The sequence below is a fragment of the Citrobacter amalonaticus genome (assembly GCF_018323885.1).
Taxonomy (GTDB): Bacteria; Pseudomonadota; Gammaproteobacteria; order Enterobacterales; family Enterobacteriaceae; genus Citrobacter_A; species Citrobacter_A amalonaticus.
Genome location: NZ_AP024587.1, coordinates 1 through 112564, shown reverse-complemented (window position 1 = coordinate 112564; position 112564 = coordinate 1). Strand labels below are relative to the sequence as shown.

Below are 112564 nucleotides of genomic sequence, written 5' to 3'. Positions count from 1 at the left end.
TTGCCGTCGGCCGTGGTCGCCGCCACACCGGCAGAGCCGAACGCCGTAGAACTGAGCACGCTACCTGCCACTTGCGAACCGATGGCCGCTGCACCTTTGGTCAGGAAGAACGCCAGCACCGGAATGGACAGTGCCAGGTACCCGGCCAGATTGGCCACATCCGAATGTTGCAGCGCCACCAAGTCAGCATTGGCCAGCACCAGGGCTGTTCCGCCCGTCTTCGTCTGCAGCCAGAAGTTTGAGGCGTAGTTCAGAATGGAGAACATCACCGGCCACATCTGGAAGTAGATAAATCCGCCCACATATATTTTCAGAGTATTAAGGCCGAACAGGCTGTGGTTGCTGGCTGCCAGCGCAATCATCAGAGGGAACAGGCAGACCAGAATCAGCATCAACAGTGACTGTGCAAAGGGCAGCGTTCGGGTCGCCAGGACATTACCAGCCGCCCAACTGAGACGCTGTTTTGTCGATGCATTTTCGGTGGCCAGATTAAGCAGGTTAGCGGTATCCGACGACCGCGCCGCAAACCCCTTCACGCCCTGACGCACCGCGCTGTTGGTGATGTTGTTCTTCATTATTTGCGCCGCACTCATACCGCCTGCGTAGAAATAGCCGTAGCTCTCGCTCATGGCATTTGCCAGCAGGCTCGCGCCGTTCACGCGGGTACCGAAAATCTTGCGGGTCAGCATGGTGAAGGTAGCACTGGTGATATTGGCTTCCGTGTTAGCCAATAACCGGATTTGCGTGGCCGCATCGCGACAGGTCAGGAACTCGCGAGTGGAGGATGTCGTTTTGAAGATACCCCGTAGCGGACTCGGCTGACTAGTGATAAGACTCAGTGGGTCAGTCGAGTTGAGCAGCTCGTTCACCGTGTATTTGTGGTTCAGCAAAATGTCGCCAATCACACAGTTTTCCACGTAGTCAGGCAGCATCTGCGCCAGCTCCGGGTTCTGCGTGGTAAAATCGCTGGTCTCCGCCACAATTTGCGACCCGAACAGCATCCCGGTTTTGCTGTAGGTAACGGAGTCCGGCCGGGCCATCAGCGTATCGTAGAGCGTGGACATCTTAAATCCAACACTGGTAGACAAGGAGGCGATGGCCGCGAGGCCCACCGGCACGTTGTCCGTTTTCCACACCGCCGCCGGATCGGAGATATCTATAATTTGCACAGAACGCTTCGGGACCAGCAGAACGGTGGTGATCAGCATAAAAATAGCCAGCCACTGAACAAACACCATCGGGTTACGTTGCTTAATGAAGGTTAGCAGTACCGCCAACACCGCGAAGATGCCGACCATGCGCATCAGGGTGCTAAAGGTATTGCTTCCAATCAGGGTGACAACAGCGTCAAATACCGTCTTCCACATCCCCCCGCCATAAATCGTGTATATCTCAAGCATCAGCGATCACCCCAATGGTAGTTGCTCTGGTACGAGCCTGAAACGATGGTGGATACCTGCTGCTGCAGGTACTGCATATTGCGGTCAATACCGTCGAGTGCGTTCTGGTCGGCAGCAGACTGCAGCTTCATGTCGGCCAGAAGCCCCTGGGCATGGATAACGTTGTCGCGAAGTTTCGCCGCAGCTTCTTCCGGGAAGTTCTTGCCCGCGAGCGACAGGCTTGCCTGCTTCACCAGCTCCGACAGGTACTGGATCATCAGGTCTTGGGCGATGAAGTCGCTGACCTGCAGCAGGTAGGTGGCGCTCATACCCATGCTCTGGGCGTTGGTCAGGTATTTCAGCACCGGCACCGACGTGGTGTTCACAAAGCCCTTCTCTTCATCGGTCAGCGGCTTGTCATCAACCAGCTTGTTCTGCATCGAGAGCATCAGGTTTTTCACCTTTGTGACCAGGGCCGTGGACTCGGTTATCGACAGGTTGGTCACGACCGGCGCCAGGCACAGCGAAGCTTCATCGCAACCGTAGACCTTAGCCGTACCGCCGCGCATCAGCACCTTGATAAGGTCACGGTTATCAACCAGTGGAGTCAGGATAGTTACATCCCCGTTCTTGTTGAAAATGATGGAGCCAACGGTACTCATCACCAGTTCCTTCAGGGCACGGTCGCCGGAGAGCATGCCGTTCTTGCTGAGCGTGTCCCAGATAAGATTCTTGTTCTTCAGCACCTGGTCCTTTTCGGCATCGCTGGCCTTTGCAGTCACCGCGTCGCCCTTGCCGCCCACGGTGCAGCCCTGGCGGGAGGCTGCCCAGTCGGCAAACATATTGGTCTCACCGGCAATGTCCTGGCAGATTTTCTGCTGAGACACCTGCGTCACCGGCCACAGCCCGCCGATAATGCCTTGCGCGGCCTGACAGGAGCTCATATTCATGGAGTTCACGTCACTGGCCAGCTTCTGCAGAAAATCCTTCGCCTGCTTCAGCTCCGGGACCATCGTCTGCAGCGCCAGGTCGAAGGCATAACCCGCCGCGTTGCTCATGATTTGCTTCACAAAGCGCTGAATTTCTTCCCCGCTGATCATACTGAAAGCGCCCAGGTAAGAATCAATACCGCCGCAGCCTGCATTCAGGGAGGGTAACTGCATTGAAATAAGCTGCACGTTTTTGACCGGGTTACGCAGGTAAACCGACCCGCCGGAGAAGTAACCCGCTGCCTGTCCCTGCCAGGCCTGCGCCTGTGAGACGTTGCCGCTATAGCCGAGGCTGCCGAAAAAGCCATTGAGGTCGCCATTCACGTCAGCCTGCGTCGGCAGCGCGGCCAGCCCCGACAAGAAAATAGTTGCGGCTGCCAAAAGTGACTTAACCATGCCTGACCTCCTTAAGGGGATGTGCTTTCAGCGCTATGCGCAGAGCGTAATGCCCGGCCGTAGCAAGCATGAAACCCGCGCTCAGTGAGATGAAGAGCAGCACCGGCAGATCCTGTAGAAAGGTAGTCAGATCAGGTCGGGACATAGCCCGGACAATCCGGGCCGCAAGGAAACCATAGAATGCCGCAGACGCGAGCAGCGTGACGCTGAACAGCAGCCACACACGCTCGGTACGCGATAACGCATACGAGTATGTAGTCATGTTGTAGTCCGGTGGTATTACATAAGGGTGTGTCAGAAGAAGGATACTGACGCTGTCTGAAGTGGCCTCTGGTGACGGCCCCGTCATCAGCACGACGTTTCATTTGTATTGCAATTGTATTACTGAGGCGTGAACTGGGAGCTTGTCGGCATGGGCGGCAGCAGTTTCGGATCGACATTATCCATATCCGCTTGTATCAAGCTGGCCATCCTGCTCTCCAGCGCGGGGACCTCCATCACGCCCTGGGTCAGCGGGTAGGCCCTGAGGGTATTCACGTTCACCATAAACGCTGTCGGGGTGGCAATCGGCAGGCCGTTGCCAAAGAAGGTCACGATTTCGTCGGCTATTGGGGCGTTCGGATCCGTCTTTCGCGGGATCATCGGTACCGGGAATGCGCTATCGCCACCGCCGTCCAGGGTGTAGGGATATACTCGGATATTGTGCCGGTCGGCCCAGCCCTTCAGCAGCGGGTCAAACTTCGCACTGTACTGGCAGTGGGCCTGCATGAAGACCACCACCGCGTAGTCCTTCATGTTCGCCTGCCGGCCGTCCGGTAGGGCCATCAGGCTTTCCTGAGGCACTGTCACTGAAGAGGGAACGTCAGCAGAATGGATCACGGGGTTGCCAGTTTTTGCGGCTTCAAGTGCCAGCAGCTCCTCGCGTACGCCCGCCTGTGCAAGCACGGGCATAAGCAGCAGCGCGGCCAGAGACAGCTTACATTTCATGGCTGTTCACCCCGCTACGCTTTGCCCGGCGTGCCTGCAGGGTCTGAATTCCGGCCCGGATAACCATCACCGCCGCAGTGGCCCACAGCCCGTAGCTCAGCCAGACCAGTCCGGCCTGTGTGTTGTTGACGGACAGCGTCATCAGCTCGCTTAGCACGAGCGCCATCATGCCCCAGAAGATGAGGCCGGCAAAAACACTAACGTTCATTTGAATTTTCCTTTTTCTGCAGAAACAAAAGCGAATGTTTATCGGATGAAATACGCTTTTGGCCAATAAGGATCAGGCGACGGAGAATAAACCACGAACCACAGCCAAACATCGCAGCCATAATCCATAAGTTCCACAGCATAGAATCCGTTGAACGAGCCCATAAATCGCTGTCCACGGGGCTACGCTGGCACAACACATCAGGCTCTCGGGGTACTGTCACGGACTTTAACTTCTTGCCAGAGTCCTGTTGTGGTATGCGAATGCCCCAATCCTTATCACTCATGCAATACATCACCTTACCGGCAGGTGCGCCTTCTGTAAGGTCTTGATAAGCCGTCAGGAACTGCCGGGAAAGTGAACCATCTGAAGCCGCTAACATCACCAGGAAATACAGCATCAGAGCGGGGCTAATGACAAGGGAGTAAAAGGCAAGCCGCCCTGCATCACGGATGAGGGTTAAAAGTGTATTTTGCATAAGAGACACTCAGGAATTAGGTTTAAAGCCAGTGGCCACATTCAGGAAACGCTTCGACAGATCGTCCTGGGTCATAAAGCCGTAGGAGAGTGCGCGAAAGCTTCGGCTTTTCGGGTCGACCAGCATCAGCGCCGGGAAGTGCTGGATATTCATCGACCGTGACTGTCCGGTATCCGGCCGGCTCTGCGGCAGCGTCGCAGCGATCTGCCCGTCCACCGAGACCGGAATAAGGGATATACCGTTGGTTTTCGCAAAGTCCGCCACCACCCCCGCCATCTGCACGTCGATCGGGTCACTGCCCCGATAGAAGTAGAACATCCCGTACTGCTGTGCCAACTGCGTAACCGCGTCCTGCTGCTTTTGCTGTTCACGGGTCTGCACAAACGGCGCCATGCTGTTGTAGTGAGGGTACTCAAGGTTGTAGTCCAGGTCAGGATGGCTCAACTGCGCGGCCGCAAAGGACTGGCTGAACATCGAGGCTCGGTCCGTCCAGAACTTCTGCCAGCGCAAAAAGGTCGCCGTGTTCTCCCGTGTCGGGTTCAGGATCGCGCGGTTAAGCGCCTCCTGCATGTAGCCTTTCAGTATGTTTGCCTGCTCTACCGCCGTCATTTTGCTGAAATCCGGTACTGGCCTCTGCTCAGGTGGTGGGGGCTTCACTGGCTCGGATGGCTTTTTCGGTTCGTTATACCAGAACCAGCCGGTGAACGGCTCGGCGGGGGTGATAATCTCCTCCCCTGCCGCCGACAGGCTGAGCACCGCCATGAAAAGTGCGGTCAGGATGCGTTTCATCATTTGCCTCCCTGCTGGTTTACCTGGGCGGCAATACGATCCTTAATAAGCTTCACCTGAGTCCCGGTATCAGGTATTTTCTGGTTGTTCATCAGATCTTCGTAGAAGTCCGCGAAGTTGATTTTGTCGAAGTCGATGCCCTGCAGTTCCGGGATGGTGATGCCCCGGCAGTCCGGGCTTTTCCCGCTGCCGAACCCGACGCGCAGTTGGTCGCGACGCCCCTGCTCCTGAATGATGCGAGCCAACTTGCCACCGAACACACAGTACACCCTGCTCTTCTGCACGCAGACGCCTAGCACTTCCTTATCACAGCGCTCCCCCACGTCCACGGTGACCTTTTTGGCCTTCGCCTTACCGAGTGCCATTTCATTGCTGTTACAGGACGCAAGGCCCGTATCAGCTCCCCAGCCGGAGTCCTTGCAGCAGTTGGAGAACCCGGCCACCGCCTTGCGGCAGCTCATCACGCTGCCGGTGAAGGCCCGCACGTCGATGCCATCTTGCTGCTTTTTCACGTCATCCGCAGCAGAGGCCAGACCCGCCAGCTTCGCCACGGCGGTATCGAATCCACTGTTTCCCGCACCGTTCGTGTCATCACAGTCCCCTGTCTGACAGATATATTCCCCGCCGCAAACCAGACCACTGGAGTTATAAGTTGTCTGACATTGCCAGGTTTCTGTCTGGTGGGTGCAGACACCCGATTCTTTCGTTGTACATGTCTGCGATGAACGTGTGCAGGAAGAATTCTTCATCAATGAACCACAGTTTCCCTCAGAAGATGTGGCGGTGACATAGGAATCAGAATATGCCCAGCAGCTGTTTGTCTGGCTGTACTGTTTGCCATCGACAATAACAGTGCGGGTTCCTCCCGGATCGATGCAGGTACTGCCTGCACTCGAGAGCGCTTTCTTTTTGTCAAAACCGCAACTTTCAGTCCATGTTGTCTGAGGAACCCAGATACGTGATCCAGTGCGTAGTACGATAGATATAACAAAATGGAACATTTGGCTGTCTTTTCCCAGGCGCCATACCGAAGGAACGCTATTGCTGCTGTCATCCCTGTTGTTAAAGGCGATAGTGAGTAACTCACCTGAAGAAAAAGTTTTTCCAGTCGGCATGCTATAAGAGCCGGATGTATCGTACATCGTCATTAATTTGCCAAGCGCGGTGATATTCAGGAACCAGGCACTATTACTGAAGGCTAAATTCTTTTTGAATGTATAACTCATTGATGCCCTATACACTGTGCCTGCAGGCATCGCATACGTAACTGTTGGAGAGCTAACATTCAGGTTGTCCGAATCAATTGTGATGGTTTTATAGCTATAGTTATCCTGATAAGAGCCAGTGATTTTGGCTGTTCTTCCACAGGTCTGAATGGCTGCAACATCTCTGTCGCAGCTGTAGTTCTGGAATGTCGTTTTCGATACGGAACTCTGAGTGCATTGCGATGATGTTCCATCCAATACACTACCAGCTGAGCTTTCCGCATCCTTACCTATGGTAATAAAGGGTGCGTTTGGATCTATTGTCGGTGGAGGGTTCGTCTTGGCCGAGTCAATGACTGACTGGCCAGCATTGCTATGCTGTAATGCATTTTGTCCATTTTCAGCCAAACCATTATCCCCTCCCCTTACACCGCCGTAATAGTCACTTTCCGGCGGATTCGCCGTGTAGCCCGGAATAGACCCGGTCACCGCCCCTGGATTGCTAAGGCTACCGGTACCCTGTCCGGCGTTGCCCTTACCGAACGCCGCTCCGGAGTTGTAGGCCTCGCTTGCGGCATCGGCCATCACGACGGAAGGGAGCAGCAGCATTGCCGCTGCAATCAGCTGTTTCATTGCGCCTCCTTCAGCAGACGTTTTGCGGTCTCCGCACAGTCACCATCTTTTGCGACCCTCTCCAGCGCCTCCTTCAGTGGGAGACTGCCGCGAATGACGTCATAGCGACCCGGGCAGGTCACAACCAGCGAGGGAATCGTTTTAATGTGGTATTCGGTGTAGAGCGTCGGATCGATTTGCACCCCGATGTTCTTGTCCTCTTTGGCCAGCTCAAACATGGCCGAGGCGGTCTGGCGCAAATCGTTGTTTACCAGCCCCCGCAGCGTTGCCGGGATACCGTAACGGTTCGCGTCTTTTAGCATCTGCAGAAGACCTTCACGGGGAAGGCCCAGGCTGACGAAGTACATCGCCGGGAAGGTCCGCTTTTCACCAACCTGCTGTTCGGCCTGCTGGCGACCAATGTCGCCCTGCAGTTTTTCGATAAGCGCCTGCTGTTCTGCCGGCAGTTGCATGCTGTTCCCCTGCAGTCGCTGCTTAAAATCCTCCAGTGACCGTTGCTGTTGCTTCATCCAGTCCATATCACTGGCCATGACGCTGGTCTGTTCGCTGGCTATAACCACCTGGGTGCAGACCATCAGGGCGCTGACCAGCAGCGCGCATTTGAGTACGTTTTTCATGGGCTTCTCTCACGAATAGACACAGTTGCGTTTGCGCCAGAGCAGGTAACCGAAGTTCTTCTTCGACTGCGGGGAGTTATGCGGCGTGCCCCATGTCTGGGTGCTTGCCCCAAAGGCATGGCAGCTGTTGGTTTCGGGGTACATGTTCACCATCTGATAGCGCCAGCGCTCTTTCGGCACGATGGGTGACGGATACTGGTAGCAGACCGCGTAGTCGGCACCGACCGTGTTCATCACCAGGCCTTCCCGGTGCAGCTTGAAGGCCATACGCTCCGTCACCAGTAACGAGGATTCCAGTGGCGAAAACTCACCGCTGGTAAAGCCAGTGAAGGGGTACATGCTGCCCTGACTGCCAGCGCACCAGAACAGCGGCGACAGCGGAACGCCGGCGGTGCTGGCAACGGCATCAGCCGCGCAGGCGGCCTGCGCTATCAGGTTGCCGAAGAGTGAGGCTTCGGGGTTGATCATCATCGACAGCGTACTGTCGTTCCAGAGCGGGTCGACCTCAGACATGTAGGCGATGTCCATATCGCCACCCTGGAAGCAGCCGGTGCTGGTCATGATGCTGAGCCAGGAGATAAGCGGATACTTGTACCAGTGAACGTGGTAGAACGCGCCGGCAGCAGGCCTGTCGCTCTGCCCCGCCGTACCGGTACCCGTTCGCCCCAGATCGATTTTGAAACCGCCCATGTTCACCATCACGCCCGGTTCGCGGGTCACGTCGGTCATCGCTGTGGGCTCCCAGTAACCTATTGCCAGCCCCATACGGTAGAGGACGCCGTAGGAGCAAATCTGGATAGGTGAGGCCGGGTTCGTCGTGTCCGGCTGCGGGCCGGAGGCCAGTTTGACGCTGCCGACTGACATTGGGAACAAACATTTCCAGCACACGTCCGAGATGGGGTTGACCCAGCGGCCATCACCCGCATTGGTTGACGAGGCTAAGGCCATCAGGGGCACCTGCAGCAGCAGGGCCAGTAACACGGCGGGAAGCCAGAAGAGAAGCTTCATTGTCCCTCCCGAAGCCAGACACAAATTGGACCGTCTTCCGTGTCGTGAATCGAACCGATAAACCAGTCCTCACCTTCCGGTACGGACGGCTCCCACTTGCTGGCATCACTGCCGCCTTTCTCCCATGCGGCTATCACGGCCGGGGACGCGTCGCTTTCCATCCAGCAGGTGGCGCAGGTCAGGTTGTGACGGGTCAGCCAGTCGCCAAATTCGCCGCGTCGTGCCTCATCGTTTTCAGGCTCAAAATACTGGGGGTGGGTCCAGAAGCCGTCAGGATTACGGACGACTGTCACCGGCCCGATGTGTTCAGGAAAATTCATGGTGTTCTCTCCGGGAGTGCCGCAACCACCGGACCGGCGGACGGGCGAAAAGCAGAAGGGGGATTAGTGTGTTTCGGTCTTCACTGCCGCTTTAATGATGAAGCTCAGACGTTCTTCTTTGCTCAGTTCTTCAAGGGCCAGCAAACCGGCCCGCAGTACGATAGAGGGGTAATACAGGGGATTTTCGGCAAGAATGGCATTCAGTCGCAGAGCCGATTTTTCGTCATGACGAACGGCTGAGATGGTCACATTCCGGCCCTTTGTGCATTCAGGGTCTTTTTTCATGGCGTTACCTTGTGGGGGTGAATCGAAAACCGGCGCGGCATTCAGGCTGAGGCGGAGCGCAACGCAGTGAGCACCGAACATCCTGAATGCCGCGCCGGTGGGTCAGTCTGGATCGGACGCAGAGGAGACAATGAAGGCGTATCCGTTGTCATCATCATAATCAGCCCCGTACAGTTCACCGGCTTCGAGACGTTCACAGGCCATCACCAGCCATTTCACAATGTCCCTGGTGTTTCTTCGTTTCGTTACCTGAACAAAAACGCTAACCGCCCGCTTCGCATCGTGCGCAGGCTTTTTAGTCAGATTTTCAAGACTGGCAGGCACGTCATGGCCGGCAGGTGCCGGGAAAAAACCCGGTGGCGAACTGCAGCTCTGCCGGACCAGCTCCGCCTGAACCCCCGGCGTCGTGACCGGCACTGGCTTCCTGACTACGCCATCCCATTCCTGAACGTCCATCTGCTCCAGCATAGAAGAGGCTTCTGTCAGGACGCGGACTATGTCACGGGTAAGGACGGACGCAGAGGCCGACACCGTTATCACCACCTGCTTCACCGGCCAGGCCATGTCCTGCCATGATTGTCTGCCCTTGCCCAAGTTATGGCTGACATACCAGCCCTGCGCTTCATTCGCTCGGATGAGCACGCTGAGCCAGGTGCCGGCGTAGCCATCGTTCACAGCCGCATCCTCGCTGTCTTTCAACGTCTGCTCTGATACTCTCGGCGTGATATAACACTGGCGCGCCCGGAAAATCCGGCGGCTGATTATCTGCCGGTCTGCCTCTGAGATCGTCATCCGCTTTGCTTCATCACGCGTCATTGCATAACCCGCGTCTGTCAGCGCCTCTCCCATCTCGGTGAGTAGCAGCTGGTAAAGCTCACGGTTGGCAAAGCTGTGAACTGCTTCAGCATGCTGCTTATCGGCAAAACGGATCATATGCTGCACCACGGGAATCCCTGGCAGAGCTAACCGTTGCTGCGCCTTACAGCGTCTCTGCGCCATAAGCTGGACTGTCAGCCAGACCGCCAACAAGCAAGCCACCACCGCAACGCCCGTCAGGTTTTCACTTTCGCGCAGGCAGGTTATCAGGCCCTGCAGTTGGCCGGGTTGAATAAAGCAGTCCGTCAGCGCCATGATCCCATCTCCTGCATCTTTTCCTTCATCAGTCCAACCAGATATTCTGGGAAACGCTCATCCCGCTCTTCCGGCTCGGTAAACTCCATGCCGTTCGTGCTCAGCCAGTTAAACCAGGCCTGCGTGGCAAAGACGTTGTTCCAGGATTCAATTTCGGGATACAGAGTTTTCAGACGCTCTGCCGTGCCGGTTCGCGTCGTTCTGTTGCTCAGCTTCTTTTGTTTCGCTGCCGGCACGGTCGTGCGCATTTCAGGAAACAGATCACCTAATGTGGTTGCCGTCATTTCTTTGCTCCTGTCATCGGAATTTCTTCCACCTTCAGTACGCGTCCATCGCGGGAGATGCGCACGGGGATATGCTGAAAACCAAACTTACGGGACAGGATGGCGGACTGGTCAAAGTAGATCCGCTCGTCAAGCGCATCGCTGGTCTCTTTGATGTTGCCGTTTACCAGTATGACTTTGTAACCGGTCTGGCCGGCGATCTGCTGTCGGGTCCAGTCCACCTGCTCCTTGTTATCGCCGTCGATAAAGTAGAGCACCTGGTTGAATGTCACCTTGTCCAGCGGATTCACCTGGTCACCCTTGCGGGCAATGATATTCCCCCGCATGTCTGTGATGGTTTCGTTCACGGTAAAGGTCGGGTCATACGGGAAGGTCCGGTAGGTCGTGGCGGCGGTCAGGCCTTCGACTGGGGCGGGACGCACGGCATTCTTTTTCACCCGCTCCGTCGCCTCTTCCCGGAGCCTGTCCAGCTCGCCGGACTGCTCCATGCCCTTCAGCCTGTCCTGAATGAAGACCAGCATGTCCTGCTCCGCTGGCTCAAAGACGTTGCCCCATGTGCCCAGGTCCTTTGCCCCGGCGCTGGCGGAGAGTGCCAGCGCCACCAGAGCGGTCAGCTGCAGTTGTTTTCTCACAGGTCCTCCTGCATCCGGCGGGCGATGTCCGCTTGAATTTCAGCCGTGATATCCGGCTGCGTGCTGATGACCGCAGGTTTCACCAGCACGATGGCCTGATTATCTGCCTGCCAGTCCCGCAGACTGTCGTTCAGCGCGGTATTGAAGCGAGCCGTCAGTACACCGGCTTTCGCCTCATCCAGCTTCATTTGCGAAGACTGTTGAATAAAGAGGTCGACCGTCCCCTTCATGTCGAACACCACCACGTCCGGCGTGACCGCTTTTGCCGTGACATACGCCACACCCGTTATGGCCAGCAGTGCGGCGATCGCCAGTACGCCACCTTTTACCCGGCGGGATGTCAGCCGGCCCACTATTGTCACGCCGTCCCGGACGGTGTCACCGTCATACGGTTTTTCGTTTTCGTTACTCATGCGGCTTTCACCCATTCTTCAAGTTCACGAAGTTCTGCCCCGTACTTCTTCTCGGCCAGCAGGTACGCCGCCTCATCTGCCGTTGCGCCCGCTTTCTGCGCGTTCTGCATGAAGGCAAAATCCTCGCCGCGCGAGCTGAACATGGCGCGTGTCACCGGGTCGACAAACAGACGGTGGAAGGAGCTGAACTCGCCGGCACTAATAAGCAGGGAGCTGTAGCCGGTCTGCAGCGCCGGCTGGAAGCCCTTAATGACGTACTTCTCCATCTCAGTGAACTGGTCCGGGTTATCCGCCAGATACTGTTTGAAGGCTCTCGCATCCTGCAGCAGGGTGATTTTGGTGGAGCTGTTGTTCCAGGCCGCTTCCGCTTCCTTGCTGGCACTGAAGTCCTTAATACCCTGGGTGATGGTGATAAAGGAGCCACGGTGACGGCGCACGGTACGGTAGCCGGTTTCGATAAACCTTGCGGCGTGCGGGTTGGAGCCGCCGAGCAGGCGCCAGGCTTCGTCGATAATGCAGACCTTTTTCAGGTCGCGTGGGCTGTGGTACATCTTTTCCTGAATCGCCAGAATCAGCGAGAACAGGATGGACGACAGCAGCTTTGGCTTGTCCTCCAGACTCAGCAGCTCCAGCACCGCAAAGCGGGTTTCACCGTCCAGCGTCGGCTTGTCGGCGTTGAAGTATTCGCCGTCCGGTCCCCATGTGCAGTAAGTTTCGAGTAACATGGCCAGCTCGGCCAGACGTGCGATAATCGTCGGCTTGTCGGCAAAAGAGGTATTCACCTCTTCGCTGGTCAGGTAGTTGTGCACGTCATCAATACGGGCGCCATGCTGTTTCCTCTCCCAGGCGTCCATGACCGCTTTCTGCAGGATGGCCTCACAGACGCCGTCAAGCGGCTCGGTGGGACTTGCCAGCACCGTCAGCAGGCGCACAATGCCTTCTGCGGAGTGCCTGATGTCCCGGACGTTGGCGAACGGGTTGAAGCGCAGCTTCGCACCGTCGAGGTAGACGCCACCTGCCTGATGACAGTAGTTCTTATATCCATCCCCCATGTCGATAACCCAGGCAAACCCTCCGGCGTTAAGTACATCGCGGAGAATGCTTTGTATCAGGAATGTTTTCCCTGCTCCTGAGGTTCCCGTCACGGCAATATTGAAGTTGGTGCTGCCGTTCTCCTCCCCGAACATGTCAAAGAAAGCGACCTGGTTGCGGTAGGTGGGCAACGGCATCCCCAGATTCGACAACTGGCGCTCGGCCACCACTGGCATCAGGTTGACAGCGTTCCAGGATTTGGCACGCAGCGTGGCCCCGGTCATTTTCAGATCCTCCCACATCCCCTCCTGCATCACGAACGGGAAGCCGGCCAGCCAGTTACGCATCTGCTGGTACTGCACTGTCACCATTTCCAGTTCGTTCTTACGGAACACGTTAACGGCGGCAAGCTCACAGGACTGAGCATCTTTGTTGTTATCCGGGGTGAATAGCGTCAGGTTGAAGTAGGTCCGGCACAGCGCCGCTTCGTTGGTGGACAGCTCCTCTCGCGTCCGACGCCATTCATCGGCCTGGCGCTTTGTGCCCGGGAACAGTTGGCCATACGCAGACTGCGCTTTTTTTGACAGGTCCATGTCCTTGCGCAGCGCTTCGTTCTGGCTACTGGTCTGCTCTTCCAGTTCGGTGGTCCAGGTCAACATAAAGGGGCACGGGATGCCGAGGTCCGGAAAGCGCAGGTTCTGCAGGTTGTCAGCACCTGACCAGAGCGCAAAGCGCTTCGGGTTCTTACTCATCTGCATGTTGATCACCCGGCAGCTTGAAGCTGGCAGCCGGGTACCGTCAGGCTCAATGCTTTCTGGCAGTTCCACACGAATATGAGAGGGGCGTACCCGCACATCGATGGCCGGATCGACCACCTGACGGTTCAACTGCTCATCCTCGTTGTAGTCACTGCTGGAAGTCATAACCTGCTCCTGCCGGTAATTCATCATTTCACGCATGACCGAGAGGAAAGCATTGACGTCGGTGTTAATGGAATCGATGCGCGCGGCGCTCAGTGACACGCGTATGGTGTTGCGGATCTGCACGAGATCGTCCATGACCTGCTGGGTAAAGCGCTTCGCTGGCTTTCCAAACACAATGAAGATGCGGTAGTTGCGCAGGAACAGCGGATAATCACGCTCGTTAGCCAACCCTTTCAGTGCCGAGCGTTGCCAGAAGGCGCGGGTGATTTTGTTGAGGTGATCGGACATCTGACCTTTCCACATGTCCGCGCTGACGCCACGCTCGATACGCTCACCCACGCATTTACTGGCGGTCAGGATGACCGTAACCGGTGTCTTGCGGGGCAGCTTCTTACGGAGCATGTCGTCCAGAGCGGCCACTACCTGCTCATTAGCACCGGGCAGCGGCGCGGCTTCAAGAATGAAACCCGCCGTACCTGCATTCACAAACAGCTCGTTGATGTCGTCGTAGTAGCGGTACGGCAGGGAAGCAACCAGCGACGGATAGTCCCAGGTCTGTTCGAGGTTGTTACGGGCCGTGGCGGCACCGTCAGTCTCCTTACCGTTTTTCAGCATGCCTAAGAGGTTTTCGATTACGCTCATGACCTGTCTCCCGGCATCAGGTTCTGAAGGGACTCTTCAACTTTGCCCTCTTTGCTCTGTGACTGCTGTCGGGCAGACTCTGCCGCCACGGTCAGACCCGATGAGAATTTGCGGGTTCTGCTGAACCAGTCCGCCGGCAGGGGCATGCAGTCATGCATGTCAACCGGAGTTATTACCGTTTTGCGCGTGGTCATTCGCCGCCCTCCCCGATGACGCGATAGCTCTCATCCCAGTGGGATTTGTTTTTCACAAACTCAACTACGGCGGGCTGATGGAAGTTGTCGTCCGTGTCCACCCAGGGGGCAATCCACAGGCGCTGGGTGGCATCCGGAATACGTTGAACCGGTACGCGGCCTGCCGTGTTCACCGGCGTTACCGGGGTCACATGGCTTGTCGTGACCTGCGGGGTCACCACTGAACCTGAGCCTGCCGGCGCGGTGGCCAGCGGACGCGGAGCAATGGGTTTTGCGGCCGGCGTTCCGGTTGCTGCGACGGAGACAGGACGCTGCGGGTTAACGACAGGCGCTGTGTTACGCAGTGCCGGCAGGGATTCACCCGCAGGCTTTTTTGCTGTTTTTTCTGACGACAGGTCTTTCAGGCTTTTGCCCTGCGCGGCCAACTTGTTGGCTTCACCGGTGGTCAGGCACTGGTCGGTGGCAGTCTTGTTGCAGTCGAAATCGCCATTCATACCGGCGCAGCCGGTTAAAACGCTGCACAGCAGTGCAGCGCCCATCAGGTTTTTCATGGGGTAACTCCGGTTAGGGGGATAAATCAGGTGAATAAGGTGTTCGCTTACTTAGTGGGGTATGTCAGGGGTCAAGCCGGTTTGTTTTCCTCTTTTCCTTCCTTTTCTACTGCTGCCAGCTCTTCGTTCAGCCAGTGCTTAAGGTCATGCTGTCGTAGCTTTCCGGTAAAAGCGACGGCCTTCATCAGGCCCAAGTAAGCCTCCTTATTTATGGGTCGGTAATTGAGGAGTTTCAGGTGAATATCTTCCGCACTGTTACCAGTTCCCTTCCCTGATAGCAGCAGCATCGCCAGTCCGACCAGTATGGTGATAATTCCGAAGACGAATGCAACCTTCTGAGCATTAAACATCATGCTGAATACCAGCAGGACAGCACCAGCGCATGTCACCATCAGACCGTAATACAGATCTGATGTATCCGTTTTGCCTTCACGCTCCCACGTCAGAAAATCATTTCTGATGGTCTGTAATGCCTTCGTTTGTTCAGGGTTCATGCTTTAAAGCCTCACGATGAAGAGGGAAAGTACTTAACTTATTTATCATTCCTGCAGGCTGAAACAGAATTGAGCGGAGTATCCAGCGCTTCATTGCGTACCCCTTCTTCCCAGCCTCTCAGGTCTCTTCTGATGCTTTTCAACAACGCGGCGTTTTCCGTTTTATTTCGCATAACCAATCCCTCAGTTGATGGTGTCACCGAGGCGCAGCTGGCTGGCCTGGCGAAGCACGTCATCCGGGTTGATGTTGCCAACCGACACGGTGCTGGTTGAGGTGGTCTGCTGTGAGGCCGGTTGAGGCGCAACGGCGTTCTGCGCGGCATTGCCAGCAGCCTGTACTGCTTCCTTCGCTTTCTGCTCTTCGGCGTCTTCCAGCGTTTCAAGGCGGAAGCCCTCCTGAAACACCACCGTGACGAGGTTGCCGGCACCGATGTCAATCACCGGGTGGTACTGCTCGGCGCGCTTAATCCAGTACTGGCTCAGCGTGTCGGCAGCCTTATTCGCCCCACCGCCGAAACCCTGCTTAAACACGTCGCCGGCACCGACATCAGCCGTGGCACCCAGACCGACTGCCGGGGTGGCAGCAGACTTGATACCCTCACCAAAGCCGGACAGGAGGCCTGCCGCGCCGGCGTAGCCGATGATTTTGCCGTTACGCATAACCGGCTTGCCGCGAATACCGCCCTTGCCCTGGTAGCTGACGTGGCCGTTAAACGCCATGTCGATGTGCTTGCCGTTCTTCAGTACGCAGCTGATCGATTTTGTGCGCACTTCGCCGCGCTCGCTGGAGATATCGCCCCAGATTTCCCCCACCACAAAGCAGCCATCTGCGCTGTATTCTTTGTTGTTTGGCATCTGGATGCTGCCCTGCAGGCGGAATGTCACAGGCCGGGTGTTCTGCTGGCCGGTCACGCTGGCGTTGGCGTCTGCCCCCTCAATCATGATGGCGTCGGAGAAGGAGCCGGACGGAATCCATGGCAGCTTCGTCGGTTTCTTTTTCAGGCTGTCGTAGTTAAACGACGTGGTGGCCAGACCGCCGGTGATGCGCTGGCCGGAGCCTCCCGGATAGAATCCAGCGCCCTGCCCCATGTTCACTGCACCAGTGGCGGCCGGTACGGAAGTCGGGGTAACGGTGTATTCAGGCGGTCGGGCCTGGCCGGCAGCAACCGGACCGGGAAGTGGCGTTCCGTTCGCGCCGGCAGGTGGTGTCTGCTGGCTCGTGGTCTGGCTGCTGCCGGGGGCTTTCGCGAGCTGCTCGGTCAGGCGCGCAATCTGCGCGTCCTTATCGGCCAGCTTCTGTTCGGTGGTGAGTTTGTTCTGGGCTACCTGCTGCGACAGGACCGACATCTGCTGCTCGAGCGCAGAGGTTTTGGCCTGCTGCTGAGTCAGCGCGGAGTCATTGACCTGCTCGCTGAAGGAGGCGGTGACGACGCCGGCCATGTTAGGCGCGGTCTTTTGAACCGGGTGTTTTTTAGCTTCCTGATGCTGTCCATACCACATCACGCCGCCGGCGACAGCGCCGCCTCCGACGAGGAGTCCTGCCAGAATTGCGAGCTGATTACGGCGGGTTTTCAGATTTTCGTTCAGACTCATGAGCGCGGCACTCCCTCATCCGAAAACACAATCCAGACATACCCTTCACCGCCAGCGTACAGCTGGTTCTGCGAGAGCATTACCGCCCGGACACCTTTGCGCCAGAAGTCGCGCTCACGCAGGCTTTGCGTGATGCTTCCGTGGTTGTTCATGCGAAAGCGAACAACCCGCAGGTGGTTGCCGACGAACTGGCGTTCCGGGGTGAGTCGCACACTTGTTGCAGGTGTGTAGGCGGTCATGCGACTGACCGGGTATTCCTGATAGTCATCCGGAACCTGGCCATTCACGACGGCGCGGGACAGGGTGACCAGGGTTTTCTCGTAGGTCTGGCCTTCTTCCCATGCTTTAGCGTCGTCGTTCTTACGCAGTGGTGGTGACATGGGTGTGAAGCGTAGAGTCCGTCCGTTGCCAGGCTGCGGTCTGACGTTCAGGCTCAGTGAAGAGCCACGGTCGGTCTGGATAAACATCGTGTAGTTCTGGCCAACAAGCGGCGAGAGAATCAGTGCGCCATCTTCGGTGGTGCTCTGGTCATACGCGCCGGAAGGCCCGCTGATGCTGGTAATCAGTTCCCCTTCGATAACAACTTTGTTGGGGCTGTTATTGCTGAGAGTGACATTAAAGGCGGCGTCATTCTCAAACGGGATAGCGGCAGGTGCGGAGGCGGCCCGGAGGCCGCCTGTGAATAACCCTGTCGCCATTAACACAGCAGCAGCTACCGGTGAAAAACGCTTTTTCATGGGCAGTCCTGTCAGTTAGTGGTGGTGACCGGCTGGAGCTCTTCGAAGGAAAGGAGGTTAATCGTTCCACTCTCGTAGCTCAGCTTCAATCGGTAGGTTTTGTTCTGGTCCTTCAGGGGGGTTGTGATGGCTCCGTTGGTGGTGGAGGACTTCAGCGTGCCGCTGAACTCCACCACGCCCGGCTCATTCATGGCTCTGACTTCGGTCGTATCAAAGCGGGTGGTAATTCCACCCTTTTTGATGCGTTCAGCTTCAACGTCCAGAGCTTTTTTCAGGGTATCCCGACTGGCGGAGGGGACAAAACCGAGAATCATTTTCTGGTTGTTATCGATATTTTCCGGACTCACGTTCAAGCGCCAGTAAATAAAGGAACTGGCGAACATGGTCATGCCGGTTGCATCGGCGCTGTGAGAATCAGAGGAGAATGGATGGTTAAACGTCATGGGTGTGGTGATGGTTTTCTGGGTGGTGGCGAAATACCAAGCCAGAGAACCGGACAGAACGTTTGCCGCCACGCTAAATACCAATAAGGAAGAAAGTCCAATAAACGTGTACCTGAGTTGTTTATCGCGCTCTCCTTTTATATTCATCTTCATGGCAATTACGCTCTCCAGTGCCGGAAGCTTGAATCAGGTATCTGTCGGAAAGTGACTTTGAATAAAAGGGAGGGGAGATGCCAGTAACAGAAATTCAGTAGCCAGTAGGACCCCTGCCCTTTTTTTAGATACCTGACCAGTGCCCATAGCAAGCCCGCTATTATGGATAACTCCGTGGACATGTTATTGAGGACGCCCAGTACAATAAGTGGGGCCACAATAAGGATTTCATCGAGAGGTAAACCTAAATAGCGTTCCTGCTGATTGAGCGTTTCCGGGAAGTAGTATTTATCTTCTTCCCCACTCATAAATCAGCTCGCGATTGAGAAGGCGACGCGGGTGAAGATGATGCAGGCAACAATACCGACAAATACGAGCGGTGAGCGAGCTTTTATATAAATAAAGAGCCCCATGATGATTTCCGCGATATAGAACCACTTAACCAGGGATGAGCCCGACCCGAAAGTGCTGTCTACTGTTGACTGTTGTGATGCCAGTAAATCAGTACCCGCTGCTAATGCCGGATGCGCGACCATAAGTGAAATTAAAACCAGTCCTCCGTTTTTAATGAACTTTCTCATCTGTAAATTTTCGCGGGCCTTGCGGAATAAAGACGCTACCGCCCATCCCTTCACAGCGTTAAGGGCATTGCTTTTGGTGCTCATGCTTGTTTTCTCCGAGGTAAACAAAAAAGAGGTGCGTAAGTGCTTGTTTACGCGGGCGTAATTGTCCCATGACCCTAAAAAAAAAAAAACTGTGACGCATGTCACATTAATAATGAATAATTCGGATTTATCTGAATATGTAAGTGAGTAGGCTTTGTTGACCAGTAAGTTAGGAAATGGCCTACGGGATCTATAGCTATGAAAGTTAAAGAGAAAATGTGGGAGGGTCGCGGCCGTCCACGTAAGTTCCAGCCGGGTGAAGCTGTGGAGTGGCGATTGCGTGCTCCGGATAATCTGCTTATGGAACTGCGAATATGTGCCAGGGCTGGTAACAGGAGTGTGAATGATGAGATTATTGCCAGGCTTTTATTGTCTTTAAATTATCAACCAGGCAAGCCAGTTATTAAGACTGCAGAGGGTGAAAGGCTCATTGCACTGGCGGTGAGATTTGAGGAATGGCTTGGGAAATTACTTGATGATGAATCCAGTCAGGCGGTGAAAGAAATAGATGTCCCTCCAAAACAGGAGCAGTTATGGGTATGGAGGGAGGGTGAAAGGATTTTGCTTCCCGGAAAGACAACCGGCTATAGCATGCGTATTCCTGAAAATCTTGCAGATGAAATCAGGACGATGGCTAAGGTACATAACCGTAGTTTAAATGATGAAATGCTCACTCGTTTAATGAATACGCTCGGTTATTTTACGGAAAGGTTGCTTGACCAAAACGAGGATGCGCAGGCACTTAAAGTTCTGTGTATGGAGTTTGATGTGTTTCTAAAAGAAAAACTTAATGAGGTTGAGAAAGGCGACCTTTCGTGGGGTGGGGTGCTGTCCCAGTGATCGATGCGAGCCGGAGATTCCGGCTCGTAGACTTATTGTTTTTCGTTGATGAAGTGTCTAGATTCCGCCTCGTTCTCGGCAGTGTTTATGCCGCTTATAATCATATCAAGTGTATCTTCCAGGCTGCCTTCTCCGTCTTTACCTGTCATTTTTAAATACATCTCTGCAAGTAGTGTGGCTATAAGGACTGTGCCTTCGCGTGAACCGGCCGCTTTTCTTATGAGGTCTCTCCGATATCCTTCAATATCAAACTGGTTGCCATCTTCTCCGTCGCGTTTATAAACGAGCAGTCCAAGCCGTATTAATTCATTGCAGGTAGCTGACATGTTTGCTTCTCCTGCGGTAGCGCCGTTTTGCAGGTCTTGTTGAACAATGTCGCGAACTTCGCGTTCAATTTTATCTTTAAGGTATATGCCGACTCTTCCCATATTTCTTACCTGTTTTAAGTTAGTGTCGGAACCGACACTATGTATGGCCTGTTTGTAGATTTCTGTGTTGCTGTGCATGACGGTAATGGTCTGATACTGCTGTAAATTTCTGTTCTATACAGTAGTACAATCCAGCACTGTTATGTGCGACAGTGTGACACTGTGCGATATATAATTCAATGTAATTACGGTATATCTACAATTGTACGATTCATGTGATACGTACTGACACTAACAGGTGTCCGGATTATACGATAGTGTAGTGTCGGTATGTACGACATTAGACAACCACATTTCAATATCGCGCGAATTTTTCAAAGATATACGTCTGAAATTAAAAGAAAAATCTGCAAGACGAAGTCTTGCGTGGGGTGTGATGTTTTAAGAAGTTAGTAAAAAGCGGCATGTTAATACCACCATCTGGTTTGGTTTTGTTATTTCACATGGTTAATGAATGCGTGCCTCAGAGCGCTCACGCGCGTTTGTAGTGAATTAACTTGATTACAACGATCCGCCGGGGTATTTTTTAAAGCACCTCACCTACGTCCGTGTGTTTCGTTAAAAGGCCAAATCATGAAAATATCATTACTGCCTACAACATTGCTGACCCTTTCACTATCTGCTGGCGCTGCTCCCCAGATGTGCTTTGAACAAGCCGGGAAAGATTATCAAATTGATCCGCTGCTGCTTATGTCAATTTCGATTAAAGAGAGCAGACTTAAACCAAGAGCAATAAATGGATCAAACAGGGATGGAACAGAAGATGTGTGCGGGATGCAGGTGAATAGCTCACATTACGGCAAACTTAAAAACTTTAATATTACCCGTGAACGCCTCCTGAATGATCCATGTATATGCGTCTATACGGGCGCGTGGGTTCTGGCGCACAACTTCATATCATACGGAAAAAACTGGGACAGCGTTGGAATGTATAATACGGGACCGAGCAAAAGGCTAATCGTGAAGCGTAAAGCCTATGCTCAGGAGATTAAAAATATATATCGCGTATTGCTGGCCAGAAAAACGTTACTTTCTGAACGTCTCGCACCAGCTACTGAAAAGGATCGCAGAAGTCAAATGACAGAAACGGTATCGTTAAACATGGGGCAGTAAAAAACCGCTCTTTCGAGCGGCTCAATTTTCAGGCCTTCAGTTTTGCGAACTCCTCAGCCATTTTCCAGAGAACCTGATTTAATTTGATATCACCGTCTATTCCAGTGACTTCCCGCGTTCTGGTCATCTTTCCTTTTTCGGTTTTGCCACGAATCCCCCCACGGATCACATTTTCCTGCACAACGTTAAATGTGGTCCATAAATCCTGTCCTTTATCGAGAACACGGCGAGGATTAATAATTTGCTCCGGAGTAATTGGCGCTGGTTTTCCGTCATACTTAAGTTCCAGAGCTGTAGCACCAAAAAGGCGCTGCTCAGGCAAAGTAAGCTGTATGCTTTTCATCATATCTATATTTTCATCAACCGCGTCAAATGTTTCCAGCACCGTGTAAGCGCCTTCGATAACCTGCCCGACAATATCCCCTTTGTGTGGTACGCGAATTTCTCCAAAATCCTTCCATGCAACCAAACCATTACTACAAACCTGACGGAACATACCTGGGATCATTTTATAGCTACTTGAACCATCATGACTATTCAGCAGAATAATTTCCGGTACTTCCTTTCCGTTAATCTGGTCATGGCGACGCAGGCGAAGCATATGCTTTGTAAAGTCGCGTTTATCCTGGTCACGTGTACGTGACTGTGTTGCATAATACGGCTGAAAACCTTCATCACGTAAACGGTCGAGAATGACAATCGTTGGGATATACGTATAACGCTCTGACCGAGAATCGTGTTTCTCCTCAGAGAACGCGCTCGGAACAATGCGCTGTAATTCGTCATTCGTCAGCGGGCGGTCTTTACGGATTGACGTTGGCATACGATAGCGGCTTGCGAAACTGACCATAATTATTTACTCCTGATTATTTAGTTAGAGATGAAGAAATAACGCGATAAAAATTATCCAGCGGCACTTCAACTGCTACCGGACGACCAGCGACCACCCAGACAGAGATATAATCCGGGCATTCGTCATTAATTAATGTCAGCTCAGTGGCATTCACTGGCGGCGTAAAAATTGCTGGCTGTGACTCCCCTTCCGATGCAGTCAGAACCCAGCAAAACAGATCCGTGAACTGGGATGTAGTGAGTTCTGAATCACATCTTCCGGTAGATTCTTGAGCGGCGGTTTTGACGTTGACGTTTCGTGTGTGCATCCTGGTTTTCTCCTGTGGTGATGGTTGTCCATCTCCCTGGTGAGTTCTCTCGCGGCAAAGGGCAAAGGAGCAACGGCGAAGGGAGGAAGGAAAGGGGCGCAGACAAAAGTTTTTGCGGACCCTCGCAAAAAGTTTTGGCGGAGTTCATTTCACCCCTTGGATGACGACCCGACGGTGCTACGACCAGCCCTCCGCGTGAGGACACACGGGGGATGGCCTCACCGGGCGAACAGGATGCACACACCCGACACGTCGGAACGGCGTGGCGCCATTAAAGCGACGGCTTCAGCCGGCGCGGTGAAGGCGTTCCGGACGGCACGGCCGGAGAAGCCGCAGCCCTTGACCTCAGCCATCAGACCCTAGCCGTATGGCCCGAAACCCGAAGGGGTTCGGCGGAGCCTGGCGGCTGCGCAGCGGCTGCCCCGGCGGAGTGGGGCTCGACGACCGGACGGCAACGCTGGCCGGGAGCCGAAGGGGGCCATCGCCCTGCCCTTTTTTCGGGTTATGGCCATAACGAAGCATCTGATAAAGTTAACCAGCAGGACGCCGGTTCAAACGATCGTGAAGAAGAGATGCACGGCAACGGGGAAAGGCAGGAGCGCCGGAGGCGCTTTTGCCCTCCCCGCTTCCCCGAAGGGGAAGGGTTTTTGCGGTTGCCCCCGATGACATGCACCGGGGCACAGATTACCTATCAAATAGGATCTTCGTCTTCACCCCCGTTTTCCTGCTCATAGTGCATCATGGCCGTATTCAGCAGAGCATAAAATCCCTCGATGCCAGCCCCGTCCGGATCGCACTGTTCGCACAGGTGCAGCAGATTGGCCAGAAAATCCGTGATGATGGTTTGCACACTTTCACTTTCCCTGTTCAGCCCAGTTTTACGGGCAAATCTCCAGAGCAGGTCTGCAGCCAGCGCGGCGTGATCATCTGCGCTGCGGATTTTTAGCGGTTCAGGCTGCCCGCTCAGGCGTTCAGCCATTGTCTCCAGCACAGTAGCCGGAACAACGTTTAATGTGGTGCTTGTCATTTTTGTCTCTCCCTGCGGCAGGTCTGCCCTGCCGCTCTGTCAGTCAGGCGGCCACGGTGACCAGAAATTTTTTCATAGCATCCAGACGACTGCGAAATGCCAGACGTCCCTGCCAGTCATTGAAGTAATAAACGGGGGTATAACGCACGCGGTTTGCTTTCAGTGTCAGCGTATTACCGGTCACGACTTTCGCGGGAATACCCAGCAGTGCCAGTTGGATAAAGGCCATATCAGCCACCATTGGATCAATATCGGTGCAGGTGGCATACAGCTGTTCTGACGGGTTATATCCCGTTTCAGTCATCCAGTGTGCAAAGGCAATGACCATACCGGCGCTGCCACAGGCAGGCTCATCGAGCGTCATCCACCCCTCACGCTTTATCGTCTCCTGAGCGCCGGGCATGAGTAATCCGGCCATCAGGCGGGATATGCAGGACGGCGAGAAATATTGCCCCATTTCGTCCGCGCCCAGTTCCTGCTCCATATACAGTGAGCCGAGAAAATCATGAATATCACCTGCCAGCCCCTCCACTAACAGGCAGAACAGCTGCTTCATGGCTTCTAAATCGTCCGGCTGATACCGCCCGCAGATGCGACGGCTGTTTTCGATGTTCTCCGGCGAACGTATACGCGCCATATCCAGCTCGCTGGCAGCCAGGGTGATAAAGTCGCAGAACACTTCGGAACGGCGCAGATTTTTCGCAGTCTGACGGAACACACTGGCGAACTGTTTACGCGCCTCAACTGGCGACAGCATCCGGGCAGGTGCGGAAGCCCGCGGCGGCGGTTCGGCCTTGTCTTCCAGGAACAGGGATTCAAAACTCAGTTGTGACATAGTTTCTCCTTACCGGCCGCCCGCAGGCGGCCGTCTCCTGTTAAGCCAGACCCAAACCAGCGTAAACGGTGGTCATAAATTGCTGCCACTGTCCGAAGCGCAGCGCAGGCATGTGAGCGCGTTTTCCGGCACGGAGGGCATTTACAAATGCCTCGGCCTGTTCTACAGTTTGCGGGTCAAATTTCACGATCAATCTCCTTACTTTGGTTGTGATTGCCGGTTCACCGTTCCAGCGGCTACCCGGCGTTGAGAAAGCAGGGGCAACCCTGCTTTTTTAATGCGCTGAATTCAGCGGCGCATCGAGACAGAAACAGGTGATCACATCGCCAATCAGATCACTGAACGCCCAGACGGCGGAACATATCGGCGATAATGTTTCTACGGGTATAAGAAGCACCTGCAGCCTTCAAATCCTCCAGAACGTTCCATGCATAGCTCGCCTCATTGCCATAAATCGCAATGAGAGATGCTGTTTTAGGCTCAGAGCCTGACATGCGCTCATTCCCGGAACGGGCTTTTGCGGTCGGTGTGTTAACGTTCATTTTTCTGGCTCCTGTTTGATTAGGTTCCGTGCGGCGGCTGCCGCACGGGGTGAAACCGGATTTAAATGTTGATACCTGTGCGCTCGATCAGTCGTGCAAACTGTTTAAAGTGGTTCGCTTCGAGAACGTGGATATGACGGAACTGTTTATCCACGCCGCTGCTGAGTGCGTAGAAATAACTACAGCTCATTGTTTCCGGGCAGAGTCTGCGAAGCTTTTTCAGCTCAGCAAGGCTACTGAACTCCAGAACGTCCGCTTCCTCCGCTGAGTTTTTTTTCTGCTCTGCGACGAGGATCGTGTACGACACGGTTTTTCCCCCTATCTTCCTGGAAGATTCTTGAGCGGCGGTTTTGATGTTGACGTTTCGTGTGTGCATCCTGGTTTTCTCCTGTGGTGATGGTTGTCCATCTCCCTGGTGAGTTCTCTCGCGGCAAAGGGCAAAGGAGCAACGGCGAAGGGAGGAAGGAAAGGGGCGCAGACAAAAGTTTTTGCGGACCCTCGCAAAAAGTTTTGGCGGAGTTCATTTCACCCCTTGGATGACGACCCGACGGTGCTACGACCAGCCCTCCGCGTGAGGACACACGGGGGATGGCCTCACCGGGCGAACAGGATGCACACACCCGACACGTCGGAACGGCGTGGCGCCATTAAAGCGACGGCTTCAGCCGGCGCGGTGAAGGCGTTCCGGACGGCACGGCCGGAGAAGCCGCAGCCCTTGACCTCAGCCATCAGACCCTAGCCGTATGGCCCGAAACCCGAAGGGGTTCGGCGGAGCCTGGCGGCTGCGCAGCGGCTGCCCTGGCGGAGTGGGGCTCGACGACCGGACGGCAACGCTGGCCGGGAGCCGAAGGGGGCCATCGCCCTGCCCTTTTTTCAGGTTATGGCCATGAGTGAGCTGTGCCATCACTTCCGCATTTAGATCTTCGGCGAGGCGAGGAAGGTTTGAATACTTTAATTATTAATGCTAATGTACGCATCCATTAGCATTAATATACGGTGCATAAAATGTCTGAGGAATCCCAGACTGAACAGTCCCGCGCTTATTTTTTCCGCAACTTTAAGTACACCCTCGAACATCTGGCCAGAGATTACCAGGCAGAGCTGCAGCTTTATTCCGATGATTCGTGGGAATTTCCTCAACGTGCTGCACGTCTTAGTGCTGCAGTTAAACGCTATAAAACCTATCGGATGCTGTGTTTTATTTTTGAAATAGCTGACAGCATAGATCTCGATTTAACGCCGCTGATTGTAAAGCGCCTCTGTACACGCCTGTTCGGCAGATCCGGAAGTCAGGATATGATAGTCGCCATCTTTGGCCAGAAAGGTCGCCAGCACCGCAGCAGTGACAACACCCCTGCCATACTCGATGAAATTGCCGCCCGCTACCGTCTTGCCGCACATTCCTGCCTGGCCTCCACACTCAGTGATATCGAAAGTGTGAAAAAGAATTATCAGGAAGGCATTCGTGCAGCAAGGAACAGGGAAAAATAATCTTCACAATTTAATGCTAATGGATGCGTACATTAGCATTAACATGTAATACATATGTAACACGTGAAGGGAAGAGAGCGGGCGCTGCCGCCCTGCCCCGTACCCCGGAGGGGTACTACCCTTCCATAGTTCATACTTGCGGTCGCACAGAAGGGGAAAAAGGGGCTGCCAGCGGGCTGACAACCCCTTCATAAAGGCGCTTGTGGTCTGACCGAACGACACCAGAAGCCCTGAAAAGGCGGGGTTTCCCCCGCCTTCAGGTAGCTTACTTACCGGATTCGTAGGCCATAAAAGCCGCCACCTCCCTGTTCGTATCCCTGTACCGTATTTCGCAGAGCGATTTACGGGTCAGGTAAGTGAATATTAGCAGTGTGAGACACACTATTAACACGCACCAGAGCAGGGTACTTCTTGGCAGTTTCATAGCTTACTTCTCCTTGCCTTTCGGCAGGTAAGCGGCTAATCTGATGTTGTCTAGGCATACAGATTAAGCCTCGTGGTTAATGAGAATTAACTTCGGGGCTTTCTGCTTTCTGCCTCACAACACCTAACAAACCAACCAAACGTCATGAGACAAAAAGCCTCAAGCGCCATTGCCATTATATCCCGTTGTCGATCATCTGCCCAGGAATAACAGTCCGAAGACTGTATAAATCCTCATCTTTTTTCCGTGTCATTCAGTCCCTTAAATCCCAGAGCCTCACGTATATCAGCAGCTCGCTGTTCGCTTCCGGCGGCCACGCCAGCGTTATAGACAAAGCTGATCAACGCCTGCAACATTTCCCAGTCATCCCGCTCCAGCCGGGCATCGAGACGGTACAGGATCTTCCCGCTTTCAGCATGCCGGAACACGGTTCCTGTTTCTTTTTTATCGAACCTGCGGCTGATTATGCTCAATATCCCTCCCGGTTATCCGTACCTTCGGACCACTCCCGGATCTGGTCTTCGAGCGCCTCAAGGTGCTTGTCTATACTCTCAGCAAGCTGCTCGCTTTCGGTTTCCAGCCACCCACTCAGTCCGTCCCACTCGCAACACATCTCTTTCAGCTTTGCCGACATGGTACGGAGCTTATTACGCTGGCTGCGTGCGACCTTCAGCTCCGTTTTACAGGGGTTGTTTCTCACTCTGCCTCCTGCTGATACTTCAGTTTATTCGGTACCTGCCAGCGCTCAGCGGTACGGAGATGTTCTGGCGTCTCCCGGACGATAAACGGTATTTCGTACATGACGGCATACAGCGGCTCGCCGCTCATGCTAAGCCAGTCAAGTTCTTTCAGCGACGCGAACCGCGACTGCCAGCGCCAGAACATTGTGGCAAGCTCAGCCGCGTCAAACTCGTCGCTCCACCGGGTGTACCAGGAGCAGACGGTTTCCGGCGACTGAAAATTCAGGTCGATTTTTGCCTGCTCCAGCAGGTTCTGGCGCAGTTTCCAGCGCTGTTCATATTCACGAGACTGGCGGCGCAGCTGGCGCGTGGTCTTAATGCCGGACCTGTGCAGTCGTCGACCTGTGCGGGTGTGCATGACTTCAGGAAACAGTTCAGCCTGGACGTCAATCGTGAGCGGCAACGGGCAGGCTTCACCACAGGTGGCGATCATCGTGTTAAGCGCCTCCTCGACCTGTTTCAGGTTCGAATGACGGTTATTTGGCACCCAGTGCAGGCCAGGTATTTTATTGGCCACCGTGGCGTTGAGGCGTCCGCTGCCCGCGAGAAGGCGCAGAAAGGTACGCACATACGGCATTGCGGGCAGTCGTGCGCCGCGTTCGCGAGCAGATTCAACATGGCTTATAGCCTGTATTGCAGCCTGACGGGCTGGCTTCAGGGAAACGAGAGCGTGTGAGGACGGTATCATGCTGTCACCTCCCCGCTCATCAGGTTTGCCACGGTGCGAGCAGTGCAGTTAAAGCGGCGCATGCCTGCCATCTGCGCGATCAGTTGACTTATCCGGTCAGGCAGGAGCGTGTCGCTCTGATAAAGGGTACGCACCACTTCACCGCCGGATGAGAGCAGCACCAGAAGCCAGTACGGCGAGACTTCGCCGGGGCTGCATACGCACAGATGCCAGTCATCACTGCCGTCCGCGCTGAAGCGGCACTGTACGGGGAAGAAACCACCAAACTCGCTGCGGTATTCAGCGCAGACGCGCCATCCTTCAGGTGACGACAGGAGGCTGGTCACGGCATCGCTGAGGGCGCGGCGCGCGCCCTCACCCTGCTGACGGATAGACTCCAGGTCGGAGGCGGTCAGCGTGTTGATTCGGTTCAGGTCATATTGCATGGTCATGTCTGTTCCCGCCGCCCGAAGGCGGCGGCCTCCCGTATTAAGCAGCGTGGTCAGTGGTGTCAGCGTCGGTTTCAGTGGTTTCTTCAGCCTGAGAGGCTGGCGCAGGGCGCACCATCCAGTCAGGCAGCCAGCCTTGAGCATTTAGATCCTGTTCGGCGGCCTTCGCCGCATCGCGGCGCTTGAGCTTCACAACCTCACCCGCACGGGCGTTCAGTCCGGCTTCTTCATATGCCCTGCCAATCTGGGTAATCGTGAGCTTCCCGAAATAGCTCTCTGCATCAGGCTGCCACCATTTGCGCAGGTTAAAGTCCAGCGCCGCTTCCAGCCCGTCCAACTCACTGGTGTCCGTGCGGTTATACAGGCGTTCCTGAATACCGTTGATACCGTGCGCAGCACAGAATCCCAGCAGGGTGTTCACCTGCTCTGCTGACCATGACATCAGCCAGGTGAAATCAAGATGCCAGTCTTCGGGCAGTGTGGCCTGAAGCGCCTTTTTCTGCTCTTGAAGCGCCGTCAGCGCCTTCCCTTCTTCACCGGAGGGAGCCAGTGATGCAAGGTGGTACTGATTAGAGGACACATAGGCTTTCAGCGGTTCATTGCGCTTGCCGTGAGTGCGGTCAAAGAGCGCAAGACACAGCGTCCACGTAAGGAGCGCCACCGATACATCGGGCCGACCCGCCAGTTCCGCCTGAACGGCGAGAGTGCGCTCCGCAGACATGGCCTTAACCAGCGTTGCCGGATAGGCGTCAGCGGGAATTTCAGGCGTGGTGTATGTGATCACATTACTTTCACGTTCCTGACGTGCCTGTTCTTGTGCGGCCCTGTCTTCGTCGGTCAGCTTGCGTATACCAGGCTGAACCTGAAAATTGTCTCCATCCCATGACACCCAGATACCGTGCGCGGCGCGAAATTCCGGCGTGGCTTCGCGGTAAGTCGCCTCGCAGTATATGTCATCGATCTCCTGCTGAAGCTCATATTCATCCTCGTGGGTTTCAGTCGCTTCCATTTTCTCTTCAAGTTCATTGACGCGCCTCTGTTCTTCTTCCGTCAGCACCGCCTCCGGCATGGCAAAACGGTACTGTTCACTGTCATCGCCGCTGCCGCAAAGTTCCGTCATACGGAACTCAGCCCAGCCCCAGCCCTGCTCCTGCTTAAGACGGGCGGCGAGCACGGTGAGCTTGCCAGCCAACAGGGATTTCACCAGTGAAGCGTCGGCAAAGGTGCTGTCCCTGTCACTGAACAGATCGGCGGTTAGCATACCGCCAGCAGCGGTATAGGCTTCCTCGCCTACATACGCAAACATAGGGTGACTGATGGCCATTTTGTCGTCGGTCACCATTTTGCGCAGGGTCTGTACAGCAGGATCTCGCCATTTTTCAACAGCCTCTTTCCAGACCTGCTCCTGACGCTCATGGGTGTCAGCAAGGGTGAGGACTTCACACTGTTCAAGAGATATTTCATCCCGCGCCAGCGCATCCAGCAGGGAGGGGGCTAGATTTGCCAGCTTCAGGCAGCGCTGAACGTGGCGCGGGTGGTAGCCCATCAGTGCGCCGATTTGAGAGGCCGTTTTACCTTCCTGCTCAAGTGTGCGAAAACCGATTATCTGCTCGGCGGGATGCATGTTTTTACGTCTGCCGTTCTCAATCATCGAGGCCGCCACTGCCATCTCCACGGGCAGGACTTTCACCGGAACAAACGGCGTGTCTGCATCGAGTACACCGCGCATCACCAGAATGCCTGTGCCTCTACGGCGCCCCTCCCCGCCGACAATGCCGATCGTACCGTCCGGCAGTTCTGCACCGATCAGGTTTTGCAGGATGCCCATTGCCTGAATGCTGTCTGCCATCTCTTCCACTTCCTGATCGGTATGCGTAATGATGCGCGTGTTTAAGTCAGTGCGTGACAGGCGGGAGTACGGGAAGATTTGTACGGGTGTATCAGCGAGCAGCTGGACGAGCTTCTGCTCGGTAGACTGCGCGATTTTTTCCGCAGATTTTGTCTGACGGGTGGTCTTAGCGGTTTTTTTTGCCGTAGTATTAGTGGCGACCATGATTTTTACCTCTCAGTGATAGTTGTGGTTAGTCGTGGCCGGATTGCCCTCCGGTCACGGCACTCGGTTAATCGGTAATGCGTTTCGGGTGTGCAACCAATGCAGCAAAGGACGGATAGCCGTCGAGTACCTGCATCATGACTTTCGCCCCTTCCAGCATTACTGCATCCGTTATGCTGGCGCTGTTTTTACACACGTTGATCGTTGCCACGATCCCCGATTTCACATCTGAAAAACGCTCATACATGCGATTGCTGAAGAGGACACGTTTGTCCCCTGCCATCACCTGCCAGTTGTTGCAGTCATTAAAACGGGTGTCCACGTTGTCAAACTCGACCACGTGGGTGTCGCTGGCCTGAATGCGCAACAGCTTCACGATTTCGGTGCTCTGCCCGACCTTTCTGGTCGCTGGACGGTTGTTAAGGTTCTGCATGTTTCCTCCTTTTATGGGTTAAGGCCGGACATCCGGCCTCCGGTTACAACTGCACGTATTGCAGGTTGCGTTTCAGTTCAAAAAGAAAATCCGGTTCAAACGACCAGGCATGCCAGTTAAGCCTTCCGTTGGTGCGGATCTCCACCTGCACATCACCGTATCTGGACACATCGGACACGGTGACAGTGACGCCCGCTTTCAGCGCAGTGGCCTGAGCCACCCACTCCTGCGCGACAGAAACAGGGTTTTGTTCTTCCCCCATCTTCCTGGAAGATTCTTGAGCGGCGGTTTTGACGTTGACGTTTCGTGTGTGCATCCTGGTTTTCTCCTGTGGTGATGGTTGTCCATCTCCCTGGTGAGTTCTCTCGCGGCAAAGGGCAAAGGAGCAACGGCGAAGGGAGGAAGGAAAGGGGCGCAGACAAAAGTTTTTGCGGACCCTCGCAAAAAGTTTTGGCGGAGTTCATTTCACCCCTTGGATGACGACCCGACGGTGCTACGACCAGCCCTCCGCGTGAGGACACACGGGGGATGGCCTCACCGGGCGAACAGGATGCACACACCCGACACGTCGGAACGGCGTGGCGCCATTAAAGCGACGGCTTCAGCCGGCGCGGTGAAGGCGTTCCGGACGGCACGGCCGGAGAAGCCGCAGCCCTTGACCTCAGCCATCAGACCCTAGCCGTATGGCCCGAAACCCGAAGGGGTTCGGCGGAGCCTGGCGGCTGCGCAGCGGCTGCCCTGGCGGAGTGGGGCTCGACGACCGGACAGCAACGCTGGCCGGGAGCCGAAGGGGGCCCAAAAAAGGGATTCAGGTGTTTTCAGAGGATTTGCTGATCGGGTTTCAGAGTCGGTGACCACGCCACGCCACGCCACGCCACGCCACGCCACGCCACGCCACGCCACGCCACGCCACGCCACGCCACGCCACGCCACGCCACGCCACGCCACGCCACGCCACGCAGGACCGTATCAGTGACAATTTGCCCTCACAATACTGTTCATCAGAATCGCCACGGGATCAGACCAGGGCGGGAGGAGGCAGCGCCGCAGGCGCTGGCCTTGCCGCCCCGTCAGCCCGAAGGGATGACGGGGTTTTCGCGCGCGAACAGGCGGCGCATATGCCCCGCCCGGATTATTTACTGTCCGTCGCCCTGACCGCCCTGGAGAATGAAGTGGCCGCAAAGATAGACGGCACACTGGCGGGTAGCTGATTCGCAGATCTCATCAAGCACTTTCGCTGTGGTTACGGGGCTGAGCCTGATTCGCGCCTTCTCTCGTTGATGAGCGTTTTATACTGGCGCAGGATACTGCGGGTTTCGGGTGTCAGTTGCATGGTGTTCTCCTTTAATCGGGCGGCATCGCCGCCCGTGGTCAGTCAGTCAAGGGCACGCCAGATGGTGGCGCTTTCCGGATGGGTATCAGCAAATGCCATAAGCTGCTCATAACGGCGGCAGAAATGGCGGCACAGTTCCTCATGGTCATGATTACTGTGGTGCCAGCTACGGTGATTCAGTACCAGTGCCGTGAGGATGATCCCCGCCACTTCTCCGCTGACAGTCTGCTCAAACCAGTTGTCCGGAATGCACAGGGTCAGGCTCTCCACGTCAGGCGCCATATACCCGCCGCCTTCCGGCAGCCGGTAAAACTGCCAGAATCCCCCCTGATAGTCGGGGCAGTAACGCTGGGCGTAAGCGTACACGGATGCCTCGGACGTCATAAAATCGCCGCCAAACAAATCAGGCAGAAAAGTCAGGCGCTGCGCACCCTCAAGACGAACAACATCACAGGTCACGGTCTGGTTCATAGATCCTCCACGGTTAACATATTCTCGGTTCCGGCATCGCCGTGACGACACAGAAGACCGGCGAAAAGCGGAGGACGCAGGGGCGACGCCGCAAGCCGCAGCGCAAAGCCTTCACGGGCTGAATGCACCGTGAAGGGTGCGAACGGGTGAGGACGGAGGCGTCAGCGAACCCTTGTGGCCGATGCGGCCGGGCTACAGTGAAGTCACGGCGCATGCCGTCACCGCACGGAGCTTCAGGGGAGTTTCATTGTCCCGACGTGGCCCGCAGGGCGGCGGCGGATAAAAGCGGAAGGCACTGACATCCTTATTCGTTTTGGATGGCCACGGTTGCCGGGGGGCTCTCCCCCGGCTCGTTCTTAGGCAGCCAGCGCGTCTTTCAGCGCGTAAACATCGTTTCTTGCTTCCTTTACAGAGTCCGGTTCTGGCCGGCCAGCTTCCCAGGCCATTCCGGCCCGATGCTCCAGCTCACACTCATAGTCACGCAGGACGCGGGACAGGAGGGCTGCCGGCACGCTTACCTGGCGGTTTGCAGCTTCCCGCTGACGGGTCAAAAGGTCGCTGATGGTCAGATTAGTCACCCCCTCCTGGCGGTATTGCGTCATTTTCATCTCGCCCAGCGCCTTCATCACGGCGCGGATTTCAGCCCCGTCCGGTTTTGGCTGGGCTTCACGGCAGGCCACGCTAATCCCCTCTTCCGTCCAGATAAGCAGGACCAGGGGTTCGTCGAACGTGAACATTTTTTCAAGCTGTACACAAAGTTCTTCGCGGGTTCCGTACATTGTTTTTTTCTCTCTTGTAAGGGGTTACAGGCCGGGCATCAGCCCGGCAGGGTCAGTCAGTCCTGAAAGGTTTCGTCCAGCACCAGGGCTTCGCGGTAGGCCTCCAGAAGCAGGGTGTTGATCCGGCGCAGAGTCTGGGAGGCCATACGTTCGGTAAGCGTTGCCGCGTCGTGCCGGTGCTGCGATTCAAGGCGATTCAGCAGCATCCGCGCGTCACACATAGCATTACTGAGCGCGGCCACGTCCGCGCGCAGGGTTTCAAGGCCCGGGTAGTTCATGCCGCCTCCGGATAGTCGGGGTAGAACGCGCCGTCATTGGCTGCCGGCATCCTTCTTGCCCGTTCAACCTGCGCCAGACGGCGAACGCCGGCGGCGTGGTACTGCTCAAGCATCTCGATCCCGATGTAGCGCCGACTGGACTCGGAGGCGGCCACGCAGGTAGAGCCGCTGCCAGCAAACGGGTCAAGGACAATGGCACCCGGACGCGTGAGCGATTCAATCAGCGGGCGCAGGCTCTGCACCGGCTTCTCCGTTGGATGGTGTCGGTTGCCCGTGTATTTCCAGGGGATCACATCAGGGATGGGACGGTCCGGGGTTTGCGGCCTCCCCTTCGCCAGCAGGTAGGCGCTCTCATGGGTGTAACCCACGAACGTCGATTTTGAGGCGTAACTCTTGGCAAAGACGATATGGCCTACAACCCGGAAGCCGGCCGTTTTCCACGCATTCAGAAACAGATCCGCGCGGTTCCAGGCATAAAAGCTCACCATGAGACTGTCATTTTTCAGCACGCGGTACATTTCATGACAGGCGGGCTGGAGCCATTCGGCTGAGTTGTCACCGGCCAGGGTGCGGCCGGTACGGTCCTTATAGCCAACCAGATAAGGCGGATCGGTAAGAATAAAATCGACGACACGCGCCGGGAAACGGGACATCACTTGCACGCAGTCACCCAGAATAAAACGGGACATAGACACACTCCTCTCTGATATGCGGCACCCTCTTGCGCCGTGCCGCCACAAAAACCCGGCGGAAAGCGGAGGACGCAGGGGCGACGCCGCAAGCCGCAGCGCAAGCCTTTCAAGGGCTGAATGCGCCGTGAAAGGCGCGAACGGGTGAGGACGGAGACGACGTGAACCCTTGCGACCGTAGCGGCCGGGTTAGCGTGAAGGCACGGCGTTGAACACGCCGCCGGCTGGCGGCAATAAGGCGGAGGGAACCGACATCCTTCGGTGCCGGTTCTGGTAGCTGATGAGTCCAACAGGGTATGGCAGAAGGTTCAGTGATAATGTATTCGCGCCGTTATCTGTGACATGTGTACCTTTGATTTCAGGACACCCTCCTCCCCGGAAGGTGCCTTTTTTTCGTCAGCGCCCCTTCACCCTGTCAATGGCAAACTGTAGTGTGTCCCAGTTAAATCCGATCCCGGCATCGTGGTTGTGGTCGCAGATACGCATGGCTTCTGCAATTTCCTCTTCAGAAAGACTGTCATCGAGCGTCAGAAAATCGTCTGCCAGCCAGAACGTCCCCATACACAACGCATCCTGCGGATACTGCTGTAGTCTCGCGGTGAGCGCCGCCACCGTCACATCATCACGGCAGGCAGGAAGCGACGGCAGCACGCGATCGGCGATGTCGTTCCAACACCAGTCATCGTCCTCCGGCACAGGTTCAAGCAGGGTCTGTAATTCCACACCCGGGAGCTGTGAAAGCTGCTCCAGAATTTCGCCCAGGCAGAGTCGTTCACTGCTTGCATCCTCGCTCCCCAGGTAATGGTGGTTGATATATACGGCAAACTCGCCGTTATCGAGTTCAATACAGGTAAGTCTGAACATGGTTGTGTCCTCAGCATTCGGCACCCTCTTGCGCCGTGCCGCCACAAAAACCTGGCGGAAAGCGGAGGACGCAAGGGCGACGCCGAAGCCGCAGCGCAAGCCCATCACGGGCTGAATGCACCGTGCTGGGCGCGAACGGGTGAGGAAGGAGGCGACAGCTTCCCTGGCGGCCAAAGCGGCCGGGTTAGCGTGAAGGCACGGCGGGTAATCTTTCCGGGGAGACGTTAAACTGAGGGAGAGAAATTTCACATTAGATAAAAATGTAATTTAAATCACAAAATGACGCTTTATAATTGCTGAAAAAAATTAAGCATTTAGTTTTGACGGCAGGGATGAGATGTCACCCTGCCGTTTTTTTAGTCCTGAAGTGCACGGGGTAAGATTTAACGCACAGGAGCAGAACCAATACGTCTCAGCGCATCCTGAACTTCACGCAGCCCAAAAATATCTTCCGGCGGTTGATCCTTTCCGGCCATGCTACAGACCGTAAAGACCGCATTTGATGCGGTTAATCTCTCACGGTATAGCGCCTGCAAGGCCAGAACAATCAGCGTGCGTTCGTCACCTTTAAGTTCTTCAATTTGCATGCTTTTTCCTTCAGGTTAATGTTCATATTCATCTCCGCCCCTTTGGTTTTTTCTCGTCAAAAGCCAGGAGAACACCGAGACAAATCAACGAGGCGTAGCAGACCTGTATTGTGATTGTCACCGGCAAGGAGATGTTATCAACCAGAACGCCGGGAACCACGATGGCTACGCCTGCCAGTATCATTCCCCTGCCGATCTTTTTGACCAGATCCGGCCACTGAGATTCAGGGACATTCCGGGCGCGCAGAAAGTTGTGAATGAACTGCTCTGCCGTTCGTTTAATCACTGACATGTTTTAGTCTCCGAATGCCCGTCGCATATTTTTCTTTATCCCGGCAGTTTCAGTTCCGGATACCGGCTCGGCAGACGCTGTCGGTTTCTCCGGTACTGCTGCCTTATTCACGCCAGCAGTACCGGCCATCTGCTGAACCAGAACCTGCAGCTCGCTGATCGTGGCGGGCGGTACCGGCATGCTGGCCAGCAGACGCGGCAGCTCTGGTGCTGTCGTGTGCAGGGCCAGACCGGTGATAATCAGATTTCTCAGCAGCTCTCCACGCAGGCGGGATGACACTCCCGTCAGCACACTTTCCACCCGTTCACTGCTCCGGTCCTCCTGAAGCGTCAGGGTGTAACGCCGGCGCTGGTATTCCGTCTCCGGTGACATAGCCAGAGCCGCCACGCCGCCATCCGGCTCATCAGGAAGTCCGGAGAGTGAAGACCAAGTGCCGGAGACCAGGGCCATCACGGCGCAAAGCCGGATGGTGCTCAGTTTCCCGTCAAAAAACACCGGGATCAGCGCCGGTAAACGGGCATCAGTCTGGTACATTACCGCCCCGGCGGTGGCGGCGGTCCGGATGAAGTCACCGCGCAGGGGCTGTGAGATGGTGCTGATGGTCGCCATCGCTGCAATGTCGGTATGGTCATCGCTGTGCAGATAGAAAGAATACTGGCCGTCCGGCACGTTTAGTCCTCTTTGTTGTAAAGGGCAATCTCTCTGGCCAGCGCCAGCTGCGGATCGCCTATAACTTCAATACGGTCAGGAGCCAGAGGCCAGGCCTGACGGATAGCCTCTTCAATGAGGGACGCCCCTCCCCCGACCAGAAATACCCGGTTAACGTTCCTGAAGGCCGTCAGCTCACTGGTGACGCGCGCGCCCAGAGAGGTGATTGCCTCTGTAATTTTGCTCAGGACATCGTCAATTTTACCGGCATCGTTGATCACACGCTGCAGATACTGACGATCATTGCGGTTGCGGATGACCGTGTCAGCAATGAGCGCGCTGGTTTCGCTGTCTGCAGCACGCAGCGCGCCTGCAGTTGCACGGGTGACCTGTGACACGCCAACAGACGGATTACCGTGTACCGCACTAATATCATCAAACTGTCCAACTATCACGCCGGCATCGAGTGTGGTTCCACCGAGATCGATAATCAGGGTGGTCTCAGCTGGTCCGGGCTTCAGCTCAGCGAGACGGGAGAACGCCGCCGGCAGTGATTCCGGCATAACCTTCACATCCGTTACGGTAAATGCCCTGCCCTTGTTCAGAACCAGCTCACGCATCAGGTTTTCCCGTTTGCGTCGAATGTTCTCCTCGTTCCGCTGGCAATCACCGTCATAATACTCACTCAGGGGCAGCGTCACGGTCAGGCTCACCGGCTGCGGCTCAAGTCCACTGTTCAGCAGCGCATGATGAACGGCCAGCAGGTTGAGATCACCGTACTGATATTCCACGTTTGTTGTCGGGATCGCATCACGACTGACGCTGTCCCAGGTGTATTTCAGCGTGCCCACCTGATAGTTGAACGTTGCTGCACTGAATTCCGCCACTTTCCAGCCATGCCGGAAGGAGTTAGCAGAGACCCGGGTCTGCAGCTTGTTTCCTTCAAACCATGCCAGCTTAACATTAGTTGAACCATCATCGCAGTAAATATTCATCATTATGCTCCGTCAATTAAACTCAATTTGATACCAATTATAAGAGCAAAATGGAAAAACAAAAGTTTTATTTCTCATTATGAGCAATATAAAAACATCAAAATGATATTTTGTATCTTTTTGAGCATCTTAAGTTACTCACTATGTAAGTATCGCAGGTGATCTGGATTATCGTCTCACTGTTAAATATACTGTATACATAACCAGTATTTTTAGACGTCTGGAGGAAAGATGAAACTGCAACTTTTCAGCACCGGGAAAGAACTCCCACCACAGGCCCATCCGTTGTTTGCAGACCTGGCCAGTTGCGGTTTTCCAAGCCCTGCAGCTGACTATGTCGAGTCCGATCTGGATCTCCATGATTACTGCATACGGCATCCGAGCGCGACCTACTACCTGCGTGCCAGCGGTGACAGTATGTCCGACGGCAGCCTTTACAATGGCGATCTGCTTGTTGTGGACAGTGCAGAGAAGCCCCAGCACGGCGATATCGTTGTGGCCAGCGTGCAGGGGGAGTTTACGGTCAAACGGCTTCTGCTGACGCCACGACTGACGCTGCAGCCCATGAACGCCTCCTGGTCGCCGATTTATCCCAACCCGGACGATCTGGATATCTTTGGCGTAGTGACGCACATCATCCACCGTCCCAGGGAGATGTACTGATGTTTGCCCTGGCCGATGTGAACAGCTTTTATGCAAGTTGTGAACGTGTTTTCCGACCGGATTTGAAGGGAAAGCCGGTTGTCGTGCTCAGTAATAACGATGGCTGTGTAATCGCAAGAAGTGCCGAGGCGAAGCCCTGGATACGAATGGGTACGCCGTGGTTCCAGATAAAAAACGAGCGGTACCCGGAAAAAATAAACGCATTCTCAAGCAATTATGAACTTTATGCCTCGATGTCGGCGCGCGTAATGAATTGCCTGGAGGAGCTGGCCCCTAGAGTGGAACAGTATTCGATTGATGAGATGTTCCTCGATCTGACCGGCGTGGAGCACTGCATGGATCTGGAAGACTTCGGCCGCCAGCTGCGCCAACACGTGTATGACTGTACCCGCCTGATCATCGGCGTTGGAGCTGGACCGACGAAAACGCTAGCAAAATCAGCACAATGGGCCTCAAAAGAGTGGAAACAGTTTCGTGGTGTGCTCGCCCTGACCCGGGGGAATCCTCAGCGAACGCGTAAACTGCTTTCACTGCAGCCGGTCGAAGAGATCTGGGGCGTTGGAAATCGCATTGCACGCAAACTCAATGTACTGGGTATCAAGACCGCGCTCGATCTGGCCCTGACAAATCCGGCCTTCATCCGGAAAAATTTCTCCGTAGTTCTAGAGAGAACGGTGCGCGAACTGAACGGGGAAAGCTGCATGTCGCTTGAGGAAGCCCCACCAACAAAACAACAGATTGTCTGCAGTCGCAGTTTTGGCGAAAAGATCACGGAGTACGATTCGCTCCGCCAGGCTATCTGTCAATACGCAGAGCGGGCCTCTGAAAAACTGCGTAAAGAACACCAGTATTGCCTGCATATTTCCGTTTTCATCAAAACATCTCCGTTCGCCGTTAAAGAGCCTTACTACGGCAATGTGGCCACGGAGAAACTGCTTACCCCCACTCAGGACACTCGTGACATCATTGCAGCCGCCACGACGGCTCTGGAGCGTATCTGGAAGGATGGACACCGGTATGCCAAAGCCGGCGTTATGCTGAATGACTTTACCGGCTCCGGTATTTCGCAGTTGCAGCTGTTCGACGAACGTCCGCCACGCCCTCACAGCGCCGAGCTGATGAAAGTGCTCGATGGCATTAATCATTCCGGCCTTGGGCATGTCTGGTTTGCTGGACGAGGGATTGCGCCATCCTGGCAGATGAAACGCGACATGCTGTCCCCAGCGTACACAACCCGCTGGAAAGATATCCCCATTGCACGGATCAGTTAAATTTCGCCTTTCAGAGAGAGCCAGCAGTGCTCGCCGCAGCCGAACGACAGGGCGAAGCCCGCGAGTGAGCGAGGAAGCACCAGGGAACTAAACGGATATATTCTGCTTACGCTCAGTGTTTAATGGATATCCCACTCTGGTTTATCCACTTATCCACGGGCATATTTTTTAAAGATCTTTTTAAAGGGTTGTTAGGTTTATCTTTTTAGAATACCTCTTAGCCCTTTATTCATGCGGGTTTGAGAAGGATCTGTGTGACAATCTGCCCTTTCAGTGTGACAAATCACCCTCAAAACCCCTGTTAAAGTGTGACAGATTGCCCTTAACCCTGTGACAAATTGCCCTCATGATTTGCTGTATTCCACAAAGTTATCCCTACCTGTTGACTCTTTTTCATTTAGTGTGACAATCTAAAAATCTGTCACACTTAACACGGATCTGTCATGTCGGAAATTGCGGTTATCAACCATAAAAAACGTAAGAATAGCCCGCGTATTGTCCAGTCAAACGAATTGACTGAGGCGGCATACAGTTTATCTCGCGACCAAAAGCGTATGCTTTATCTTTTTGTGGACCAGATTAGAAAGTCTGACGGTACGCTGCAGGAGCATGACGGGATCTGTGAGATTCAGGTTGCAAAGTATGCTGAGACCTTTGGCCTTACTTCTGCGGAAGCAAGTAAAGATATTCGGCAGGCGCTAAAGGGCTTTGCCGGGAAAGAGGTTGTTTTCTACAGGCCTGAAGAGGATGCCGGAGAAGAAAAGGGATATGAATCTTTTCCCTGGTTTATTAAACGCGCCCACAGCCCATCCAGGGGACTTTACAGCGTTCACATTAATCCTTACCTGATACCGTTCTTCATTGGCCTGCAGAACCGCTTCACGCAGTTCAGGTTGAGTGAAACGAAAGAGATCACCAATCCCTATGCCATGCGCTTGTATGAATCCCTTTGTCAGTACCGTAAGGCTGATGGTTCTGGTGTGGTTTCGCTGAGAATTGACTGGATTATGGAGAGGTATCAGTTGCCGCAAAGCTATCAACGCATGCCTGACTTCCGCCGTCGCTTCCTGCAGGCCAGCGTGGATGAGATCAACAGCAGAACCCCGATGCGTCTGTCCTACATCGAGAAGAAGAAAGGCCGCCAGACCACACATATTGTATTTACTTTCAGAGATATAACGTCTATTACTTCTGAATAATCAGAGGGCTGTTTGTCACATTTTCGAGGGCAGGTCGTCACACTTTAACAGGGGTTTTGAGGGTGATTTGTCACAGAACACCATTCTGAACCCAGTAGTTGACAGGTATGTGTTATACACATTCCCATCAAAGCCTCATTTCCATTCCTCCACTGAGGGCAAATTGTCACAGATAGCTGAAGGCATTTTGTCACACATCCCTGCAATAAAATGAGTGTCGTTTGTCACAGATGGCGTGGTAGAACGTCTGTGCTCTGGGCGTGAGGGTGAATTGTCACACTTTGCCTGCGCTGAAGATATGTCTGAGCAGAACACTGTTAAACGTTTTATCTGAAGCCGCTGGCCAGCCCGGGGGATCGGTTAACAACACCCCTTCTTGCTCCATCAAACTGTGCGTATTCTTTTTGCGCGTTATATAGTCCTCGGACTCATATCCCATTGTTTCAATGATGAACGTCGTCACTGCACGTTCGTCGGCAGGTGCTACATTCAGGATGAAATCAGGATGAATTACATCCTCCACACCATCTTTGATGCTTTTCATCGTGAATAGAGGTTTGGTGAGACTAATCGTTTCTGGGTGATTTGGCTGGCGACCGGCATAACTGCTGGCATTGATGATTACCTTCAGGGTATCACGCTCCTTATTGCTGTCGACAGGTACCGGATTATCCAGCGTATAAGCAGCATGGGCGTAGCTTTCATGGCAATAAACATTACCATCCCTCCCCCTTCTATATTCAATAATCGCCCAGTAGGGAGCTCGGCTGCCGGCATTATAACTATTTTCGCCATTAATACTGACTCGTGCCTCTGGCCGGTGCGTGAAGGTTTTCCTACGAACGCTAAAGGTCACTTCTTCCCGGCTGACTTCTGTCGCTATCCCGATGATATATACGCACAGTTCTTTTTCCTCGCTGTTGATACCCTGTATTGATTCCAAATTTGTGAGCATTTCATCGATGCGATCGATGCTCAGCCAGGGTGAGCAACTGAATAATTGGCTCAGAGGTGTGCCATTTCTCATTGAGTGCTCTTCCAGCACTTCTTTTAGCCTGAAGATCGCACCTGTCAGCCCTGGACTTTGATACTCCGGAACCAGCTCAAGCTGGTTCAGGCCTGCGGCTTCAATGAGCGTCAGTAATTTTCGCCCAAGGGCCGGGACGGGTTTCAACGTTTTGCGCCTGCGCTTACGTGGCACTACCGGTCCCTCCACTGCGACCGCTCTTGCTTCCTTCTTCTTATCCGGGAGCCAGTCATCGCCTCCGACAGGGTTCAGTGGGCTGGTTTTCCCCTCCCCAACGGTGTTGTCTGCGTCTTTTTCTTTTTTTAGTCGGTACAACGGACACTGTTCGTTATGTGGCCTTGTTGTTTTTACATGGCGTAACTTGGATACGTTTACTTCACAATTAAAGGGGCCTTCTGCTTTTGGGTCCGAGTCAACACAGTCACACTTGATCCAAAGTTCTTGTCGGTCCATCTCTTCAAGAACGGCATTAACAATGCGTAAATCCGCCTGACTTGGTTTTCGACCGTTACTGAATACGTGCAGCAGGGCTTCCTTTTCAGCCAGATTCAGTTTCCGCTCAAATCTTCCTCTCGGATTTTTCTTCCGGACCAGCTCCATATAACCTCCAGCATCAAACTTACCATCTTGTTATTTTACCATGTTAACATCTTACTATCTTATTTATTTGTTATCTTACTAGATTACTATCTTACTATGTTGTTATCTTAGTTTTAATCAGTGATCATAATCTTATGAATATATAACTAATTGAAACGTATATATTTTATAGTTCTTATTGTATTAACTTGTTATCTTAATAAGATAATATGTTGCTTTTGTATCGAAACTATATCATTATCTTAATAAGTTAACATGATTGAAGGTGCAAAGATGATCATAGTTCTTGGAAGTCAAAAAGGCGGTGTTGGCAAAAGTACGCTGGCTGTTTCCATCGCGGCGTATCTTATGTCTCTTGGTAAAAGAGTTCTTATTGTTGATGCAGATGACCAGAAATCAGTATTAACCTGGTATAACAACCGTCCTGAAGAACTACCCCATATACCGGTTACAGGCGCGACTGGCAACATCAAAGCAATGTTAAAGGAACACGAAAAATCCTATGATTTTGTCATTGCAGACTGTGCTGGTCGTGATAGTGCAGAAATGCGTAGTGGATTGATGGCCGCAGATGTATTCATTTCTCCTTTGCGCCCTTCACAGATGGACCTGGATGTTGTGCCTCATACATGCTCTGTATTTACGGCAGCAAAAGATTTTAATGAGGATGTTCGAGGATATCTCGTTTTAAACATGACTCCCACTAACATGTTTGTTAATGAAGCCAATCAGGCAGCTGAAGTACTCAAGGATTACCCAGAAATGCATCTGGCAAGCTCCCGAGTATGCGATCGTAAAGCACATCGAGATGCCTGGGCAGAATCAATGACAATTTTTGAAACGCAGAACAATAAAGCTAAAGAAGAAGTTGAGGCACTGGTCAAGGAAGTTATTTTATGAGGAATCGCAGCCATACCCCTCCAAAAGACGAAGCGGCATTCATTCATGGAGGTTCTGCAGCTCTCAGTTCGACAGAAGAGTTGTCCGCTAAAAAACACACAGCAGGAAAAGCTAAGCCAGTTAGTATTTCCTTGGCTGATGAGAACTTACGTGCAATTGATGACGTTATCAGAGATGAAATGTTATCTGGACGAACAAGAGTAAATAGATCAGACGTAGTGAGAGCTGCTCTGATGGCGTTAGATCGGTTAACGAAAGAAGAACTATCTCAACTTATTGAAAAAGCGAAACTTAAGTAATGGAAAGATAACTGGTTATCTTGTTATCTTGTTATCTTGTTATCTTGTTATCTTGTTATCTAGTTATCTTGTTGCGATATTGTAAGTAATAAACCTTTTTATATTGCAACAGCGTCAGTGCCTATAGAACTGAGCGCGATGCTGGATAAAACAAAGGAGAACACTTAAAGTGAGCCGAAAAAGACGCGGTTTACTAGCAGCTACACTGAATTCACGTGCTGAGCTGTAAAGTGTCAATCAGTAACACAAGTTTGAATCGCCACGGATAATCTAGACACTTCCGAGCCGTTGATAATACTGGTTTTCATATTCTGTCGGTGACATCTGTTCGCTAGAACCATGCCGACGCTTACTGTTATAAAACATTTCGATGTAATCAAAAATATCACTGCGGGCTTCTTCCCGCGTTCCGTAGATCTTTTTCTTTATCCGTTCACGTTTCAACAACTGGAAAAAACTTTCTGCAACCGCATTATCATGGCAGTTACCGCGACGGCTCATGCTACCCTCCAGGCCGTGTGATTTCAGGAACGACTGCCACTCATGGCTTGTGTACTGACTGCCCTGATCCGAATGAACCAGCACCTGTTTTTCGGGATTACGCCGCCATACAGCCATCAGCAGTGCGTTCAGGACAATGTCCTTTGTCATCCGGGGTTGCATGGACCAGCCGATAATTTTGCGTGAGAACAGATCAACAACAACGGCAAGATACAGCCAGCCTTCGTGGGTCCTGATGTAGGTTATGTCCGTTACCCAACGCTCATCAGGAGCATCCGGATTGAACTGTCGCTGGAGCCTGTTGGGTGACACGATACTGGCCTCGCCTTTACGTGCCCGCGGGCTTCGGTATCCGACCTGAGCCTTTATTCCGACACGTTTCATCAGTCTCCAGACTCTGTTGACTCCGCACTGTTGCCCGCTGTCACGCAGATCCAGATGGATTTTGCGATAACCATAGACGCATCCCGATTCCAGCCAGAACTGTTTAATCTGTCCTGTCAGTCTCAGGTCTGCCTGATGGCGTTGTGAATGCGGCTGCTGAAGCCAGGCGTAAAAACCACTGGGATGAACATCCAGCACCCGACAGAGCAGGCGAACAGGCCAGCAACAGGAGTTGTCACGGATAAAGGCTTACCTCAGTCGGACAGCTTTGCGAAGTACGCCGCGGCTTTTTTTAATATGTCCCGTTCGTCGGTAACCCGTTTCAGCTCTTTCTGGAGACGGCGGATCTCGGCCTGAGCATCTGACTGTTCTTTATTAGTGGAAGAATCCGGACCGTACTTCTTTATCCAGGCGTAAAGGCTGTGGGTGGTGATATCGAGACGTGTTGCAACGCTGGCAACAGAATAACCGCGATCAACAACCTGTTTGACTGCTTCAGTTTTAAACTCTTCGGGATAACGCTTACCGCTCATGGGCACCTCTCTTTAAGCCATCTTAAATGACTCTGAGGTGTCTGTTAAACCCGTGGCGATTCAATTTGACTTATACAACGGAGATAATGGTGAAATAGATTGGTAAACTGGACATAAAGGTAATTCTGTCCAGTATCATTTTATGCTCCAATAAGCAATAATCAGAAAACCTCCGCAAATCAGGATTCACTAATGTACAACGATGTAATTACAGCTCTTTCAGGAGCAAGGACACTCAAAGATCACATTTCTAAGTTACAGAAAATACTGGATACGCCCCCTGTAGATCCAGCACTTGCAAGTGCGCTCAGGGCAGCTATTACTGATTTAATGCCTGAGCAAGCGCTAGCAATTAAGAAAAAACTATCTAGCCAAACAATCCGGCTGGATAACGCTCGTATAACGACTGTAAAGCAACTCCACACGTACTGTCACAAAAAGGCACTTACAGGTCTGCCACAATGGGTGATAGCCGCACAAAGCGCAGGGTGGACACCACCAACACCATAATAACAATATGGTCGCCATTACCTTTAGTATCATTTGATACCTATAAAATCTGTATTTAGTTCCTTACGCCCTATTATTCATGCTTTATTGCTCAGATGATTGGTATCAAATGATACCAATCGTTAAAATCAGCCCCCGCTGACAGCATCTGGCAGTGAGTGCTGGCTACCTATCATTAATTCCCGCACCACTTGGACGCTCCCTTCATTCTGTCCAGCATAGTGAAAATCAGAACTGAGCTATTACCACTCTTGTCTTTCCTTTGGTATCTTTCCCCTCAAGATCGTCTATCACACCTTTCGGGTTATTCACCCAACCTTCAGGGTCGTACACAAAGCAGACCAGCGTCTCACAGTACGGGTGTGCACGGTAACGGGCCATATCAATGAGCAGCTCCTCTCCAATTTTATTTGCCCCTAGAGACCGGCGAGTTTTCTTCACCTCAATGACTATCTTCTCCTTCTTCAGAAGAAAGTCCTGTCTGGATGAAGAACCTGCGAAGCTAGGCGAAGCCTCTTCGGGTCTGATGTCATCGAAATGCAGCGTCAGAAGCGCATGAACCAGATCCTGAACGTCATACTCGTCGTTCACCTCAATGGTTTTTCTGTCGTCATGTCGCTTTTTCAGCTGGCGACAGAACGCTGGAAACCTTTCAAGCACGTTAATTATCAGATCTAATCTGTCAGTTTCTTTAAATACAGGATTTGAATTCAGGGGGAGGGCATAAGCCAAGTCAGCTTTAGCTGCGTCGAAGGCCGGTTTTAATTGCATGGTAAGAACCTCATAGTTCGAGGCATAAAACCCTTTCTGAGCCTTTATAAAGTCATTATAAAAATCTGAATCTTTTCCGTAGCTGTCTTCAAGTAACTTTTTAACCCGGCCAATCCATGTCTTGTACTTTCCTGAATCAACATACATTTTGTTTACGTTCAGCATTGAGCTGAAATGCATAGATTTGGTTGATAAAACGTCCTGATAGTCTTTTTCAAGTGAGTCAAACCGTTCTGCTAAAGTCTTTTGCATCATAGTGCCGTCCATGTTTCTCTATAGCTGGATACGTCAGTGATACTCAAATTCTACCATGTTTTTCACTATCCTGACTCACACTGGACACTCAGTCAATTTCGTCCAATGCCGATAGCTACGCAGGAACTTGCCTTGTATACTAATCGGATAGTAACGTAATACAGCTAACGGTTGAGTACATGTCAAACGCGAATGATTAGGATGACTCCGCTATGTATTATTATAATCTCGATATTGACGAAAATGATGTGTTTATCTTCGAGCGATTTGACAGGAGCAATTGCAGTTCTGAGGAATGGTATTTCAATGATGACTTGTTCTTTAATCCTTCGGCCCCCACAGACGAGGAAATTGCTCTCCTTGATATGATTTATGCACACAAAACAAGTATTAAAACCGTGTGGATTGAATTTCAGGAAGTCCGTTTTCTTCAGAGCTTAAAATAAATGACAGCTCCACGCTTCCCAAATAACAAAGGTATTAAAAATGTCAGAACGTGAATTATGGTTAGCGACAGAAAACCAAATAGCCGCAAGAGCATGGAATATGATTAAAAGAATCAGTAAGTTAAACGAACCATTTGAATTAAGACCGTACCATCAGGTTCCGGGCTATATCGAATATATATTGCCATCAAGTATAGAATTTTTAGTGGTCAACAAATTCTTAGAACCACAAAATGAACTAAACATGTTTGTAAGATCGCAAAGCGGTGACGAAAGATAAACTGATATATCAGGCTCCTAAATGATCGCTTTAGCGGTCTTTCAGGAGCTTCCGGTTTAATTCCCCGCGCGGTTAGACATTCAGGTGATTCTGTCTACGTTTTTGCCCTGCCTCCGCCAGAATGACCACCACGCATGGGGTTTACCCTGAAGTGCTGCTTTTTCCTGAAGCAATTCAGCACTCACTGCCCCCTGAAGCAGTGAAACGGAGTCTCTCGCGGCATTACGGCAGGAATCAATAAGATCACTGGGCTTACTGAGCAAAATAAATTGCGATACTTTTGCCTGAGTATCAAACGCATAAACTCGTAACTCTGACGAAGAGGTAAGACTCACAATATTATGCAACCGCATATAATCGGTGTAATCCTCGCTACCCGGTTCACATGATTCATAAAGATATTTCTGCATTAGCGTTTGCGATGAAGAAAGGAAATCGATATAGCGGTCTGTTTTTTTATCTATATCCCGCAGTCGTTGAGCTAATGCTTCTTTCCTTATTTCATGACGATGTGTTAATTTCAGTGTAACCCAGCCGCCAATAATGGTGATTAACGCGCCCAGCCCGATTTTAACGGCACTGTCAGCCACATCCACCCACTCAACCGCCATCTGCTATCCCTTTTATTTCTGTGATGATCATGGCTATCAGTATAAATCCCCGGCGGATTGGACAGACAGCACTTTATGTCCAGTTAAATCAATACCTCGTCCTGGCACCTTTAAAGATGCACCAGTAATGTACAAAAAATGCTTTTCGCCCTAGACGTTCCGGCGCTATCGGAAAAAGTGTCCAGAAAATATTTCTGGTGAACGTATTTATTTTTGTTGACCCACATCGCAAACCGTGAGTCTGTTCAGAGCTTGTATCTGAGCAGGCGAAGGGTTGGACAAGCCCGGCGGGCGCGTCAGCCTGTCACATTGGGGTATACCTGAATGCATGCACTTAAATGTTCCCTTTCAGCATGGCCACCGCCTCAGCGCCGTCCATCGCAAACTGCACCCGGTGCCTTGCGGCCACGTCCAGCGCAAACACCCTGGTGTACACTTCCGTCGAGCTCACCGACTTGTGGCCCATCAGGCTCTGCAGCACCTTCAGCGGAATACCGGCATACAGCATGTGCATGGCGTAGGAGTGACGGAACGTGTGCGGCGTCACCGGCACGGAGAAGGTCACCCCGTCAGCGGCCGCGGCGGTGATGGCCTCATTCAGCCAGGTCCGTACCGTTCGGTCGGTGACCTCCCAGATGCGCGCCTTCTCCGTTCTGCCGGTGCGTTTATTACGGCGCTCCAGCGGAATTTTCAGTGTGGCCACCATCATCTCCAGCTGGCTGACATACTGGTGATCGGAGAGTGGAACCAGACGGTGAGCCTGACTGCCAGCCGGGGCCCGTCCTGCCGTTCTGGCCGCTTTTTCCGCACGTTGTTTGAGCGTGGCCAGCTGGACGAATGGCCAGGGCGACGCCAGCGAAAAATCGCCCCGGGTCAGGGCCAGCGCCTCGTTGATCCGTGCGCCGGTGTTCCACAGTGTCGCCAGCAGCATTTTGCGGTGCAGATCGGGAACGTAGTGGAGCAGGGCGCTCACCTCCGGCGCCAGCAGGTACTTCGGCAGCTCATCATGTACCAGGGCCATTTGGCGCAGCGCCAGCGCCGCCGGGTAGTCGATGGCCACCGGAAACTGCGTGGCAGAAACCATGACGCCCTGCCCGGGAACAGACGGCATCATCGTGTGTCTCCCGGTACTGACGCGTTCATGGCGGGTGCGCAATGCATGGATGGCGCACCGGGGTTATCCCTGCCCGGCAGGATCTCATAAGCCGGAAGTGCTGTGATGCGGTATGTACCGTAATCGGTGTAAGTCACTGGTTCGGCCTCCATGACTTCCCGTAATCCGCTTTCAAGATGGCGGGCTTTTGGCACCATGATTTTAAGAGTGCGCATATCAACCTCCATCTTCTGGCGCTCGTTTTCAAGGGTTGTGGTCAGAAGGTACTTTTCCGTATGGAATGGTTCGTCTTTTCCGTCATCTCTCTGTTCATACGTCACATCCAGAACCATCATGTCGCCGGTATTACTGACCACATATCCGCTGAGTTTCTCATCAATGGTCACCGGTTCTTTTTTGCCGTTAACAGGAATGACCGTCCTGCTCTGACAGACAATGGTCATTCCTGGTTTCTGAGTGGCGTTGAGCGCCCGCATTTCACTGAGGGTTGCTGCTCCGGGCCGGCCCTGGATCATACCGATGAGAAGCATTACCAGCAGGCCGCGTATTACTATCGTGTTCATTAACTGTTCCCTGATCAGACCGATCGTAGCGCTGAGTACATACTGAGAAATCCCGCCCTTAGCTATCGTTGTTCAGTTGCAGCAGCTTTGGCGATCGCATCAACCGCTTCTCTGACTGAAAAGGACAATCCATCCGTATCTTTCGGTGAAAAATGTACCCAGTAGCACAAATACGTACCGTAGTTCTGGTCGGTATGACGAGTTTCATAATTTACGCTGAATGCGTAAATCTCCCGGTTGCCCAGTGGATAGTCTGTGATTTCGCAGTAACGCAGATAAAGGTCGCGCAATTCATCAAACAACTCTCCCTCTTTCAGCGGGCTCACTGCTTTGACTGCTTCACGCTGATCCATGAAATAGTCCACAGCGGCTTTTTTGGATTTAAATTCCTTCTGACCAATCTTCACCGGTATTGAACGTGCCATCCTAAACTCCTTTCTGGTTTGCTGATAAATAGTCACTCAGAGTAATCACACTTAGTGACATCATTGATTGCCACCTGATTAACTTTCCCTGCCACAATCATCACCCACCAGATAATACGCAGACATATAAATCCGTAACTAAATTACCGGATGGCGGTTTTCTGGTGATCCGATTTCTGGCGTATTCCAGATTTTCCGGAAGTGTAACACGGTCAGGGAATAAGCAAAGCGCCATTTTATGGTGGTGAGCGGGCGGTCACGGGGAAGGGGAGGGACACAACATATAGCGTCATTTACAGCTGAAAACACCGCTACATCTTGTGTTTCATGGCGGCTGCGCGCCGGTGTGTCTGAAGAAGATCCGGAACTAACAGAAAACGGATCTGCGGAAGAGAAATGACAGACTGCTGCCTGAATCGCAATAAATCAACACCACTGTGCGATTCAGTGCATTAATGCCATAGAGAGCACAAACAACACAAATAAATGCAAAAAGAGCAAAAACAAAATAAAGCATAAATGCTTTACATAACTTGTAAAGCGGATATGCTACACAGGCAAGTAAAGCAATAATGCTTTACACGAAATATCCGTGTGAGGAATGCCACCATGCCATTAGCCATGATTAACGTCCGCCTGGATGCGGCGCTGAAAGAACGCGTCGATCTAAAATTACAACAGCTGGGGTATTCAGCCACCCAGGCCATTACCGCGTGCTATCAGTATATCGACCAGAACGACAGCCTGCCGTTTACCATCGAAACCCGCGTCTGGCGGCCGGAGGAGTCACAGCAGAACACGCTGGCCGGTCTGCTGTCTGCCCGGCCCCGGCTCGCGGAGATCAGCCGACTGCTGACCGCGGATATGCTGACAGCGGAAGTGCGCCAGAAATACGCCCAGGAGCTGGCCATCGATATCAGCATGATCAAAGAAGACATGCGCCTGTATGACGCGGCCGGGCGCGCGGGAGAACAGCTGCAGCACTACGTGCAGTATTCGCTCAGCGAAGCCTACCTGGCACTGGTGCTCTGCCACAGCATCCTAGAAGATGCGCCGAACAGCTATGGGCGGAGTCTGTTCCTGAAAAAAGAAAGAGTCTTTGCCGAAGCGCTGGAAAGAGCGGAGAAACGGATGATTGAGATGGGCCTCCATCAGGCCGGGGCGGTGATCACCTCGACATTACACAAGGGCACGTACTGTACCGTCGAGGTTTCCCGTCCGGAGGATTACCAGTATGGAGCCTGGCAGGTCCGGGTGACGCTCAATCCGGCCCGTAAAGGGCAGACAGTACCGAAAATTGAAAGCTGGCTCACCTTCGCCTTTCCGAAAATACCTGAGCGGATCTTTAACGTGGCCAGCCCTTACAGCATGCCGGTGACGGTGAATGAGCAGTTGGAGATCGGTTTCCGGTTTGTGGAAGGCTACACGTTCTTCCACCTGTACTCGAACGGCACAGCTGAGGAGGACAACACGATTAATATTGACGAGGTGGCGGGGAGGCTCGGGGACTATATTGACAGCGAACTGGCCAGGTATCTGCCGGCCTGAGCCGGTTCGCCCGGTCCAGTGGACCGGGTTTCACCCCGCCACCAGGCTTATTCCGGTGGTTGGGGGTTCAGGAGCGAGCGGATGTCGACAGTCGCTTCGGCCGGAACATCGGCGTCACTGCCGTGGGTCAGTTCATCAATGTACTGGCGGATTTGCTGTATTTGTTGCAGGTAATAACCCAGTTTCCGGGCTATCTCCACACGGAGATCCGTCAGCCCGCGATGGCTTAAATAGTCACGCTTAACTGACGAAACCGATGCGTGGTCCCCGACATTCTTGTAGACACCAAATACCTCGTCATGCAGCGCCGCAAACCCTTTGCGGTTCCGCATAACCAGATCGGTGTCGTAAATATCCATAGCCACCTGCAGGTTGTTCTGCTCCAGTAAGATCCAGCCATACAGGGTCTGGCTCGCCGGCAAGGAGTCTTCCCAAATATCTCCCTTCCTGTCGCCATAGATGTACATTTTCAACAACGCAGTCAGGCGATTTTCAAGCTGGGCCAGTTTTGCAAGTAACTGCCCCTGAACGATGTCTATCTTGTTACAGAGCGCCAGATTCAGTTCGAGCATATAAAAAAACAGATTGATATGGGCATCGGTGATACCACTAAAACGCCGCAGGGATTCTGCGTCGGGGTTGTTTTGTAAATGTAGTTCCTCCGTCAGACGGGTTCCCTGGCGTTCAAGAATGGCATAGAGATCGATGCCGCGCCGTCTAACCACCTCAAACCCCTCCGGGGTAGGCATGGCGAAACAGTCATCATACTGGTCGATAAACTGCTGATAGCTGATCCCTGCGTCACTGAACCGCTCCTCCCTGATATCGTCCAGTATCCTGCTGACCTGGTCACGCACTTCCCGCTTAAACGCCTCCACATCAATATCGTTATAGAACGTGATATTCATCTGCTGGCGTATCAGATACGTCGGAAGCATCCCAGGCAGGCGCTTATTTGAAACGTAACGACCAGTGGCGGCATCTCTGCCAGGCTGGCGAGGCGGCTCCAGAATCACCTTTCCGGCTTCCACCTTCTTCTCAAACTCAGAACGAGTCTCTATCGGCCTGGCCATGTTTATCTCCGGGTATCAGGACGCAAATAAAAGTAGCGATATTTAAACGTAAAAGACGCCTGCCCGCAAAGTTTCCGACACTGATAATTTTCGGATCCTCGCAGAAAAAGAAAGAAGCAGGCATATCTATTACATATCCATGTGCCAGGCATCTGCATATGCAGAACCTATACATATGCGGAACATCTGCCTTACTGGACATATGCACACACCTGGTGCCTGAACATCATTCCGGATTTGCTCTACATGTCCCTAGACTCGGGAGAGATGTACATGAGAACCGTATCCATTTTTAAAAATGGCAACAACCGCGCCATCCGTCTGCCCCGCGATCTGGATTTTGAGGGGGTGAGCGAGCTGGAGATCGTCCGGGAAGGGGACAGCATCATCCTGCGCCCCGTCCCGCCGACCTGGGATTCATTCCTGGAGCTCGAAAAGGCAGACCCGGACTTTATGGCGGAGCGCGAGGACGTTGTCACCGACGAAGGACGATTTGACCTGTGAACAAAACCTATATGCTGGACACCTGTATCTGCTCGTTCATCATGCGCGAGCAGCCGGAAGCCGTCCTGAAGCATCTGGAGCAGGCGGTGCTGCGCAACCAGCGCATCGTTATCCCGGTCATCACCTATGCCGAGATGCGCTTCGGCGCCACCGGCCCGAAGGTCTCGCCGCGCCACATTGAGCTGGTTGACGCGTTCTGCGCCCGCCTCGATGCCATCCTGCCCTGGGACAGCGCCGCGGTGGACGCCACCACGGAGATTAAGGTCGCGCTGCGGCTCGCCGGAACCCCGATAGGCCCGAACGACACGGCGATCGCCGGGCACGCCATTGCGGCCGGCGTCGTGCTGGTGACGAATAATGTGCGGGAGTTTGAGCGGGTGCCGGGCCTGGTACTGGAAGACTGGGTTAAATAGGCTGGTAAGGGAAGCCGGAAAGGCTTTACGCCGTTTAGCTTATATACCCTCATTATCAGGAAAAACGGGCCAGCGGAAAGAACATGCGCTTCTCTGGCCTGAAGGGAAAAAACTGAAGGGCACATCTGCCATGCAAACGGCCTGGTCAGTAATTACCGAGGTGATGACTGACCTGTTCCAGAATAATTTTTAACTCCGTCATTTCGAAAAATGAATTTAATCCGGATATGAACTGTCTGAAAGTAATTATGTCCATCTGAATAGTGAATGATGCTATGGTTAAATTAAAGTTGTTACCGTCAGCATTGAAATTCGTGAATACTTCCTTTCCCCTGTAATTGCTGTTGTGATTTACTTTTGTTTCCGCACATAAAAAGGCGGCTGCCGTCACAAGCTCACGTAAAACGGGCCACCCGAAGTAAAATCCGCTGCCATAGTGTGTGATACAGACTTCTGTATCAATGGCCTGATAAACCTCACTGAACGGATTTAAGGGAAATGTTATTGCCGTTACACTTATAGTTATCTCCCCGCTTTTGAACTGATGCTCTGCATATCTGGACTGATGTAAATGTGATGTTGTATCGTCATAATCTTCAGGGCAGTATTTCATTGAAACAGAAACTACCGGCAACAATTCAGTCAGATATTTACCTGATATAACCGTTGTCAATTCTGTTGCATTAATCCTGCCGAGTAAATGCAGCGCCTGGGGTAAGGCATGGAGCAGATTTCCAGTTCGGGCTGAACTGATGAAATCGGTAATGTCCGCGACATGCTTACTTATCTCTGGCGCTTCATCCCAGCTTTTAATTTTAAAAACATGAAGACAGTTCTGGTCATCTATCTTCATTCCACGGGCATACGCAAAACTGTAAATATCTGCCATCACGTTCAGAAATGTCTTCAGGCGTCCGGAGTGGATCACGGGGGGCGCATTTCTGAAAGCAGCATAACAGGACTTCATCATGAGAATAACTGCACAGCGATGCAGTTCTGGGGTGGGATTTTTTTTTAGCAGATAAGCTGTGAGCGGGAGAATGTTACGGGTAAAAAGAGGGATCGCTTCGGATTGTCCGGATATGATTTTACAACCTGAAAACGTTAAATCGCTGTAGCGTTCAGGGAACGGGAAATACCAGTCCTCCCGCATAAGCAGCCATTCCCTGTAGTTCCGGCTGTCTTCCTCACTCAGTTCTAAAATAATTTCCCTCACTGGCCACCTCTTAAATTCAGTTATCGATCTGCCTTTTTTTACAAGAAAATTCATGTACTCAAAGGCATATAAATTATTTCTCTTCACAACCCCTTTAACACAACACACAGCCAGCTCAGAAAGCCGCGTAACTCGCGCATTTTCCCGGAGCCACTGTACCCCGGGCAATTAATAACCACTTGACCTGACATTTTAATAATCACCTTAAGATGCTTACCCCCATTTTCATTCCTCCGGGAGTGACAATCCTCAGGATGCAGCATCTCTGATGGAACCGTGTGCTTTATATTTCAGATCTAAAATTTAAACATTCAAATAATGTTTACCAGCGCGATATTGAAAATTACAGATGAGAAACCTAGGTACTTAGCGGTAAGTTAAAACCTGGGTTGCAATATTTTTACCCGGACATTTTTATACATATTCAGCCAATGAAATTCGCACCGCCTGAGCGCCATGCTATTCAAAATGATTATCCCGGACCTCTTCCTCATGAAGTGGCTTGCGTGTTCAGAATGTGCTCCTCTGTACTACAGCAAAAAGATCGCCGCATATGAGAATTCAAAAGCTGGACCTTCTGGTCTTTCAAACCGCAGGATCTGGAGTGAATAGATCCAGAAATAATAAAACTGCATCACTGGTTAATCTCGAACGACTATTTAAGAAATGGCATGCCTGCAACGAAAATGATTGAAGCCAGGGATCTTGTTTTTTGATGAACCGCTAAGCGTATGCTGTTTCCGTTTGTATCAGGCAGTTTACTAACCTGCCTGATACAATACGTGGTCAATTAATTCCCGTCACGCAGCAGGTTCAGTGTGCTCCTGGAAAATGAAATATCTTCAAATTTAACCAGACATCCCCTGCCGTTGGGTGACTGAGCTTCAAAACCTACCGTCATCTCTTCTGAATCATTATCGAGTGCATCATCAAATGAAAATGCGCGGATAAATATCCACTTTCCTGATTCCAGCGAGGCATGAAATGCGTAGATATTGTCACGTCGTGAAATACGGAGGGAAACCCGGGGAGCGGTAACAACAAATGCGTTAGCATCATCAGATGTAGCTCCCTTGTTCACCACAGAAACCACCATGGGTTCACCATCAGGTGAAATTTCATAACACAATTTTGCCCAGGTTTTTTCATTCGCGCGCAGAAGTAACACACCGGCATCGAACGTATCCCTGAAGTCCACTTCTACGGTAGCGCTAAACTGAAAGTCGCCCTGCGGGCAGGGGGTCATCATCGTCACAGCATCATGCCTTGCCTTGATCATTGAGTCCGGATTACTGCACGAGGGATCGATATAAATATCGCTTTCCGGCAGGGCCGATACAGACAGTGAGCCTGTCTGCGCATCGTATGACCATGAAGAACCTTCTGAGGCTTTAAAGCCTTCCTGAACATATTGATCCATTCTCTTTCCCTTTTTTAATCATCACCAGATGAAAGCCAGTTCCGCTCACAACGACAGTACAGCGCGCGTCTCACCCATTACTCAGCCGGCATCAAGACGTCTAATCCAAGGATATGCTGCTGCACATAAGAACATCAGGAGACTCGCACCGGTAATCGCAGCACCGATCCCCCCAAGATCTATTACCCAGCCGCCCAGAATAGCCCCCAGCGCAATGCCGCTGTTACAGGCCGAAATATTAAGCGTGCCGGCAAGTGCCTTTCCGCCCCGGGCCGCTTTCATCACCCTGATTTGCCCGAGCGGAAAGAGCGCGGTATGTGCTATACCCCATAAAACGAGGGAGAAAATGAAAAATACCGCTGATTTAGCCAGAAGTACTGAAGCTACTGCCCCTGTTCCCAGCATAACGCAGGAAATGACACCGGCTGCATCCGGATGGCGGTCAACATAACGACCGGCAAGGTAATTACCTATCAGGCCTACCGTGCCAAAGCCCATCAGCCACCAACCGATATAAGTACCCTCAATTCCGGCATGGCTTTGTAGCATGTCTGCAAGATAGGTATAAGCGCCAAACATGCCGGTAAAAACGGCAAGCGAAAGTATAAGGTTGGCAATAAAGTACCGGTTGTTAAGCATTCTGACCTGCGTCATCACACTGACGTTACTTTCTCCGGGAATGATTGGCATCGCCGCTCTGAGAAGAAATGCCATTGCAGCTGACAGAACGGCTAAAAACCAGAAGGTTCCCCGCCATCCTGCTGCGTCCCCCAGAAGTGTCCCCAGCGGTAACCCAAATAACAGTGCACCGGTTACGCCCAGATAGACCTGAGAAATGGCTTTCCCCGCTTTGTCTGCGGAAACTATTTTTCCGGCGACATCACTTCCAATTCCCCAGAAAACCGGAAGAAGAGCGGCCGGAATCAGCCTGGCCGCAAGAATTGTCCAGTAGCCAGGCGCGAGAGCAACGGCAGCATTGCTGGCACTGAACGCAACCAGTATCCACATAAAAAGTGCCCGTTTCTCAACACGGGAAAAATACGCCGTCAGCGGGGGACCGGCAAACACCACAGTCACAGCAAATGCCGTGACAAGTTGTCCTGCTACAGGGATGGATATGCCCAGATCCCCTGCCATTAATGGCATAAGGCCTATAATGACAAATTCAGTTGTCACAATTACAAACGCAGCAAGCGAGAAAATAGTGATGGCAAAGTTATCTGTTGTATTCAGAAGGGTCCCTGAGGACGTCTGAGACTTCATGGATAAAAGATCCTGTTCTTGATAATGCTGAAGCTAGTCTGCTATTTCGACACTGATACCCGTCAGAACGAATTGTTCCAGGGTTTCATTGCTGAGTCCCTCAGGGACGATAAGTACGTCGATATCAGAGATATCAGACAAACGGAAAGGCGCTGCTGTACCAATTTTATTGAGGGTGACCGGCACAATCACTCTTGAGCTTTGCTGCATAAGACAACGCTTCAGCTCTGCCTCTTCCGGCTCAAGTGCCGTTATACCAAGCGTAACATCCACCCCACAGGCACCCAGGATGAGAATATCCGGGAAAATCTGACGGGCCTGGTCCACGGTCTGGCTTCCAAGACAGGCACCCTTAATCGCATTAAATATGCCGCCAAGCACCATAGTTTTGCACAGCGTGTGCTCTGATAAGGCGATAGCGACGGCCGGGGCGTTTGTCACGACGGTGAGGGATACGTCTCTGGGAAGGCCCGCTGCGATGGCTATGTTGGTTGAGCTGGCATCAATAAAAATGGTCTGACCATTTTTAAGGTATTTAGTGATGCACTGAGACATTCTTTGTTTGTTTTCAACAAAGTTCCCCGCCCTGATCTGAATATTTCCTGCGTCAGGAGCAGGCAGTAAGGCCCCGCCATAAACCCTCCTGCAAAGACCCTGTTCGGCCATTTGCCTGAGATCACGTCTTATGGCGTTTTCAGATACGCCAAACTCTCTGGCCAGCTCAGCGGCTATTACACGACCACGAACGCTGAGGCGTTTCAGGATCTCATCCTGTCTTTCCTGATTAAGCATAAACAGACACCGACGCTTTGTTTGATTGTGTTTATTTGTGGTGATTCTTGCACGTTTGCTGGGTGTGTGCAATCCTTATTCAGCCTGGCATCCATGACTACTTATTAAGCCCGAACGTCATCAGGGTTAAACCGGAGGGAGGCATTACTGAAAGGATCAGACAGCCGGAAAATTCAGAAGGGGGTGGGTAAGTGGTCTAGCGTCATCAATGAAAAAAGACAGACCTGTGCGACAGCACTTCTGCGGTATGTCGCTCATAAAAAAGGGCGTAAAACGAAACTTGCATCTTCAGGCCAAGCGATTTCACCGTAAATCGTCATGTTGAACCTCACATCCTGAGATTTTTATTCATCTGCAAAATTCTATAAATCAAATATGAAAAATCATGCTGTAAACGGCCAGGTTGCTCCTTCCGTGGAGATGGTCAGATCACGCGGTGCGCTGATAAAGGCGCTTCTGTCTCTTGCTATGGGTGGATTTGCAATTGGTACGGGCGAATTTGTCATCATGGGGCTGCTTCCCGACGCGGCACATGGGCTCGGCGTATCCATTCCTTCTGCCGGACATCTGATAAGTATTTATGCACTGGGTGTTGTGGTTGGTGCGCCTGTTCTGGCCGTCGCCGGGGCAAGGCTGTCCCGAAAAACTTTCCTCATTATCCTTATGGCTATGTTTGCTGCGGGTAACCTGATGAGCGCATGGGCCCCGGACTACGAACTGATGCTGCTGATGCGGTTCATTGCCGGTATTCCCCACGGGACCTTCTTCGGTGTTGCCGCACTGCTGGCAGCAGAGCTGGTAGAGCGTTCCAGAAGGGCTCAGGCCGTTTCAATGGTGCTTCTTGGACTGACGGTCGCCAACCTTCTTGGCGTCCCGGCTGTGACCGCCATCGGTCAGTCTGTCGGCTGGCGTACGGCATTTGCTATTGTGGGTGCGCTGGCGGTGCTGACTATGTTAATGATTTATGCATGGGTACCGTGGAAGGCAGGAGATAAAACTGCGAGTCCGCTTCGCGAACTTTCAGCGATTACACGAAAACAGGTTCTTCTGACTCTGGCCATTGGGTCAATCGGTAATGGGGGCATGTTTGCGGTTTTCAGTTACGTAAAACCCACCATGCTTGAACTCGCAGGGCATTCTGCGGCAATGATCCCTGTAATACTGTCCATGTTCGGACTGGGTATGGTCGCGGGTAACGTCATCGGTGGAAGAATGGCTGACAAGAATCTAGAAAAAACCATTCGTTACCTGCTGCTGTGGTCCATTCTGATAATGTGCGTGTATGTCTTTACCTCTCACTACGCATGGCCCGGGGCCATCACCGTAATGTTGATAGGCACGATGGTTTCCCTCTCTTCCGTTTTGCAAATACGACTGATGGATGTCGCCGGAGATGCACAGACGATGGCTGCAGCGCTAAATCACTCGGCGTTTAACACTGCTAACGCTCTGGGAGCCTGGCTCGGGGGCCTGACCATCACGGCCGGACTGGGCTGGTCGTCAACCGGCTGGGTTGGTGCTATCCTGGCCTTGGCTGGGTTAGGTTTGCATTTATGGGCCGTTTCGGATACCAGAAAATCGGAACGCATTGCCTGTTGACCGTTCTGTAACTGAAGAAAGGATGTAGTGGAGTCGTTATCATTCTTCACTATATCCCCCGTTTGTCGCGTCTGACTTTTGTTCAGGAATTTCCCGCTCATCAGTAAATTAATTCATGATTTAGGAGCATGTGTTGACGGGACTGAGAACAGGTGAACACCTCCCACTTGAGAAATGAACGCCCAGGCCAGTGCGACCCTCTACTGCCATTGAGAAAAAATTCGCGTTCCCCCTCACAACTGACCGCCCGCTGACGTCAAAAGAGAGACAATCCGCACATTAATCCTTACCCACGCCAACCCCACAGCTATCAATCTTATTAAACAGGTGATCCGACTTCACCAGAAATCGGATCTGCCCCGAAAAGAAGGAAGTACCATGGTGTTTATGTTGCTATGTAGAAGCGAAATTTACTGTGTAGCATATTTACTACATAACTATTTGATGGTAAAAAATAACACACAGGCAAACAGGAGAGCATATAAGATGGCAGCCATAAACATAAAGATAGATGATGTACTCAAGGATGGCGGAGATGACGTTCTGCGGGAACATGGTCTGAACACAACGCAGGCTATTACACTTTTCTGGCAGTACCTCGTCCAGCACCGCAGGCTGCCTTTCATCGCTGAGACCAGACTTTTCACAGCAACCGATCTTACCTTGGCCATTGCCACCCAGTATGGCGATGCGCTCAACCAGCTGCATAAAATCCAGGACATGCTCAGTTCCGGCGCGACAGAATTCGCTGAACTTGCCGCTGCTAAACTGGAGCTCTCCCGTCAGGCTGCAGCCATTCAGCAGAATGGCTGGCGACTGGAGTCTCTGCCGGAGGACAATGATTTATCTGCCCCAGCAAGGCGGATGCTACCCCGCATTCACTACCACCTGACCGGATGTGACTTTGCATTGTCTGACTTACCGTCCTGCCCCCCGATCCCGGTCCGGATGGTTAACGGGTTTGGCACTGCACTACAGCAATACGAAACTGAGTTTTCCAGGCTGCAGGCGGTACTGCGTGATTCAGGCCTGCTGGCACGCCCTGAGCCGCTGCGTGAATTTGTTTACCGGGACGACAACGTCATGATATCGGTCATACAGCAGCATGATTATCAGCACGGGGCATGGATTGTGCGGGTGCAGGCCAAAACCCTGGAACATGAAAATGCCCTGGAGGATGCCGGCCTGACGTTCCCCGAACTGGAGGGCAGGGTGTTTCTGCCCGGTAGCGTGTACGGAAAAGCGGTACGCAATTCGCAGACCGGAAAATATGAGATGGGATTCCGGTTTCTCTCCGGCGTCACAGAGTTTCATATGTACTCCAGCGGGCACGAGGAGGACAGGAATCCAACCTCAGCGGATCAGGTGGCGGCCAGCCTCGCCGTGACTGTGGACACTTATCTTGTAACGTTGCTCCATGAAATGGCCGGCAAAAATTAACCCTGGAGATAAAAAATGAATAATAACCACGGTATTCCCGACCATCTTTTCACCGTACAGAATTCTGATAATACATACAGCTGGACCCTGGGAACACGTATGGGCCAGTTTATCTCTGAGATAGAAACGCTCTATGGTGCCCGGTACACCACATGGACTCTTCTGGGCTTTGAGTTTAAAGAAGGAAGGCCTGATATCCGATTTTCCGGCTACCCGGTCCGGCGTCAGATTATTATCCGGCTGGGTGAGAAAGCCTTTAAGTCTGCTTCGCAGGCTATATATCAACTTGCTCATGAGTGCATTCACCTGCTGGCGCCGGTAGTGGGTGGAGATGCGCCAGTTTTAGAGGAAGGACTGGCAACCATGTACTCAGAAGACAAAGTCAGAGCGTTGTATCCTTCCCCCCAGGATGCGATCCGTACCCGTTCGCAAAACTATATTGATGCCGCAGCCAGGGTCCGGGAGTTACTTCAGCTTAAGCCGGACGCCATCCGCAAGCTTCGTGCTGTGGAGCCGGACTTTTTCAGAATGACGGAACACACGTTTGCTGATGCCGGTCTTGACCAGATCCCGCAACCACTGATGGCTGAGCTGCTACGGACTTTTTAAGTCACCGGATGCAGTGTTAACTGCCCTCCCCGCAGGCAGCTGGCCGCTGCGCAGAGGTCCTGCGAGGGGTTGCCCATGCCCCCGGAAACCCCGCTTTATACAGCCTGGTGCGTATCATTTTTACCCGCTCATTACTGATGTTATCGGTATCGAGTGATACCGTAACCAGTATTGCCAGACTGGCGTCGGTGAGGGTAAAGCGGGCCGGAAGTTTCCAGCAGCTGCTCCGGGCTGTTTCAATGCCTTCAAACAGCACCCGCAGGTAGTCCGGCACGGCTTCCCCTCTGCCGTCGACAATAGCTTCCTCGCTCCGGTGTAAAAATTCGGCTTCTGGAATTTCCCTGGCGGCGACGTTGAGGATCTGTTCAAGAGAGGGCCAGTATTTGCCGTCATACTGGCTGCGCAAGGCGTCGAGAGGATCACGCAAATACGAACGATAGTGCCCGTTCTGCTCTGAGGCCATCTCAATCAGATCGACAATGTGCGTCGTGCGCTCCAGTGAAAAGGCGTTACGATTGAGTATCTGGCCCTGCTCTGTCAGCAGCGCAGACAACGCTGCCGCCTGCGCGGCGATTTTCTCATTCAGCTCGGTCAGCCTGCGGTAGTCAGCTTTCAGCCGGCTGTTATGATCCTGAGTGCCATACGCTCCCGCAAAAAAAATCTACTCCAGCAGGGTGTGGCACTGCTGCCAGCTGAGCCGCTGCTGTGCAATGTTTTCCCATACCGGCATCATTTCTGTTTCACGGGAAATAAGCCTGTCCAGCAACGGCCAGTGCGGTTTTCGCAGCGAATGTTCGTGGAGTGCATATTCTGGCCCAACGTGAACCCCCATTCTGGCGGAACGTGAACGCAGTTTCTGGTTTTACGTGAACGTGTATTCCGGCGGAAAATACCCCGATTTTGCACCATGACCAGAATCACTGTTCATTTTGCCAGAATCGGTGTTCACCCGACCGGAACTGCCGTTCACGTCACCAGAACCATTCTTAACGCATTGATTTTTGATGCTATATCTATCCCTTTTATTCTAGGGAGTGATATATGCCAAACAAGAGAATCGCAATGCGTAAAATCCATGAAATTTTAAGGCTGCGTTTTGAAGTCGGCCTGTCCTTCCGCCAGATAAGCCAGTGCGCTGATGTCAGCACAGGCGCCATCCAGAAAATGCTCAAGCGTCTTGAGGCCTCAGGGATCTCCTGGCCCCTCCCTGAGGGGATGTCAGAGCCCCGACTTGCCAGTCTGCTGTATCCTGAGTCTGACAGTCGTCCTGGTGCGCTGGAGGATCCTGACTGGGCTGAAATCCATATGGAGCTGCGTAAGAAAGGTGTCACCCGCCACCTTCTGTGGGAGGAATACTGCCAGCGGATGCCCGTCCGGGCGTACAGCTACTCGCAGTTCTGCTGCCGCTACCAGGCCTGGTGCCAGTCACAGAAACGCTCCATGTGCCAGCAGCATCTCGCCGGTGAAAAATGCTTTATCGACTACTGTGGACCCACGGTGCCGGTTATCTCACCAGAGACGGGTGAATGCCGCCAGGCGCAGATCTTCGTGGCGGTACTGGGCGCATCAAACTACACCTTCGCGGAGGCTACCTATACGCAGTCGCTACCAGACTGGCTTCTCAGCCACGTCAGGATGCTGGAGTTCTTCGTTGGTGTACCCGAAATACTGGTTCCGGATAACCTGAAAAGCGGGGTTAGCAAAGCCTGTCGTTACGATCCTGAACTGAATCCCTCCTACCAGCAGTTGGCGGAGCATTATCAGGTTGTGGTGATACCTGCCCGGCCCAGAAAACCCAGAGACAAGCCGAAGGCGGAAGTTGGCGTTCAGATCGTCGAGCGCTGGATCCTGGCCCGGCTACGGCACCAGGTCTTCTTCTCGCTCGCCGAGCTGAACCACTGTATCCGGACGCTGGTAACCGAGCTCAACCAACGGCCCTTCAAAAAACTGCCTGGCAACCGTCGGGAAGCCTTCGAAAGGCTGGACAGCCCCGCGCTCAGACCGTTACCGGTACAGCCGTGGCGCTACAGGCACATCAAAAAAGCGAAAGTGAATATCGATTATCACGTCGGTAAAACGGTAGAGCTTCATGCCTTCAACAACCTGCTTGAAGTCTGGTCTGACGGACAGATGATCGCCAGTCACCCGCGTCGCCTTCATCCGGGCAACAGTACCGCAGCAGAGCACATGCCGGAGCGCCATCGTCATCATCAACAGTGGACGCCAGAGCGGCTGAAAAGCTGGGCGGCCGGTGTGGGCTCCGACACCTTCACGTGGGTCAGCGGGCGTCTGGCAGAAAAAGCACATCCGGAGCAGGCCTATCGCCTGTGTCTGGGACTGCTGAGCCTGACGCGTGAATATCCTTCTGAGCGGGTCAATAACAGCTGCCGGCTGGCCAATGCAGAGGGGTTAAGCCGGCTGAAGCAGATAAAGTCGATCCTGAAGAATAACCGCGACCTGGTTCCGGCGGACAAAGATCTGCATCCGTCCCAGGAGCTTCCTCAGGAACATGAAAACATCCGTGGTCCACGCCACTTCCACTGAAACAGGGAACCCGATAATGCCACACACGCTGATGAAACAGCTGACAGAAATGAAACTGACGGGAATGGCGGCGGCGCTGTCCTCACAGATGGAGCAACCCGGCACTTACGAAGATCTCTCCTTCAGGGAAAGACTGGCGTTGCTGGTAACGCGCGAATCTCTCGAAAGGGAGCAGCGTAAACAGAAGCGCCTGCTACAAAAGGCACGGCTGAGACTTGAAGCCTCGGTCCACGACATCGACTACCAGCCCGCGAGAAACCTGGAGCGTTCGCGGATCGCTCAGCTAAGCCAGAACGAATGGGTGGTCAGGGGGCAGAACCTGCTGATAACCGGCCCGTGCGGCTGTGGCAAGACCTATGTAGGCTGCGCTCTGGGCAACAACGCCTGCCAGCAGGGTTACAGCGTGCAGTACTGGCGACTGAGCCGGTTGCTGGTTGAACTGACGCACAGCCGCGCAGACGGTAGTTACCGAAAGCAGCTGACTCAGCTGTCAAAAACGCAGTTACTTATCCTGGATGACTGGGGCCTTGAGCCGTTACTGCCAGCGCAGCGTAACGATCTGCTGGAACTGATGGATGACAGATACGGCAAAAACGCCACGGTGATGATAAGCCAGTTGCCAACAGATGAGTAGTATGGCTGCGTTGGCGATAACACACTGGCGGACGCGATCCTTGATCGTCTGATGCATAACTCCCACCGGCTGGAAATGAAAGGCGAGTCGATGAGAAAACGACTGGCACAGGTTGACGGAAAGTGAACGGTCAGTGTAATAAGAAGAAGTTAGGGCGCGTTAGGAAATAACGCGTTCACGTTCAGCCGGAACGAACGTTCATCTTCGCCAGAATACGCAGCCAGATGAAGGCACGGAAAAAACCGGCGCAGCCGGGCTTCGCCGCGCTGATGAAGGAATTTCTGCGCACAGACCCGTACAAATGCATCCTGTGCGGTAACCGGCTTCATTTTACCGGCGCAGAGGCGGGCAGACATGCCACAGAGTTAGTGGCCGAAAGGCTGCATAACATCGACAGGAAACGATGGCTTCTGGCACAGGCAGCAGGATAAGTGCGCCTGAAATATGGATTCTAGGCTAATAATACGCCTGAAAGCGCATTTTATGGCCATAAGTGGTATGAGTACCCGCTATAACCTGGCTTCTGAAGACGATGTTCATGGTCAGGAAATGTTTAAAACGATGATTCAATCTCCTAACCATGAACGGTGGTGATGGCGAGATCAGAATAGCGCTGAGGTCTTCCCCGTGATGAAGGCGTTGCCGACTCATACCAGGCCTGAATCGCTTCATCGTCCAGCCAGAAAGTTATGGAGCCACGGTTGATGAGGGCTTTGTTGTAGGTGGGCCAGTTGGTGATTTTGAACTTTTGCTTTGCCACGGAACGGTCTGCGTTGTCGGGAAGATGCGTGCTCTGATCCTTCAACTCAGCAAAAGTTCGATTTATTCAACAAAGCCTAACTGCATTCAAAAGCCAAAAGGGTACAACAACACTACATCGGCGTCACGACCGGAAAAATTTAAAGGATCGCAGTGCTCAATATAAAATGTCTGATAGAACAAATCAGACATTGTTGTTATTAGATTCAGGACTGCTTATCTATTAAGCGACTAATATGAATACTGAGCCATGTTAGTTCATCTTTCGGTAACGACAGTTGATATTTGTCCTGCACGTAATCGCGAATACCCCAAGCGACATTCATGGCATCTGGACGGTAGCGCATCAATTCCTGATAAAAATCTTCTGTCTCGCTCATCACGATTTTACCCGCCAGTACCCGTTCTGAAAAATATCTTAAATGATTGATAAAGCGTATGTAATTAACTGATTCGGTATCGGTATTCTTACCCAATTTATAGTGAACAATGGCGGCGAGTCGGTTAACTAATTCAACTTGTTGATGGGCGGAACTGTCGCTCTCTTGGCTGCTAGCACTGATAAGATGAAAGGCAATATTCACCGATTCATCTTCGGGGAGTTCGACCTTAAATCTCTCATTGACCTTAGCGCGAGCGTGTTGGCCAATGCCGTATTCTTGAGGATAATAGCGTTTAACTTCCCAACTTAATTTATTCAGAATAGTCTGGCTCTTACGGCTGCGTTCGACGGCAAAATGAAGGTGTTCGGCAAGGGTTAGAAGTAACAGCGAATTGAGTTTGTCCCCACAAATGCTGCGCGCGAGCACCAGAATTTCATGGCTGATATCGAAAAACTCCGAAGGAATAGTGTCCGTAAGCGATAGAAAATGACGGCCTTTGATATTGCTTAGCGGCAGAAAAATTTTCTCTACCTGAGCTAAATCGATATTCGTCCCCGGCTTGGCGTTAAAGCCAATCCCTTTACCAAAAAGAATCATCTCTTGTTGGTCGTTATCCACTAACAGCATACTGTTGTTGAGTGATTTTTTTATCGTTATCACGGATATTCCTTCGGGAGCAGGCTAGCTCATGTCTGAACCATTATTGCCGATCACTTTCTGGTACCACCAGAAGGAGTCTTTTTTAAGGCGTTTTAATGTTCCGTGCCCTTCGTCATCTTGATCGACATAGATGAAGCCGTAGCGCTTAGACATTTGTGATGTGCCGGCACTGATGAGATCAATGCATCCCCAAGTGGTAAAGCCCATCACCTCAACACCTTCATTAATGGCTGCCAGCGTTTGTTCAAAGTGGCTACGAAAATAGTCGATACGGTAACTGTCGTGGATCTTATCGTTTTCCACAACATCTTTCGCACCTAAACCATTTTCGACGATAAATAAGGGTTTCTGGTAACGATCATAAAGCTCAAGTAACGAGATTTTTAGTCCAATAGGGTCAATTTGCCAGCCCCATTCGGATGCCGGTAAGTAGGGATTTCTAACACCAAGCACGGTGTTACCAGGAATGCGCTCTACATCAGGTTGGGTCGATTCGGTCAGCGACATGTAGTAGCTGAAGGAGACAAAATCGACGGTATAGTCTTTTAATATTTGCTTATCTTCGGCAGCCATCGTGATATGAATATTTCGTCTAGCGAGATCGCGTAGGATCAGCGGCGGATATTCACCAAACACTTGTACATCGGCGTAGAAGTAGTTTTCTAAGTTCTTCTTTAATGTCGCTTCTATATCTTCTGGGCGGCAGCTGTGTGGGTAAGTCGTAAGCTTGGTCAGCATGCATCCTACTTGGCTACCGGGAATTTTCGCGTGGCAATCACGGGTCACTAGAGCAGAGGCAACAAATTGATGGTGTAGTCCTTGGTAAATATCTTGTGTTGCTTTACCGGGTTCACTTTTCTCTTCTCGAATGCCAGCGGTGGTAAATGGATGGCGATGGATACTATCTATCTCGTTGAAAGTTAGCCAGTAACGAACTAAGTCTTTATATCTGTCAAAACAGACATTGCTAAAACGCACAAAAGCATCCATCACATTGCGATGCACCCAGCCATTATATTTTTCGCTGAGCGCCAGCGGCATTTCATAATGTGAAAGGGTGACGAGTGGTTCAATATTATGACGGCGCAATTCGCTGAACATATCTTCATAAAATTGCAGGCCAGCTTCGTTAGGGGTTGCATCTTCTCCGGTTGGAAAGATACGCGACCAAGCGATGGATACCCTGAGCACTTTAAAACCCATTTCAGCAAATAAGGCGATATCGTCTTTATAGTGATGATAAAAATCGATACCGCGACGCTTCGGATAAAATGCATCATTTTTACCGCTAAAGGCATCTTGGATATTTTCATCGGTCAGAGCCATATGCCCGCTGTAATCCTTCAACGATAAATTGGGTTTCCAGGTGATAGCATCGGCAACGGATGGCCCTTTACCGTCGACATTCCATGCTCCTTCTGCCTGATTGGCGGCAATCGCCCCGCCCCATAAAAAGCCTTGCGGAAATGAGGATTGTTTTGCCATTACATGGACTCCTTAAGTGTCATGATGATATGAGGATTAGGATTTTTTTCGTTCTGATTAACAGGAAGCAGAGTGAAGCGTTCACCGTTGGTAACTACCATCACCACCACCGGATCGAGACCGACCGCGGTAATGGTATCAATTGAAAATTCAATCAAAGTGTCACCGCATTTAACCTGTTGTCCTTCCGTGACCTTCGGACTAAAGCCTTCTCCTTGCAGTTTGATGGTGTCGATACCGATATGAAAAATCAGCTCCACGCCGCTGTCAGTCAGCAGACCGAGCGCATGCCCGCTATCGAAGACACTGACAATGGTGCCATCCGCCGGGGCGCGTAACACTCCTTGAGAAGGAATGATTGCGATACCATCCCCCATAATTTTGCGTGAAAATACATCGTCGTTAACGGTTTCAAGTGGGATGATTTTTCCTTCAATGGGCCGAGCGAAATTGAGTTCAGCGCTTTTTTCACTGACTTTGTCACGCCACAGTAGTAGCGCGCAGATAAATGAGACCAAGAAGGAAAGTCCGGCACCGGCAAAGGCCCAGAGAATATTCAGTGGGTTTTCTGGCGAGACAAACATCGAGATACTCGCAAGGCCTGGTCCCACTAATGCAAAGGCCTCAAGCCCAACCCAACCAATAAATGCGCCGCCAATCACGCCGCCGATAATGACGCTATATAAGGCTTTTTTATGGAGTAGCGTGACGCCGTAAAGTGCGGGTTCAGTGATACCAAAAAGGGCAGAAATTCCGGCCGAAAAAGCGGTGGACTTCATCACTTTGTCTTTACTTCTTAGCGCAATCGCCATGCAAGCACCGGACTCGGCAATATTGTGTGCCAGTGAGGCGGGAAGGTAGAGCATTTCTTTGCCAAACTGGCTCATGGAGGCAACCGCATAAGGTAGCATCGGTTTATGCATGCCGGCGGCGACCATAAATGGCAGTGCCGCAGCAAATAGGCCTGTCGCGACAAAGCCTAATTTACCGTATAGCCAGAGAATAAGGGTTGCCAGCCCGGTACCTAATTCAGAACCTAACGGCCCTAAGATCAGTAAAGTAATAGGTACTGTTACCAGCAGAGAAAGCATGGGGGAGAGGAAAATGCGTAATGCGCCCGGTGAATAGCGATTAAAGAACTTCTCTGTCAGGGCATATAAAAGTACGCATAGGATCGCGGGAAATACCTGAGAGGCGTAGGCAACATTGACCAAATCGAATGACATAAACGTTGCCCCTTCGGCCAATTGTTTAGTCATTGTCGGTAATATCATTACCGAAGCCGCTGACACCGCCACCAGTATATTGACCTTTAATTTCATCGCCGTGGTGATCGCGACCAGAATCGGCAGAAAATAGAGCGGGGCGGTACCGATATTATCCAAGACTTTATAAGTAGAACTGTCACGGCTCATCCAGCCGATGGCATCCATTAACAGTAACAGTGATTTGAGTACACCACCGCCGGCGATGGCAGGAACTAATGGCTGGAAGACGCTGATAACAAAATCAACAATGCGTGCACCTTGGCTTTCTTTGGCAGAACTCTTTTGCTCACTAGGTTGTTGTGGGCCAACCAGTGACTGCACCGCTTCGAAAACTTGTACGACTTCATGACCAATAATGACTTGGCACTGCACATTGAGGCGTACGCCTAGCACGCCATCGGTGTTTGAAAGTGCAGCTTCATTCACTTTACTGTTGTCATATAAGCTCAATCTTAAGCGGGTAGAACAGTGTCCAATATGCTCGATATTCTCAGCACCACCGACCTGCTTGATTATCTCTAATGCCGTTTTCAAGTGATTCATATGAGTTTTTCCTACCTTCAGAGCAAAAAAAAACCTGAAACTTCCCTCCGGTTTGATTTCTGCGGAGAAAGCTTCAGGTCTTGCCTACGGATCGTAGTTACACGCCTTTTTTTAAATATCGCTTAATGAAGAATTAAAAGTCAAACGGTCAATTCTTTGAAGTATTGAAATGTGATCTTGACCCGCCATCTCCGGACAGCTTTTGTATGGCATTGTTGAATAAATCGAACTTTTGCTGAGTTGAAGGATCAGAGCACGCATCTTCCCGACAATGCAGACCGTTCCGTGGCAAAGCAAAAGTTCATGGTTAGGAATTTCAATCGCCTGTCGATCACTCCCTGACCATGAACATAGCAACCGGGCGAGCAATATTCTGTCATCGGTTCTGACCGGTTGGGCTGTCTTCATTCATTTTGCTTCTTTTTTATTCAACCCCCCCGTTTCCGGGCGCACTTATCCTGCAGTCTGCCCCAGAAGCCATCGTTTCCGGTCGATGTTATGCAGCCTTTCGGCCACTAACACCGAAGCATGCCTGCCCGCTTCTGCGCTGACAAAACGCAGCCGGTTACCGCACAGGATGCATTTGTACGGGTCTGTGCGCAGAAATGCCTTCATCAGCGCGGCGAAGCCCGGCTGCTCTGGTTTTTTCCTCACCTCCATCTGCAGGGCTTCATAGACTTTTGGCAGCAGCTGGCCCCGTTTCCGGTTTGACAAAAAACCGTAGTCACGCACCATCTTACAATGCTTCGCCGGCACGTGGCTGAGGTACTGCGCCCTCAGTCTGTCGATTATCGAGTACTGTTGAGAGAGTCCGACATCAAGAGCGCGGTAGCCTTTTTTAGGATTTCGTTTTCCATTTCAAGGCGTTGTATCCGTGTTCTCATTTCCCTGAGTTCGGTCTGCTCTGGAGTCAAAGGTAACCCCGGAGGCATTTTCCCCTGGCGCTCCATACGTAACGATTTTACCCAGCGGTTGATGGCTGAGAGACTGACGTTCATCGCCTTAGCAGCCTGACCATGTGTGTAGCGCTGGTCGAGGACCAGTTTTGCCGCTTCAAGTTTAAATTCAGCAGTAAATACTTTGCTCATTGGTTCACCTGTAAGATTTTGAGGTGAGCATAACACCTCAACTCAGGTGGCCAAATTCAGTGTGCCACTACACCTCACCAGGTTTGGTGACCGCGTCACGCCCTGGACACAACTCTGCATCGAGCGCATGCTCGCCTGCGGCACCACGGCGATGGGCGTGCGCCGCTACTGCTGCTCATCTCCTGACTGCTCCCACTCCCGTTTTTTTTGTCAGAGCTGCAAGTCCAAAGCATGCAGCGCCTGCGGCTTCAAAGCCACGGAACAGTGGGTGACGCAACAGAGCCATATCCTCCCCGACCGCGACTGGCAGCACATTACTTTCACCATGCCCCATCTGCTGTGGCCCTTCTTCAACAACAACTGGACACTCCTCAACGCCCTGTTCCGGGCTGCCACCCGCGCCATACTCCGGTGGGTACGCAAACAGGGTGTTGAGGTCGGTATCTTCTGCGCCCTGCATACGTACGGTCGCCAGCTCAACCCGCACCCGCACATTCATCTGTCCGTCACACGCGGTGGGCTGGATATTAAACACGGCGTCTGGCGCGATATCTTCTTTAAAAAGCATGCCGTGGAGAAAATCTGGCGCGGAGCGGTTACCCGGTGTATCCGGGTTTGAGCCTGATCATCTCCGGCTGTTTGAAAATATCACCCTGCCGGAAACTGAACACTACCGTCAGAAACACAGGCTGTGTAGCAGTGAGTACTGGCGCTATTATTTTTCATATTCTTCACCCCAGAACGTCATGTCTGATGAAGATATCAGTGCCATTATAGAGCTTGCCGCGAGTGATTATCCCGGCCTGAAAAGGCGTCTTCTGGACAGTGTGACCAGTAACGGCGTCTCATCCCGGACCTGGTTTGAACACATTCTGACTCGCCTTTCCCCTTCCGTGACGGCCGGAGCAGAAGCCAGCGTAAAGCGCAATTTTCTGAAATTCTTCTTTAGCTGCAGCGATCAAGTCCTGCCATGGTACAGAAAACGGGACATATTCTTTCGCCAGGAGAAAACTGGTATAGATGGCATGGTCAGCCAGCTGGCTTTGCAGATGCTTGATCAGCAGCGCAGCCAGGCAATTCAATTCTTAACCCGTTGTTTCCGTCGTACCCGCGCATTTGTCTGGGCGACGGTCTTTCTGCGCAATATTCGGGCTAATTCCGGTCAGGGCAACGCTGTTTTCACCCAGGATGAAATTAACCTTTTCAGCAATGCTCTGAATGAGCGGTTGCAGGAAAAAAATATCAGGAAAAAAATGCCTGATGTACCGTATCTAGCAACATTCCTGTACGCATGGCGTGACATAACAGGCGAGCAAACCGTCGCGCAGTGGATCTCAGGAGTAGACCAGTCTGACCGTGATTTTCTGAAAATGTTGCTTAATCTGCGCACGGCAGTCAGCAGCAGTAATCAGGGCGATTATCTGCGGCTTGACCTGGATGTGATCTGTACTGTTTTTGGTATCACAGGACTCATGGAACGGTTTGAAGATATAAAGGCCAGGCAGGAAGCCAACCTTACGGGTATGATAAGCGAGGTTGACGAAGCCATCTTACTTAATAAAGATACCATCTGAGCTTTCACTCTTACGGTAACTGGCTACGCTCATTCACCTGAGGGTATGGCTTCCTTCAAAACCGGAGTGCGTCGAGGTAATAAATGTCCGCTCTGTGCCAGAAGCGGAAGTTTGTTATTGTTGTCACCGATATCAAGTTATGGGTACTACTTAGCATAAATAAACAGGGAACAAGATGATGCATAATGTGAAAATCTAATTTTAAAAGTTAATTGAAAGGGAGATCCACCCTCCCTTAGCAATATAATATCAGTAAATCAACCAATTGGGAGAAGTAGATTATCAACAGGATGATTGCCATTTCTCCTTTTAATCTTTCTTTTGAACCCAGTTATAACTATCCGTGAAGTGAATTTCTGCACCGGCTTAAACACGGCGGCAACGAAAACCAAAGGAATAACACCAGATAATAATGACGCCACACTAACCACAGTGTCCGACGGGACATGATAATACGCAATAAATGAAATGGGTATGGCCACTAATAACATGAAATAAATAGAACGAATCAATTTATATTTTAACTTGGCATTTCTCTTTAAATTTACGCCCTCACGGATTCGCGCCTGAATTATTATCTTCCTAACTAAGGCCTGAGCTTCTGCTTTAGTTGCAGCTTTTTCTTGATTCGATTTGATGACAAGATCATTCTTGTCTGCATTTACTTCTTCAAGTTTCTTCCGAAGAGCCTCAACTTGCTTTTCACTTTTGATACCTTTTTCAGCTTGAATTTCGAGTAAAGATTTTGTCCTAAGTGCGTTTTCTATTACATCTCCATCCATAAAACTCATGATATCCTCAACCTGATCAGGTACAAATTCCTCAGGCTGTAAACTTTTGCTTCTTAACTCCATAACCAAGTTGGCAGCAGTCTCTTTCGACATTGTGCCACTCGCGACAGCGTTTTTCATATCTTTGTATACATCTGCTACTTTTGCTGCGACCTGAGTAGAAAGAATAACCTGTGCTCTAGCTACTACATCAAAAGTTGTAGGTAGCTTTACTCCATTAGCAAACCCTTTATGGGACTTAAACCATAATCGCTCGGTTATATAGTCTAAAGTGACAGCGAATGGTATTTTTCTTTCCCCTTGGATAGAAAAATAATGCGATAAGGATTTGGTTATATTTTTTCCCGTGATGAGAAGAGCTCCACTTTGCTCTAACTTTAGATTACTTCTACCTTTTCGCTTGTAATTTATTTTTGTGAAAACTTTTAAAGCATCAGCAATTTTATCCAACTCATAATCTGGAAACTCTTTTTTTAGTTCTTCAAGCGTAGAGGTGCTCTCTATATTATATTCTGGCTTGTCGTAATAATCAGTACCTGTATCAAGAGAAATTTTCATTTTCTCAAGCTTTTCAAAAAACTCTATTTTCCTTATTGTGATTTCTGATTTTGTAGAGCAAGTCTGTAGTAGATTGATCATTCCTGTTTTGGATGGATCTGGATGTTGATTACGCTCAAAAATATTTTCCGCTGCATAAAAGTAGCTTTCAACTTCGCTCTTCGTTTCTTCAAAATATTTTAATTCTATTTTTGATTTATATCCTGAGCGATCTCGTAACCCTTTGACTAAGGACAGGAACTCTTCAAACATACGGTAATGAATCTCACCATTTAGCCCTACTGCATCAAATAGCAACTCTGTATCTAGTACTATTTGAAAATCATTCCGCCATGGTTCAATGTTCACTAAATCTGAGCTATAACAAATTCCACCGTAAAGAATTAACCCCTCTTCAACCTTGTTTAACTTATCGGTAAATTGAGGATTTTCTGAGTTTTGAATGATAAACTGACTGATAGCTACGGAGTTCTCACTCTGTTTTCTGTCATGAATAAAATATGAATAAAAATCTGATAAGAGTTCGTCAATTTCCTCTTGGTTAAGTTCTTCTTTACTGAAGGACTTGACAAATTGAATGAGCAAGTCTTTTATATAATCTTGCTCCTCCTTTACTTGTTCATAACTTGCTTTTAGAGTGTTATTTCTCTCAAACTTCTCAGTTACGTAATATTTACTATTATTAAAATCTAATAAGCCTCTTTTTTTTAGCCTGTTTTTCAGACATGACTTCACCACAGCTTCAGGTATATCAAACCCATAATCAGAGTTTAGCCTCTGAGAGCACTTAGTAACGTCGAACTCCCATAGCTGATGTATAACTATAGTTGAGCATAGAAACTGAGCTAGAACATCGTAGATATCTTTCTTATTTTCATGTAATTGACGAAAAAGAGCTGCAGATGCCAATAAACGTTGATCTTCCATAATTCCTTTCTTGAGATTACTCATACAGCTCCTCCGATCACATTTTTGATGGTTTGATACAGAAGCAACATGTACTTATTGAATATTGAACATTAAATTTACAAGATTACTTCAAAGTGTGTCAAAAATATTTTAATGAAAACTAATCCAATCCTATAATCCATTGACATGAAAACAATGCATTATAAAACCAAAATTTTCAGCACTTTATTCTTTTATTTGTTGTAGGGGCTCAGGTTCGCTCTGGATTGCCATCTGCCCCCTCAAACTGATGACCCGCTTTCACGAGAATTAACACAGAATGCTGTGAGCAATGTCCGCAGATCGCTCTCAACGGACCTTAAGCTCAGCTGGATCGTCCGCTCAGTCCCGTGAGTTTAAAGCGGACATGACCTCAAACTATTTACAATAATGCTTCATTACGCGCACAGCTCAGACGGCCGGAGCGCGTTTCTGACAGGAACCGGGTGAAACAGGCAACACCCCCCCAACAAACCCGCCAGAAACGAAGGAGATGAATTTTACCTCAATGCATACAAACGCACAAAAGTGCTTAGACTCTAATGTACAGTGAGGCCCTAGCTCTTCATACCAGTCATGCTGAGAGCCATCAATCTGGATAAGTTCGCCATAACCGCGCAGCGGGTCAGGAGCTGAAGGGGCCCTTTGGTGTAGACCTGTGGCCTTTGAAATATGCTGAATCAGAGCGGAAAACGTACAGATGAGGCGGTAGCCATGCCAGAAAATAAAAGCACTACGGATGATGAAGAGAGTCTTCTCTACGATGAAGCCTGCAGGATGGTAGGGCAGTGCTGCCTGATGCTGGCCAGTAACGGTGCGGAAACCCATCGCGACCAGCTGGTTTATCAACTGAAAAGGCTTCACTGGAAATTCATGGTTGAAACAGACGTTTCACACAACGGGATTCTGTTTGCCATCGAGCAGCTCGCTACTGCGCGGGATGACAAATTCGGTTCACAAACCGGGTCATGACATCTCATACCGGCACAGTCTGTATCACATTTGTAATACAGCGAGGGAAGAGAGCGGACGCGCCGGAGGCGCTGCCGCCCTGCCCCGTTCCCCGGAGGGGAACCGCCCTTCTGTAGTCCATGCGTGCGGTCGCGCAGAAGGAGGAAAAAGGGGCTGCCAGCGAACTGACAACCCCTTCATAAAGGCGCTTGCGGTCTGACCAGACGACACCAGAAGCCCTGAAAAGGCGGGGTTTCCCCCGCCTCCAGGTTGCTACTTACCGTTGGATTCGTAAGCCAGCACTGCAGCGACCTCCCTGTCTCCGTCCTTGATCCTGAATTCGCATAAGCGAGATCGGGTAAGGCAGGTGAATATTAACAGCGTTAAACACACGATTAATACGCACCAGATAAGGGCGTTTCGCGGCAGTTTCATGGATTACTCCTCCTTGCATTGAGCACGGTAAGAGGCCATACTGGTGTTGTTGAGACATACAGTGGGCCTCGTGGTTTGGTTAATGAAAATTAACTTTACTACGGGGCTTTCTGCCCTCTGCCTCACAACAACCATAACAAACCCACAGAACGTCATGAGGCATCAGGCCTCAAGCGCCAGCGCCATTATACCCGGATGTACACTTCCTGCCCAGGATTAACAGCCTGAAAACTGTATAAATCCTCACCATTTTTCGTCAGTCACGATCCCGTGACGCAGCTTACAAGTTATCTAAAGAGGAAGTGGCAGAGCTGATTGAAAGAGCAAAAATGAAATAACACTTAGCAAGATAACATCTTCGTAAGATGTTATCTTGCTATCTTGTTATCCAGAGGGTTGAATGTCTGGTAATGAAGCTGAAATTAGCACTTACATAATATTAGGTATCTTGATGTTCACCTGTGCTTCTGTTTTCTGCAAAGGCTTACTGAGCAGTCTCGGTACTTTGGCTGCTCTGGGGATGTCAGTGTTTTCGTTGCTGACTTGGTTCTGAAAGTTCCTTTTTTCTGCCCGGTGTCAGCCATTTACTCAGGAGGGATCATCCGGCTGTCCGAATGACATGCAGGATTAACCTGAAGGGTCTGGTTAGCAGACGTAACATGATGCGTGGCCCTAACGTCCCCGGCAATGGTGTCCGCGCCGGCCGACGTCAGGCTGTCGATGACTATTTTGTCGATTATGCTCTCTGACAGACTGCATCAGATGGTAAAAGCTATGAGTCGAAACGCTTTTACAGGAGCAGGGCTGGTGTTTGTCTGATTTATGTTCTACAGTAGACGCGGCATATAACTTCAAATCACTCTTTTAAGTACACGTCTTTTGGACGTGAGTATTTCTGTGCATTTGAGGTTACCATGAAAAATCTGCCTGTCATTTTCAACAATCAACATTCAGATACCCATACCGTATCAGCTGCTTTATGTCAGCTGAGGCACGATTCCAGATCTAAACCGCTCCCACACGAGCAACGTTATTCCCTTCTTAAGGGTTGTATTCGTTTGTTGCAGGAAAACAAGGATGAACTGTGTGAGGCCTACAGTCAGGATTTTGGTCACAGGGCACATGCCAGCACATTACTTTCCGATATTTTGGGTTCAATTGAAGCCCTGAAGCATTCACTGAGCGGTCTGAAAAAATGGTCGCAGGATGAACCCCGTGAATCACCCTTCCCGGATACGTGTTCTTACATTCAATACAGACCGCTGGGGGTTGTAGGTGTAATGAGCCCGTGGAATTTTCCACTGGTGTTAACTTTCGGACCACTCTCCGGTATCCTCGCAGCAGGTAACCGGGCAATTATTAAACCTTCCGAATTCACGCCATCGGGAAGTCGGCTGCTCTGTCATTTGATTTCAGAATATTTCCCTCCGGATGAAATTTTGACTGTTCAGGGTGATGCCGGTGTCTCTGCATTCTTCGCTTCCCTTCCTCTGGATCATCTGGTGTTTACCGGTAGTTCAGCAACGGGCCGACATGTTATGCGTGCAGCAGCCGAAAATCTTACGCCGGTAACGCTGGAGTTAGGCGGGAAATCTCCTGTCATCATTTCAGAAAGCGCCAACCTGAAAACGGCTGCTGAAAGAATAATGACGGCCAAAGCATTTAATGCGGGGCAGATTTGCATCGCCCCCGATTATGTTATGGTTCCAGCAAGATACGCAGACGAGTTCATCGGTTACGCTGTAGCGTTCCTGAGAAAATCATACGGTTCTTATCTTAAGAATCCTGACTTCTCGTCAATAATTAATGCAGCCCACAGCAGCAGATTAAATGAATTGATCGACGATGCCACGAAAAATTGTGAGCGCGTCATTTCAGCCAGTGAGGAGCTGGATTTGCCGTCTGAGGGGAGAATCATTCCACGACTCATTCTCAATCCCTCCGACAATTCACGCATCATGCAGGAAGAAATTTTCGGCCCGCTGCTTCCGATTATTACGTATGAAAAAACGGATGAATGCATTAATCGGATCCGGAATGGAGAAAAACCGCTGGCGTTGTACTATTTTGGACAGAATGAAAATGAGTTCAGAGAGTTACAATGTTCAACCGATTCTGGTGCCCTTGTCTTTAATGATGTGATGAGTCATGTTTTGGTGCACGATCTGCCGTTTGGTGGCGTGGGGCATTCCGGTATGGGAGCCTATCATGGAGAGGATGGTTTCCGTCGATTTTCCCATGCACGCGCCATTTTTATTCAGTCTGATACAGGTTTATCGAACCTGCTCATGCGGGCACCATTTACGGACGAAAAAATTAATCAAATTACCTCCCTGATAAATCAGCCCTGAGTCTGATCATCTCTTCTCGCAGGAGGATGGTGGCCTGATGCCATCCTCCTGCTTTTTCAGTCAGATGAAGTGATCAAGAAGGGGTCAGTTTGGATATCGAAAATTATTGTACGTTAAGGTTGTTTTTTGACCTTTCTACTTTAGCGGGCCTCAGCCGACGAAACTGACCGGAAGCCGGTATCCGGTTGCTTTTCCATATATAGTCGCCTGTCAGATTGATGTGTTCCCAGCCTAGTGGAGACAAATGCGACAGCAGTTGTTCGTTGATCTTTAGTCCCTTACGCTTCAGGGCATCGATCGCCCTTTCCATATACACAGTATTCCACAGCGAGATCGCAGCCGTCAGAAGCGTCAGTCCACTGGCACGATAGCTCTGATTTTCCGGCTTCCTGTCCCTGATTTCTCCCAGCCGGTGCATAAATACCGCCCTCGCCAGTGCATTACGTGCCTCACCTTTATTCAGCCCCGCTTGGACCCGCCGACGCAGTGCTGGATCGCGGAACCAGTCGAGCATAAACAGCGTTCGCTCAATGCGGCCAATTTCTCTCAGTGCTTTGGCAAGTCCATTCTGCTTGGGGTAGCTGGCTAGCTTTTTCAGCATCAGGGATGCTGTCACGGTTCCCTGCTTTATCGAGGTCGCCAGACGCAGCACTTCACGCCAGTGAAGTTCGATCTCTTTCAGATTCAGGCTGGTCGTTGATATCAGTGACTGAAGCGCCGGGTACTGGTCCGCTTTCCCTTTGATAAACAGCTTCTTGTCGTGGAGATCCCTGATTCGCGGACAGAACGCAAACCCCAGCAGATGCATCAGGGCAAAGACATGATCGGTGAAACCCGCGGTAGCGGTACAGTTCGGTTAAATGTTCGCGTCGCGTGGTTTCCCTGCCGGAAAGGTAAGCAGGCCAGAGATCCCCGGTAAGTTTTAGCCTGCTGGCGATATGCTTCAGCAGCGCATCAGAGGGTGGGATTTTTTTATCCGGTGCAAATCCGACATTTTTCAGATAGCAAAGAAGGACGGCAAAACCAAAACGGCTGGCAGGTTTACGGTGGACACTAATAAGCGCCAGATCATGCTCACTAAAATACGCCATTCGTGTCAGCGTTAACTCATCGTCCGGTAATGCCAGTAATGATTCTCTTTCCGACAGAGAAAGAATCTGCCTCCTTGCCATATAGTTTCCCTCATAAATTATCCGATGCGGTATTTTTAACAAAAATGGTTATCGCATAAGGGTACACCCTGACGCCACAACCAAAACGTGACGGAACACGATGAATGACATAACCTATATGCGATAGAATAAATGCAATAACCTAAATGCGATAACGCGGTGAAAAAATGTTCATCAGAGCTTATTTAAGGGCATCGACGGAAGATCAGTTCGCCGATCGGGCAAAAGAGATGCTGGAGCAGTTCGTTCAGGAGCGGGGACATAAAATAGCCAGTTATTACAGGGAAAATATCAGCGGGACAAAACTTGATCGCCCTGAGCTGGGGCGCTTACTGATGGACAGTCACCACAATGATATTTTGCTGGTCGAGCAGATAGACCGCCTGACCCGTCTCAGCAACAGTGACTGGATGACGCTGAAGAAGCAAATTGAACAACACGAGCTGCGGATTGTCAGCCTCGATGTACCCACCTCATGGCAGGCGCTGTCAGATAAAGATCCTTCGCAGGCTGACCCAATCACCCGCGCCGTGATAACCGCCATCAATAATATGCTTATCGACCTGATGGCCGCGATGTCGCATAAGGACTGGCTGAGCCGCCGCCATCGGCAGAAGCAGGGAATTGAACGGGCACATACGCTGGGAAAATACCGGGGCAAACAGGCCGATCAGGAACGACATAAGAAAGTTCTGTATTACCGACAGGTCAAGAAACTGAGCATAAGAGAAACTGCTGAAGCCACCGGTTACAGTACATCTCAGGTCTGCAGGATTCAGGCCCTGTTCAGGCCTGAAAATTAAGCACATTTTCTGAGGCTGGAAATCAACTCATGCTGACAGCCTGAGCCTGTTGGCATGGTAAGCAATGTGCTCACCAATAAAGCTGGAAATGAAATAATAGCTGTGGTCGTAACCAGTATGATATCGGAATGATGTGTTGATGTTCATCTCGTTGCACACTCTTTCAAGACTTTTAGTGCGTAACTGATCTTCATAAAAGGCGTCACTTAATCCCTGGTCAATAAAAATTTCTGGTAATTTCGCACCCTGTAAAATGAGACTGACGGGATCGTAGTGCTCCCACGTTTTTTTATTTTCACCCAGGTACGCGGTGAATGCCTGTTGTCCCCATGGCACCTGAGAAGGTGACACTATTGGTGAAAATGCCGATACACTCACATATTCATCAGGATTTCGCAGCGACAGAACCAGCGCTCCCAGCCCCCCCATGGAGTGACCGGATATTGATTTCCTTGATGTTACAGGTAAATGCTCCATGACAACATCCGGAAGCTCATGGAGAATATAGTCATACATCCTGTAATGCGTGTTCCACGGATGTTCCGTCGCGTTCAGATAAAATCCGGCACCCTGGCCCAGATCGTAGCTGTCAGCATCTGCGACATGCTCTCCACGGGGACTGGTATCAGGAACAACGACGATGATGTTGTTCCTGGCGGCATAATGCTGCATACCCGATTTGGTGATGAAATTCTGCTCCGTACAAGTCAGACCCGAGAGCCAGTACAGCACCGGCAGTTTTTCTGTTGCTGCTTTGGGGGGAAGATAAACACCGAAATTCATCTCACAATTAAGTGTTTGTGAATTATGGTGGTATACGTTTTGCCAGCCGCCAGCGCTGGCATGCTGCTCGATGAGTTCCATCAGCCTCTGTCTCATGGTTATTTCCCCTGACAGGGAGTCAGGGGAAGTCTCTTTATAGCAGGACGTCAGATGAACGTATAAGCCGTGATTTTGTTACCCGCAGGGTCTCGCAGGTAGGCTGCATAGGCTCCAGGGAGATGGCTGCGCGGGCCAGGCTGACCTTCATCTTTCCCTCCGGCGGCAAGGCCCGCGGCGTGGAAAGCATCAACTTCTTCCGGACTTGCAGCTGCAAAGCCGACAGTAACGCCGTTGGCCGATGGCGCTTCACCGTTGCCCGGACGTGCAATAATAAAGGCTGGCTTTTCGCGACCATAAAGTACCCAGCCATTGCCAAACGGGCCGAGGTTATTGATGCCAAGCGTACCGAGGACAGCATCGTAAAAATCAGCGGATTTTTCAACATCGGATGCACCGATGAAGACGTGGGAAAAAACGTCATTACCAGAAATTACAGGTGTTGCCATGATCCATTTCCTTCAGTTGGTTTGACTCAGTTAAGACGCTATCAGTAACGGATTACCGTACGGATTGATTTACCTTCATGCATAAGATCGAAGGCCTCATTGATTTCATCCAGCGTCATCGTGTGGGTAACAAATGGCTCCAGTTCAATTTCACCCTTCATGGCATCTTCTACCATGGCCGGAAGCTGCGTACGGCCTTTCACTCCGCCGAAAGCAGAACCTTTCCATACGCGCCCGGTAACGAGCTGGAATGGACGGGTGGATATCTCCTGCCCGGCGCCGGCCACGCCGATGACAATGGACTGGCCCCACCCACGGTGAGCACTTTCCAGCGCCGCACGCATAACGTTGACGTTACCGATACATTCAAAAGTGTGGTCAATGCCCCACTTGTTGATTTCAAGCAGCACATCTTTAATCGGTTTGTCATGGTCGTTCGGGTTGATGCAGTCGGTTGCACCGAACTGACGGGCAAGTTCGAATTTGGCCGGGTTGGTGTCGATAGCGATAATGCGTCCTGCTTTTGCCTGGCGAGCCCCCTGAACGGCAGCCAGACCGATTGCGCCAAGACCAAAAATAGCGACAGAATCTCCAGGCTGTACTTTCGCTGTGTTGTGAACAGCGCCAATCCCGGTAGTCACGCCACAGCCCAGCAGGCAGACGTGTTCATGGTTTGCCTCCGGGTTAATTTTTGCCAGAGAAACCTCGGCCACTACCGTATACTCACTGAAGGTGGAGCATCCCATGTAGTGGTAAAGAGGCTGGCCATTGTAAGAAAAGCGGGTGGTTCCGTCAGGCATCAGTCCTTTTCCCTGAGTTTCGCGAACCGATACACAGAGGTTCGTTTTCCCGGACTGACAGAATTCACACTCCCCGCATTCGGCGGTGTAAAGAGGAATAACATGGTCTCCCGGCTTCACGCTGGTCACGCCTTCACCGACCTCCACGACGATACCGGCCCCTTCGTGGCCGAGAACCACGGGGAAAACGCCCTCAGGATCGTTCCCGGAGAGGGTAAAGGCATCGGTATGGCAGACTCCGGTGTGGGTGTTTTTAATCAGTACCTCGCCTTTTTTGGGGGAGGCAACGTCAATTTCAACAATCTCCAGAGGCATTCCTGGCGCAAATGCAACGGCGGCACGTGATTTCATGTTTAAGTTTTCCTTGGTGTGATAATGATTTAAGTTATTTCAGATAGGCACGAACCAGGTCAATCGTATCGTCAACCGATTTACTGATTTCCCTGCTGTAACTGTCATTCTGGTCAAATGTTTCTCGTATATGGCTTTCGAGCACTTCAGCCATCAGTCCGTTAGCGGCTCCACGGATGGCGGCGATTTGCTGGAGAATGGAACGGCATTCATCGCCATTTTCAAGCGCTCTTTCCAGGGCATCAATCTGACCCTTTATGCGGCGAACACGGGTAAGGACTTTTTTTTTCTCTTCAGGAGTGCTGGGCATCTTTTACCTCCAATTTTTGATTTTATATACTATAGTGGGGTATACTTTTTTAATCAACATATACTCCACTATAGTATTATGGGTGTTACAGAGCACAAACGCTGATCTTTTTTATTTATTAAATAAATCATATTGTTAGTTAAGGAAGGTGCGACTAATTTGGTGAAAGTCAGTGGCGTCCGTCGCTGAGTTGTATGGTAATCCCCCCGAAAAACCGGTGTATTCATAAGTAGAATTCTCTCGTAATCTGAACCGGGGAGATCTCTATGAAAAAATTATGTTTTACTGACAGCCAGATCATGTCCATTCTGAAGCAAGCCGAGGCCGTAACACCGGTGGCTGAACTAATCGGGGAAAAGGCCGAAACGGCTGGTACATGTCGCCAGAAACTGCGTTATGAGAAGTTTGCCGGGTAACAATAAAGCCTTTGAGAGGCTTGAGCGGAGTGCGGTAAAAGTCGCACGCTCCGTTCTTAGGAGAGCACAGTCAGGCAACTGGCTGTGCTTATCCGACTATATAACAGTAAGCGTCGGCATGGTTCGAGTGATCAGATGCCACCGACGGAATATGAAAATCAATATTATCAACGGCTCGGAAGTGTCTAGATTATCCGTGGCGATTCAGAAAAGGCATATCACGCTTCCATCATAGACGGTGATCTGGCAGCCTGTGTTCATAGACAAAACACTCTCCCGGAAAACCGGGGCGGTTCAGTGTCACGGAATTATTTAAAAAAAATCTCAAGGGTTATCGCACTGTGACCACACTGCACCAGGCACTCACCACAACCGTTACAGCGTTCATAGTCAACTTGAGGAAGGCCACCTTCCCCAATCAGACAGGCCTGTTCTTGGCAGACATCCACACATTGTTTACAGGCCCATACTGAACTCACACAAAGTTGGCTAAATACAGGCCGTAATCCTGTATCAAAGCGAGTTAGGGGACGTAGCGCGCCCTCAGAACACACATTAATACATAAACCACAACCATCACAGCTTGCATATTCGATACGAAGCTGCGGAAAACCGTCTTCATTCTTACTCAAAATTCCCATTGGACAAGCATCAATACAAGCATCACAGCGAGTGCATTGCGTGCGAAAGTGCTCGTCAGATAGTATCCCGGGCGGTAAAGAGTGCGCTGGTAGGGTTGCTGGCGCGGTATGGCGTACTGCCGTAATAAAGGCACGGAACAGCGCCCGCCGGCTCACATGCCGGTGGGACATCAGTTCCTTATAATACATCTCTGTTTTACTCATCCGAAAAACAAACGCGTTTTATCAGGCTGTAATCCCTGCTGATGTTGAACATCCTGCAAATAACAGGCAGACAAAACGGCGAGATGGGCATAGAATGGGCTGATCGTATTGTTTTGCAGCAACTCAAGATAACTGTATCCCCAAGGCAGCAAATACACCTCCAATAATCGATTAGCTGCCGCTTCATTATTCGCTTCCAGCAAAGAACTAAGAGCCAAGAGCATCAGACCAAACTGATCCTCCGGTTCACGCTGTCGGTCATCAAATACCAATCCCTGAGACTGTAAAAACTCCCGATAGTCGGCGGTCGTTTCCCCCATTAGTAGATTATCTTTTTCCAGCCAGACTGATCCCCAAGGTGGGACAGGCATTTTTCCCTGTCCCTCAAACAGCACCGAAAACTGCCAGATAAGCGAGTCACCATCCGGTAACGGCCATGATAAACATAGTTGCTCAATGTATTCACGGTCGCGCCATGGATAAAGATCGGCCAACGTCGGTAGGCAGGAAAAGAGCTCCCTAGTTTCTGATTTCTCGGGAGAGTAATAAAATAGCGCACCAAGAATACGCGGCAATACAGCATAAGAAGACATCAATAACTCCTGATTATGCGTAAAATACAGGCGAGATTACATCGGCAACGCCCACAAGTTGTAGAACGCAATTCGACCAGTCAACTCAGCTACAAGCACCACCGTCGCCATCATAAAAACTGTATATCCAGATTTAAATCGGGCATAGCCTATCGCCCCCACCACACCAGCAGCTAGTAGGACCGCTTGTGCGGTGAACCAACTGTTTTGTGCGGCCGTTAGCGCTACATCAGCATTCATCAGCGTCAACATGTATCCGGGACGCAGACAGAAGCTAGCCAAGATCGCCAAAACGCTCACCAGCAATCCCAGACGACGTGCACCAAACAACGCAGCTAACGCCCCCCCACCAATCAAAGGTGTCAGCGCCATCATCACAGTGGTGTAAGACGAACGCCAGGTAGCAACAGTGGGTAACTGGTAAATTTGTGGGATAGCCAATAAAAACAAAATGCCTACTACCGCAGCTAACCAGGCAAGCGCCTTAAACAGTGCGATTGCGCCACGGTTCAAAAGCAGACCAAATGTACTTAGCCCGCCTAGTGCACCAAACAAAGCCGACAACGCAATTTCATTACTCATCGGAGAATAGCCGATACGAAACAGCATGTTCATCGCACGCAACGGCTGCCCAACGTGGAAGATGCCGGTAATCACCCCCAAACCGAACAAACACATCATCGCAACTAGTCCAATGGTCTGACGACGTGCATCAATATGACCGAGCGTGCCACCAATCATCAGCAGGACAAAAGCCCCTACGGCACTTTGGGTGAATACCGTAAAAAACACCAGTGGTAACTCATGCATGGCGCACCTCCCGAATATTCATGATCGCACCGTCAGTATCCCCCGTTAGCCGCGATTTTGGATGTGGTTTAATGATGAGGTTAGGGTGAGTTAATGACGCATTTGGCAACGGTGCAATCTGATTTTCAGTACCGTATCGAGCGCGTAGCTCGTCAATTGGCCCAAAATCCAGCGCACGCTGTGGGCAAGAGTCCACACAGATCGGACGCAGATTACTTTCCAGTCTGTCGAGACAACCGTCACATTTACGCATTACTTTTGCACGCGTATCAAACTGCGGGGCACCATACGGGCAGCGCATTTCACAATACCGACACCCCACGCAAACTTCCTCGTTTACCAGCACCAGCCCATCCTCTTGTCGTTTGTGCATCGCTCCTGTTGGACAACCAGATACACAAACTGGCTCATCACAGTGGTTACATGCAATAGACAGATAGTAGGTAAAGGTGTCGTTGTGCCAACTATTACCCTCTTTCACCCAGCTTCCACCACCGTATTCGTACACTCGCCGAAATTTAGGCCCGACATCCAGATCTTTATTGTCCTTACAACTTACCTGGCAAGTCTTGCAGCCTGAGCAGCGCGAGGAGTCAACGTAAAAACCATACTGTTTCATTTTAGATAACTCCTTAAGCGCGTTTGATATCGACCAGGTTGGTATGGTGTGGATTTGCCTTTGCCAGCGCTGAAGGTTGATATTTGGTCAGAGTGTTAAGGCATCCGCCAACATCCACTCCGTTGCTGTCCAGCCGGGTCCATGCGCCCTGTGGCATAGCCACTACTCCGGGTAAAATCCGATTGGTCACTTTGCAAGGAATTTCCACTACACCGCGATCATTAAATACATGAACCAGATCTCCAGAAACTAACTGACGCTCACTGGCATCTAACTGATTGATCCACACCTCATCCGGCACTGCTTCACGTAGCATCAGTACGTTAGTGTAGGTTGAGTGGGTATGGCCTTTCGTATGAAAGCCAGTCAGTTGCAGTGGATATTTCGCAAACAATTCTTTGTTAAGGTGCGATTCTCTCACTACGCAAAACTCAGGCACTGCCGGGATTCGTTCGTATTCCTGCAAAGGTAAAATTTTCTCTAAATCGGCCAGCGCCTGTGAATAAAGCTCGATCTTTCCTGACGGTGTCGTCAACGGGTTAGCTTTAGCGTCAGCACGGAAATCCGCAAAAGCCAGACTCTGCTTTTCTGACGCAACACCCTGATCAATAAGTCCCATCCCCTTCGCCATACCCCACTCCGGTAGATACGGACGTTTTTCTCGAACCTGCTGGTAGAGCATCTCTGCCCACTGCCCCTGGGTTCTTCCTTCAGTGTATTCCTCACGCAGACCCAGATGACCGGCAATATCCGCGCAGATATCGTAAGTGCTACGCACTTCCCACATCGGCATTATCGCTTTCTGAAATGCAATCATATAGTTATGAGAACCCGCAGCGTATGAGCTATCAATCAAGTCTTCTGCTTCAAGGTAGCTGGTTTCTGGCAGCAGGAGGTCTGCATACTTCGCGCTGGGTGTCATATGATTTTCAATGACTATGATGGTTTCACAGAGTGTTTCGTCAGAAATAATTTTACGGGTGCGGCTTATTTCACTGTGCTGGTTTAGCAACACATTACTCGCCTGATTGATTATCAGCTTAATACCCGTTTTAAGCTGCTCTGCTCCTTTTAATCCTATCCCCATCGTTTTAGCCGTAATTTTTTCTGGATTTTTAATTGCATCGGCCCAGAGGTAGAAAGAGATTGAGGTTTTGACAGGATTTGTACCTACAGGCAGCACTGGCACACCATACGGCGTGCCGTAGGGCCAGTTACCGCTATTGGTCCCCGGCAGTCCAAAATGGCCAGTAAGTACAGGCAATGTCTGGATAGCTCGCACAGTTTGCTCACCGTTGGCGTGGCGCTGAGGCCCCCATCCCTGGCAGATATAACAAGCACGGGCAGTGGCAATTTCGCGCGCTAATTGGCGTATACGGGTCGCCGGAATACCACAGATATCTGCCGCCCACTCAGGTGTTTTTTCGATGCCATCGTCACCGGTACCCAGTACATAATCTTTGTAACTGGCGTTTGGTGCTGCGCTTTCCGGCAACGTACTACGGTCGTAACCGACACAGTATTTATTCACCAGCTCTTCATCAATCAACTTTTCAGCGATCAGTGTATGCGCTATCCCCGCCACCAGGGCAGCATCGGTAGTTGGGCGAATAGGAAGCCACTCCGCATTTTCAGTCACGACAGAGTCGGTGTAACGCGGATCGATGATAATTACTCGCGCTTTTGATGTCTCAAGTGCTCGACGAAGTTCTTCTACCTGGCCGCCACCCGACATGCGCGTTTCCGACAGGTTTAGGCCAAATAATACCACCAAGTCAGAATGGGCGATTTGTGTAAAGTGACTTCCTTCATATTTTCCATAAGAAAACAGTGATGCTACATTAATTTGAGCATCAGAATAGCTGTTGTGATAATTAAGATATCCACCGGATATATTTAAAAGGCGTTCCCAAGCAGGCGTACCTTGCGTGTTATGACCTATAGCGCCTGTAGAATAATTATAATAAATTGCCTCACGCCCATATTTTTCCGTCACACGTTTTAACTCTGAGGCAACAAATGCTGTTGCTTCATCCCAAGATATACGCTTAAATTTACCTTCGCCACGTTTACCGACGCGTTTCATAGGATATTTTATTCTATCCGGGCTATATACCCGCCAGCGACTGGAACGGCCACGCAGACAGGGGCGAATCTGATGTTCGCCAAAAACCGCATCATTTTTTACATCTTCAGGTTCGATTCGGACGATCCGATCGTCTTTAACAATAACCTTAAGTGGACAGCGACTGCCGCAGTTAACTAGACAGGCACTGTGTTGGACGATTTCACCTGAAGCCACCGTTTTAGGTGTTGAGGCCTGAGCGACGCTAGAAAATGGTAAAATAATTCCTTGACTAAGCGCAACTGCGGCGCTCAATTTAGCACTGCTAGTTATCACCTCGCGCCGGGATATTGCTGAATCTAACAACACGTTTATTTCCATCCCTTATTCCTCACATTGTTTCCATTATTATTGTGTATAAAAATAATTACAAAGGATTGCTTATGTATACATGATTAACTTGAAGCTGCATTTTTCATCAACTGGAAATTGTCATTAATACGGCCAACCAGAGTCTCGGCGACAGCCGGTAATTTAACGCTGAAGAAGCGATGTATTTCCTCCCGGAGCACCTTTGGTGAGTTAAAGTAACTGTTGTTCCTTCCCTGTTCATTCATCACTTTCCACAACCTTTCTATCGGATTCAGATTGGTTTTGTATGGCGGGAGGTAATGACGTTCTATATTCAGCAGATAAGCCCATGTTTTTACCTGCTCCGTCCGGTGATATTCGGCACCGTCAAGGATGATATGAACCTTCTGTTTTATCGGGTACGTTTCACGGACATCTATAAAGAACAGGGCTATATTATGGCTGTTGATTTTGTCATATTCCCAGATGACCGTCCGACTGATATCGTTCAGGTTCAGGGCACCCATGATGTTCAGGCGCGGGCGACTGCCGGTGGTTTCGACTACATGGTTTTTTTTTCCGGCAGGCATCCAGCCATAAGCCAGTTTTGTTCCCTGCGTCGGATGCACGCCATCAATGAACAGAATGGGGTCATCGTCTCCGGCTTCCTGTTTCAGTTTTTCGTAGATTTCCACGAACGCCTGCTGTGCTTCCGCGCTGTATTTATGAGGGACGCCAGCCGGTTTTCTGTAACTTAAGCCGTTGCGGTGCAGCCACTTATTCATGCCCGGAATGGTATAGCGGATACCCCACCATTCATCAACCAGCTCAATGATGCTCACTGTGGCTGGAAGAAGGTTACGGGTAAGGTGAACCCTCAGTTTTTTGGTCTGTTCTTCGCTGAGATGGCTCTGAGAACCGCCATTTTCTGGCACCAGTTTTTGCTCATTCAGCCAGTCATTGAGATGTCGACGCACCGTTGTTTCATGGATATGTTGAGACTGCGCGATCATGGCCGTTGACCATCCTTCAGAAGAAAGCAACACGCATCGCACTCTGTCGCGGACATGGCGATCACTACTCTGGCGTTGTATTTTTTCAAAGGCTATTTTCTGTTCTGTCGTCAGTTCAACGTTCACGCAGGTCAGCATGATCTTCATTATCCGTAAAATGAACCGGGGTGTGGTTAAATTTCAACCACACCACTCCGGCATAAAAAGGTTCCAATTTCCTATACGTGAACCACCTGAAAATTCCGTCACCATCCTAGACGCAAGCCCTGTGGGTACGAAGCAGCCTTTGCCTCCTGATCATGACGCATCATTGCACAACTTTCACAAACGTGCAATAGTGCGCACAATCAAACTTAAAACCCTCGAAACAGGAACGCAATCGTGCTCAATCAAGAGAGACAAGATCGCATTTGTGCACATTTGGCTGCGAAGGGTCGCGTGATCGCTACCGAATTGGCGAAAGAGTTCAACGTGTCAGAGGACGCGGTCAGGCGAGACCTCCGCGAGTTGGCTCGCTTGGGCCTCTGCCGCAGGGTTTATGGCGGAGCTTTGGCACCGGCCCCTGATTTTGGAAACATCCAGCAGCGAACGACAGATGCGCCTGAGGACAAGCAGAAATTAGCGAAACGAGTATCCGCTCACATAGAAGAGGGTCAAACGATATTCATAGATGCCAGTTCGACGAATATCGCAGTCGCTGCTGAATTACCGAGGTCAAAAAGGTTTACGGTCATTACAAACGCTCCCGCAGTTGCAGTCGCGCTTTCTGACCACACACTTTGCAAAGTTCTCGTGCTGGGTGGGATTTTCAATCCCATCAAAGGCGCATGTCTCGGAAGTCAGACTATCCAGGAGCTAAAGAAAATTTACGTTGATGTTCTTATTCTTGGAGCATGTGGTGTTGATAAGGTCTTGGGAATTACTGCATTAGATCCAGAAGAAGCCGAACTCAAGCGCTGCCTTATCGAGCAAAGTTCTCAAATCGTTGTGCCGGTGACAACCAACAAGGTGGGCACGGCTGCACCTTACAAGCTGACCGAGGCGAGCGAAATTGACGTATTGATCGTTGAGCATGACCTCGATCCCTCGGCCATTTCGGATTTCTCCGAAATAGGAATTCAGGTCGATGTTGCAGATTAAGTCTCTATTAGTGGCCGTAAAGGCTTAATAGGCTAGGAATTATTTAATAGTTATGAGCGGAATTTTGAATACACGGGAAATGCTTGCTACCGGGAGGAAATCACGAACTGAGGCTATTTCCATAGCCATCCTCTCATTGGCCGCATTCGTTATCGTGACCACGGAATTTATCATCATCGGACTGATACCTACTTTGGCAAGAGATTTGAATATCTCTATTCCAGTAGCTGGCCAGTTGGTCACAGCATTTGCTATTACTGTGGTCTTTGCTGGCCCGCCGCTAACTGCGGCTTTTGCTCGCATTGAGCGACGTTCTCTGTTTACCTGGATACTGGTTGCGTTCGCATTGAGCAATGTAGCGGTTGCACTCGCGCCGAACTACTGGGCTGTGCTTATTGCACGGATTGTTCCTGCTGCACTTTTACCCGTGTTTTGGGGTGTCGGTAGTGATGCGGCAGGAAAACTGGCCGCCAAAGAAAAATCGGGAAAAGCCATTTCTCAGGTCTATTTCGGTGTCACAGCCGCTTTGCTATTCGGACTGCCATTGGGCACGGTGCTGGGTGATGCTGTTGGGTGGCGTGGAGCTTTCTGGGTCTTGGCCGTCCTGTCCCTCGCGATGGCGATGCTTTTGCGCAAGGTCATGCCTGAACTATCTCCCGGCCCCCAAGAGTCCCTAAAAAGTCAGATTGCCACGTTGGCTAACCGCTTTTTTATCGCCAATCTCCTGCTGTCACTCGGGGTGTTCACCGCCATGTTTGGCGCATATACCTATCTCGCCGATATGTTGGAGCGTTCAGGAGGTATTGCGCCGGCTCAGGTCGGCTGGTGGCTGATGGGCTTCGGCACGGTGGGATTGTTGGGAAATTACCTCGCCGGGCGCCTCGTTGATGGGCACGCAGTCAAGGCCAATATCATTTTCTGCCTCATGCTTGGAGCAGGTGCCGCGAGTGCTGCTCTGTTTGCTGGGCAGCCAATCTTGTTTGTTGCTTCCCTCGTGATTTGGGGTGTCGCACATACAGCACTATTCCCGCTTGGGCAAATACGTGTCATCAATGCCGCCCGCAGTGGCAAAGCGTTGGCTGGCACGCTGAATATTTCTGCGTGCAACAGCGGCATTGCTGCCGGAGCAATGCTCGGGGGCTGGGCGATAGATTTCAGCGGAATTACTGCCGCCATTCTTGCCGCCAGCGTCCTTATCGTACTTTGTGCCTTTGCAACTCCGGCAGTTGAGCGGTTGCGTCCCGCTGTGTAGGGCGTGGATTGGGAAGTGGCCCCACGATCCATCTATCGCATTGAAGGCTATGCACGATGGACTTGGCAACATAGTGTTGAGCCAACGGCATCATTGCGCTGGACCATTACCTTTCGCACGCCGTCCGAATTCGGAAAAAATCACGATCAATATCAGTCAGCATTATGAAGAACGGGATAGTTAAAACTCATGGCTTTGTACGTGTTCGCGGGGCACGGGAACACAACATCAAGAACATTGACGTTGAGATTCCACGTGACGCGCTTGTGGTCTTCACGGGTATCTCGGGTTCGGGCAAGTCGTCCCTGGCGTTCGGCACCTTATATGCCGAGTCGCAGCGTCGCTACCGGGAATCCGTCGTGCCCTATGCATGTCGGCTGATCGACCAGGCGGGTACGCCGGATGTGGCCGCTATCGACGGCCTGCCTCCTGCCGTGGCGCTGCAACAGCGTCGGGGTACGCCTCCCGCTCGGTCGTCTAAAGGTAAGCCGTACAGCGCCTTATCTCTCGAATGAACTGGTAGGCAAACAAATGGCTCGCTCCGTCAGATCAACCAGCAAGGCCTAAGGCCCCCTAAAACCAAAGAACGAATGTGAATACTGAAAACACAAGATTGCTCAAAACGCGCCGGGCATTATTCGGATGTTTCCTCGTGCTCGGCTTTGTCATGGCCTCCTGGATCGTGCGCACGCCCTCTATCCGCGACGCTCTAAGCGCATCCACAGCAGAGATGGGCCTCATCCTTTTCGGGTTCTCGCTAGGCTCGATGGGCGGGATTCTGCTGGCTGGCAACATCGTGGCCCGTATCGGTGCAGACCGTGCTGTCTGCGCGGGCATGACGCTCGCTTTGGCGGGGTTGATCGTTCTGTCGAGCGGTACACACCTTGCTCTAGCCTGGACGACAGGCTTGGGCTTGGGCCTGGTCGGTTTTGGCATGGCCCAAGCCGAAGTGGCCGTCAACGTGTTGGGGGCGCATGTGGAACGTGGTCTGGGCCGGCCCGTGCTGACGCTCGTGCACGGCTGCTTCAGCCTGGGTACGACACTCGGTGCCGTGTGCGGTCTGCTACTGGTTGCACAAGGCTTGTCCGTCACCTCGCACATGCTCGTCGTCTGTGCGCTGCTGAGTCCGATGCTGGTCTATGTCACCTACGGTGTGGTCGGATCACACGGTGCTCGCGCGACTAATTCCGGGAACAAGCGAGGCTTTATCGCGACCATCAAGGATGACCCGAAGCTCATCCTCATTGGTTCGATCGTGCTGGCTGTGGCGCTGGCCGAAGGTTCCGCCAACGACTGGCTACCGCTACTGATTGTGGATGCGCACGAAACCTCTGAAGTCGTTGGTTCGCTTCTGTTCGTCGCTTTCGCTGCGACGATGACTTTGGGGCGGTTCTTGGGAACAGGTGTGCTGCGTCGCTTCGGCCCTGTCAGCGTAATTCGCGCCAGTGCGCTAATCGGTGCCATTGGAATACTGATTGTCGTTCTCGCCCCCTCCTTGTATGTGGCAGGTGTTGGCGTGTTTCTGTGGGGGATCGGTGCATCACTGGGATTTCCCGTAGCGATGTCGGCTGGAGCCTCCGTTGGCCACGATCCAGCTGCGCGCATCGCGGTCCTTGCAACGATCGGCTACATGGCGTTTCTGGTCGGCCCTCCGTTGCTCGGCCTTATTGGCGAGCACATCGGTCTTCGGCTCACGATGCTTGTCGTCCTGGCGCTGTTGGCTCTGCCGCTGCTGTTGGCCCCCACCTTGCAAAGACGTAACGCATGAACTTGAACAGCCACCTTCAAAAACATGTCCCCCATGCCAAGCACATTGACGAAATGGTTTCGCAATGGAGGGTTCTTTTAGTGGCGCACTTTTTCCGCAGACTAACAACTGGAGAGCTTGATGAAACTGCACAACATATCTAACGACTTTATTGCCTCGCAAGGTTCTGACTGGAAGGTTGATGATGTCAGCGGCCGCGTAAGCGTGCTCGCACCTGGACATAGCGACATTTTTATCGACCCCGGCCGCGCTGGTTCTGTGGTCACGACTGCCAGCCGACACAACGCTGCGACGTTGATGACTCGCGTTCCATCAGGTGATTTTCAGTTCCGCGCGACGGTAAACGTAGAGTTCGGTGCCACGTTTGATGCAGGCGTCCTGTTCCTGCGAGTGGATGAGCGCACCTGGGCAAAGCTGTGCTTCGAATATTCGCCGGACGGCGAACCCATGGTGGTTTCCGTCATCAACAAAGGTGCTACCTCTGACGATGCAAATGCCTTCGTGGTGGATGGAAAGCAGGTCAATCTGCGCATCTCTCGCAAGGATAACGTGTATGCACTGCATGCCTCGCTTGATGGCGCGAAGTGGATCTTCGTGCGGGCATTCGCTTTCGATAACACTGAGCAAGAGCCAGAGGTTGGCTTTGAAGCGCAGTCTCCCAATGCAGACGGCTGCCGGGTTGTGTTCAGTGATTACGCATTGACCAACGTGAGCATTGCCGATTTCCGCGATGGCAAGTGATGGCGTCTGAATGACCCAAGATGCATCCAGCTATTCATGCATTCAACTGGATGCATGTTATGGAACACCACTGCATTCATATTCTCTTTTGATCAAAGCATTTAGGTAGTTTGATGGTTTCTGCAAAAACCCGACTTTTTTCGCCCCTGACAATTAAGGGTGTCACGATCCCAAATAGGGCCTGGGTGGCGCCCATGTGCCAGTACATGGCTGATGATGGCATGCCCAACGACTGGCATCACGTTCATCTTTCCGCGTTTGCAAATGGTGGATTTGGTCTGATCCTTACTGAAGCCACGGCTGTTTGCCCCGAAGGGCGCACAACGCCGCACGACACGGGTCTGTGGAATGATGAGCAGCGCGATGCGTGGGCTCGAATCACTCAAGCAGTACACGCCCGTGGTTCACGCATCGGCGTGCAATTGGGTCATGCCGGGAGAAAAGCTGGTGCTTTGAACCCGTTTAGTGGAGCACGCGGGTCAGTGCCTCTAGATGAAGGTGGATGGAGCACTGTCGCACCTTCACCGATCGCCTTTGGAGACTATGCTGTTCCGTCTGAACTGACATCCGACGAAATCAGCCAAATTCCAACCGCTTTTGCTTTGGCGGCACAACGCGCGGTTGCTGCTGGTTTCGATGTGGTCGAAGTCCATGCTGCTCATGGATATCTCCTGCATCAGTTTCTCTCGCCGCTGAGTAATGCACGAACCGATGACTATGGCGGACGTCTCGTGAATCGCGCATGCGTACTCCTCCAGGTTGTGAGGGCAATCCGTCGCGCAATTCCTGATGTGCCCTTGTTCGTTCGCTTATCTGCGACCGATTGGGAGGAGAACGGTCTTACCGTCTCGGAAGTAGCTGAAGTCGCCAGTTGGCTGCGTGAAGAAGGGGTGGACTTTATTGACGTATCCACGGGTGGAAACACACCTAACCCAGAAATCAGCGTTGGGCCAGGCTATCAGGTAGCAGCTGCGCGGGCTGTGCGCGACGTTTGTGAGTTGCCTGTCAGTGCGGTTGGGTTGATTACCACAGCAGAGCATGCGGAAAGCATTCTTGTTCAAGAGAATGCTGACGCGATCATGCTCGGTCGTGCAGCACTGATCGACCCTCACTGGCCGCTGCACGCTGCCCAGCGACTGCAGGATGAACGCACCAAACCACTCCCACCGCACAGAACCACGCTCCAGGCGAGTTCCGAAGCACTCAACAGAGAGTTTTTCAAAATTACCTAACCAAGGGTTTGAGGTCCAACCGTACGAAAACGCACTATAAGGGCTTCCTCGGACAGTCAACGCCGGTTTAATTTTTTCTGTCTGACTACCACTGACGGTAAAGGGATAAGACTGCTGTACTATAAACAGTCATGATGAATCATCATCGATTCGGCCCCTGATGAAAGACGCTCGTGAGGTTTTCGTTCGCTAAGCGGATACAGATATCCAGTACGTTTTGCAGATATTCCTCACGGGGTCAAACCCTTAACATCAACGCTTGCAGCCAGTTAAGATGTTGGTCTTCAGATAACGTGTTTCAGCTATTGGGTGACGAGTAAAGTTTAAAAATAAATGAATAACCCCGCCGCAAGCAGCGGGGTATCTCAAAACAGTGCCAGTTGATAATCTGAGTACGGTTTGTGGTACTCATTCCCTTGATTTTTGACGTATCTCAATGGCATCCCGGAAGATGAAAACCCGGTTCCGCTCAAAAAGGTGGTTTCAGAACTGATCAGCAGCATCGAGAGCCACCTGTAACCCTCCGCTGCTGACCGCCCTGCCACAAAGCTCTCTTCCGGGAGCTTTTTTTACCTGTCAGTCAGTGACCAGCGAACCACATCCATAATATGCTGATAGTGATTTGCCCGGCTGGCGGCAAGCCGCAGTCCCTCTGCCCAGCATTCATCCGAGAATTTCAGCGCTTCTTCACCGGTACGCTGCTCCGGTACCCGACTGGCCAGCCAGCGGGCCCTGACGTCCTGACGTGTTTTCTTCATTGCGTTATCCTACGGAGTTAAAGACCTCCAGATCCTGCCGTCACGACGCCGTTTTCGCACCATACCCTTTAGTGCAAATCCCCTGACCCTGCTCCAGGGAACGTTCGTTTTCCGACACTGGAGGTTTTCGGATCTGAACAAAGAATGGCACACGCAGGTTGCTTCATAAATAAACTTAACTCATCAAATTCATAAATTGATGCAGAAAATATAGCATTGACTCTTAATCGTCTTTTGTGAGATAAAACTATCAAATAAATCCACATTGATGATTATAGGTGCTGTTATGGGTAAGTTTCTTGATAAGGTTATGGATGAAGCCAGTAGGGTAATGACGCTGCGAAAAATCCCTGCTGATATCGATGCGGCCATTACAGAACAGGCCAGCCTGATGGGGAAATCCAAAAACGATCTTGTTCTTGAGTTACTGACGTCCACATTCGGTGATCTGTTGGGGAATTTTGTGCGTTCCAGTGAACTGGTGGCACTGATGGACAAAGAGGTTGCCCGGATGACTGATCGGGACATAATGTCGCAGAGCTTTGAAAGCAATCTTACCCCGATCTACAACCGGGAATACTGCCGTATCCTCGCCCTGAAAAACGAGGACGACCTCAAACGTGTAATGATGAACAACATTCCCTATCTGGAAGTGCGTTCGAAACAGCTTCGTTTCAACATGGTTCCGTTTCTGCCGAAGGGAATCTCACTGACAATGGCTCTGTTCTGTGAAGTGGCCGGGCGGGACGGGCTGACCATCGCGCAGTTTTACACTTCGCTGTGTTTTGTTGTCGAACGAGAGCAGTATTACAGGGAGATTAATGAAATCAGAGCCGCGAAATCCCTGTTGCCGGTCACCGATCTCTGAAACGAGAAAAGTCACCCCGAAGGATGGCTTTTCAGGACGACTACTTCGTCCGGCTCGTTAAGGAAGGTGAGACAATCCTTACCATCGGCTCAGACAATTCCATCCTGATTCAATAACCCCTCTTCTCATTGAGATAAAGAAGGAAAAGGATAAAGCATGACACTGGAAAGTATTTTCATCGGTACCCGCGTGGATAAGGGGCGTTACGGGCCACAGAGCCGGGACATGGCGATTTCAGATTTAATTTCCCTTATTCATCATCCGAGTAAGCCTGCCCAGATCATCCTGCCTGATTTTTCCGGTCTCGCCCGACATATTGATGGGCAGCTCCGGAAACATTTTTATCAACAGCAGGAAGATGAGTATTCTCGCAAATACCGTCATCTGTCAGACCTCTGGCACCAGGCCGGATCGCTTAGCAATCCGAATAACCGCAGCCGGCGTTTTGAAAAAGTGATGGAGCAGTCGCAGGAGTTCCTGGTTTTTAGCCAGGATGTCATGCCGAACATTAATCCCTATGAACTGAAATATCAGGAAGTGGCGACGGTAAGTCGAAAAGGACAAATGTACTGCCTGGCACTCCTGTTTCATATTATTGCCCGGGCAGCGTTTGAGCCGGAGTCTGTCGCTGCTGACACTACCTTGGTGGCTCACTGCCGTTGGATGAAAGACTGGGTCAAAAAAAGTTTAGGAGCCAGATTCCTTGGCGAACAGATGGTTCGTACAGCAATGTTTGATCCCGAGTATTTTCCTGCCCTGCAGCGCCTGGGAGGAGACACCGAAGCCAGCAGCGCAGAGGAGTATCTTGCAAACTGCATCCGTACCGCGTGTAAAGAGACCGGTGAATGCCAGAACTATAACTTGCAAAGCTATCGTATGACATTCGACTATCGCCTTATCGATAAACAACAGATTGAAATGCTTGAAGTATTGCGTGAGCTTCACTACCGTATTGACCGACTTGAGTTGCTGTTGCAGGAACTGGCGGAAAATAATGAGGTGGATTTCACCGCTGCCGATAAAGCCGGTAAATGGATCACCGAGCAGATAGGTAAAGTAGAAGGAAACGAAAATCTGGGGTTACCGGCGAACACCTTAGCGCCACAGTGACGCCAGCAATGTTTGCTACTGCCCGCAGGAGGATGGAATTATGCCCGGCAGACACTCAAGCCGAGCTAGTAGAGTTAGGGGTTTGAGGGCCAACCTTACGAAAACGTACGGTAAGAGGAAAATTATCGTCTGAAAAATAGATTCGTAGACAAGCTTGTCCGTTAAATGCCAATTTTCGATTAAAAAGACATCGTTTCGAGGGCGTTTTTCAATGTCCATTATGTTTTGATATATCAGACAGTTACTTAACTAACGTACGTTTTCGTCCCATTGGACTTCAGACCCCTATAAAGAAAACGAAAAGAAAAGAGTGATTAAGCACTTCCAGCCCTAAAGATTTCCCAACGATTATGGAGGTTTTCAGCCTTCAGGGGATTACGTGTCACAATTTTACGCCGGTGGAGGGGGTGAAGATCAGGATCGCTTGCAAGCACAGCATCACAAAAGACCATTTCCATCGTGACTGGGTCGATAGCGCACAGATTGTCATCGAACAATTTATGAAGGTCACGACGCAGGAAAATACCATTGAGGTAGCTGGCTCCGCCTTTGCGCGCATGAGAAACCAGGTGCGCGGCTTCGCAACGGAGATCGCTCGCCCCAGTCAATACACAGATCCCGTAACAGTTATAAGCCACATCTAGCCTGAACACGTCTTGATTTTTACGAGCACGAGTCTGGCTTACTGCACCGTCTTCGTGTGCGCGTTCCTGAACCAGTTCACGCTCAGTGTTACGCGGATATTTGAGTAGAAATTCCCACTCCGGGTTCGCCTGCGGCCAGAAAGCGCGGTCTTCTTGCTTCAGAACGAGGCGGAATTTTCGTGCTTCGGCATCGACACCGATCCCCAGAGATTTGAATGCATCCCAGACACTTTTAAAGGGCTGGAAATCTGCACCGGAATACAACTGGCGAACCAGTACTGGATCGATCTGGTGCTTCGGGTCAGGATTTTTATGGACATAGCCAGCTATCTGTCCTGCAGTATTTTCAGCGGGATTCGGAGCAAACCTGGCCAGCAGTTCCTCACGGCTGAAGGCGACTTTCTCTACTCCGCCCATATAAAGATGGGATAAGAGGAATTTGCCTTCAACGACAAAGAACCCCCAGTAGGGCGGGGCTTTAATACCATCTGGTTCGGAATAGTAATTCCTAGTCATGCCGGGGGCTTTAATGCCATCAGGTGGGGTATAGTAATTCGTAGTTATGCCGGATTGGCTGTGCACTGTATATGCTGCAACAGTCGGCCAGCGGCCACGATAACGCTGCCACATATAAACCATTGCCTGATCTATATATTGTTCTCTGGAATTGCCTTGCATAGAGCGGACTTCTTCGGCTTTATCCGCAACCAGGATCACGGTTTCTTCCTCAGTTTTTCCCATATTCAGATGAAAACGTATCAGGTCTCGAAGATTTTTCGAACCCATGCGGTCATCATCAACTCCCATTTTCTCCATCAATTTTCTGATGCGCATAATCAATGCTCCCTAACCAATGTTAGATTCAAGTGCATCCCTTCGGGATCAACCTTGCCAGACGTTACCGTAACGGTCGATATCCCGGAAGCAGGTCTTGTGAGACTTTATTCAGAATACCTTACTTTTTGGAGGCGTATAGTGGCACGGCTTTCCACGTACTCGCTAAGGCTATAATTTAAAAGCTATAGCCACTGGCACTCCTGTACTGAACAGTGCAGAATTTCCCGGCGGACAGGCGTCACCTAACACCAAAAACTGAGAAGGAGGTATATGCATGTTCCGTCAGCTCTGTTTCATGGTTCTGTTTGTTGTGACGTTTTCGACCACTGCTGATATCAACGGTCGGATTGTTCGTGTTCTGGACGGGGATACTGTTGAGATTCTTGAAACGGACAACCAGCTCAAGCGCGTTCGTCTGGCCGGCATCGATGCGCCGGAAAAAAAACAGCCCTTTGGTCAGCGTTCCAGGCAGGCGCTCACATCGATGGTGGTGCAGCGTACCGTCACTGTCACGGGCACTGATACAGATCACTATGGCCGGCTGCTGGGTACAGTGTGGCTGGGCAAAACGGATGTGAATGCCGCACAGATCCGCAACGGACTGGCATGGGCTTACCGGTTTCACGGAAAAGCCATCCGGCCCGACTACGTAATCTTGGAAAACGAAGCCCGTCGTCAGGCAGCCGGTCTATGGTCCGTCGCAGGTCAGACAGAACCCTGGCGCTGGCGCAAGTTGCATCAGGAGACGGCTCTGTCAAATAGTGAATGACGAATGCAAAGATTTTCCCTGGAAAGATGCTTTCAACTATCTCCCGTCAAAAATAAATGAAATAATTAATCAAGAAAAAATTTTATTGCACAGTGGGTTAATAACGATTATGAAATTAACTGAGAATAAATTGGAATCACTTATCGATGCGCTTAATGTCATTATTTGTGATGAGGTGAGCATTACCCGCGAACAGCGTGAAAATATGGTCAGGACGGTTGCTACCCTGGGGGGGTTAAGTGAGAGGCAAAGACTTATCGCAGCCGGAAAAGATGCTTCTACAGAGGCAAGAGAGGAAAATCCAAAAAAAATTCGCGAACCCAATCTGGTATTTCCGCGAACGGGAAAAGCGTGGGTTCAAGAGGACCTTGACCTCATTCATTCCATTATTGATGACATCCCGGATGAAAGTATTGACGACCACATTTTGTGGCTATCAAAGCAGCAGGGTCGTACACCCTATGCCATCGCACTAAAGATTGTCAGTGAAGGAAGAATGAATATAGAGTGGGCTAAAAAGGTATGGAAACCAGCAGCTAAGTCGATTCGCGAAGATTTTGCCAGGCTCCAGACCAGCACGCCAGATAGCAAAGAGACAGATGAATAATATGCGAATTGTTATTAGCAGACAAATTCATGTTTTAGAGGATGGCGATTTGTCGTTCTGGGAGGGTATTCTCCGGTAGAAATCATAGAGCGAGCTAATCATTCTAAAAAGAGTTGTTGGGTCGTTCCTGATATGACATAAATTTTTATAGGAAAAATGCTTTCCTAATCTAAATATATTGTGGCCTTTGCCGATATTAATATTATAAGGAAGGGAGAGCCATGAACGATTTTCATATTTTAAGTATCTGTATACAGAAAAAAGATGTAGCAGGCGCAATGCGCGTGCTGCGAGATAAATCAGAATTTGCGGTGCGAAAAATTCTGGAAAAATTGAAAGTCAGGGTGACATCGCAAACCGGCAGAGCATTCTGGCACTTTGTTCAGAGATGGCTGCTGACCGCGTGTCGTCAGGGGGATGTACAGCATGAATCTTTCCGTACCCGATGCACTTCACAACCTGCAGACAACTGGCAAACCCAGCCCGGCTGCTCTGGATATGATCAAGCTCGTGGCGCTTCTGGCCATGCTCATCGATCACATCAATACGGTGTTTCTGACGCCAGCCCAGCCGCTGATGTATGCGCTTGGCCGGATGGCCTTCCCCCTGTTCACACTTATATGGGCGATGAACGTACGGCGTTCACCAGAACGTCTGCAGATGAGAGCAAACCGTTTGTGGGTCTGGGCGGTGATCACGCAGCCGGTATTCAGTCTGGCATTCCAGCATCACCAGCCGTGGTGGGCAATGAACATTCTATTTGTGTTCGCCGGCGTCACGCAGCTGCTCGCCCTGCAACACCGGTACGGCAAAAAGGGAAGTCTTGCCGGAGGATTTCTCCTGGCGCTCATGATTTTTCCGCTTCAGCCGGCAAGCTATGGTCTGGCGGGAATAACGCTGGCCGTCAGCCTTCCAATAGTTATGGGAGGCCCCACCCTCGAAATGAGGCGTACAGCCGCCTTCGTTGCCGTGCTATCACTTCTCTGCCTAAATGGCGTCAAATATCTTCTCAGCATACCCGCCGAGACATTATTACTGGCCACCTTGCCTACTCTGGTGTTCCCCCTGATTGTTGTATCTTTATGCCTGGATCTCTGCCCCGAAGGTCGTCAGCGTTTCATGCCCCGTAATTTCTTTTATTATGCTTACGCTGGCCACCTGGGGGTTATAGGTCTGATACAGTATATTTTCGCCTGATCGGGGGCAGTTTGGATATCGAAAATTATTGTACGTTAAGGTTAATTTTTGTTCAGCCCATCATCAATGGTGCGCTTGTGCCTCAGCTCCATAAAGCAGCCGTCTGCCAGATACAGAACCCGGTCTGCAGAGGCTATGGTTTCCGGGCGATGGGCTATCAGCAGGACAGGAAGCCCCAGCTGACGTAGTGTCTGGCTTATCTGAATTTCACTTTCAACATCAAGATGGCTGGTCGCTTCATCCAGTAATAAAAATCCCGGTTTCTTGTACAAAGCCCTGGCCAGCAGAATGCGTTGTTTTTGCCCTCCGGAAAGCCCTCCACCGGTTTCACCAATCAGCGTCTGATACCCCATCGGCATAGACATGATATCGCTGTCGATAAGTGCCAGTCTGGCGCACTGGATCATTCGTTCATGATTGCGGTCTCCACTGAAAAAAATGATGTTATCTGCAATGGAGCCCCTGAAAAGATGGTCATCCTGCAGTACGGTACCGATTCGCTGACGTACCTGAAAATAATCCGGGTGGGTATGCGGTATGCCAAATGCCCTGATTGTTCCCTCATCCGGGATGTGGATCCCCAGGATAAGCTTCACCAGTGTCGATTTCCCGCATCCGGATTGACCGGTAATGGCCATCACCTCGCCAGGATGGAGTGTCAGCGACACCCCGCGGAGTATCGGTTTATTCCCTCCCTTGTGGCTGAAGGTTATATGCTCAAGGGATAAAGGAACACGGGCACCGTCGGCCACATCCCCCCGGAATACGGACGGGAAGACAGAAGTATCATTGTCTTCCTGAGCGGGTTGTTGCTGATAGTCTTCTGTCGGGGTCAGCACAATGTCAGCCAGGCGTTCGTTGTAGATATCAAGCATACGCCAGGAAAAATACTTATCGGTCAGGCTGCTGATACTGGATGAAAAACGCATCTGGTAGGACAAATAAGCAACCAGCATGCCGACGGTGAAGGTACCGTTCAGTACTTCCCCGGCACCTTTCCACAAAATAATCGCTGATACCACGCTGCCGGTCAGGGTGTGTGCAATGTCATAGCACATCAGCTGACGGCTCTGTCGCAGCTGCGTATTCCTGCGAACAATGTTGAGGTTCAGCCAGGCGGCCTCACGGTGCGCTGTCACGCCGTTAATTCTCAGGCTCAGAATACCGTTGAGGGTTTCAAGAAAATGCCCGGACTCCCTGGCACCTGCGTCCCAGGCATCTTCTGCCGACTGTCGAAGGGACGGATACCACAACGCCCTCAGCACACCGTAGATAATGGCTGCCAGTACGGCTATCAGCGTCATTTCCGGACTGTACAGCAGCATCATACAGAGCGCAGTTATCACGAGCAACACGTCCAGAATACCTTCCAGTACCTGCGTGGTCAGCGCCTCCTGGATGGTATCCACGGCCTCAAAACGGGCATTGATACTTCCCTTACTGCGCGCATCAAACCAGCCCAGCGGGAGACGCACCAGATGATGGAAAACCCGGGCTGTCCACTGCATGTTAAAATTGACGGACAGAGTTATACTGGCCCACTGGCGTGCCAGCGACAGCAGCATCTGGGTCATTGACAGCAGCAGCAGGGCAATGATTATAACGGTCAGGAGACTTCGATCGGCGGCAACCAGCACTTCATCAATTACCAGCTGGTTGAGAAGTGGACTACTCAGCGTCAGGATTTCCAGCGCCAGGGCAAAAATGATGATGCGCGACATCGCGGCCAGCAGCCCGGGTGTCCTGCCTGTCAGTTGGCGCAGGCGAATTTTTTTTCTTTCATCCCGGGCGGTAAAATCACTGGCCGGCGTCAACTCCAGCGCGACACCGGTGAAATGTTTTCCTGCATCCTGCAGGGAGAGCGTTATCTTCCCTTTGTCCGGGTCGTGGATAACCAGCCTGCTCCCGCGAACTTTATAAAGCACGACGAAATGGTTCATGTTCCAGTGGAGAATGCACGGGAGAGAAAGGGATTTCAGGTCTTCCGGCTCCAGCCGGACGGCCCGGGAGGACAACCGGATACCGGCTGCACACTCTATCAGCCTCTGCAGGGTCATCCCCTGTGTGCTGATACTGAAACGTTCGCGCAGGGTGGGTAAATCTGTCTGCAGACCATGCCAGCAGGCCATCATGACCAGACATGCCAGACCACATTCCGCAGACTCTGTCTGCCGGATGAGGGGGAGCTGTTTTCTCCCGGTCCATTTAAGGGTATCCATTACAGTTTTCCTTTCAGGCTCCAGAGTGGCTCGGTCAGCCACTCCCACAAATGGCGGGTATCCAGGCTGACATCCCCCTCAAGGGTCATGCCGGGGCGCAGGGGTTCCTGTTTTCCATAAGCCAGAATGAAGGTATTCTCAGGTTCGACGATGACGCGGTAGTGCCCTTCATTCTCTTTCCAGGTCACAGGGGATACGGAGAGTAAATCCGAAGGGGTCAGCGTTGTACGGCTTATCTCTCGGATAGTCCCGTACTGAACGCCAAACTTCTGATAGGGGAATGCGGCGAACCGAAGTGCAACACGCTGCCCCGGCTGAATAAAACCGGCATTCTGACTGGTGGCATAGAGTTCTATCTGCAGACGAGCATTGTCGGGAACCAGAGTCATGACCGGTTCAGATGCCCTGACAGACTGTCCCTGTCTGATCAGCACGGCAGCAACGGTTCCGGATACCGGTGACGTCAGCGTAAAGTTCTCCTGTCCGGCCAGTTCGTCCTGCTGTTGCCTGATCCCCTGCAACTGCCTGTCCAGCTCAGCTTTACGGCTTTCCCCCTGAACGATGAGATGGTTAAGATCTTCTTCAGCAGCCTCCATTGCAGTGTGTAGTTGCAGAAGCCCCTGACGCTGATCCTCAACGTTTTGCAGTGACGTAGAAACGTCAATTTGCTTCTGCTGGTATTCGATATCTGATACGTAATGCGTTCCAGCCAGTTTTTTATAGCGCTCCATGACGGACACGGCCAGCGTGGCCTGATGCCCGGCAAGCGACAGGCGCAGCTCTGCACTTTTAATCTGTGGTTTCAGGGAGGCAATTCGCTGTAGTATGGCCTGCTGCTGCTGACTGTTGTCACGCAATTCCAGAGTCTGCTGGGAAGACAGCATGGCATACTGAGTCTTCAGGGACATGCTCATGGCTGCCAGTGTACCTGTGCCCTGCCCGTTGTAATGCTCGCCGCTGATATGGTAAACAGGCTCACCGGCAGCTACGTGCTGACCTTCTGAAACAGTCTGTCGGGTGACGTATCCGGCATATTGCGGTGTGATTTTCACCAGTCCTGATGAAGGCATCACTATACCTGTAAGATGAGCCTTGCGGGTATAACTACCATAATAAACGAATAATGAGACGCTCAGAAATATAAGTAATGTAGCAACGGCGCATACTGACATGCCAAATGACGCGGGTAAGACAATATCTCCGTACTCTGTATCACTGTTATGTTCTAATGCTTCCTCCCTGAATATACTCATGGTTATAAAATATTTTGAATATTTAATAATATAACAAAGGTATTCATGCCTGAATGTATTAACATAGGATAAAAAAGGGATCTGCTTTTAATTCTGACCCCTAATAACAGCATAGATACAACAAAAAGGACTGATTGATCCAGAACATTATAATACTGAAAGTGCATCAGAGAGAAAAACAAAGATGTTATCACACAGGGAATGATAATGTTTTCCTTGAAAATTGAACGCAGAAATCCAAAGGCACAGGCTCTGTATACGATCTCCTCATAGTAGGGTACGACCAGTGTCATCACTAAAACTGTTATCCAGTTTATCTGTGATGGTTCGTAATGATATAAATAGTCTCTGTAGCAGTAAACAGCTAACTGTATCAGAATAATTATAAGGAATGACAGGGCTGAAAATTTAACTGTAGCTGAGTCTGTTCTTATTTTTATTCTACACTCAGGAAATTCCTTTAGGTAAAATAAGTAAACAAGAGTTGAAATTAGAATCTCTGTAATGAACACAATGAAAAATGCAATATCCAGTCCAACATAACGCAGTGTAAAGGTTGGCGATAATGTTACAATAGTTGATATAATAACCACTGCAAGAAAAATAATAGCGCTGTATTTACTATATCTAAACTGGCTCGAACGTTCATCCATTACAAAACATCACTTTATGAAGGTTATTATTTTTGCTAAAACTATATCTGTAAATTTAGCAGTGGAAAACAAGGTGATCAATGTAATTACTATTTTTGAAAATTCCTCAGGCAACGAAAACCATGACAAATCAATAATGGAGGAACCACTTAATAGCGCAAAACCCAGTAATAAACTTAATATAAAAGACAATAATTTAATAAACACTGCAGTATCCTCCGTTGATACTTACTTATCGACTACAGGTACCACCGACGTTACTTCCTGAACAATTACTGGAACCAGCTCTGTTTCCGCCTCCGTTACCATTTCCTCCACCGGAGAGACACTGGCCGATAACTGCCCCACCAATAGTTCCTCTGGTCATTCCTACAGGACCACCTTTAATGGCACCACCAACCATTCCACTAAAGACAGCATTAGCACATTTAACTGTGCTCGGGTCACTGTAAATGTGTGTCGGTGCATTTCGTCCCAGTGAGTTACGGGCTCCGGTGTTACGACTACGACTTCCGCCTCCTTCATAATTACTGTTTGCGTTGCCACCACTGACTAATGCAATTTCATCAAAACTCAATTCTCTGATATTTGACATAAAAATCCCTCTTATAAATTTTAACATAAAGTGCTGTTTCACTATTACATGACCAAAATGTATGCACAAAGTGAATTTATGTAAATAAATGTAAATTTATTATCATGTGTTATTGAATGGAACTTGCATTATTTATTACTTATTGATTTAAAATCTAACTTATCTCGATGATATGCCTGGATTCGGCAAACCTGTGAAGTGCTGTAGCCTGTTGCTTCTGCCGTTTCACGGATGCTCAGTTTCTTGACCTCCCGGTAGTACAGAACTTTCTGATGTCGTTCCTGATCAGCCTGTTTGCCTCGATATTTCCCCAGTATATGGGCCCGTTCAATTCCCTGTTTTTGCCGCTGGCGGCGGCTCAGCCAGTCCTTATGCGACATCGCAGCCATCAGGTCGATAAGCATATTATTGATAGCTGTTATCACTGCGCAGGTGATTGGGTCAGTCTGTGAAGGGTCTTTATCTGACAGCGCCTGCCATGACGTGAGGACTTTGACAAACTCACACCGGCGCTGCCCCTGCCCGTATCAGCTGATAATCATGAGTACATTACCAGCCGTATCACTCTGCTTCAGTCCAGACTTGAAGAGGTCAATGCCATGGCAGCCCTTGGTGAACTGCCCGATGTGGAAATATCTGACAGGGGAGTAAAAGTCTCTCCGCTGGATAACTGCGTCCCGGTGCAGGTTTCACCGCTGGCAGAGCTGGTTTACAGCATGCTACCGCGCCCTAAAATCACGGAAATTCTCGATGAGGTAAACAGCTGGACGACGTTTACCCGACATTTTTCGCATATAAAAAACGACATTACCCGTCCCGATACCCGCCTGCTCCTCACCACCATCCTTGCGGATGGCATCAATCTTGGTCTGACCAAAATGGCGGAAGCCTGTCCCGGAAGCACCAAATCATCACTGGAAGATATCCAGGCATGGTACATCCGCGACGAAACCTATTCAGCCGCCCTCGCAGAGCTGGTAAACGCGCAGGGGAAAAGACCACTGGCGGCATTCTGGGGAGACGGGACAACGTCATCATCAGACGGACAAAATTTCAGAACAGGCAGCTCTGGCCGCTACGCAGGGCAGGTTAACCCGAAATACGGGCAGGAGCCTGGACGTCAGTTTTACACCCATATTTCGGATCAATACAGCCCGTTTTACACCTGCATAATCAGTCGGGTCAGGGATTCAACCCATGTTCTCGATGGCCTGCTATACCACGAAAGCGACCTGGAAATCAGAGAGCATTACACCGATACCGCAGGTTTCACCGATCATGTCTTTGCCCTGATGCATCTGCTGGGGTTTGCGTTCTGTCCGCGAATCAGGGATCTCCACGACAAAAAGCTGTTTATCAAAGGGAAAGCGGACCAGTACCCGGCGCTTCAGTCACTGATATCAACGACCAGCCTGAATCTGAAAGAGATCGAAATTCACTGGCGTGAAGTACTGCGTCTGGCGACCTCGATAAAGCAGGGAACCGTGACAGCATCTCTGATGCTGAAAAAACTAGCGAGCTACCCCAAGCAAAACGGACTTGCCAAAGCACTGAGAGAAATTGGGCGCATTGAGCGAACGCTATTTATGCTTGACTGGTTCCGCGATCCTGCATTGCGTCGGCGAGTACAGGCGGGGCTGAATAAAGGTGAGGCACGTAACGCACTGGCGCGGGCGGTATTTATGCACCGGCTGGGAGAAATCAGGGACAGAAAGCCTGAAAATCAGAGCTATCGCGCCAGTGGACTGACGCTTCTGACGGCTGCGATCTCGCTGTGGAATACTGTGTATATGGAAAGGGCGATCGATGCCCTGAAGCGTAAAGGACTAAAGATCAACGAACAACTGCTGTCGCATTTGTCGCCGTTAGGCTGGGAGCACATCAATCTGACAGGTGATTATATCTGGAAAAGCAACCGGATACCGGCTTCCGGTAAGTTTCGTCGGTTGAGACCAGCTAAAGTCGGAAGGTCAAAAAACAGCCTTAACGTACAATAATTTTCGATATCCAAACTGACCCCTGATCAGGCGAGGACATGATGGCTATTACCTGCCCGAGTCAGGTTCCAGTAAACGTGAAATGAGCAACAGGTATTGCATCAGTCGTACTGCAGAACTAACTGATGCCGCCTCGCGGCATAGAGGCGCCAGCAGATGCTAATCCGGGCGAGAACGTCGAATGGCGCCGTGACCGGCGTTAGCCGCTGCAGTATGAAAGGTTCTGCCTATCCCATCCCTCACCCTGCAAAGCCATACCTCTTAAAAGTTACTTCTGTAGATGATGTGCGCTGTCGGAGTGAGCCCGTCGAGGCGACGGGCTGTATCTCCGCGTTAGCGCCGTCAGGCGCTTACGAGCGCGTACAGGGAACCTATCGCGACTTATCCTGCAGCAGCTTCAGTCACTAGTTACAACATCCCTCTTAAAGCGAGGGTGTTCCGGCCCTTTGGGCCGGGGCGGCGTCGGTTTAACAGGGGTCAAGTATGTGCACGGTGTCAGATTATAGCTTGAACGGGGCCCGGCGCTTGCGACGGGAGGCACATTTGATTTTCTTCTGAGCGCGCGGCCGTCAGGCCGCTGCATGCGAAGGCATTTTTCATTATCCACAGAGTGGCCGGAGACAAAGATCTACTCTGGAATGTAATGAACAGAGAGATAAAAAATGTGAAGTAAGATTATTTTGCGGAATGTCTTTTATTCAATTCCGGAATGTTTCATTTATTCGCTTGCGGATTTCTGTGTAAAAAAAAGATACGGTGGCCATTGTGGGCCATAACGGCCACCTGAACGTAACGCTGACTGGAAGGGTAAAGGGAGGAAGGGCAAAAAATGAGCTGGATGACCGAAAAAAACCAGCACGAAAAGCCCCGGTGAGGGGCTTGTAAACAGGAAGACTTTTGTTTCGTCGTTGATGCTAGTCCGGTGGAGAAAGCGCAAGATCCAGCTGGTAAAGATGCTGGATAGCCAGAGCCTTAAGCCGCTCAGATGTGCACCAGTATGCTTCGTCAGGCGGCAGAGTGCGGTAAACCCATTCAGACATAGCATGGAGCCGTTCATCTGCCGGCAGCTTAATCAGGTTGTTGGCACGTTTACGCTCCGCTCCTTTTTTACGGCGGTAAACCTGTGCTTCACGGCGCTTACGGCCAGACCAGCATTTACGTGCGGAGTGGGGCTGGACATCGTCATGTTCGCTCATTACCCCTTCCCGGATCAACTGCTCGCGCTCGGCGCTCTGGCGAAGCTTCTTCTCCTGCTCTTTAAACAGCTTGCCCATATCAACGCCCAGCATCTGGAATCCCACAGGGGTTATATAAACATAGGTTGGTAGCCAGGAGCGGGATTCACGATCCCAGGTGCGTTCTTCCGCGAGGCCCAGAACACCAAACCGTATCTGTTCCTCGATAAGGCGCGAAAGGCGTGACACCGTCACCTCCGTTTCCGGAATGACATGACCTTTAGCGTCCTTAGCGCTCAGCTCCTTTGCCAGCCGGGAGATACACATGCCGACGGTATGCTTACCGGCGTCACAGAAGCTGATGAGTACTGGCCAGAGCGCATCGAGCAGGCGCTGACGTTCCGGACGGAAGCCATACTTACGCCCCGCTTTACGGCGGCCGGCGACATAGAGAGGGTGACGAGAAACATGTATGCGCAGGCTGACCAGCCCTGTTGCTTTGTCTTTTTTTACCAGGCGGTTGTAGGCATGACCGAGCTGTCCGGAGAGCTTTTTATAATGCTCCGGGCGATACCAGGCCGGATTCTCACATTTGGCTTTTGTGGAATGCTCACCGCGTTTGCGGCGGGTCAGTTTTTTGACCGGAGAAATGAGGAAATTCCCCTGCGTGCCGGCATCGACATCCTGCCAGAAACGGGTTAGCTCATCTTTCGGTAGATCTGACCAGTGAACAGAAATCTGATTGTCATTCAC

Annotated in this window: 119 protein-coding genes and 14 pseudogenes (1 of these 133 cut by a window edge); 38 read left to right on the top strand and 95 right to left on the bottom strand. The window is 51.3% G+C overall.

What is annotated here, in order from left to right:
• The 25 genes from traG to KI228_RS23795 all read right to left on the bottom strand — a co-directional run.
• On the bottom strand, positions 1–1400 hold the 5' portion of the coding sequence (gene traG, locus KI228_RS23915; RefSeq protein WP_141227207.1) for a conjugal transfer mating-pair stabilization protein TraG. The gene continues 1606 nt to the left of window position 1, outside the view; only the first 1400 of its 3006 coding nucleotides appear in the window; it begins with the start codon at positions 1398–1400; the stop codon falls past the left edge of the window.
• Entirely contained in the window at positions 1400–2764 is a 1365-nt protein-coding gene (gene traH / locus KI228_RS23910; protein ID WP_141227206.1) for a conjugal transfer pilus assembly protein TraH, read from the bottom strand. The genes traG and traH overlap by 1 nt, the downstream gene beginning before the upstream one ends.
• Complete coding sequence (locus KI228_RS23905; RefSeq protein WP_141227205.1) at positions 2757–3026, bottom strand: hypothetical protein; 270 nt, start codon at positions 3024–3026, stop codon at positions 2757–2759. The genes traH and KI228_RS23905 overlap by 8 nt, the downstream gene beginning before the upstream one ends.
• 119 nt (positions 3027–3145) lie before the next feature.
• Positions 3146–3751, bottom strand: coding sequence for an F-type conjugal transfer protein TrbB (trbB, locus tag KI228_RS23900; protein WP_141227204.1), 606 nt, complete (start codon positions 3749–3751; stop codon positions 3146–3148).
• The gene (locus tag KI228_RS23895; RefSeq protein ID WP_141227203.1) at positions 3741–3959 is read right to left on the bottom strand and encodes a hypothetical protein; all 219 of its coding nucleotides are present in this window, start codon (positions 3957–3959) and stop codon (positions 3741–3743) included. Before KI228_RS23895 ends, trbB begins: the two co-directional genes overlap by 11 nt.
• The gene (locus KI228_RS23890) at positions 3949–4437 is read right to left on the bottom strand and encodes a hypothetical protein (protein WP_141227202.1); all 489 of its coding nucleotides are present in this window, start codon (positions 4435–4437) and stop codon (positions 3949–3951) included. The genes KI228_RS23895 and KI228_RS23890 overlap by 11 nt, the downstream gene beginning before the upstream one ends.
• A 9-nt stretch (positions 4438–4446) precedes the next feature.
• The gene (gene traF / locus KI228_RS23885; RefSeq protein ID WP_141227242.1) at positions 4447–5226 is read right to left on the bottom strand and encodes a type-F conjugative transfer system pilin assembly protein TraF; all 780 of its coding nucleotides are present in this window, start codon (positions 5224–5226) and stop codon (positions 4447–4449) included.
• Positions 5226–7064 carry a type-F conjugative transfer system mating-pair stabilization protein TraN gene (traN, locus tag KI228_RS23880; RefSeq protein WP_141227201.1) on the bottom strand — a complete coding sequence of 613 codons (1839 nt, stop codon included), beginning with the start codon at positions 7062–7064 and terminating at the stop codon, positions 5226–5228. Before traN ends, traF begins: the two co-directional genes overlap by 1 nt.
• The gene (trbC, locus tag KI228_RS23875) at positions 7061–7681 is read right to left on the bottom strand and encodes a type-F conjugative transfer system pilin assembly protein TrbC (protein WP_141227200.1); all 621 of its coding nucleotides are present in this window, start codon (positions 7679–7681) and stop codon (positions 7061–7063) included. The genes traN and trbC overlap by 4 nt, the downstream gene beginning before the upstream one ends.
• A 9-nt stretch (positions 7682–7690) precedes the next feature.
• Positions 7691–8689 (bottom strand): conjugal transfer pilus assembly protein TraU, encoded by a 999-nt coding sequence (gene traU / locus KI228_RS23870; RefSeq protein WP_141227199.1) that lies wholly within the window; start codon positions 8687–8689, stop codon positions 7691–7693.
• Positions 8686–9009 carry a hypothetical protein gene (locus tag KI228_RS23865; protein ID WP_141227198.1) on the bottom strand — a complete coding sequence of 108 codons (324 nt, stop codon included), beginning with the start codon at positions 9007–9009 and terminating at the stop codon, positions 8686–8688. The genes traU and KI228_RS23865 overlap by 4 nt, the downstream gene beginning before the upstream one ends.
• A gap of 63 nt (positions 9010–9072) precedes the next feature.
• Positions 9073–9294: a hypothetical protein gene (locus KI228_RS23860; RefSeq protein ID WP_141227197.1), complete on the bottom strand. Its 222-nt coding sequence runs from the start codon at positions 9292–9294 to the stop codon at positions 9073–9075.
• Between the two features lie 102 nt (positions 9295–9396).
• A complete protein-coding gene (locus KI228_RS23855; protein WP_141227196.1) occupies positions 9397–10425 on the bottom strand; it encodes a hypothetical protein in 1029 nt (342 codons plus the stop codon).
• Entirely contained in the window at positions 10416–10709 is a 294-nt protein-coding gene (locus tag KI228_RS23850) for a hypothetical protein (protein ID WP_141227195.1), read from the bottom strand. Before KI228_RS23850 ends, KI228_RS23855 begins: the two co-directional genes overlap by 10 nt.
• On the bottom strand, positions 10706–11341 hold the full coding sequence (traW, locus tag KI228_RS23845; RefSeq protein WP_141227194.1) for a type-F conjugative transfer system protein TraW: 636 nt from the start codon (positions 11339–11341) through the stop codon (positions 10706–10708). Before traW ends, KI228_RS23850 begins: the two co-directional genes overlap by 4 nt.
• Positions 11338–11754 (bottom strand): type-F conjugative transfer system protein TrbI, encoded by a 417-nt coding sequence (gene trbI, locus KI228_RS23840; protein ID WP_141227193.1) that lies wholly within the window; start codon positions 11752–11754, stop codon positions 11338–11340. Before trbI ends, traW begins: the two co-directional genes overlap by 4 nt.
• The gene (gene traC, locus KI228_RS23835; protein WP_141227192.1) at positions 11751–14351 is read right to left on the bottom strand and encodes a type IV secretion system protein TraC; all 2601 of its coding nucleotides are present in this window, start codon (positions 14349–14351) and stop codon (positions 11751–11753) included. The genes trbI and traC overlap by 4 nt, the downstream gene beginning before the upstream one ends.
• A complete protein-coding gene (locus tag KI228_RS23830) occupies positions 14348–14545 on the bottom strand; it encodes a hypothetical protein (protein WP_141227191.1) in 198 nt (65 codons plus the stop codon). Before KI228_RS23830 ends, traC begins: the two co-directional genes overlap by 4 nt.
• The gene (traV, locus tag KI228_RS23825; RefSeq protein ID WP_141227190.1) at positions 14542–15096 is read right to left on the bottom strand and encodes a type IV conjugative transfer system lipoprotein TraV; all 555 of its coding nucleotides are present in this window, start codon (positions 15094–15096) and stop codon (positions 14542–14544) included. The genes KI228_RS23830 and traV overlap by 4 nt, the downstream gene beginning before the upstream one ends.
• 71 nt (positions 15097–15167) lie before the next feature.
• Positions 15168–15590, bottom strand: a complete 423-nt coding sequence (locus KI228_RS23820; RefSeq protein ID WP_141227189.1) for a hypothetical protein — start codon at positions 15588–15590, stop codon at positions 15168–15170.
• Between the two features lie 183 nt (positions 15591–15773).
• Positions 15774–17183, bottom strand: coding sequence for an F-type conjugal transfer pilus assembly protein TraB (traB, locus tag KI228_RS23815; protein ID WP_141227188.1), 1410 nt, complete (start codon positions 17181–17183; stop codon positions 15774–15776).
• Positions 17180–17920 carry a type-F conjugative transfer system secretin TraK gene (traK, locus tag KI228_RS23810; RefSeq protein WP_141227187.1) on the bottom strand — a complete coding sequence of 247 codons (741 nt, stop codon included), beginning with the start codon at positions 17918–17920 and terminating at the stop codon, positions 17180–17182. Before traK ends, traB begins: the two co-directional genes overlap by 4 nt.
• Before the next feature lie 11 nt (positions 17921–17931).
• Entirely contained in the window at positions 17932–18516 is a 585-nt protein-coding gene (locus KI228_RS23805) for a TraE/TraK family type IV conjugative transfer system protein (RefSeq protein ID WP_141227186.1), read from the bottom strand.
• Positions 18517–18521: 5 nt separating this feature from the next.
• Positions 18522–18824, bottom strand: coding sequence for a type IV conjugative transfer system protein TraL (gene traL, locus KI228_RS23800; protein ID WP_141227185.1), 303 nt, complete (start codon positions 18822–18824; stop codon positions 18522–18524).
• Positions 18825–18827: 3 nt separating this feature from the next.
• The gene (locus KI228_RS23795; RefSeq protein WP_141227184.1) at positions 18828–19181 is read right to left on the bottom strand and encodes a type IV conjugative transfer system pilin TraA; all 354 of its coding nucleotides are present in this window, start codon (positions 19179–19181) and stop codon (positions 18828–18830) included.
• Between the two features lie 198 nt (positions 19182–19379).
• Here KI228_RS23795 and KI228_RS23790 point away from each other — a divergent pair, with 198 nt between their 5' ends.
• Positions 19380–20021: an Arc family DNA-binding protein gene (locus tag KI228_RS23790; protein ID WP_141227183.1), complete on the top strand. Its 642-nt coding sequence runs from the start codon at positions 19380–19382 to the stop codon at positions 20019–20021.
• A gap of 32 nt (positions 20022–20053) precedes the next feature.
• On the opposite strand, the gene KI228_RS23785 is transcribed toward KI228_RS23790, so the two are convergent.
• A complete protein-coding gene (locus KI228_RS23785) occupies positions 20054–20449 on the bottom strand; it encodes a relaxosome protein TraM (protein WP_141227182.1) in 396 nt (131 codons plus the stop codon).
• A 573-nt stretch (positions 20450–21022) separates the two neighbouring features.
• Between KI228_RS23785 and KI228_RS23780 the strand changes: the two genes are divergently transcribed.
• A complete protein-coding gene (locus KI228_RS23780) occupies positions 21023–21562 on the top strand; it encodes a lytic transglycosylase domain-containing protein (RefSeq protein WP_141227181.1) in 540 nt (179 codons plus the stop codon).
• Positions 21563–21590: 28 nt separating this feature from the next.
• Here KI228_RS23780 and KI228_RS23775 read toward each other — a convergent pair whose 3' ends face one another.
• From KI228_RS23775 to KI228_RS23745, 7 genes are all read right to left on the bottom strand, one after another.
• Entirely contained in the window at positions 21591–22412 is an 822-nt protein-coding gene (locus tag KI228_RS23775) for a DUF932 domain-containing protein (RefSeq protein ID WP_141227180.1), read from the bottom strand.
• Positions 22413–22428: 16 nt separating this feature from the next.
• Positions 22429–22722 carry a hypothetical protein gene (locus KI228_RS23770; protein WP_071580395.1) on the bottom strand — a complete coding sequence of 98 codons (294 nt, stop codon included), beginning with the start codon at positions 22720–22722 and terminating at the stop codon, positions 22429–22431.
• Positions 22723–23413: 691 nt separating this feature from the next.
• Positions 23414–23749 carry a hypothetical protein gene (locus tag KI228_RS23765; protein ID WP_141227240.1) on the bottom strand — a complete coding sequence of 112 codons (336 nt, stop codon included), beginning with the start codon at positions 23747–23749 and terminating at the stop codon, positions 23414–23416.
• 43 nt (positions 23750–23792) lie between these two features.
• Complete coding sequence (locus tag KI228_RS23760) at positions 23793–24584, bottom strand: N-6 DNA methylase (protein ID WP_141227239.1); 792 nt, start codon at positions 24582–24584, stop codon at positions 23793–23795.
• Between the two features lie 40 nt (positions 24585–24624).
• The gene (locus tag KI228_RS23755; RefSeq protein ID WP_047353114.1) at positions 24625–24771 is read right to left on the bottom strand and encodes a hypothetical protein; all 147 of its coding nucleotides are present in this window, start codon (positions 24769–24771) and stop codon (positions 24625–24627) included.
• Between the two features lie 148 nt (positions 24772–24919).
• On the bottom strand, positions 24920–25126 hold the full coding sequence (locus tag KI228_RS23750) for a hypothetical protein (protein ID WP_141227238.1): 207 nt from the start codon (positions 25124–25126) through the stop codon (positions 24920–24922).
• A 61-nt stretch (positions 25127–25187) separates the two neighbouring features.
• Positions 25188–25502 carry a hypothetical protein gene (locus tag KI228_RS23745; protein ID WP_141227237.1) on the bottom strand — a complete coding sequence of 105 codons (315 nt, stop codon included), beginning with the start codon at positions 25500–25502 and terminating at the stop codon, positions 25188–25190.
• Between the two features lie 629 nt (positions 25503–26131).
• Between KI228_RS23745 and KI228_RS23740 the strand changes: the two genes are divergently transcribed.
• Positions 26132–26617 carry a cytoplasmic protein gene (locus tag KI228_RS23740; protein ID WP_141227236.1) on the top strand — a complete coding sequence of 162 codons (486 nt, stop codon included), beginning with the start codon at positions 26132–26134 and terminating at the stop codon, positions 26615–26617.
• Positions 26618–26882: 265 nt separating this feature from the next.
• Here the strand turns inward: KI228_RS23740 and KI228_RS23735 are convergent, their stop codons facing one another.
• From KI228_RS23735 to parM, 20 genes and pseudogenes are all read right to left on the bottom strand, one after another.
• Complete coding sequence (locus KI228_RS23735) at positions 26883–27008, bottom strand: type I toxin-antitoxin system Hok family toxin (protein WP_223540704.1); 126 nt, start codon at positions 27006–27008, stop codon at positions 26883–26885.
• Positions 26959–27099, bottom strand: coding sequence for a DUF5431 family protein (locus tag KI228_RS24435; protein ID WP_224267613.1), 141 nt, complete (start codon positions 27097–27099; stop codon positions 26959–26961). Before KI228_RS24435 ends, KI228_RS23735 begins: the two co-directional genes overlap by 50 nt.
• 175 nt (positions 27100–27274) lie before the next feature.
• Positions 27275–27469 carry a hypothetical protein gene (locus KI228_RS23730; RefSeq protein WP_141227246.1) on the bottom strand — a complete coding sequence of 65 codons (195 nt, stop codon included), beginning with the start codon at positions 27467–27469 and terminating at the stop codon, positions 27275–27277.
• A gap of 41 nt (positions 27470–27510) precedes the next feature.
• Positions 27511–27741, bottom strand: a complete 231-nt coding sequence (locus tag KI228_RS23725) for a hypothetical protein (protein ID WP_102889948.1) — start codon at positions 27739–27741, stop codon at positions 27511–27513.
• The gene (locus tag KI228_RS23720) at positions 27738–28469 is read right to left on the bottom strand and encodes a plasmid SOS inhibition protein A (protein ID WP_141227235.1); all 732 of its coding nucleotides are present in this window, start codon (positions 28467–28469) and stop codon (positions 27738–27740) included. The genes KI228_RS23725 and KI228_RS23720 overlap by 4 nt, the downstream gene beginning before the upstream one ends.
• Complete coding sequence (gene psiB, locus KI228_RS23715; RefSeq protein WP_141227234.1) at positions 28466–28900, bottom strand: conjugation system SOS inhibitor PsiB; 435 nt, start codon at positions 28898–28900, stop codon at positions 28466–28468. Before psiB ends, KI228_RS23720 begins: the two co-directional genes overlap by 4 nt.
• Positions 28901–28937: 37 nt before the next feature.
• Positions 28938–30950 (bottom strand): ParB/RepB/Spo0J family partition protein, encoded by a 2013-nt coding sequence (locus KI228_RS23710; protein WP_141227233.1) that lies wholly within the window; start codon positions 30948–30950, stop codon positions 28938–28940.
• Between the two features lie 67 nt (positions 30951–31017).
• On the bottom strand, positions 31018–31383 hold the full coding sequence (locus KI228_RS23705; RefSeq protein WP_141227232.1) for a hypothetical protein: 366 nt from the start codon (positions 31381–31383) through the stop codon (positions 31018–31020).
• A gap of 43 nt (positions 31384–31426) precedes the next feature.
• Entirely contained in the window at positions 31427–31699 is a 273-nt protein-coding gene (locus KI228_RS23700; RefSeq protein WP_141227231.1) for a hypothetical protein, read from the bottom strand.
• Positions 31700–32201: 502 nt separating this feature from the next.
• Positions 32202–32336 carry a hypothetical protein gene (locus tag KI228_RS24495; RefSeq protein ID WP_263440520.1) on the bottom strand — a complete coding sequence of 45 codons (135 nt, stop codon included), beginning with the start codon at positions 32334–32336 and terminating at the stop codon, positions 32202–32204.
• 183 nt (positions 32337–32519) lie between these two features.
• A pseudogene (locus KI228_RS23695) lies at positions 32520–32716 on the bottom strand (hypothetical protein).
• A gap of 42 nt (positions 32717–32758) precedes the next feature.
• Positions 32759–33187 carry an antirestriction protein gene (locus KI228_RS23690; protein ID WP_039265203.1) on the bottom strand — a complete coding sequence of 143 codons (429 nt, stop codon included), beginning with the start codon at positions 33185–33187 and terminating at the stop codon, positions 32759–32761.
• A 356-nt stretch (positions 33188–33543) separates the two neighbouring features.
• The gene (locus KI228_RS23685; RefSeq protein WP_141227230.1) at positions 33544–33966 is read right to left on the bottom strand and encodes a DUF1380 family protein; all 423 of its coding nucleotides are present in this window, start codon (positions 33964–33966) and stop codon (positions 33544–33546) included.
• 56 nt (positions 33967–34022) lie between these two features.
• Complete coding sequence (locus KI228_RS23680) at positions 34023–34244, bottom strand: hypothetical protein (protein WP_141227229.1); 222 nt, start codon at positions 34242–34244, stop codon at positions 34023–34025.
• A complete protein-coding gene (locus tag KI228_RS23675; protein WP_039265206.1) occupies positions 34241–34933 on the bottom strand; it encodes a DNA methylase in 693 nt (230 codons plus the stop codon). Before KI228_RS23675 ends, KI228_RS23680 begins: the two co-directional genes overlap by 4 nt.
• 396 nt (positions 34934–35329) lie before the next feature.
• On the bottom strand, positions 35330–35797 hold the full coding sequence (locus tag KI228_RS23670) for a hypothetical protein (RefSeq protein WP_039265207.1): 468 nt from the start codon (positions 35795–35797) through the stop codon (positions 35330–35332).
• Between the two features lie 383 nt (positions 35798–36180).
• Complete coding sequence (locus KI228_RS23665) at positions 36181–36384, bottom strand: hypothetical protein (RefSeq protein ID WP_039265208.1); 204 nt, start codon at positions 36382–36384, stop codon at positions 36181–36183.
• Positions 36385–36412: 28 nt separating this feature from the next.
• Positions 36413–36676, bottom strand: a complete 264-nt coding sequence (locus KI228_RS23660; protein ID WP_039265209.1) for a hypothetical protein — start codon at positions 36674–36676, stop codon at positions 36413–36415.
• Between the two features lie 3 nt (positions 36677–36679).
• Positions 36680–37345, bottom strand: coding sequence for a plasmid partitioning/stability family protein (locus tag KI228_RS23655; RefSeq protein ID WP_039265210.1), 666 nt, complete (start codon positions 37343–37345; stop codon positions 36680–36682).
• A gap of 2 nt (positions 37346–37347) precedes the next feature.
• Complete coding sequence (gene parM, locus KI228_RS23650) at positions 37348–38319, bottom strand: plasmid segregation protein ParM domain-containing protein (protein ID WP_084635667.1); 972 nt, start codon at positions 38317–38319, stop codon at positions 37348–37350.
• 231 nt (positions 38320–38550) lie between these two features.
• Here parM and umuD point away from each other — a divergent pair, with 231 nt between their 5' ends.
• From umuD to repE, 3 genes are all read left to right on the top strand, one after another.
• Positions 38551–38982: a translesion error-prone DNA polymerase V autoproteolytic subunit gene (gene umuD / locus KI228_RS23645; protein WP_039265212.1), complete on the top strand. Its 432-nt coding sequence runs from the start codon at positions 38551–38553 to the stop codon at positions 38980–38982.
• Positions 38982–40253, top strand: a complete 1272-nt coding sequence (locus KI228_RS23640; RefSeq protein ID WP_039265213.1) for a Y-family DNA polymerase — start codon at positions 38982–38984, stop codon at positions 40251–40253. Before umuD ends, KI228_RS23640 begins: the two co-directional genes overlap by 1 nt.
• Positions 40254–40696: 443 nt before the next feature.
• The gene (gene repE / locus KI228_RS23635; RefSeq protein ID WP_039265214.1) at positions 40697–41452 is read left to right on the top strand and encodes a replication initiation protein RepE; all 756 of its coding nucleotides are present in this window, start codon (positions 40697–40699) and stop codon (positions 41450–41452) included.
• Between the two features lie 274 nt (positions 41453–41726).
• On the opposite strand, the gene KI228_RS23630 is transcribed toward repE, so the two are convergent.
• Positions 41727–43079: a hypothetical protein gene (locus KI228_RS23630; protein WP_039265215.1), complete on the bottom strand. Its 1353-nt coding sequence runs from the start codon at positions 43077–43079 to the stop codon at positions 41727–41729.
• A 273-nt stretch (positions 43080–43352) separates the two neighbouring features.
• Between KI228_RS23630 and KI228_RS23625 the strand changes: the two genes are divergently transcribed.
• Positions 43353–43979, top strand: a complete 627-nt coding sequence (locus KI228_RS23625; protein ID WP_039265216.1) for a ParA family plasmid-partitioning AAA ATPase — start codon at positions 43353–43355, stop codon at positions 43977–43979.
• Entirely contained in the window at positions 43976–44278 is a 303-nt protein-coding gene (locus tag KI228_RS23620) for a hypothetical protein (protein WP_039265217.1), read from the top strand. Before KI228_RS23625 ends, KI228_RS23620 begins: the two co-directional genes overlap by 4 nt.
• Before the next feature lie 270 nt (positions 44279–44548).
• On the opposite strand, the pseudogene KI228_RS23615 reads toward KI228_RS23620, so the two are convergent.
• A pseudogene (locus tag KI228_RS23615) lies at positions 44549–45696 on the bottom strand (IS3 family transposase).
• A gap of 192 nt (positions 45697–45888) precedes the next feature.
• On the opposite strand from KI228_RS23615, the gene KI228_RS23610 reads away from it, so the two are divergent.
• Complete coding sequence (locus KI228_RS23610) at positions 45889–46206, top strand: hypothetical protein (RefSeq protein WP_141227228.1); 318 nt, start codon at positions 45889–45891, stop codon at positions 46204–46206.
• A gap of 228 nt (positions 46207–46434) precedes the next feature.
• Here KI228_RS23610 and KI228_RS23605 read toward each other — a convergent pair whose 3' ends face one another.
• Entirely contained in the window at positions 46435–47232 is a 798-nt protein-coding gene (locus KI228_RS23605; RefSeq protein ID WP_039265229.1) for a PD-(D/E)XK nuclease domain-containing protein, read from the bottom strand.
• 486 nt (positions 47233–47718) lie between these two features.
• Here KI228_RS23605 and KI228_RS23600 point away from each other — a divergent pair, with 486 nt between their 5' ends.
• Entirely contained in the window at positions 47719–47958 is a 240-nt protein-coding gene (locus KI228_RS23600) for a hypothetical protein (protein ID WP_141227227.1), read from the top strand.
• 80 nt (positions 47959–48038) lie between these two features.
• Here the strand turns inward: KI228_RS23600 and KI228_RS23595 are convergent, their stop codons facing one another.
• The 4 genes from KI228_RS23595 to KI228_RS23580 all read right to left on the bottom strand — a co-directional run bounded on the left by KI228_RS23595 (position 48039) and on the right by KI228_RS23580 (position 50671).
• Positions 48039–48569 carry a hypothetical protein gene (locus KI228_RS23595; protein ID WP_039265231.1) on the bottom strand — a complete coding sequence of 177 codons (531 nt, stop codon included), beginning with the start codon at positions 48567–48569 and terminating at the stop codon, positions 48039–48041.
• Between the two features lie 334 nt (positions 48570–48903).
• The gene (locus KI228_RS23590) at positions 48904–49683 is read right to left on the bottom strand and encodes a site-specific integrase (RefSeq protein ID WP_141227226.1); all 780 of its coding nucleotides are present in this window, start codon (positions 49681–49683) and stop codon (positions 48904–48906) included.
• Positions 49680–50246, bottom strand: a complete 567-nt coding sequence (locus tag KI228_RS23585; protein ID WP_141227225.1) for a hypothetical protein — start codon at positions 50244–50246, stop codon at positions 49680–49682. Before KI228_RS23585 ends, KI228_RS23590 begins: the two co-directional genes overlap by 4 nt.
• A gap of 62 nt (positions 50247–50308) precedes the next feature.
• Positions 50309–50671, bottom strand: a complete 363-nt coding sequence (locus KI228_RS23580; protein WP_039265233.1) for a hypothetical protein — start codon at positions 50669–50671, stop codon at positions 50309–50311.
• 609 nt (positions 50672–51280) lie between these two features.
• On the opposite strand from KI228_RS23580, the gene KI228_RS23575 reads away from it, so the two are divergent.
• A complete protein-coding gene (locus tag KI228_RS23575; protein WP_121572283.1) occupies positions 51281–52219 on the top strand; it encodes a type II toxin-antitoxin system RelB/DinJ family antitoxin in 939 nt (312 codons plus the stop codon).
• A gap of 47 nt (positions 52220–52266) precedes the next feature.
• Here KI228_RS23575 and KI228_RS23570 read toward each other — a convergent pair whose 3' ends face one another.
• A complete protein-coding gene (locus KI228_RS23570) occupies positions 52267–53292 on the bottom strand; it encodes a hypothetical protein (protein ID WP_121572284.1) in 1026 nt (341 codons plus the stop codon).
• Between the two features lie 273 nt (positions 53293–53565).
• Here KI228_RS23570 and vapB point away from each other — a divergent pair, with 273 nt between their 5' ends.
• Both vapB and KI228_RS23560 read left to right on the top strand, forming a co-directional pair.
• Positions 53566–53796, top strand: coding sequence for a type II toxin-antitoxin system VapB family antitoxin (gene vapB, locus KI228_RS23565; protein WP_121572285.1), 231 nt, complete (start codon positions 53566–53568; stop codon positions 53794–53796).
• The gene (locus KI228_RS23560) at positions 53793–54209 is read left to right on the top strand and encodes a type II toxin-antitoxin system VapC family toxin (RefSeq protein WP_121572286.1); all 417 of its coding nucleotides are present in this window, start codon (positions 53793–53795) and stop codon (positions 54207–54209) included. Before vapB ends, KI228_RS23560 begins: the two co-directional genes overlap by 4 nt.
• Positions 54210–54354: 145 nt before the next feature.
• Here KI228_RS23560 and KI228_RS23555 read toward each other — a convergent pair whose 3' ends face one another.
• From KI228_RS23555 to KI228_RS23540, 4 genes are all read right to left on the bottom strand, one after another.
• Positions 54355–55425 carry a hypothetical protein gene (locus KI228_RS23555; protein ID WP_141227224.1) on the bottom strand — a complete coding sequence of 357 codons (1071 nt, stop codon included), beginning with the start codon at positions 55423–55425 and terminating at the stop codon, positions 54355–54357.
• Between the two features lie 790 nt (positions 55426–56215).
• On the bottom strand, positions 56216–56845 hold the full coding sequence (locus KI228_RS23550; RefSeq protein ID WP_063136851.1) for a DUF1349 domain-containing protein: 630 nt from the start codon (positions 56843–56845) through the stop codon (positions 56216–56218).
• Positions 56846–56926: 81 nt separating this feature from the next.
• Entirely contained in the window at positions 56927–58108 is a 1182-nt protein-coding gene (locus tag KI228_RS23545; RefSeq protein ID WP_141227223.1) for an MFS transporter, read from the bottom strand.
• Positions 58109–58141: 33 nt separating this feature from the next.
• Entirely contained in the window at positions 58142–58900 is a 759-nt protein-coding gene (locus KI228_RS23540) for a DeoR/GlpR family DNA-binding transcription regulator (protein ID WP_047732337.1), read from the bottom strand.
• A 420-nt stretch (positions 58901–59320) separates the two neighbouring features.
• Here KI228_RS23540 and KI228_RS23535 point away from each other — a divergent pair, with 420 nt between their 5' ends.
• The 3 genes from KI228_RS23535 to KI228_RS23525 all read left to right on the top strand — a co-directional run bounded on the left by KI228_RS23535 (position 59321) and on the right by KI228_RS23525 (position 62548).
• Complete coding sequence (locus tag KI228_RS23535) at positions 59321–60499, top strand: MFS transporter (RefSeq protein ID WP_121572350.1); 1179 nt, start codon at positions 59321–59323, stop codon at positions 60497–60499.
• A 486-nt stretch (positions 60500–60985) separates the two neighbouring features.
• The gene (locus KI228_RS23530; RefSeq protein ID WP_161556283.1) at positions 60986–61939 is read left to right on the top strand and encodes a type II toxin-antitoxin system RelB/DinJ family antitoxin; all 954 of its coding nucleotides are present in this window, start codon (positions 60986–60988) and stop codon (positions 61937–61939) included.
• Between the two features lie 15 nt (positions 61940–61954).
• Positions 61955–62548 carry a hypothetical protein gene (locus KI228_RS23525; protein WP_141227222.1) on the top strand — a complete coding sequence of 198 codons (594 nt, stop codon included), beginning with the start codon at positions 61955–61957 and terminating at the stop codon, positions 62546–62548.
• A 16-nt stretch (positions 62549–62564) separates the two neighbouring features.
• On the opposite strand, the gene KI228_RS23520 is transcribed toward KI228_RS23525, so the two are convergent.
• Together KI228_RS23520 and KI228_RS23515 are read right to left on the bottom strand one after the other, a co-directional pair.
• Complete coding sequence (locus KI228_RS23520) at positions 62565–63101, bottom strand: hypothetical protein (RefSeq protein ID WP_121572291.1); 537 nt, start codon at positions 63099–63101, stop codon at positions 62565–62567.
• Positions 63102–63209: 108 nt separating this feature from the next.
• Positions 63210–63380 (bottom strand): hypothetical protein, encoded by a 171-nt coding sequence (locus tag KI228_RS23515; protein ID WP_224267614.1) that lies wholly within the window; start codon positions 63378–63380, stop codon positions 63210–63212.
• Between the two features lie 209 nt (positions 63381–63589).
• Here KI228_RS23515 and istA point away from each other — a divergent pair, with 209 nt between their 5' ends.
• The 3 genes and pseudogenes from istA to KI228_RS24660 form a co-directional block, all read left to right on the top strand.
• On the top strand, positions 63590–65092 hold the full coding sequence (gene istA / locus KI228_RS23510) for an IS21 family transposase (RefSeq protein WP_141227221.1): 1503 nt from the start codon (positions 63590–63592) through the stop codon (positions 65090–65092).
• Positions 65093–65105: 13 nt separating this feature from the next.
• Positions 65106–65852 (top strand): annotated as a pseudogene (gene istB, locus KI228_RS23505) (IS21-like element helper ATPase IstB).
• A gap of 95 nt (positions 65853–65947) precedes the next feature.
• A pseudogene (locus KI228_RS24660) lies at positions 65948–66157 on the top strand (IS91 family transposase); the annotation flags it as partial.
• A gap of 152 nt (positions 66158–66309) precedes the next feature.
• Here the strand turns inward: KI228_RS24660 and KI228_RS23500 are convergent.
• From KI228_RS23500 to KI228_RS23485, 4 genes and pseudogenes are all read right to left on the bottom strand, one after another.
• Positions 66310–66531, bottom strand: a pseudogene (locus KI228_RS23500) (transposase); the annotation flags it as partial.
• 160 nt (positions 66532–66691) lie between these two features.
• A complete protein-coding gene (locus KI228_RS23495; RefSeq protein ID WP_121572293.1) occupies positions 66692–67528 on the bottom strand; it encodes a PRD domain-containing protein in 837 nt (278 codons plus the stop codon).
• Positions 67529–67549: 21 nt separating this feature from the next.
• Positions 67550–69013 carry a glycoside hydrolase family 1 protein gene (locus KI228_RS23490; RefSeq protein ID WP_047732321.1) on the bottom strand — a complete coding sequence of 488 codons (1464 nt, stop codon included), beginning with the start codon at positions 69011–69013 and terminating at the stop codon, positions 67550–67552.
• The gene (locus tag KI228_RS23485; RefSeq protein WP_047732316.1) at positions 69013–70824 is read right to left on the bottom strand and encodes a beta-glucoside-specific PTS transporter subunit IIABC; all 1812 of its coding nucleotides are present in this window, start codon (positions 70822–70824) and stop codon (positions 69013–69015) included. Before KI228_RS23485 ends, KI228_RS23490 begins: the two co-directional genes overlap by 1 nt.
• A 240-nt stretch (positions 70825–71064) precedes the next feature.
• Here KI228_RS23485 and KI228_RS24430 point away from each other — a divergent pair.
• Positions 71065–71160: pseudogene (locus KI228_RS24430) on the top strand (hypothetical protein); the annotation flags it as partial.
• 117 nt (positions 71161–71277) lie between these two features.
• On the opposite strand, the gene KI228_RS23475 reads toward KI228_RS24430, so the two are convergent.
• Both KI228_RS23475 and KI228_RS23470 read right to left on the bottom strand, forming a co-directional pair.
• Positions 71278–71559, bottom strand: a complete 282-nt coding sequence (locus KI228_RS23475; RefSeq protein WP_201506619.1) for a hypothetical protein — start codon at positions 71557–71559, stop codon at positions 71278–71280.
• A gap of 6 nt (positions 71560–71565) precedes the next feature.
• Positions 71566–71912, bottom strand: a pseudogene (locus KI228_RS23470) (transposase); the annotation flags it as partial.
• Positions 71913–71958: 46 nt separating this feature from the next.
• Here KI228_RS23470 and KI228_RS23465 point away from each other — a divergent pair.
• Together KI228_RS23465 and KI228_RS23460 are read left to right on the top strand one after the other, a co-directional pair.
• Positions 71959–72525: pseudogene (locus tag KI228_RS23465) on the top strand (IS91 family transposase); the annotation flags it as partial.
• A gap of 133 nt (positions 72526–72658) precedes the next feature.
• A complete protein-coding gene (locus KI228_RS23460) occupies positions 72659–73486 on the top strand; it encodes a hypothetical protein (protein ID WP_212807625.1) in 828 nt (275 codons plus the stop codon).
• A gap of 257 nt (positions 73487–73743) precedes the next feature.
• On the opposite strand, the gene KI228_RS23455 is transcribed toward KI228_RS23460, so the two are convergent.
• Positions 73744–75786 carry a hypothetical protein gene (locus tag KI228_RS23455; protein ID WP_121572294.1) on the bottom strand — a complete coding sequence of 681 codons (2043 nt, stop codon included), beginning with the start codon at positions 75784–75786 and terminating at the stop codon, positions 73744–73746.
• A gap of 711 nt (positions 75787–76497) precedes the next feature.
• On the opposite strand from KI228_RS23455, the gene KI228_RS23450 reads away from it, so the two are divergent.
• On the top strand, positions 76498–76755 hold the full coding sequence (locus tag KI228_RS23450) for a DUF2767 family protein (protein WP_077258044.1): 258 nt from the start codon (positions 76498–76500) through the stop codon (positions 76753–76755).
• Between the two features lie 252 nt (positions 76756–77007).
• Here KI228_RS23450 and KI228_RS23445 read toward each other — a convergent pair whose 3' ends face one another.
• Both KI228_RS23445 and KI228_RS24425 read right to left on the bottom strand, forming a co-directional pair.
• The gene (locus KI228_RS23445; protein ID WP_223825188.1) at positions 77008–77130 is read right to left on the bottom strand and encodes a Hok/Gef family protein; all 123 of its coding nucleotides are present in this window, start codon (positions 77128–77130) and stop codon (positions 77008–77010) included.
• Positions 77078–77188, bottom strand: a pseudogene (locus KI228_RS24425) (DUF5431 family protein); the annotation flags it as partial. The gene KI228_RS23445 and the pseudogene KI228_RS24425, both read right to left, overlap by 53 nt.
• Before the next feature lie 895 nt (positions 77189–78083).
• On the opposite strand from KI228_RS24425, the gene KI228_RS23440 reads away from it, so the two are divergent.
• Positions 78084–79520 carry an aldehyde dehydrogenase family protein gene (locus tag KI228_RS23440; RefSeq protein WP_121572296.1) on the top strand — a complete coding sequence of 479 codons (1437 nt, stop codon included), beginning with the start codon at positions 78084–78086 and terminating at the stop codon, positions 79518–79520.
• A gap of 113 nt (positions 79521–79633) precedes the next feature.
• On the opposite strand, the pseudogene KI228_RS23435 reads toward KI228_RS23440, so the two are convergent.
• Both KI228_RS23435 and KI228_RS24420 read right to left on the bottom strand, forming a co-directional pair.
• Positions 79634–80367: pseudogene (locus KI228_RS23435) on the bottom strand (Tn3 family transposase); the annotation flags it as partial.
• 37 nt (positions 80368–80404) lie between these two features.
• Positions 80405–80692: pseudogene (locus KI228_RS24420) on the bottom strand (DUF4158 domain-containing protein); the annotation flags it as partial.
• Positions 80693–80859: 167 nt separating this feature from the next.
• Between KI228_RS24420 and KI228_RS23430 the strand changes: the two are divergent.
• Positions 80860–81495, top strand: a complete 636-nt coding sequence (locus KI228_RS23430; RefSeq protein WP_047732266.1) for a recombinase family protein — start codon at positions 80860–80862, stop codon at positions 81493–81495.
• Between the two features lie 27 nt (positions 81496–81522).
• On the opposite strand, the gene fghA is transcribed toward KI228_RS23430, so the two are convergent.
• From fghA to frmR, 4 genes are all read right to left on the bottom strand, one after another.
• The gene (gene fghA / locus KI228_RS23425; RefSeq protein ID WP_047732446.1) at positions 81523–82359 is read right to left on the bottom strand and encodes an S-formylglutathione hydrolase; all 837 of its coding nucleotides are present in this window, start codon (positions 82357–82359) and stop codon (positions 81523–81525) included.
• A 65-nt stretch (positions 82360–82424) separates the two neighbouring features.
• Complete coding sequence (locus tag KI228_RS23420; RefSeq protein ID WP_008813494.1) at positions 82425–82823, bottom strand: VOC family protein; 399 nt, start codon at positions 82821–82823, stop codon at positions 82425–82427.
• 41 nt (positions 82824–82864) lie between these two features.
• A complete protein-coding gene (locus KI228_RS23415) occupies positions 82865–83974 on the bottom strand; it encodes an S-(hydroxymethyl)glutathione dehydrogenase/class III alcohol dehydrogenase (RefSeq protein ID WP_121572298.1) in 1110 nt (369 codons plus the stop codon).
• A gap of 34 nt (positions 83975–84008) precedes the next feature.
• Positions 84009–84284, bottom strand: coding sequence for a formaldehyde-responsive transcriptional repressor FrmR (frmR, locus tag KI228_RS23410; RefSeq protein WP_121572299.1), 276 nt, complete (start codon positions 84282–84284; stop codon positions 84009–84011).
• 266 nt (positions 84285–84550) lie between these two features.
• Between frmR and KI228_RS23405 the strand changes: the two genes are divergently transcribed.
• Positions 84551–84700 carry a hypothetical protein gene (locus KI228_RS23405; protein WP_161556284.1) on the top strand — a complete coding sequence of 50 codons (150 nt, stop codon included), beginning with the start codon at positions 84551–84553 and terminating at the stop codon, positions 84698–84700.
• 308 nt (positions 84701–85008) lie between these two features.
• Here KI228_RS23405 and napF read toward each other — a convergent pair whose 3' ends face one another.
• The 6 genes from napF to KI228_RS23375 all read right to left on the bottom strand — a co-directional run bounded on the left by napF (position 85009) and on the right by KI228_RS23375 (position 91122).
• The gene (gene napF / locus KI228_RS23400; protein WP_224267622.1) at positions 85009–85512 is read right to left on the bottom strand and encodes a ferredoxin-type protein NapF; all 504 of its coding nucleotides are present in this window, start codon (positions 85510–85512) and stop codon (positions 85009–85011) included.
• Between the two features lie 29 nt (positions 85513–85541).
• Positions 85542–86138 (bottom strand): TorD/DmsD family molecular chaperone, encoded by a 597-nt coding sequence (locus KI228_RS23395; protein ID WP_121572301.1) that lies wholly within the window; start codon positions 86136–86138, stop codon positions 85542–85544.
• Between the two features lie 36 nt (positions 86139–86174).
• Positions 86175–86948: a dimethyl sulfoxide reductase anchor subunit family protein gene (locus tag KI228_RS23390; RefSeq protein WP_121572302.1), complete on the bottom strand. Its 774-nt coding sequence runs from the start codon at positions 86946–86948 to the stop codon at positions 86175–86177.
• On the bottom strand, positions 86941–87567 hold the full coding sequence (locus KI228_RS23385) for a DMSO/selenate family reductase complex B subunit (RefSeq protein ID WP_121572303.1): 627 nt from the start codon (positions 87565–87567) through the stop codon (positions 86941–86943). Before KI228_RS23385 ends, KI228_RS23390 begins: the two co-directional genes overlap by 8 nt.
• 13 nt (positions 87568–87580) lie before the next feature.
• Positions 87581–90013, bottom strand: coding sequence for a DMSO/selenate family reductase complex A subunit (locus KI228_RS23380; protein ID WP_212807623.1), 2433 nt, complete (start codon positions 90011–90013; stop codon positions 87581–87583).
• Between the two features lie 74 nt (positions 90014–90087).
• A complete protein-coding gene (locus KI228_RS23375) occupies positions 90088–91122 on the bottom strand; it encodes an IS630 family transposase (RefSeq protein WP_419762358.1) in 1035 nt (344 codons plus the stop codon).
• A gap of 255 nt (positions 91123–91377) precedes the next feature.
• Between KI228_RS23375 and KI228_RS23370 the strand changes: the two genes are divergently transcribed.
• From KI228_RS23370 to KI228_RS23345, 6 genes and pseudogenes are all read left to right on the top strand, one after another.
• Positions 91378–92136: a DeoR/GlpR family DNA-binding transcription regulator gene (locus KI228_RS23370; protein ID WP_121572306.1), complete on the top strand. Its 759-nt coding sequence runs from the start codon at positions 91378–91380 to the stop codon at positions 92134–92136.
• A gap of 52 nt (positions 92137–92188) precedes the next feature.
• On the top strand, positions 92189–93388 hold the full coding sequence (locus KI228_RS23365) for an MFS transporter (RefSeq protein ID WP_224267616.1): 1200 nt from the start codon (positions 92189–92191) through the stop codon (positions 93386–93388).
• 164 nt (positions 93389–93552) lie between these two features.
• Positions 93553–93873: pseudogene (locus KI228_RS23360) on the top strand (P-loop NTPase family protein); the annotation flags it as partial.
• A 107-nt stretch (positions 93874–93980) separates the two neighbouring features.
• A complete protein-coding gene (locus KI228_RS23355; RefSeq protein WP_224267617.1) occupies positions 93981–95156 on the top strand; it encodes an MFS transporter in 1176 nt (391 codons plus the stop codon).
• Positions 95157–95276: 120 nt separating this feature from the next.
• Positions 95277–95897, top strand: a complete 621-nt coding sequence (locus tag KI228_RS23350) for a DUF1349 domain-containing protein (protein ID WP_121572307.1) — start codon at positions 95277–95279, stop codon at positions 95895–95897.
• A 113-nt stretch (positions 95898–96010) separates the two neighbouring features.
• Entirely contained in the window at positions 96011–97129 is a 1119-nt protein-coding gene (locus tag KI228_RS23345) for an NADH:flavin oxidoreductase/NADH oxidase (RefSeq protein WP_121572308.1), read from the top strand.
• Between the two features lie 569 nt (positions 97130–97698).
• Here the strand turns inward: KI228_RS23345 and KI228_RS23340 are convergent.
• The gene (locus tag KI228_RS23340) at positions 97699–97887 is read right to left on the bottom strand and encodes a hypothetical protein (protein ID WP_121572309.1); all 189 of its coding nucleotides are present in this window, start codon (positions 97885–97887) and stop codon (positions 97699–97701) included.
• A gap of 286 nt (positions 97888–98173) precedes the next feature.
• Here KI228_RS23340 and KI228_RS23335 point away from each other — a divergent pair, with 286 nt between their 5' ends.
• Together KI228_RS23335 and KI228_RS23330 are read left to right on the top strand one after the other, a co-directional pair.
• Positions 98174–98755 (top strand): hypothetical protein, encoded by a 582-nt coding sequence (locus KI228_RS23335; protein ID WP_224267618.1) that lies wholly within the window; start codon positions 98174–98176, stop codon positions 98753–98755.
• 156 nt (positions 98756–98911) lie between these two features.
• Positions 98912–99865 carry a hypothetical protein gene (locus KI228_RS23330; protein ID WP_141227216.1) on the top strand — a complete coding sequence of 318 codons (954 nt, stop codon included), beginning with the start codon at positions 98912–98914 and terminating at the stop codon, positions 99863–99865.
• A gap of 314 nt (positions 99866–100179) precedes the next feature.
• Here the strand turns inward: KI228_RS23330 and KI228_RS23325 are convergent, their stop codons facing one another.
• A complete protein-coding gene (locus KI228_RS23325) occupies positions 100180–101343 on the bottom strand; it encodes an HNH endonuclease signature motif containing protein (protein WP_141227215.1) in 1164 nt (387 codons plus the stop codon).
• Positions 101344–101620: 277 nt separating this feature from the next.
• Between KI228_RS23325 and KI228_RS23320 the strand changes: the two genes are divergently transcribed.
• The 3 genes from KI228_RS23320 (at position 101621) to KI228_RS23310 (ending at position 103919) form a co-directional block, all read left to right on the top strand.
• Positions 101621–102115 (top strand): thermonuclease family protein, encoded by a 495-nt coding sequence (locus KI228_RS23320; protein WP_141227214.1) that lies wholly within the window; start codon positions 101621–101623, stop codon positions 102113–102115.
• Entirely contained in the window at positions 102108–102722 is a 615-nt protein-coding gene (locus KI228_RS23315) for a hypothetical protein (RefSeq protein ID WP_224267619.1), read from the top strand. Before KI228_RS23320 ends, KI228_RS23315 begins: the two co-directional genes overlap by 8 nt.
• Positions 102723–103148: 426 nt before the next feature.
• On the top strand, positions 103149–103919 hold the full coding sequence (locus tag KI228_RS23310) for a TraX family protein (RefSeq protein WP_141227213.1): 771 nt from the start codon (positions 103149–103151) through the stop codon (positions 103917–103919).
• Positions 103920–103960: 41 nt separating this feature from the next.
• Here the strand turns inward: KI228_RS23310 and KI228_RS23305 are convergent, their stop codons facing one another.
• The 4 genes and pseudogenes from KI228_RS23305 to KI228_RS23290 form a co-directional block, all read right to left on the bottom strand.
• A complete protein-coding gene (locus tag KI228_RS23305) occupies positions 103961–106138 on the bottom strand; it encodes a peptidase domain-containing ABC transporter (RefSeq protein ID WP_001567324.1) in 2178 nt (725 codons plus the stop codon).
• Positions 106138–107391 (bottom strand): HlyD family secretion protein, encoded by a 1254-nt coding sequence (locus KI228_RS23300; RefSeq protein ID WP_001567323.1) that lies wholly within the window; start codon positions 107389–107391, stop codon positions 106138–106140. The genes KI228_RS23305 and KI228_RS23300 overlap by 1 nt, the downstream gene beginning before the upstream one ends.
• 2 nt (positions 107392–107393) lie before the next feature.
• Positions 107394–107684, bottom strand: a complete 291-nt coding sequence (locus tag KI228_RS24415; protein WP_227641047.1) for a CPBP family intramembrane glutamic endopeptidase — start codon at positions 107682–107684, stop codon at positions 107394–107396.
• A 1083-nt stretch (positions 107685–108767) separates the two neighbouring features.
• Positions 108768–109130: pseudogene (locus KI228_RS23290) on the bottom strand (recombinase family protein); the annotation flags it as partial.
• 6 nt (positions 109131–109136) lie between these two features.
• Between KI228_RS23290 and KI228_RS23285 the strand changes: the two are divergent.
• A pseudogene (locus KI228_RS23285) lies at positions 109137–110626 on the top strand (Tn3 family transposase); the annotation flags it as partial.
• Between the two features lie 924 nt (positions 110627–111550).
• Here the strand turns inward: KI228_RS23285 and repA are convergent.
• On the bottom strand, positions 111551–112564 hold the full coding sequence (repA, locus tag KI228_RS23280; protein WP_141227212.1) for a plasmid replication initiator RepA: 1014 nt from the start codon (positions 112562–112564) through the stop codon (positions 111551–111553).

Coding starts and splice junctions, on each gene's coding strand:
- traH (WP_141227206.1), bottom strand. CDS start 2,764: ATGGTTAAGTCACTTTTGGCAGCCGCAACTATTTTCTTGTCGGGGCTG.
- KI228_RS23905 (WP_141227205.1), bottom strand. CDS start 3,026: ATGACTACATACTCGTATGCGTTATCGCGTACCGAGCGTGTGTGGCTG.
- trbB (WP_141227204.1), bottom strand. CDS start 3,751: ATGAAATGTAAGCTGTCTCTGGCCGCGCTGCTGCTTATGCCCGTGCTT.
- KI228_RS23895 (WP_141227203.1), bottom strand. CDS start 3,959: ATGAACGTTAGTGTTTTTGCCGGCCTCATCTTCTGGGGCATGATGGCG.
- KI228_RS23890 (WP_141227202.1), bottom strand. CDS start 4,437: ATGCAAAATACACTTTTAACCCTCATCCGTGATGCAGGGCGGCTTGCC.
- traF (WP_141227242.1), bottom strand. CDS start 5,226: ATGAAACGCATCCTGACCGCACTTTTCATGGCGGTGCTCAGCCTGTCG.
- traN (WP_141227201.1), bottom strand. CDS start 7,064: ATGAAACAGCTGATTGCAGCGGCAATGCTGCTGCTCCCTTCCGTCGTG.
- trbC (WP_141227200.1), bottom strand. CDS start 7,681: ATGAAAAACGTACTCAAATGCGCGCTGCTGGTCAGCGCCCTGATGGTC.
- traU (WP_141227199.1), bottom strand. CDS start 8,689: ATGAAGCTTCTCTTCTGGCTTCCCGCCGTGTTACTGGCCCTGCTGCTG.
- KI228_RS23865 (WP_141227198.1), bottom strand. CDS start 9,009: ATGAATTTTCCTGAACACATCGGGCCGGTGACAGTCGTCCGTAATCCT.
- KI228_RS23860 (WP_141227197.1), bottom strand. CDS start 9,294: ATGAAAAAAGACCCTGAATGCACAAAGGGCCGGAATGTGACCATCTCA.
- KI228_RS23855 (WP_141227196.1), bottom strand. CDS start 10,425: ATGGCGCTGACGGACTGCTTTATTCAACCCGGCCAACTGCAGGGCCTG.
- KI228_RS23850 (WP_141227195.1), bottom strand. CDS start 10,709: ATGACGGCAACCACATTAGGTGATCTGTTTCCTGAAATGCGCACGACC.
- trbI (WP_141227193.1), bottom strand. CDS start 11,754: ATGAGTAACGAAAACGAAAAACCGTATGACGGTGACACCGTCCGGGAC.
- traC (WP_141227192.1), bottom strand. CDS start 14,351: ATGAGCGTAATCGAAAACCTCTTAGGCATGCTGAAAAACGGTAAGGAG.
- KI228_RS23830 (WP_141227191.1), bottom strand. CDS start 14,545: ATGACCACGCGCAAAACGGTAATAACTCCGGTTGACATGCATGACTGC.
- traV (WP_141227190.1), bottom strand. CDS start 15,096: ATGAAAAACCTGATGGGCGCTGCACTGCTGTGCAGCGTTTTAACCGGC.
- KI228_RS23820 (WP_141227189.1), bottom strand. CDS start 15,590: ATGAACCCTGAACAAACGAAGGCATTACAGACCATCAGAAATGATTTT.
- traB (WP_141227188.1), bottom strand. CDS start 17,183: ATGAGTCTGAACGAAAATCTGAAAACCCGCCGTAATCAGCTCGCAATT.
- traK (WP_141227187.1), bottom strand. CDS start 17,920: ATGAAAAAGCGTTTTTCACCGGTAGCTGCTGCTGTGTTAATGGCGACA.
- KI228_RS23805 (WP_141227186.1), bottom strand. CDS start 18,516: ATGAAGATGAATATAAAAGGAGAGCGCGATAAACAACTCAGGTACACG.
- traL (WP_141227185.1), bottom strand. CDS start 18,824: ATGAGTGGGGAAGAAGATAAATACTACTTCCCGGAAACGCTCAATCAG.
- KI228_RS23795 (WP_141227184.1), bottom strand. CDS start 19,181: ATGAGCACCAAAAGCAATGCCCTTAACGCTGTGAAGGGATGGGCGGTA.
- KI228_RS23790 (WP_141227183.1), top strand. CDS start 19,380: ATGAAAGTTAAAGAGAAAATGTGGGAGGGTCGCGGCCGTCCACGTAAG.
- KI228_RS23785 (WP_141227182.1), bottom strand. CDS start 20,449: ATGGGAAGAGTCGGCATATACCTTAAAGATAAAATTGAACGCGAAGTT.
- KI228_RS23780 (WP_141227181.1), top strand. CDS start 21,023: ATGAAAATATCATTACTGCCTACAACATTGCTGACCCTTTCACTATCT.
- KI228_RS23775 (WP_141227180.1), bottom strand. CDS start 22,412: ATGGTCAGTTTCGCAAGCCGCTATCGTATGCCAACGTCAATCCGTAAA.
- KI228_RS23770 (WP_071580395.1), bottom strand. CDS start 22,722: ATGCACACACGAAACGTCAACGTCAAAACCGCCGCTCAAGAATCTACC.
- KI228_RS23765 (WP_141227240.1), bottom strand. CDS start 23,749: ATGACAAGCACCACATTAAACGTTGTTCCGGCTACTGTGCTGGAGACA.
- KI228_RS23760 (WP_141227239.1), bottom strand. CDS start 24,584: ATGTCACAACTGAGTTTTGAATCCCTGTTCCTGGAAGACAAGGCCGAA.
- KI228_RS23750 (WP_141227238.1), bottom strand. CDS start 25,126: ATGAACGTTAACACACCGACCGCAAAAGCCCGTTCCGGGAATGAGCGC.
- KI228_RS23745 (WP_141227237.1), bottom strand. CDS start 25,502: ATGCACACACGAAACGTCAACATCAAAACCGCCGCTCAAGAATCTTCC.
- KI228_RS23740 (WP_141227236.1), top strand. CDS start 26,132: ATGTCTGAGGAATCCCAGACTGAACAGTCCCGCGCTTATTTTTTCCGC.
- KI228_RS24435 (WP_224267613.1), bottom strand. CDS start 27,099: ATGCCTAGACAACATCAGATTAGCCGCTTACCTGCCGAAAGGCAAGGA.
- KI228_RS23720 (WP_141227235.1), bottom strand. CDS start 28,469: ATGATACCGTCCTCACACGCTCTCGTTTCCCTGAAGCCAGCCCGTCAG.
- psiB (WP_141227234.1), bottom strand. CDS start 28,900: ATGACCATGCAATATGACCTGAACCGAATCAACACGCTGACCGCCTCC.
- KI228_RS23710 (WP_141227233.1), bottom strand. CDS start 30,950: ATGGTCGCCACTAATACTACGGCAAAAAAAACCGCTAAGACCACCCGT.
- KI228_RS23705 (WP_141227232.1), bottom strand. CDS start 31,383: ATGCAGAACCTTAACAACCGTCCAGCGACCAGAAAGGTCGGGCAGAGC.
- KI228_RS23700 (WP_141227231.1), bottom strand. CDS start 31,699: ATGCACACACGAAACGTCAACGTCAAAACCGCCGCTCAAGAATCTTCC.
- KI228_RS23690 (WP_039265203.1), bottom strand. CDS start 33,187: ATGAACCAGACCGTGACCTGTGATGTTGTTCGTCTTGAGGGTGCGCAG.
- KI228_RS23685 (WP_141227230.1), bottom strand. CDS start 33,966: ATGTACGGAACCCGCGAAGAACTTTGTGTACAGCTTGAAAAAATGTTC.
- KI228_RS23680 (WP_141227229.1), bottom strand. CDS start 34,244: ATGAACTACCCGGGCCTTGAAACCCTGCGCGCGGACGTGGCCGCGCTC.
- KI228_RS23675 (WP_039265206.1), bottom strand. CDS start 34,933: ATGTCCCGTTTTATTCTGGGTGACTGCGTGCAAGTGATGTCCCGTTTC.
- KI228_RS23670 (WP_039265207.1), bottom strand. CDS start 35,797: ATGTTCAGACTTACCTGTATTGAACTCGATAACGGCGAGTTTGCCGTA.
- KI228_RS23665 (WP_039265208.1), bottom strand. CDS start 36,384: ATGCAAATTGAAGAACTTAAAGGTGACGAACGCACGCTGATTGTTCTG.
- KI228_RS23660 (WP_039265209.1), bottom strand. CDS start 36,676: ATGTCAGTGATTAAACGAACGGCAGAGCAGTTCATTCACAACTTTCTG.
- parM (WP_084635667.1), bottom strand. CDS start 38,319: ATGAATATTTACTGCGATGATGGTTCAACTAATGTTAAGCTGGCATGG.
- umuD (WP_039265212.1), top strand. CDS start 38,551: ATGAAACTGCAACTTTTCAGCACCGGGAAAGAACTCCCACCACAGGCC.
- KI228_RS23640 (WP_039265213.1), top strand. CDS start 38,982: ATGTTTGCCCTGGCCGATGTGAACAGCTTTTATGCAAGTTGTGAACGT.
- repE (WP_039265214.1), top strand. CDS start 40,697: ATGTCGGAAATTGCGGTTATCAACCATAAAAAACGTAAGAATAGCCCG.
- KI228_RS23630 (WP_039265215.1), bottom strand. CDS start 43,079: ATGGAGCTGGTCCGGAAGAAAAATCCGAGAGGAAGATTTGAGCGGAAA.
- KI228_RS23625 (WP_039265216.1), top strand. CDS start 43,353: ATGATCATAGTTCTTGGAAGTCAAAAAGGCGGTGTTGGCAAAAGTACG.
- KI228_RS23620 (WP_039265217.1), top strand. CDS start 43,976: ATGAGGAATCGCAGCCATACCCCTCCAAAAGACGAAGCGGCATTCATT.
- KI228_RS23610 (WP_141227228.1), top strand. CDS start 45,889: ATGTACAACGATGTAATTACAGCTCTTTCAGGAGCAAGGACACTCAAA.
- KI228_RS23605 (WP_039265229.1), bottom strand. CDS start 47,232: ATGATGCAAAAGACTTTAGCAGAACGGTTTGACTCACTTGAAAAAGAC.
- KI228_RS23600 (WP_141227227.1), top strand. CDS start 47,719: ATGTCAGAACGTGAATTATGGTTAGCGACAGAAAACCAAATAGCCGCA.
- KI228_RS23595 (WP_039265231.1), bottom strand. CDS start 48,569: ATGGCGGTTGAGTGGGTGGATGTGGCTGACAGTGCCGTTAAAATCGGG.
- KI228_RS23590 (WP_141227226.1), bottom strand. CDS start 49,683: ATGATGCCGTCTGTTCCCGGGCAGGGCGTCATGGTTTCTGCCACGCAG.
- KI228_RS23585 (WP_141227225.1), bottom strand. CDS start 50,246: ATGAACACGATAGTAATACGCGGCCTGCTGGTAATGCTTCTCATCGGT.
- KI228_RS23580 (WP_039265233.1), bottom strand. CDS start 50,671: ATGGCACGTTCAATACCGGTGAAGATTGGTCAGAAGGAATTTAAATCC.
- KI228_RS23575 (WP_121572283.1), top strand. CDS start 51,281: ATGCCATTAGCCATGATTAACGTCCGCCTGGATGCGGCGCTGAAAGAA.
- KI228_RS23570 (WP_121572284.1), bottom strand. CDS start 53,292: ATGGCCAGGCCGATAGAGACTCGTTCTGAGTTTGAGAAGAAGGTGGAA.
- vapB (WP_121572285.1), top strand. CDS start 53,566: ATGAGAACCGTATCCATTTTTAAAAATGGCAACAACCGCGCCATCCGT.
- KI228_RS23550 (WP_063136851.1), bottom strand. CDS start 56,845: ATGGATCAATATGTTCAGGAAGGCTTTAAAGCCTCAGAAGGTTCTTCA.
- KI228_RS23545 (WP_141227223.1), bottom strand. CDS start 58,108: ATGAAGTCTCAGACGTCCTCAGGGACCCTTCTGAATACAACAGATAAC.
- KI228_RS23540 (WP_047732337.1), bottom strand. CDS start 58,900: ATGCTTAATCAGGAAAGACAGGATGAGATCCTGAAACGCCTCAGCGTT.
- KI228_RS23535 (WP_121572350.1), top strand. CDS start 59,321: ATGGTCAGATCACGCGGTGCGCTGATAAAGGCGCTTCTGTCTCTTGCT.
- KI228_RS23530 (WP_161556283.1), top strand. CDS start 60,986: ATGGCAGCCATAAACATAAAGATAGATGATGTACTCAAGGATGGCGGA.
- KI228_RS23525 (WP_141227222.1), top strand. CDS start 61,955: ATGAATAATAACCACGGTATTCCCGACCATCTTTTCACCGTACAGAAT.
- KI228_RS23515 (WP_224267614.1), bottom strand. CDS start 63,380: ATGGGGGTTCACGTTGGGCCAGAATATGCACTCCACGAACATTCGCTG.
- istA (WP_141227221.1), top strand. CDS start 63,590: ATGCCAAACAAGAGAATCGCAATGCGTAAAATCCATGAAATTTTAAGG.
- KI228_RS23490 (WP_047732321.1), bottom strand. CDS start 69,013: ATGGCAAAACAATCCTCATTTCCGCAAGGCTTTTTATGGGGCGGGGCG.
- KI228_RS23485 (WP_047732316.1), bottom strand. CDS start 70,824: ATGAATCACTTGAAAACGGCATTAGAGATAATCAAGCAGGTCGGTGGT.
- KI228_RS23475 (WP_201506619.1), bottom strand. CDS start 71,559: ATGGTGCGTGACTACGGTTTTTTGTCAAACCGGAAACGGGGCCAGCTG.
- KI228_RS23460 (WP_212807625.1), top strand. CDS start 72,659: ATGTCTGATGAAGATATCAGTGCCATTATAGAGCTTGCCGCGAGTGAT.
- KI228_RS23455 (WP_121572294.1), bottom strand. CDS start 75,786: ATGAGTAATCTCAAGAAAGGAATTATGGAAGATCAACGTTTATTGGCA.
- KI228_RS23450 (WP_077258044.1), top strand. CDS start 76,498: ATGCCAGAAAATAAAAGCACTACGGATGATGAAGAGAGTCTTCTCTAC.
- KI228_RS23440 (WP_121572296.1), top strand. CDS start 78,084: ATGAAAAATCTGCCTGTCATTTTCAACAATCAACATTCAGATACCCAT.
- KI228_RS23430 (WP_047732266.1), top strand. CDS start 80,860: ATGTTCATCAGAGCTTATTTAAGGGCATCGACGGAAGATCAGTTCGCC.
- fghA (WP_047732446.1), bottom strand. CDS start 82,359: ATGGAACTCATCGAGCAGCATGCCAGCGCTGGCGGCTGGCAAAACGTA.
- KI228_RS23420 (WP_008813494.1), bottom strand. CDS start 82,823: ATGGCAACACCTGTAATTTCTGGTAATGACGTTTTTTCCCACGTCTTC.
- KI228_RS23415 (WP_121572298.1), bottom strand. CDS start 83,974: ATGAAATCACGTGCCGCCGTTGCATTTGCGCCAGGAATGCCTCTGGAG.
- frmR (WP_121572299.1), bottom strand. CDS start 84,284: ATGCCCAGCACTCCTGAAGAGAAAAAAAAAGTCCTTACCCGTGTTCGC.
- KI228_RS23405 (WP_161556284.1), top strand. CDS start 84,551: ATGAAAAAATTATGTTTTACTGACAGCCAGATCATGTCCATTCTGAAG.
- napF (WP_224267622.1), bottom strand. CDS start 85,512: ATGTCCCACCGGCATGTGAGCCGGCGGGCGCTGTTCCGTGCCTTTATT.
- KI228_RS23395 (WP_121572301.1), bottom strand. CDS start 86,138: ATGTCTTCTTATGCTGTATTGCCGCGTATTCTTGGTGCGCTATTTTAT.
- KI228_RS23390 (WP_121572302.1), bottom strand. CDS start 86,948: ATGCATGAGTTACCACTGGTGTTTTTTACGGTATTCACCCAAAGTGCC.
- KI228_RS23385 (WP_121572303.1), bottom strand. CDS start 87,567: ATGAAACAGTATGGTTTTTACGTTGACTCCTCGCGCTGCTCAGGCTGC.
- KI228_RS23380 (WP_212807623.1), bottom strand. CDS start 90,013: ATGGAAATAAACGTGTTGTTAGATTCAGCAATATCCCGGCGCGAGGTG.
- KI228_RS23365 (WP_224267616.1), top strand. CDS start 92,189: ATGAGCGGAATTTTGAATACACGGGAAATGCTTGCTACCGGGAGGAAA.
- KI228_RS23350 (WP_121572307.1), top strand. CDS start 95,277: ATGAAACTGCACAACATATCTAACGACTTTATTGCCTCGCAAGGTTCT.
- KI228_RS23345 (WP_121572308.1), top strand. CDS start 96,011: ATGGTTTCTGCAAAAACCCGACTTTTTTCGCCCCTGACAATTAAGGGT.
- KI228_RS23340 (WP_121572309.1), bottom strand. CDS start 97,887: ATGAAGAAAACACGTCAGGACGTCAGGGCCCGCTGGCTGGCCAGTCGG.
- KI228_RS23335 (WP_224267618.1), top strand. CDS start 98,174: ATGGGTAAGTTTCTTGATAAGGTTATGGATGAAGCCAGTAGGGTAATG.
- KI228_RS23330 (WP_141227216.1), top strand. CDS start 98,912: ATGACACTGGAAAGTATTTTCATCGGTACCCGCGTGGATAAGGGGCGT.
- KI228_RS23325 (WP_141227215.1), bottom strand. CDS start 101,343: ATGCGCATCAGAAAATTGATGGAGAAAATGGGAGTTGATGATGACCGC.
- KI228_RS23320 (WP_141227214.1), top strand. CDS start 101,621: ATGTTCCGTCAGCTCTGTTTCATGGTTCTGTTTGTTGTGACGTTTTCG.
- KI228_RS23310 (WP_141227213.1), top strand. CDS start 103,149: ATGAATCTTTCCGTACCCGATGCACTTCACAACCTGCAGACAACTGGC.
- KI228_RS23305 (WP_001567324.1), bottom strand. CDS start 106,138: ATGGATACCCTTAAATGGACCGGGAGAAAACAGCTCCCCCTCATCCGG.
- KI228_RS23300 (WP_001567323.1), bottom strand. CDS start 107,391: ATGAGTATATTCAGGGAGGAAGCATTAGAACATAACAGTGATACAGAG.
- KI228_RS24415 (WP_227641047.1), bottom strand. CDS start 107,684: ATGACACTGGTCGTACCCTACTATGAGGAGATCGTATACAGAGCCTGT.